Consider the following 115,343-nt stretch of genomic DNA (forward strand, 5'->3'; position numbering starts at 1 on the left):
GCCAGCATCCCCTCGTAGAAGGTGCGGGCGTTCTCGCGCGGATAGAGGTTCCCGACCTCCAGGCCCGGTCCGGCGTGGTAGCGCAGGTTCGCGGAGAAGCCGGGCTTCAGCTCCGGTTCGCAGGCGTCCAGCCAGAACGAGCGGATGCCGTACGGCTCGAGGTAGTTCTCCCGCACCCGCGACCAGAGGAAGTCACGCGCCGCCGGGTTCGTCGCGTCGTAGAAGGCGACCTGCACCGGCTCCGCGACCTCCTTGTCGGGCCAGTCGGCGTGTGCCGTCGGGCCGTACTCCGTCCCGATGAAGTGCCCCCGTTGCTCCATCGGCCCGTGGTTCTCGCTCAGCGGCGACACCGACGGCCACACCGAAACCACCAACCTGATGCCGAGTTCCTCCAGCTCGCGGGTCATGGCCGCCGGGTCGGGCCACTCTGCGGGGTCGAACTTCCACTCGCCCAGATGCGTCCAGTGGAAGAAGTCGCAGACGATCGCGTCGATCGGCAGCCCGCGCCGCTTGTACTCGCGAGCCACGGACAGCAGTTCCTCCTGGGTGCGATAGCGCAGCTTGCACTGCCAGAAACCGGCCGCCCACTCCGGCAGCATCGGAGTGCGCCCGGTCACGGCCGAGTACCGCCGCTGGGCCGGGGCAGGGGCGCCGGCGGTGATCCAGTAGTCGATCTGCCGGGCGCTGTCCGCGACCCAGCGGGTACCCGTCTGCGCGAGCTCGACGCGGCCGATGGCCGGGTTGTTCCACAGCAGGGTGTAGCCGCGGCTGGAGGTGAGCACCGGAATGCTGACCTCGGCGTTGCGCTGGACCAGGTCGACGACGGCGCCCTTCTGGTCGAACAGGCCGTGCTGGTGCTGTCCGAGGCCGTACAGCTTCTCGTCCTCGTAGGCGGCGAAGCGCTGCTCCAGGCGGTGGTAGCCGTTGCCGCCCGGGGTGTAGAGGCGGGGACCGGGCCACCAGAAGTGGGCACGCTCCTCCGCGAGCAGTTCGCGCCCGTCGCCGGTGGCCGTGAACCGCACCATGCCCTCGGTGTCGATCTCCGCGGTCAGCGCGCCGTTGACGACACGCCCGCGCCCGCCCTCGGTCTCGACGGTGGCCGGGGCGGGAGGCGGGGCGCCGAGCAGCGCGCCGGGCAGCCCGTCCAGCAGTGGACCGCCGATCCTGGCACGGACCCGGACGGCGTCGGGCCCCCACGGTTCGATGCGCACGGTCTCCTGGCGTCCGCTCCACTCGAGGGCGCCCGCGTCCTCGCGGAAGGTGCCGGCGGTGGGGGAGGACTGGGCAAGACTTGCTGACTGGTCCACGGAGGGGGCTCCTGGGAGTGAAGGCATACGGACGGTATGCGGGGCGGGGGCGAGGGACGCGGGGCCGGGGCGTTCGGCCGCGGGGCGCGTTTCAGCCGGAGACGGATGCTCGGTCGGAGAAGAGGCGTTCAGTCGGAGAGGGTGCGTTCAGTCGGAGAGGGGAGCGGGCCCGCTGCTGGCCCGGACCGTGAGTTCGGGCGCGAGGAGGACCACCTCGTCCCCCGCCCGGCCCTCGATCTTGGACATCACACGGTCGACGGCGTGCCGTGCCATCTCCCGGGCGGGAACGGCCACCGAGGTGAGTCGCACCGAGCCCTGGACGGCCACCTGCTCCGGGCAGACGGCGACCACCGAGATGTCCTCCGGTACGGCCCGCCGGTTCTGGCGCAGCAGCCCGAGCAGCGGCTCCACGGCTGTCTCGTTCTGGACGACGAAGCCCGTGACCTCGGGGCGTTCGGTGAAGATCTGGGCGAGCGTGCCGGCCATCGCCGCGTAACTGCCCTCGGAGGGACGGTGCAGCACACGCAGCCCCAGCAGGCGTGCACGGGCCCGGAGCCCGTCGATGGTCCGTTCCGCGAAGCCGGTCCGCCGCTCGTACACGGCCGGTGCCTCACCGATCACGGCGATCTCGCGGTGTCCGAGGCCCGCCAGGTGCTCCGCACACAGCGCACCGGCCTCGGCGAAGTCGAGATCCACGCAGGTCAGACCAGTGGTGACGGCCGGCAGACCGATCAGCACCGCGGGCCGTCCGCTCTGGCGCAGCAACGGCAGCCGGGCATCCTCGAGTTCGACGTCCATAAGGATCATGGCATCGGCGAGACCGCTGCCCGCCACCCGGTGGACCGCCTCCGGCCCCTCCTCGCCGGTGAGCATCAGGACGTCGTACCCGTACGTGCGCGCGTGCGTGGCGATCGCGATGGCGATCTCCGTCATCACGGGCACATACATGTCCATGCGCAGCGGCATCATCAGGGCGATGATGTTGGACCTGCTGCTCGCCAGCGCACGCGCCCCGGCGTTGGGGTGGTAGCCCAGTTCCGCGATACTCCGCTCGACCCGCTCGCGGGTGAGCGCGGAGATGGTCCGCTTGCCGCTGAGGACGTAGCTCACCGTGCTGGCCGAGACTCCGGCGTGCTGCGCCACGTCGGCAAGGGTGACCATGGACATCTCCAGTGCTGAAGCGCTTCGACTGAGCCGGGCGTGTCGGTGACGAGCAACTGGTGCAGAGCGTAATTCCCTGCCTTGCGCGATGTCCAGAGGACTGTCGAAGCGCTTCAATGGGTACGTGTGGGGCTCACGGGCAGCGGTAGAGGAACGACGTGGTCCCCGTGTGCCGGGACGGCGAGATCAGCCGCAGCTCCGCGTCGGCCCGGTACTCGCCCCGGCCGCGGAACGTCCACAGCAGACGCAGCCGCGTCTCCCGCTGGCCACGGGCCACCTCCCGGCGCAGCACACCCGACCGGGTGCCGTCGCTGCGCACCCACCGGTAGCTCAGGGTGCCGGGCCGCCCGTCGGTGCGCACCACGCCCACGACGTCGGCGGTCCCGTCGCAGCCCGGCCCCTCCTGCGGAGCCGTCACGGCCACGTCCCGCACGGCCATCCGCGGACCGAACCGCTGCCAGGCGAAAAATCCCAGCACCAGCGCCAGTACGAGGGCGGCCAGCGCGTACCGCCGCAGTCCGCGGCGCCGTCCGCGCGGCGGGGGCGCCGCGGCCTGCTGTCCGGCGAGCGTGCCGTGCCAGACGGCGGTGGCCGTGGTGCCGCCGCCGTGCTGCCGGACGAACGCGGTCACACCGGGGCCGAAGCGCAGCACATCGCCCTCGACCCGGTCGGGAACGGCCTGGGGGTCGGGCCGCTCGAACCAGTGACTCGCCAGCTCGGTCGCGCTGTAGTCGTCATCGTCGTAGCCGTGAGCGCCGCCGGAGGCCGCGGGTGGGTGGTTCACAGGACCGGACACCCCCTTCTGGTCAGCAGCTGCTGCGTCGAACCGCCGTTCGCGGCGGCCGGATCGGTGCTCGCCCGCACGGCCCAGTAGCAGCCCGTGCCCTGGAAGGCGTGGTCAACGGCCAGGGTGTAGCGGGTGGCGCCGCTCCGTTCGTACGACCCGGCGCTCTCGGTGGCCCCCGGTTCGCCCTTCGCGTTGCTGGTGGACCACGAGACGACGATCGTCACCGGGCCCGTTCCGTCCGTCACGACCTCGACGGTCGCGGCGGCCGTGGCCGGACCGGTCTGCCGGAAGCCGGTGACGTCGACGGACTCGACCCGCGCCGGAACGACTGCCGGCGGCGCGCTGCCCGGAGTCGCCGACGGCTCCGCCGGTGGCGCGGACGGCGGCGTGGACGGCGGCGTGGTGGTCGGGGGCGACGGGGGTGCGGAGGGGTGCTCCGGGGCCGTCCCGGTGCTCGGGGTCGGGGAAGGCGGGGGAGGGGTGGCGGCCGGTGAAGCGGACGGTTCCGTTGTGCCGGTGGCCCCGCCCCCCTCCGGCGACGGCGCGCCGTCACCGGTCGGGAGCGCGCTGGTGGTGGCGACGGCATGGGCGGTCGCCTCCGGTGTATCTGCCTCGCTCCCCTGGGCGCTGACGGCGACGGCGGCGGCGACGGCCAGCGCTGCCGCCCCCGCGAGGGCCTTGCGCAGGGCCGGCGGCAGCCATCCGGCGGGGTGGGCGCCCGTGCCGATGCCCGCGCCATCGCCCGCGCCGATCGTGGTCGTGGCGGTGTCGGGCGCCGCGGTGACCGGGCCGCCGCCAGAGGGGAACAGCAGCGGCAGCAGCGCGGCCAGCGCCGCCAGTTTCCGCTGCCCGCGCTCCTCCCAGTCGGGCCCGTACGCCGCTCCCGCGATCTCCTCCAGCTCGGCGACGAACGCCGCGGCGTTCGCGGGCCGCCGCTCGGGAGACTTGGCGAGTCCGCGCCGGATCAGTGGCCGTACCGGCTCGGGCGTGTCGTCCTCGGGGACGGGCGCGCCGATGTGCTGGAGCGCCAACTCGGCGACGTTCTCGCCGCGGAACGGCTTGCGCCCCGTCAGGCATTCGTAGAACGTCGCGGTGGCCGCGTACACGTCGGCCGCCGGCGTGGCGGGCTCGCCGTGCCACTGCTCGGGGGCCATGTAGGCGGGCGTGCCGGCGACGCCCGGCGTGGTGCCGCGGCCCGCGGCGATGCCGAAATCGACGAGCTTGGACGAGCCGTCCGCCGCCACCAGTACGTTCTCCGGCTTGTAGTCCCGGTGCACCACGCCTGCGCCGTGCGCGGCGGCCAGCCCCAGCAGGGAGCCTTTCAGCACCACCAGTGCCGCCTCCGGAGCGGTCGCGCCCTCCCGCAGCAGCAGGGCCCGCAACGCGACCCCGTCGACGAGCTCCATCACGATGGCGGCGCCCTGCGGAGCTTCGACGTACTCGTAGAGCCGCACCACGTACGGGGAGTCCAGCCCGCCCAGCAGCTGTGCCTCCGCCCGGAACTCCCGTACGAACCCGGTGTCCGCGCGCAGCCGCTCGCTCAGATACTTCACCGCCACCGGCACGCCGGTGGCGTCGTGGACGGCGAGTACGACCCGCCCGCATCCTCCGGAACCGAGTTCCCGGGATTCCGTGTACCCGGGTACCGACCAGGTGTTCATGGCTTTCCCCCCGCCTGGTGCTGTCAACGGCACAGACACATTTGCTGCACGGCCGGTTCCCGGAGGGATCAGGACAACTCCGGTGCGCCGCTGTACTTGGCATGGACCTGACCTGGCGGCTTCGGCTACGCTCCACCCGGGCGGATCTGAGAGCGCTCTCAGTCGCTGCCCTGTTCCATCCCCCACATCGCTGGAACAACCGAGAGGTCAATGCCTTGAGACGCACGACAGTCATCCGCACGGGCCTGTCCGCACTCCTCCTCCTGGGCTCCTGGGCCGCGGTCGGAGCCGGCCCCGCCGCCGCGTCAGCCGCCCCCACCCGGAACCCGCAGCTCTCCACCGGCCTCCTCGAAGCCATGCAGCGCGACCTCGGTCTCGACGCGTCCGCGGCGAAGGCCCGCCTGGCGGCGGAGAAGAAGGCCGCCGCGGTCGAAGGGAAGGCGCAGCGCGCCGCCGGAAAAGCCTTCGGCGGCTCCTGGTTCGACGCCGCTACCGGCAAACTGACCGTGGCCGTCACCGACTCAGGAGAGGCCGGAACCGTACGGGCCGCAGGCGCCGACGTCCGCCTGGTCTCCCACAGCGCGAAGCGGCTCGACTCGGTCAAGGCGGAGATCGACGCACTGAAGGCGCCCGCCGGCGTCAGCAGTTGGCACGTCGACCCGAAGGCGAACCGGGTCGTGGTCAACGTGGTCGCCTCCGAGCGCGACGACAACGATGTCCAGGCATTCCTGGACCGAGCGAGCGACGCCGGCCCGGTCACCGTGAAGGAGATCTCCCAGGCGCCGCAGCCCTTCGCCGCCGGAACGGTCGGCGGCGATCCCTACTACACCGGCAACGTCCGCTGCTCCATCGGCTTCTCCGTGCACGGCGGCTTCGTCACCGCCGGGCACTGCGGACGGGCGGGAGCCGCCGTCCGCGGCTGGGACGGCACGCACATCGGAGTCTTCCAGGGCTCGTCCTTCCCGGGCGACGACTACGCCTGGGTCGGCGTCGGCAGCGGCTGGTGGACCGTCCCCGTGGTCCTCGGCTGGGGAACCGTCCCCGACCAACTGGTCAGAGGCTCCGCCGAGGCCCCGACAGGAGCCTCCGTCTGCCGCTCGGGATCCACGACCCGCTGGCACTGCGGCAACGTCCTCGCCAAGAACGAGACCGTCAACTACAGCCAGGGCGCCGTCCATCAGATGACCAAGACGAGCGTCTGCGCGGAACCCGGCGACTCCGGCGGCTCGTTCATCAGCGGTGACCAGGCACAGGGCGTCACCTCCGGCGGCTGGGGCAACTGCAGCACCGGCGGTCAGACCTGGCACCAGCCGGTCAACGAGATCCTCGGCCGCTACGGGCTGCGCCTGCACACGGCCTGACGACGGAACGGCCCCCTACGGCCGGACCGGCCGCGCCCCGGTGCGACCGGCCCGGCCGCCGCTCCCGGGGCCGGGTCGCGCATCCGCGTGGCCCGGCCCGCCTGCGGCCGGCCGCAACCCGACGACCACGCCGAGGTGCGAGGCGCGTCCCGGGCAGGGGCAAAGCCCGGCGCAGGCCGGCATGACCGTTCAGGGCGCAGCCGGAACCCGGTCGGGCCCGTCACCCGGTGCAGGCGCCGCAATCCGCTCCGGCCGTCCCGCCGCACGGGCAGGCCCCGCGCCCTGCACCTCGAGTACCGCCTCCACTCGTAGCGTCGCGACAGCCGTCCGCACGGCACGCCGGACCGGGTACGGTGCTGGATGTGCTGATCACAGGGGAGAAACGGAAGAATCCGGAACCGGGGACCGCGCTGCTCCTCGCAGCCGCCCCGGCCGGCAAGGGTCGTCTCATCGACGCGGCGTCGGTGCTGCCCGCGCTCGCCGCCGTACCGGCGGACATCCTCGCCGGTACGGCCGGTGCCGCCTCCGCCACGGTGATCGAGCTCGCCGACCCGCTCGATCCCCAGACGGTTCTCACCCGTATCCGCGCCGCGGCGGCCGCACCCGGGCCGCTGCATCTCTATCTCGCCGGGCAGTTGCATGTGGATCGCAAGCAACGCCTGCTGCACATGGCCCTCGCGCGCACGGCGGCGGCGACACTGCGCTACACGGGGCTGCCCTGGCACTGGCTGGCCGGCGAGATCAAGAGCCGGCGGCCGGGCACCACCACGGTCGTCCTCGACCTCGTCGCCGACGCGGAGGCGTGGCAGCAGGTCATCGGCGGCCACACGGGTCTCGGCGACGGAACCCGGGTGTACGGTCGGATCGCCCCCTCGCCCGGCCGGCGCCAGGTCGCTGCTCCCGTCCATCTGAAGGCCGTGGCCGGGATCTGGCGCAGCGGGGCGCGACCGCCCCTCTCCGACCTGCATGAACAGGCAGCTGCCCAAGCCCACTTCGAGAACGGTCCGGACGGTGCGCTGCTGTTCGGCGTCACGGGGGCCGGCCCGTTCGGCGCAGCGGGCCGCGTCCCGTCGGCCGCGGGACCGTTGCCCGTACCGCCGCCGGTGGACGCTCACGCGGCCCCGGCCGTTCCGCAGCCGGGGGCCAGTTCGGATGCTTGGACTCCCGGGCCCGTCCAACCGGCGGACCCCGCCACCGAGTTGCGGAAGCCCGCGCCTGTTCTGCGGCCGGAGCCGGGGGCGGAACCGGGGGAGACCGGATCCGTCCCACCGCCGGGGCCAGGCGTCGAACCGCGGGGTCCCGGGCCTGTTCCGCCCGCGGAGTCCGGGGTCGTTCTGCGGCAGGAGTGCGAAGCCGAATCAGGGCAGGAGTGTGAAGCCGAACCGCCGGGGCCAGGCGTCGAACCGCGGGGTCCCCGTCCCGTCCCGTCACCGGAGCCGGGGGCCGAATCCTCGCGGTCCGGCGCCGAGCAGCCTCAGCCCAGGCCCGTTCCGCAGGAGGAGCCAGGCGGCGAACCGGGGCGGCCCGTCGCCGGACCGCCGGACGACGATCCGCATCCGGCGATCCTCGCCGCCGCCATGGCCGGCCGCCATGCGGAGGCCGCCGCGGCGGCCTCGGCGCGCGAGAACGAGGCTCTCCGCGCCCACGGCCCCGGCTCGGTCCAGGTCCTGCACTGGGTGGAGGTGCGGGCGGACCTGGCGCGCCTCGCCCGGGACCCGGCCCGCAGCTGCGAGTTGTGGATGGCCGCCGCGGAGGTGCGGCTGGGGCGGCAGCAGACCGTGGACGACCCGGACGTGGAGGCGGCCGTGGACCGCGCCCACCACCAGTGGGAGCAGATCGGTGACAGCGGGCGTGCCCGTCGACTCGCCCCGGCCCTCGTCGCGTTGCGCCGCCGGGTGCCCGGCCGCCAGCGCGGCGCCCTCCGGTTGCTCCAGCGACGCCTGGAGCAGCTCCACGAGCACCGGCCCGGCACGCGGCCCGCCGCGCCGACCCGCTGACGGCCCGGCGGGCCGACGCAGGTGGCGCGCGGAAACCGTAGAGCGCCCGGCCGGTTGCGATGCACCGGCCAGGCGCCTCCACTTCGGTCACCCGTATCCGCTCGACCGGTTCCGCCTCAGGCGGCGCCGCCCGGGTCCTGGCGGCCGTGCTTCTCCTGGGATGCCTGCTCGGCCGCCTTGTCCGGCATGTCGGCCTCGATCCGCTCCTTGCGGACCCGGCCCCTGACGGTCTCGTCCTCGGTGCGCTCGTCCGTGGTCAGCCGGACGCGCTCGACCGGCTCGACGCGGGTCTCCACCACCGGCCGCTCCTCGTAGAGGGTGACCTCGTGCTCGGCCTCGGAGATGTCCGGACCGGACAGGGCGGCGTCCTTGTTGGTCTGTGTGATCGGTTCACGCTCCACACGGACCTCGTCGTGGCGCAGCGGAATGGTCTGTTCCTGTTCCTCCGTCACCACGTACTTGCGCAGCCGTGCCCGGCCGACCTCCTGGCGTTCGGTGCCGACGTGCAGGGTCTCCTCGGACCGTGTCATCGCCGAGTCCGTGTCCTCCTGGCGGCCCCTTTCTGCCATGCCCGCCGCACCCGCCGTGCCCGTACCCGCCGTGCCTGCGGCACCCCCCGAGTCGGCCCAGCCGCTGTCGCCGGGCTGGTTCGCGCGCTTCCAGGCGGCGTCCCAGTCGATGCTGTAGTGCCGGTACAGGCGCTGTTCCTCCTCCGCCGAAAGATGGCCGCCGGCGTCCACGTCGACGTTCGGCGCCTCCTTGATCCTCTCCTTCGGGTAGGGCACTTCGAGGTGGTCCTCGACCATGTGCGCGTCGCGGATCGGGACGAACGACTCGCTGCCGCCGAACATGCCCGTCTGCACGCTCACCCAGTCCGGTTCACCGGTGGCGTCGTCGAGGAAGACATGTTTGGCGTTGCCGACCTTGTGGCCGTCGGTGTCGTAGACCGGGTGGTCGAGCACGTTTCGGATCTGTGCCTTTGTGATCACTTTGCTTCCTCCTTCTCCGCGTCTCTTGGTCCCGTGTAACCATCCAAAATAGGTACAAACAGCACGCGATATCGAGGGTGACGGTCTTGATGTGAGGCTCGGAAGGAAATACAATCCGAGTCGGATCGTATTTTAATCGAGGGGGACATCATGCGCGTCAAGGACTTCGACCACCTGGTGCTCAATGTGCAGGACGTCGAGCGCGCCCTGGAGTTCTACTGCGGACCGCTCGGGCTCGAGCCCGTCCGGGTGGAGGAGTGGCGGGCGGGCAAGGTGCCGTTCCCGTCGGTCCGGGTCACCGCGTCCACCATCATCGACCTCGTCGGCCGGCCCCGCGGCGAGTCCAACGTGGACCACATCTGCCTCGTCGTCGACCCGCTGGACTGGCAGGAGGTCATCGACTCCGGCATGTTCACCGTCCTGGAGGGCCCGGTAGGCCGGTACGGCGCCCGGGGGGACGCCCAGTCCATATACGTCCGCGACCCCGACGGCAACACCGTCGAGCTGCGCTGGTACCCGCAGGACGCCGAGCGGTGACCGCCGCGGCCGGCCGCCCGCGCGACCCGGCGATCGACGCCGCCGTCGTCGCCGCGACCCTCGGCGTACTGCGCGAGCACGGGTACGGCGGGTTCGCTCTGGAGGCGGTCGCGGCGAGGGCCGGTACGACGAAGCCGACCGTCCGGCGGCGCTGGCCGAACCGGCAGAGCCTGGTGATCGACGCCCTCGCTTCCGTCCTGGTCACTCCTCCCGTGCCGGACAACGGCTGCACCCGTTGCGATCTCACCCAGAGCGTCGGCCTGCTCGCGGAGGCGCTGCTCGAACGGCTTCCGCCGGGTGTCCTTGCCCCTCTGGTCGCGGACTGCGCCCACGACCCCGCCCTGCACCGGCGGTTGACCGACGTGCTGGTGCGGCCCAGCAGGCACGCCGCCACGGTCGCCGTGCGGCGCGCCGTCGACCGCGGCGACCTGCGGGCCGGTGTCGACCCGGACCTCCTGGTCGACCTGCTGGCCTCGGTGGTCTACCAGCGGGCGCTCTTCGGCGGCCCGCCCACGGGCCGGGACTCCGCCCGCCCGCTGGTCGACCTGCTGTTGCAGGGCGTGGCGGTCGACTTCGGCCACCTGGTGCGGGTGAGCGAGCTGCCCGCCGATGCGAGGCACCGGCATTGACGCGATGCGAGGCACCCGCACCGACGGCCGGTCAGGACCGGCCGTCAGTGCGCGGCACGAGCGGACGCACCTCTTCGGCCACGAAGCGTACGAAGTCCTCCGGAGCGGGTTCGTCGGCCGTCGGCTGGAGTACCACGGTGTCCGCGCCCGCGTCCACCAGACGCTGTACGGCCTTCGCCACCGCGTCCGCGTCGCCCGCCACGCCGAGTTCACCGCCGGTGGCGTGACCCGAGCGCTCGAGTTCGGCCCGGAGCCGGTCCTCGGCGCCGCGGCCCGTCGCCGTGTGGAGATAGACGACGATCTCGTGACGCCCCGTGAGCCCGGCCGATGCCCGCCCCTCGTCGACGAGTCGGCAGGCGTGGCGCACCCCGTCGGGTGCCACCGAGGCGTCCAGGACCGTGCCGTCGGCCGCCTCGCCCGTCAGCCGCAGCGAGCGCGGTCCGACGGCCCCCGCCAGCACGGGGGCAGCACTCGCGGGCGGCCAGTCGAGGGCGACGTCGTCGAGTTTTACGTAGCGGCCGTCCACCGTGACTCGTTCACCCCTCAACAGGGACCGCATCGCGGCCAGGTACTCGCGTAGCAGCGTCAGCGGCGACTCGACGCGCGCGCCCACCTGGCCCATCCAGTCCTGGACACCGTGCCCCACCGCCAGGGCGACCCGCTCCGGGAAGAGCCGGTGCAGCGTGGCGGCCTCCATCGACGTCAGCGCGACGTTCCGCAGTGGCACCGGGAGCAGGCCGACGCCCACCCGGAGCCGCTCCGACCAGGCGAGGGCGGCGGCCGCCGTCGCGATGCCGCTCTCCAGGAAGCAGTCCTCCCAGAGCCAGAGCTCTTCCAGTCCCGCGGCATCCGCCGTACGCACCACCTCCCGCAACCGCTCGGGGGGCAACTGCGGACGGAACACGGCGCCGAGAGAAGTCATGCGCCACGACTACCCGTCCCGGTACGACTTCGGCAACCCGTTATTGCGGGGTGTCCGCCCCGCCGGCCGGTGGATGTCCCCGTGCCGTCCGGCCGCAACGGGAAGCGGCGGCCCATGGACTGCTCCGGCAGGCGCACGGCCCGTACCGCCCCCGGCGAACGGACGGACGACACCGCCCTGTCCCTGCTGCGTCCCGCTTTGAAGCCGGCCCCTGCCCCCGGGGTTCCGGCCCCGTGCCCCCGGGTATCGGCCCCTGCCCTGAGGTTCCGCGCCCGCGCCTCGTGGGCGCGGACCGGCCGCCAGGGTCTACAGTGCGATCGCACATCCGTCCACCGGCGCACCCGGCCCCGTCCGTCCCGCGCCTTCGTCCCGTCCCGTGCCCCCGTCCGTCCCGCGCCTTCGTCCGACCGGAGCCCGCCGTGCGCCAGCCACTCACGATCGTCACCGGGGGCAGTCGCGGCATCGGCGCCGCGGTCTGCGCCCGTCTCGCAGCGGAGGGCCACGACGTGGTGGTCGGCTACCGCTCCGACACCGGCGCCGCACACGAGGTGGCGAAGGCCGTCCGCGCGGCCGGCCGGCGGTCTCTGGCGGTGCAGGTCGACACCGCCGACGAGGCGTCCGTCGACCGGCTCTTCGACGGAGCCGCCGAACTCGGCACCGTCACGGGGCTGGTGAACAACGCCGGCGTCAGCGGCCCCAACGGCCGCCTCGCCGACGCCGACGCCGACGGCATGCGCCGCGCCCTCGACGTGAACGTGTGGGGCTATCTGCTCTGCGCCCGCCGCGCGGTCCGCGACATGACGCGCTCGGGCGGCGGCGCGATCGTCAACATCTCCTCCGCGGCGGCCACCCTCGGCAGCCCCGGCCAGTACGTCCACTACGCGGCCACCAAGGCGGCCGTCGACGCCATGACCACCGGGCTGTCCAAGGAGGTCGCCGCCGACGGCATCCGCGTCAACTGCGTGGCGCCGGGCACTGTCTGGACCGAGTTCCACGAGGACCCCCAACGGCCCGCGAAGGTCGCGGCCGCCGTGCCCATGGGCCGGGCCGGACAGCCGCAGGAGATCGCCGGGGCGGTCGCCTGGCTGCTCTCCGACGACGCGTCGTACACGACCGGGGCCGTGCTGCGTGTCGCGGGCGGACTGTAGTCGTACGCCAGCCGTGGGCCGGCGATTCACGCCACGATCAGAAACACCCCGCTTGCTCCACCGGTATGGGGGTACTCAGGCTGCCCCGTGCCGCTCGCGGCAGAAGAATCGGCCGGGTGTGCCCGAGGCGGCGGTGATCCCCCGGCGTCCGGCACCCGACATCGTGGAGGACGTATGAACCGGAAGGACTCCCCGCCCGACACCGGTATCCCGGGAGGCCCCGCGCCAGAGCCGCCCCCCGTCGACGAACCGACGGAGCCCAGGCGGCCGCTGCCGCCCAAGCCGGACCAGAGCGGCCCCGCGACCGTCAGTCCGACGGGCCAGGAGACCGGCGCGGACCAGTCGGCCATGGCCCAGGGCGGCGCCTACCTCACCACCGCACAGGGCGCCCGGCTCCCGGACACCGACCACTCGCTGAAGGCCGGCAGCCGAGGTCCCGTCCTGCTGCAGGACCACCACCTGCGCGAGAAGATCACCCACTTCGACCACGAGCGCATCCCCGAGCGGGTCGTCCACGCCCGCGGCGCCGCCGCGCACGGCGTCTTCAAGGGGTACGGCACGGCCGCCGAGGTCACCAAGGCGGCGTTCCTGGCCAAGGGTGCCGAGACGCCGGTCTTCGTCCGCTTCTCGACCGTACTCGGCTCCCGGGGCTCCGCCGACACGGTGCGCGACACCCGCGGATTCGCGACCAAGTTCTACACCGGCGAGGGCACGTTCGACCTCGTCGGCAACAACATCCCGGTCTTCTTCATCCAGGACGCCATCAAGTTCCCGGACATCATCCACGCCGGCAAGCCGCACCCGGACCGGGAGATCCCGCAGGCCCAAAGCGCCCACGACACGTTCTGGGACTTCGTCACCCTGCACACGGAAGCCACCCACCACACGCTCTGGAACATGTCGGACCGCGGCATTCCCCGCTCCTTCCGCATGATGGAGGGTTTCGGCATCCACACCTTCCGGCTGGTCAACGCGGCCGGCGCCACGACGCTGGTGAAGTTCCACTGGAAGCCGAAACTGGGTGTGCACTCCATGGTCTGGGAAGAGGCCCAGATCACGGCCGGCATGGACCCCGACTTCCACCGCCGGGACCTCGCCGACGCGATCGAGGCCGGCGCCCACCCGCAGTGGGAGCTCGGCATCCAGACCTTCCCCGACAACCCGGAGCAGACCTTCGAGGGCATCGACCTCCTCGACCCGACGAACATCGTCCCCGAGGAACTGGCTCCCGTGCAGCCGATCGGCCTGCTCACCCTGAACGCCAACCCGTCGAACTACTTCGCGGAGACCGAGCAGGTGGCCTTCCACCCCGGTCACCTCGTCCCCGGCATCGACATCACGGACGACCCCCTGCTGTCCGGCCGGCTCTTCTCTTACCTCGACACCCAGATCACCCGGCTCGGCGGGCCGAACTTCGCGCAGATCCCCGTCAACCGCACACACGCACCCGTCAACGACATGCTGCGGGACGGCATGCACCAGACCGCCGTGCACCGGGGCGTGGCGCCCTACCGGCCCAACTCGCTCGACGCCGGCTGCCCCTTCCAGGCCGGGGCCGACACGGGCGCCTACATCGAGGTGCCCCATGAGATGCCTGCGGCGAAGAAGGTCCGTGAGGCGCCGGACTCGTTCGCCGACCACTTCAGCCAGCCCCGCCGGTTCTGGCTCAGCATGACCCCCGTCGAGCAGCAGCACATCATCGCCGCCTACTCGTTCGAACTGGGCAAGTGCTACGAGCAGGCCGTCAAGGAACGCGGACTGCGGGTCCTCGCAAACATCGACCCGGAGCTGTGCGCCGGCGTCGCGACCGCTCTCGGCCTGCCCGCTCCCGAGCCGTCGCAGCCCCTTGCCACGGTCGAACCGAGCCCCGCGCTGTCCCAGATCGGGCAGACCTGGCCCCTGGACGGCCGGGTCATCGGCATCGTCGCCGACGCCGGCTGCGACCTCGACGGCGTCCGGTCCGTGCGGCGGGCGGTGTTCGACGCGGGCATGGTGCCGCTCGTCGTCGCGCCGTCCGGCGGAGAGCTGGGCGGCGGTGCCGAGCCGGTCACCGTGCAGCGCACCTTCGCCACCGCCCGCTCGATCGAGTTCGACGCCGTCCTGCTCGCCGGCGCCCCCGGCCCGGCCGCCGACGCGGCGGGCGCGCTCGACGCGAAGGCCGGTGACGCCGCAGCGGCGGGCGACGGCGGGGTGGACCCACGGGTGCTGCTGATGCTGTCGGAGGCGTACCGCCACGGCAAGGCCCTCGGCGGGTGGGCGGGCGCCGAGAGCGTCCTCAGGGCGGCCGGCGTACCCACGGACGTGCCCGGCGTGGTGACCGGCCACAGCGGTGACGCGACGCTCACCGAGGTCACCCGGCTCCTGGGCGGCCACCGTGTCTGGGAGCGTTTCGCCTCATCCTGAGAAGGGCCGCCCGGAAGGCGTCGCGCAGGTGGAGACGGTGATCATCGCCTTGGTGGGCCGCTCGCCGGGACGGCCGGGCACCGCAGCCCGCTGCTCGGCGAGCGAGCGCTCCGAACGGAACGACGTCTGCCGGGTCTCGGTGATCACGTACTCGTAGACCTCACCGTCCGCGCTGACGAACACCGACTCGCCCTTCTCGAGCGACGGCAGGTCGCGCAGGGGGCCGCCCGCGGACAGCCGGTGCGCCGTGACCAGGTAGTTCCCGACCTCACCGGGGCCGACACCGCCGTGCTCCCCGTACGGACTGGCAGCCACGCCGCGATTCCGGACGCGGGTGCCCGGCCAGTCGTCGGTCGTGCCCTCGTACGGGACGACACGCAGGTCGTCGAGGCCGATGGCCGGTATGGACAGCGCCGCGGTCTCGGTGCGCGGCTCGGGCCGTGGCGAGGGGCTCGACGGCGGAGCGGCGGCGGGGCCGACTTCGCCGGAGACGGTCCGCGCAGAGGCGGACGCCGGGGTCGCGGCAGGGGGCGAGCCGGGCGGATCGCCGCCCGGCTCGGCGGCGGAGCGGCGGCGCAGCCGACGACGAGCGCGGCCACCACGCCTGCGAGGGCGGCGGGAGCGGTACGGGAAAGGATCATGGGCAGCCGGACTCCGTAGCCGGGGAAGGGCCGGGCCGAAGCGGACGGGCCACGACCTCTTTCAGGGCGAAAACAGCACAATGCGACCAGATGTTCCTTGTCGGCGATGTGAAGCACGGCGATGCTCAGCACGGGGACGCGCGCACCGCGGTTCTGGACAGAGCGATTCGGAAGACGGCAATTCCGGAGAAGCGGGCCGATCAGGCCACTGCCTACCGTGGCAGCACCGCTGAAACCCCGTCCGAGGAGCACCAAATGATCAAGGGCCTCGCCATTTCCACCGTCTGGGTACTGGACCAGGACCGCGCCAAGGAGTTCTACACCGAAAAGCTCGGCCTCGAGGTGCGCACGGACATGACGATGGGCGAGGGAGGCATGCGCTGGCTGACCGTCGGGGCCAAGAACCAGCCCGAGGTCGAGCTGACCCTGATGGTCCCGGGCAGCCCCGCCATGGACCCCGAGTCCGCCGAGGCGATGCGGACCCTCATTTCCAAGGGGGTCCTCGGCGCGGGAGTCCTCGCCACCGACGACGTCCACGGCGACTACGAGAAGCTCACCGCGCGCGGTGTGGAGTTCCTCCAGGAGCCGCAGGAGCGCCCCTGCGGGACGGAGGCCATCTTCCGCGACGACTCGGGCAACTGGTTCTCCTTCACCGAGCGGCGCGTGGAGGCCGACCTCGACCTCGACAAGGACTGGGCCTGCTGACACGGCCGTCACCGCCCTGCCCGCGCCCCTGCCCGGACCGGCTGCGCCCCGCTCAGCCGGTCCGGGCAGGGTCGGGCCCCGCCTCCAGGACGTACAGCAACTGCTGTGTCTGCGCCGCGAGCCCGCCCACCGCGGTCGCGGTCTCATGGTCGTGGTCCGGGAGGCGGTCCTTGAGACGCCGGTGTGCCTCCCATGCCCGCTGCATCGCCTCGCTCCGGGCTTCGCTCGCCGGCGGCGGGGAGTCGAGGGCGGTACGGTCCGCCTCGCACACGTCCGCCGCTCCACGCAGCAGGTCCGTGAGGAGGCCGAGCACGACGTCCGGCGGTGCGGCGAGCCTGCGCCACTCCCCGGCCGTGTCCACCAAGGTCCCCGTGAGCGACTCCAGACGGGTGACGATCGCGCTCCAGTAGCCGTCCCAGCTGTCCGGAGGAGGAAGCGCGCGGCGCCGTAGCCGGTGGCCCGGGTTGAAGCGGTAGCTCTCGCGTGTCCAGCCCCGTGCGCTGTCGAGGCCCCGCACCGCTCCGCACAGCCGCTGGGCTCCCTCGTGCCACTGTCCGGCGCTGGTCCGGTCGTAGCCGTTCTCCACGTCGTCGGCCACGGTCCTCAGCAACCGGGCAGCGTCACGGCCGATTCTGTCCAGGTTCTCCCGTACGTCGCGGAGGTGGACCGGAGGCAGCACGAGGGCGTTCACGGTGATGCCGATGAGCGCGCCGACGAGTGCCTCGAAGAGGCGGTGCGCGATCGCAGTGGTCGAGAAGGAGCTGTAGGCCAGCACGAAGATGGCCGTCGTGGGCGCGTAGAGGCCCTGGTCCCCGAAGCGGGAGTAGTTCCCCAGCAGAACGGCCGGCGGCAGCGCCAGCGCCATCGCCGCCATGGAGTTCCCCGTCAGTGACGCGGCGCCCGCGGCGAGCAGGGTCCCGATGGCGATGAGGGCCAGCTGCTGTGCCCCGGCACGCAGAGACCGGTAGACGGTGCTCTGCACCAGGACCACGGCCGTCCAGGGAGCCATCAGCGCCATCGGCGCCTTCCACCACCAGCCGACCAGCGCCCACGCGAGGACGGCGGCCCCGGCGGCCTTCAGAGACTGGACCGCCAGGTCACGTTCCGGCCCCGCCTCCGTCAGGGCGCGGCGCACAGAGGTCCAGATCCGTGCGCACTCCCATGCCACCCACCGCTGCGCCTCCACGGTCGCTCCGCTCCCTTGCCCGTCGCTGCGGGCGCGGGCAGCCCCGCGCCACCGGGACAAGCAACGTGTAACCGGCGAACGCCTCCTGAACCCTCCCTCCGGTCTTCGGCCGGCGATCGGAGGACCGCGGTCGGGTGGCCTCGGTCAGGCGGCGCTCGGTCAGGCAGCCCCGGTCCGGGCGGCGCGCGTTCGCCGGGGGTGGCCCTTGGGGGCGTGCGCCTCGGAGCGGGTCGGCAGGGGACCCGGCCGGCCACCGGGCAGCGCCGCCGACGCGGCGGCCGCTCAGCGGATCACGTTCAGCGCACCGGGCTGGACGCGCACCGTCACCGGCAGAGCCGCTTCGACCTCGCCGTCGGCGCCGTACGGGACGTCCCTGTCCGCTTCGACACGGACCTCCCGGCCCCGGAGGACCTCCACTTCCGGGCGTGCGAGGTGGGCGCCGGTCTTCAGCTCGTTCATCATCGTGAAGAACAGCCGCTTGGGTCCGTGCCGGATGACGACGACGTCCAGCAGGCCGTCGTCGACCCGCGCACCCGGGGCGATGTGCCGGCCGAAGCCGTAGAAGCCCGAGTTGGCCGCCACGACCGTGTAGCCGCGCCGTTCGTACGAGGTCCCGTCGACGGTGATGCGGTACGTGGCCGCCCGCCAGCCCAGAACGGCCCGCAGCCCGCCCGCGTAGTACGAGGCGGCGCCCCGCAGCAGCCGGGAGGTGTTGGCGTGCCGATTGGCCACCGCGTCCACGCCCGCGTACACGCTGCCCAGTACGGACGTTTCGTCATGGAAGGCCGAGGACACCCGGATGGTGTCGACCGGCTTCGGCGAGCCGTTCAGCAGCAGTTCGGCCAGCGCTGCGGGCTGCGTGGGCAGCCCCAGCGCCCTGGCGAAGTCGTTGCCGCGCCCGGCGGGGACGATGCCGAAGACTGCGCCGGTCCCGCTGAGGGCACCGCCGACGCAGCCGGCGATGCCGTCGCCCCCGACGGCGAGCACGACATGGTCCTGCCCGCCTGCCAGTCGCGCCACCTCCCGGGCGTGGTCGAGACTGCGGCTGTACTGGGTGTCGAGCCGCGCCCCGGCCTCCCGCAGGAGACGGGCTAGCGGCAGCAGGGCCGCCGTACCGCTCGACCCGCCCGCGGCAGGATTGACGACGGCGGTGAACTGTCGCATGGATGCGCCCTTCTGGAGCGGTCGCCGGTCAACGGACGGGGACGAGCACGCCGGGGCTGAGCACCCCGGCAGGATCGAGTTCGGCCTTGAGGGCCTGCAGGGCACGGACCCCGACCGGGCCGATCTCCCGCTCGTACCAGTCGCGGTGGTCGGTGCCCACGCCGTGGTGGTGGCTGATGGTGCCGCCTGCGGCCAGGATCGCTTCGTTCGCGGCCCGCTTCGCCGGCGCCCAGTGGGCGACCGGGTCCTCACCCTGCGCCGAAACCACGGTGAAGTACAGGGACGCGCCGTTCTCGTACACGTGCGAGACGTGGCACATCACCAGCGGCGGGGTCCCCGACTCGGTCAGCGTGGTGGTGAGCGCCCGGCGCACCCGCTCGTAGAGCGCCGGCAGAGCGGACCAGAACGCGGCCGTCTCCAGCGTCTCCGCGAATGCTCCGGCGTCGAGCAGGGCGTCGCGGAGATAGGGGGCGTTGTAGCGGCCGTGAGCCCAGCGGTCGCCCGGCTCTTCGCCGGCGTACTCGCCGCCGGACGCCAGCAGCACCCGGCGGGCCCGTGCCCGCCGGTCGGCGGTGTCCGCCGCGGTGCCCTCGTATCCAGCGATCGCCATGCACCCGGCGGACTGCCCGGTCGCGGAGCCGCCGATCCCGTCGGGCTGCGCCAGGCCGACGAACGTCTCCGTCTCGTCCGACAGACGCAGCACGGTCGGCCGTGGGCCGTCCTGGGCGAGCCTGCGCAGGGCCGCGGCGCCCGCCTCGAACGACTCGAAGCGCCAGCCCTCGTAGATCCTGGAGGTCGGCAGCGGCCGTATCCGTACGGTCACCGAGGTGATGACCCCGAGCGCGCCCTCGGAGCCGAGCACCAGCTGCCGCAGGTCGGGTCCGGCGGCCGAGCGCGGTGCACGGCCGAGTACGAGAACTCCCTCCGGGGTGGCGAGGGTCAGACCGAGCACCATCTCGTCGAAACGGCCGTATCCCGCCGACGCCTGGCCGCTGGAGCGGGCCGCGGCGAAGCCGCCGATCGAGGCCCACTCGAACGACTGCGGGAAATGTCCCAGCGTCCAGCCCCGCTCGTTCAGCAGCCGCTCGCACTCGGGCGCCCGCAGTCCCGGCTGCACGGTCGCCGTGCGGGAGACGTCGTCGAGGGCGAGCAGGGCGTCCAGCCGGCGCAGGTCCAGCGCGACGAAGGGCCGCTTGCCCTCCGGTGCCAGACCGCCGACGACGGAGGTGCCGCCGCCGAAGGGCACGACGGACACCGTGTGCTGCGCGCAGGCCCGCAGAACGGCCGCCACCTCGTCGTGGCTGCCCGGCAGGACGACCGCCCCGGGGACGTCGTCGACCTCGCCGGCGCGGATCCGCAGCAGATCGGGGGTGGACTTGCCCCGGGTGTGCCGGACACGGCTCTCCGCGTCGGTGAGCACCTGCGCTTCGCCCACGCACCCGGTGAGCGCCGCGCGAGCCGCGTCGGTGAGGGGGCAGGCCGGGACGGCGATCTCTTCGAGTACGGCGGGGCCGCCCACTCGCGGTGTGACGCCGAGCAGATCACGCAGCAGGCCGGTCACCGCATCCGGCAGGGGCGCTGCCTTGGCCGGGTCGCCCCAGCCGCTCCACAACATGTCCACGTGTGCTGTTTCCTCACATCGGTCTCCCGCCGGGCTCCGGCGGGGCGCACTGCCATGCGGCCTGCACTGGCATTACACTGTGACAGATGACGCCCATTCGTCACAACCACTCGGACGCGGACGCCGTCCTCGACGCCGCCCGGGACTGCGTCCTGGCCGTCGGTGTACGCCGGACCACGCTCACCGACATCGCCCGGCGCGCGGGGGTCTCGCGGATGACCCTCTACCGCCGCTGGCCCGATGTGCGCACCCTCGTCGGCGACCTGATGACCCGGGAATGGATCGGCCTCGCCGTCGGCGCCATGCCCGAGCACCGGCCGGACACCCCCGCGCGTCGCCGCGTCGTCGACGGGCTCGTCGCAGGCGTCGCCGCCTTCCGCGCCCACCCGCTCTTCCACAAGATCATCGATGTGGACCCCGAGCTCCTGCTCCCGTACATCCTCGACCGCAGGGGCGCCAGCCAGGACGCCCTGCTGGAACTTCTTTCGGGGGGCCTCGAGGAGGGCCACGCCGACGGGTCCGTCCGCCGGTTCCACCTCGACCGCCAGGCCCGCTCCCTGCTGCTCGTCGTGCAGTCCTTCGCCCTGTCCCTGCGCACGATGACCGAAGAGGGCGACCCCGAACTCGCCGACGCAGCCTTCCTCGACGAACTGCGGACCATCCTGGAGAGGATCCTCGCCCCATGAGCAGCCGCCCCGACCGGCACGACGGCCACCACCGGCGCAACACGTGTGACGGGCCCGGCACCCCCACCCCCGCGTCCTCTCTGAACGCGGCCCGGCGCAGCCGCGAACTCGCCGAACTCGCCCACGGCGCCCCGGTCGACGTCCTCGTCGTCGGCCTCGGCGCCACCGGTGCCGGAGCCGCCCTCGACGCCGCCTCCCGTGGCCTCACCGTCGCCGCGATCGACGCCCACGACCTCGCCTTCGGCACCTCCAGGTGGAGCTCCAAACTCATCCACGGCGGACTGCGCTACCTCGCCACCGGCCACCTCGACGTCGCCCATGAAAGCGCCGTCGAACGGGGCATCCTCATGGAGCGCACCGCCCCCCACCTGGTCCGCGCCCAGCCCTTCGTCATGCCGCTCACCCCCCTCGTCTCCCGCGGCCAGACCGCGCTGACCTGGGCGGGCCTGCGCGCCGGGGACCTGCTGCGCGCCGGCGCCCGCACCTCACGCACCACCCTGCCCGCGCCCCGCACCCTCTCCGCCGTAGAGACACGGCACATGGCGCCCGTCCTGCGCCAAACCGGTCTGCGCGGCGGGCTCCTCTCCTGGGACGGCCAACTCACCGATGACGCGCGCCTGGTGACCGCCGTCGCCAGGACCGCCGCCGCTCACGGCGCCCGCGTACTCACCCGGACCCGCGCACTCGAGGTGACCGGCACCGGCGCCCGCGTCCGCGACGAACTCACCGGCGAAGAGCTGCGGATCGGAGCCCGTACCGTCATCAACGCGGCCGGCGTGTGGGCGGGCGGCCTCGTCGACGACATCCGCCTGCGCCCCTCCCGCGGCACCCATCTCGTGCTGCGCTCCGACGACTTGGGCGGGCTGAGCACGGGCATGCACATTCCGGTCCCGGGCGAGTCCAACCGCTTCGTCCTGGTCCTGCCGCAGGGCGACGGGCGCGTGTACGTGGGCCTCACCGACGAACCGGTCGAAGGACCCGTCCCCGACGTGCCCGACGTGCCCGAGACCGACATCGGCTTCCTCCTCGACGTCCTCGGCTCCGCTCTCGACGTACCACTGCGCCGCGAGGACGTGGTCGGCGCCTTCGCCGGACTGCGGCCACTGCTGGACACCGGCCCGGTGGGCGGCTCCGGCGCCGGACGCACGGCCGACATCTCCCGCAGGCACGCGGTCCTCACCTCGCCCCGGGGCGTCGTCACCGTCGTCGGAGGGAAGCTCACCACCTACCGGCGCATGGCCCAGGACGCCGTGGACGCCGCTCTCTCCGCGGGCGGCCTCACCGCCGGCCCCAGCCGTACCGCCGCCACACCTCTCATCGGCGCGGCCCCGGCCGGCGTACTCGCCAGGCTCGACGCGCCCCGGCGTCTGGTCCGCCGCTACGGAGCGGAGGCCCCGGCCGTCCACGCGCTCGGCCTTGCCGACCCGGCCCTCGCCCGGCCCGTCGTCCCCGGCCATCCGGTCACCGGCGCCGAACTCCTCTGGGCCGTACGGCACGAAGGCGCCCTCGACGAGTCGGACGTCCTGGACCGCCGCACCCGGATCGGGCTGGTCGAAGAGGACCGACGGGTCGCGCTCGAGGCGGCCCGCGAGGCGCTGGAACGCTGCTTCTCCTGACGACTCCGTTGCCCTGACCTCGACCAGCCGGCGAGGTCGGACCGTGCGGGAAGCGGCAACGGTGGACGGCCCACCCGTTCGCCGGGATGCCCCGTATCCGCCGGTTTGGCGTGTCGCCTGGATCACGTTGGCGGATTGCGTGAAACCCGTGGGGCTGGTGGTGCGTCTGTCCTCACGGCGCCGGAAGGCAGTGGAAGTCCCACGGAGGCAGCGTCACGGCGCTGTCCGGCGGGGGCCCTCCATGGGGGTAGCCGTAGAGGAGCAGCGGATGCATGGTCACGGTATGTAATGAAACCATTACATCGTAGCCACGTACCTGTCACACGAGGAGCCCGGGCAGGCGCGCACGGGCAGGGGAGGAAGAGGAATGAAACCGTTCGCGTGGAACTTCGCACGCCCAGCCGAGCCGGCCGGGGGTATCGCCCCCTATGCGTACGACGACGCCCTGCAGTTGAACGTCCTCGCCGACGGACGACCCGCCGTCATGGACCGGGGTCTGCTCGCCCTGGCCGGCACGACGACCTCGAAGGCCGGCTCCGCGACCCACTTCGACGACTGACCGGCTGTGCGACGTGACGGTGCTGGTGCTCACGTGCGAGGCCGACGTCACCGCCGACATGGTGGTGGCCGAACTGCACGAAAAGGGCGTCCCGTTGGTGCGGTTCGACCCGGGCGACCTCCCCGGCGGGGCGGCGCTCTCCGTCGAGTACGTACGGGGCGAGTTCCGCGGCTACCTGTCCAGCGGCGGCCGGGTGGCGAGCATGCAGGGCCTGCGCTCGGTCTGGATCCGCAGGCCCAGTGAGCCGGCGGCACACGCGCCGGAACCGTCCGACTGGCTGAGCGTGGAGAGCGCCCACGCCCTCTACGGGATGCTCGACTGCACCCGGGCACGGTGGATGAACCACCCGAGCGCCGCCGCGAAGGCCCGGCGCAAACCGTGGCAGATGCGCATCGCGTACCTCAGCGGCTTCCCGGTGCCCGCCACACTCCTCACCACGCACCCCACGATGGCCCGTCAATTCGCGGACCAGTACCGGCAGGTGGTCGTGAAGTCGGTCTCCGGACAGCCCCCCGGCGATCCGCCGATGACGCTGCCGACCACACTCGTACCGCCGGACGCCGACTTCTCCGGTGTGGCCGCGGCCCCTACGCTGCTCCAGCGCTACATCGCCAAGCGCGCCGACATCCGGCTCACCAGTGTGGGCGACCGGCACTTCGCGGCCCGCAAGGCGGCGGAACCGGGACAGGTCGACGGGCGCTACGGCGACACGGGTCACCAGTGGCAGCCCGTGGACGTGCCGGCCCAGATCGCCCGGGCCGTCGAGACCTACAAGAAGCACACGGAACTCGCCTACGGAGCCTTCGACTTCGCGGAGGACTCCACGGGCACATGGTGGTTCCTCGAATGCAATCAGGGTGGGCAGTTCGGGTTCGTGGAACTGGAGACCGGGCAGCCCATCGCGCGAACGGTGGCGTCGTGGCTGGGCGCGGAACCGTCGTGACCCCTACGGCGGCCGGTTGACGGGGAGCCCCGCCGCCGGGCCTGGTGTGGTGGCCGGTTGACGGGGTTCGCGCTGCCGCGCCCCGTACGGTGGCCGGTTGACGGAAAGGGCGGCCGCGCGCCCGTAGTACGGCTGCTGCCGCATGACAGGGGCGCTCGCGGGCGCGTCCGGTACGCCGCCTCGTGACGCAAAAGCCGTCGCCGCGCTTCAGGCGCGGCCCCGCCGCCATTCCTCCACGACGGCCTCCGCGTCGTAGGGTGTCAGCCCCAGTGGCGGCCCGGGCGGCGGGCGCAGGACCGCTGCCGCGATCTTCTCGTTGATCTCCGCGACGATGCGCCGCACGACGGACTCCGAGGCGCCCGCGCGGCTTTCTCGAGGGCTTCCTCCGCTTCCTTGCGCAGTGCGAGGGCCGGCGGCAGGAAGCCGAGTCCTTCGCGGTGCATCTTCCCCTTGATCCACCACATCTCGTCGTACGTGGCGTCGGACGACGGAAGCGGACGCCCGAAGCCCGGCAGTTCCTTGAACTCACCACGCTCGGTGGCCTCACGGATCTGCTTGTCGACCCAGGATTCGAAGCTGACGCCTGGCGGCTTGCGCTCGGTCATGCGTTCCAGCCTACGTCGGCCCGGTTCGGCGCTCAGGCGTTCGCCGTCACCGGTGCGGCGTCCCTGTCGCGGGTCCGGGCGAGAAGGTCGACGACGACGGCGGCGGTCCAGCTGAAGCCCGTCGCGCCGCGGGCCTGTCCGGTGTGCGGGTCGACGTACTCGGCGAAGCCGGAAGTGGCGGCCGCCGCGAGGAGGGCCTGCTCCAGCGCGTCGGCGCGGACGATGTCGCCGTGCTGCCGCAGCCCGTGCTCCAGCAGCCAGTTCACATTGAACCAGGCCGGGCCGCGCCAGTAGCGGAAGGCGTCGAACGCAGGGCCCTCCAGGTCGTAACTGGGCACCAGATCCGTGGTCGTACCGAGTCCGAAATGCGGTCCGCTCATGGTGCGCACCAGGGTGCGGGCGATGGGGCCGGGGAGGCCGGGCAGCACCAGCGGGAGCAGGCCGGTGACGCCCATGTCCCGGACGGGGCGGCGGGTGTGCACGTCGCGGCAGAGGAACATCCCGGCGCCTTCGTCCCAGAGCCGCCGTACCAGCGCGGTGGTCAGCCGGCGCGCCCGTGACCGGTGCGGTGCGGGATCCTGCCCCAACTCGGCGGCGATTTCGGCCAGAGCGTGCTCGGACAGGGCGAGCAGTGCGTTGAAGCCGGGGTCCTCGACGGCGAACGGGTGCTCGCGGCCCGCGTCGCGGTAGCCGCCGTCCCGGTAGTGCGCGGCGAGGCGGACGTAGCGTCCGTAGTCGAGGTCGGTGGGCCGGTCGGCGCCGTCTCCGCACTCGAGGTCGGCCCGCCTGAACGAGCCGGCGGGAGCGGGCTCGACGCGGTCGAGAGGCTCGTCCCAGCACGGGCTGTTGTCCATGCCGGACTCCCAGGGATGGACCACGGCGGCCAGCCCCGCGCCGCCGAAGTCACGGCACCCCGTCAGGTAGTCGTGCCAGGCGGCGAGACGCGGCTGGACGCGCTCCAGGAACCCGCGGCGGCGTGAGAGCTCCGGGTCGCTGCGGTGGACCAGCCAGGCGGCCAGTGCGTGGACGGGCGGCTGCACGATGCCGGACGTCTCCACCTTGTCCGGCGCGCCCGCCGCCCGGCCGGCGGTGGAGGACCGCCAGAAGTCCGGGCTCGGGAAGTACGCCCCCAGTGGTACGGCGGGGCTGAACACGATGTGCGGGACGCGCCCGTCGGCCCACTGGGCGTCCAGCAGCGTCTCCACCTCACACTGCGCGCGCCGGGGCGAGAGATGACGCAGGCCGATGGCGATGAAGGCCGAGTCCCAACTCCACTGGTGCGGATACAGCGAGGGAGAGGGGACCGTCGACGCGCCCCGCCAGTTGCCTTCGAGTACCTCCGCGGCCTGCCGGCCGAGCTCTTCCCGGCGCTGTTCCCCGTCGCGTCCGGTGGAGCGACCGCCGGCGAGAGGCGCGGACAGGGGAGGCGCGGACGGGGGAGGGGCGGACGGGGGGCCGGCCTGCGCCGGGACCAGGGCCCGGCGAGGTCCGCTCGCCGAGGAGGACGCTTTGCCCGGCGCCGCCGAGGAGGATGTTTCGCCCGGCGCCCGGGGCACCTCGAAGGCGGCCTGCCCGGGGACGGGCGGGCCGCCACGGGCGACGCGTTCCACTGAAAAGCTCCAGATGTTGAGACCGCAACATATGCCGATGAACCGCAAGGCTAGGCGCTGGGCCGGGGAGGAATCACCACCCCTGCGCAGTGATATTCCCGACATTCATGCTGGTTGTGACCGTTCTGTGCCTCTCTGTCCCCGCGTGTCCCTCGAATGTGGCTCTGTCCCCACCGCGGGCCACCCGCGGCCTCCGGTCGGGCGAGCACCACGCACCGACATCTCCTCGCGCTGTGAGAGCCCCGCCGCCCTGTAGCCTGATGAAACGGCTCCGTTCGCAGTACTGCGCCTGACGTGACCCTGCGCCGTCCGGAGAGGAACATGCGCCACAATCCCCAGCGCCGCACCGCACTGCTCGATGCCGCGATCGAGGTCCTCGCCCGTGAAGGTTCGCGCGGGCTGACGCTGCGCGCCGTGGATGCCGAAGCCGGCGTCCCGACCGGCACCAGCTCCAACTACTTCACGCACCGCGCCCAGATGCTCGGCCAGATCATGAAGCGCACCCATGAACGCCTCACTCCGGATCCTGACCGCCTTGCCGAGACCCTTTCCGCGCCGCCCGACCACCAGCTCGTCGCCCGGCTGCTGCGCGAGGTCCACGAGCGGATGGAAGGAGACCGCAGCAGTTGTCTCGCCATGCTCGAGCTGCGCCTGGAGGGCACCCGCCGTCCTGAGCTCGGTGCCGAGCTGGGCCGGATCCTGGCCGCCGAGCTGGAGGACAACATCCGCTTCCATCTCGACAAGGGCCTGCCCGGTGACCGTACCGACGTGGTCCTCCTCTACGTGGCCGTGCACGGCATGATCGTCGACGACCTCACCGTGCCCACCGTCCTCGCCGGACAGACCCCCGCCCTCATCGACCAGCTCACCACCCGCCTCCTGGGGCCGGCTGCCCCCTGACCTCCCCTTGCCCTGCCTGCAGTGCCCGGGGAGTGCCCCGGACACGCCCAGCGCCGCCCGCCGCGTGCCACGGTGACGCCGCCCCACCCGGGAGCCGCAAGGAGGCAGTCGCCACGCGTCACCGCCGAAAGGACCGGTTTCGCGCGCCACTGTGGCCGTGAGAGCCGTCGTCGCCCTGGCAGCCGGCGCACACTCCGCCGGAACGGCCGGCGCGCCACCGGAACGCCCGCCGACCGGTGCAGCCAGGCCGCCCCCACGTGCGCCGACAACGCCTGCACCACCACCCGCACCGCCCTCTGTGGCGCGCCCCTGCGCATGGGCCCGGAGGGCGAGTGCCGCCGGCCGCAGACCCACCCCGCGTGAGTGCGGCCGCAGACCGACCCCGCGCGGTCGGCCGTCGAGGTCAGGTGCTTCATCGTCAACGAGCTCGGCAGCGCCTGGTCCTCCGTGCCCGGCGCGCCGGAGGGATCCGGGAGGAGCACCTGTCACGCAACGGGTTCCGTACCGCTGCCTCTTCAGACGTCTCCCGCTCCCGGCTCGCCCGCCCGGGCCCGGGCGGGCAGGCGGAAGGGCCTGGTCCCTTCGTTCATCGCATATGTGAAGAGATGCCATAGGGGACATCCGGGTGGCAATCCATCCGAACTGCAACTGCCCCCGGCCGGCCCGCAGTCCTCCCAGGCACACGCACCCCGACCGAGGAGTCTCAATGACAGGCTGGCAGACCCCCACCATGACCCCGGACGCCGCGGCCACGGCCGACCCGTACCGCTTCCCGGGCGCCACCGCCGTCGACGACCAGCCCCGGCCGTCCGCGCTCTCCGTCTCCGCCCCGGTCGACTACCTGCTGGCCGCGCCCGACCGGGTCGATGCCCTCCTCGCCGCGCCCGACCCCGGCCGGCGCGTATCCCTGCCGCTGGAGCCGGCCGACCGGCGCCGCCTGGACCTGCACGCCGCCCTCACCACCGCCGGCATCGCCCCACTCCCCGGTGACCTCGCCGCCATCGACGCCCTGTGTGCCCTCGACGACGCCACCCACACCGCGCTCCAGCGGTGGATCACCCGCACCCCGTGAACGACCGGTCCGGCCGCACCCCATCCGCGGAAGAGGCGGCCGGGCGACGCCCGCCCGGCCGCCCCCCGGTCAACGGTTTCCCCATGCCCCGACTCGAGCGCCTGACCGCCGCCCACGCCGCCGCCCTGAGGACGTCGGGCACGGTACCGAGGTGAAGCCGTACGGCGCCAAACCGCTTCGCGAGCAGATTGCCCGTCCGCAGACGGACGAGAAATGGCAGTGGCAAGGAGGTCACTCACTCCTTGCCACTCTTAACTTATAGCGCACCGGGGGGCTTGCGGCAAGGTCCGGGGCGTCCCGCACAATGGTCGGCCCAAGGCCAGGACCTGGGGAAACGTGGAAAACGCGATGCGCTGTGGGGACACGGCGCGCGCCTACGCGCCAACGTGCCGCCGGGCTGCGCGGAGCGGCTGGCCGCATTCCAATCTCGTGGGACGGGCGTATCGATGATTGACGTGATCGTGGTCGGCGGCGGACCGACCGGCTTGATGCTGGCCGGAGAGTTGCGACTGCACGGCGTGCACGTGGTCGTGCTGGAGAAGTTGACGGAGCCGACCGAGGAGGGGCGCGGGCAGGGTCTGCACGTCCGCAGCGTCGAAGTGATGGACCAGCGCGGTCTGCTGGACCGGTTCCTCGCACTCAGTGAGAAGTTCCAGGTCGGCGGTCTTTTCGGCGGCATCGCCAAGCCGTGGCCGGACCGGCTGGACACGGCGCACCCGTACGGCGTCGCCACCCCGCAGCCGGTCACCGAACGGCTGCTGGGCGAGCGTGCCCTCGAACTCGGCGCGGAGATCCGACGCGGCTGCGAAGTGGCCGGACTGAGCCAGGAAGAGGACGGGGTGACCGTCGAGCTCAAGGACGGCACGCATCTGCGCTCGCGCTATCTCGTAGGGTGCGACGGCGGCCGCAGCATGGTACGCAAGCGACTCGGCGTCGGCTTCCCCGGCGAGCCCGCCACGGTCGAGACGCTGCTGGGCGAGATGGTGCCGACCGAGGATCCGGCGACGATCGCCGCCGTCGTCGAGGAAGTCCGCAAGACACAACTGCGGTTCGGGGCCATGCCCCTCGGCGACGGGGTGTACCGCGTCGTGGTGCCCGCGGACGGCGTGGCCGAGGACCGTGCGGCCGGGCCGACCCTCGAAGATTTCAAGCAGCAGCTGCGGGCCGTCGCCGGCACGGACTTCGGTGTGCACTCGCCGCGCTGGCTCTCCCGGTTCGGCGATGCCACCCGGCAGGCCGAGCGCTACCGGGTCGGCCGGGCATTGCTGGCCGGCGACGCGGCGCACATCCACCCGCCGACCGGCGGGCAGGGGCTCAACCTCGGCGTGCAGGACGCGTTCAACCTCGGCTGGAAACTGGCCGCGGAGGTCAACGGCTGGGCGCCGGAGGGGCTGCTGGACAGCTACCACACAGAACGGCACCCGGTGGGCGCGCGGGTGCTGGACAGCACGCGCGCGCAGATCAAGCTGCTGGGCACCGACCCGGGTGCGACCGCCCTGCGGGCACTGTTCACAGAGCTGATGGACTTCGAGGAGGTGAACCGGTACGTGACCGAGATGATCACCGCTGTCGGGGTCCGCTACGACTTCGGCGAGGGTCACGAACTGCTCGGCCGGCGGATGCGGGACATCGCGCTGAAGCGGGGTCGCCTCTACGAGCTGATGCACCGCGGCCGCGGGCTGCTGCTCGACCAGACCGGCCGGCTCTCGGTGAAGGGCTGGGCGGATCGGGTCGACCACGTCGTCGACGTCAGCGAGGAACTGGACGTGCCCGCGTTGCTGTTGCGGCCGGACGGCCATGTGGCATGGGCCGGCGAGGATCAGCGGGATCTGCTCGGCCGGCTGCCCCAGTGGTTCGGCGCCGCCGGCGGCTGAGCACGCAACACGGCCGGCGTCGGCCTCCCGGCCGTACCCGACCGGACCGGACCGGGCACAGGATGTCGGGTCCGGGAGACCGGACGCTCCGTAGCGTGCTTGAACGTAAGGGAAGGAGACCGGAGTGCTGGAGCGCCTCAACCAGGCCGTGGAGTACGTCGAGGAGCGTCTCGACCAGCCCGTCGAGGTGCGCGAGCTCGCGCGGATCGCCGTCACGTCGGAGTACCACTTCCGGCGGCTGTTCTCCGCCTTGGCGGGCATGCCGCTGTCGGAGTACGTCCGGAGGCGGCGGCTCACCGTCGCCGGGGCGGAAGTGCTTGGCGGGCAGCGGACGTTGCTCGACATCGCGGTGCGGTACGGATACGGCTCGGGCGAGTCCTTCGCACGCGCCTTCCGCGCCATGCACGGCGTCGGCCCGCGTGAGGCCCGGCGCGACTCTGCACTCGCAGCCCCGGATGTCCTTCCGCCTCGTCGTCGAAGGGAGTACGAGCATGCGATACCGGGTCGTGGAGAAGGACGAGTTCCGGGTGGTGGGCAAGAAGGCGCGGGTAACACAAGCTGGAAAGCATGGACGGCCTCTACTGTCTCGCCTGGTCCCCCGACGGGACCCGGCTGGGCGCCGGGGACCAGGACCGGACGGCCCGCGTCTGGGACCTCGCTCGCAACGGCTCCGGTGACGCGCGGACGTGGCTGAACGGACACACCGACACCCTGTACGCCATCGCCTGGTCACCGGACGGTCGGCAGCTGGCGACGGCCTCCCGTGACCGGCTGCTGGCCGTCTGGGACGTCGGGGACCGGGCGAACGTGCTGCGCGGCCACGAGGACTCGGTGTGGCAGGCCGCCTGGTCGCCGGACGGCACACGGGTCGCCGGTGCCTCACAGGACGGCACCGTGCGGGTCTGGGAGGCCGCCACCGGGCGGCGGACCGCAGTGCTGCGCGGCGGCGGAGAGATCTCCGACGTCTCCTGGTCGCCCGACGGAGCACGTCTGGTGGCCGCGCTCCGCGACGGCTCGGCCGTGATCCGGGCGGCCGACGGCACCGGCGACGGCACGGCGCTCAGCGGCCACACCGACGAGGTGTCCACGGTCTCCTGGTCACCCGACGGGCGTCGCATCGCCACCGCGTCGCGCGACAGCACTGCCCGGATCTGGGACGTCGAGACCGCCCAGGTCGTCCACGTACTGGCCCGCGGTACGGCGGTGCGCGGCCACGACGACTGGATCAGCGGCGCCGCCTGGTCGCCGGACGGTCGCCGTCTCGCGACCTCCGCCACCGACCGGAGGGTCATCGTCTGGAACGCCGAGGACGGCACACCCCTCATCACGCTCCACGGCCACCGGGACCACCCCTGGAAGATCGACTGGTCGCCGGACGGCCGGCGTCTCGCGACAGGCTCGCGTGATCGCACGATACGGCTGTGGGCCCCGGACGACGGGACCCGGCTAGCGGTCATGACCGGCCACGAGGACCGGGTCCAGGACGTCGCCTGGTCGCCGGACGGCACCCGCATCGCGTCCGTGTCGCGCGACCGGACAGTCCGGTTGTGGGATCCGGACACCGCCACTCAGGTCGCCGTGGTCGGCGTCCACGCCGACTGGGCGAACGGTCTGAGCTGGCACCCGGACGGCTCGCGCCTCGCGACGGCGTCCCGTGACCAAACCGTACGGATCTGGGACCTGACCGACCCCGACCTCGACGTCCTCCTGCGCCGGGCCCGCTCCCGGGTCTTCCGGGCGCCGACCGCGGAGGAGCGGCGTGCCTTCCTCCTGCCGGCCGCGGACTGAGCTGCCGAGCCCGTCCCCCACGCCGGTCACCGTCACCGTCCACGCCCGTCACCGTCACCGTCCGGGCCTGAGCCCCGGCCTGACCGGGCCCAATCCTCCGTCCGCCAATCGGGTCAAGAGTTGGCAAAACGGGTATATCTCGAAAGCGGACCGAGTTCCTGGAGGAGGTGGCTGTCATGGTCGAGGACCTGCTGACGGCGTTGGCCCTGGCGGGCTCCGGTGTGGCGGTGTACGTGGCGGCTGCCGCCCGCGTGGTGAAGCAGTACGAGCGCGGAGTGGTCCTGCGCTTCGGCCGACTGCACGGCGGGATACGCATGCCGGGATTCACCATGATCATCCCGGGCGTGGACCGGATGCACAAAGTGAACATGCAGATCGTGACCATGCCGGTGCCCGCCCAGGACGGCATCACACGGGACAACGTCACGGTCCGGGTGGATGCCGTCATCTACTTCAAGGTGGTCGACCCGGCCGATGCGATCATCCGGGTCGAGGACTACCGGTTCGCGGTCTCCCAGATGGCGCAGACCTCGCTGCGTTCGATCCTGGGCAAGAGCGAGCTCGACGATCTGCTCTCGAACCGGGAGAAGCTCAACGAGGGGCTGGAGCTCATGATGGACAGCCCCGCCGTCGAGTGGGGCGTCACCATCGACCGAGTGGAGATCAAGGACGTCTCCCTGCCGGAGACCATGAAGCGGTCGATGGCCCGGCAGGCGGAGGCGGACCGCGAACGGCGGGCCCGCGTCATCAATGCCGACGCCGAGCTGCAGGCGTCGAAGAAGCTGGCAGAGGCGGCCGCTGCGATGGCCCACGAGCCGGCCGCGCTGCAGCTGCGGCTGCTGCAGACCGTCGTGGCGGTCGCTGCCGAGAAGAACTCCACCCTTGTCCTGCCCTTCCCCGTCGAGCTGCTGCGCTTCCTGGAACGGTCCACCCCGCGGGGAAGCGGGCAGCAGAGCGCCGAGACGGTGGCGGACGCACTCGACATGCTCACGGGCGGGGCGGAGAAGCGAGGGGTCGAGAAGCGCGGGACGGATACGGAGGCGACCGAGAAGCTCGGGACGGATGCGGAGGTGACCGAGAAGGAGGGGGAGGAGGAAGTGGAGTCCCGAGAGGCGCCCATGCTGGAGGGGCCCGCCCCCGACCGGCCCGAGCGTGCGGCACCCGCCGGCCGGCTGCCCCTCCAGACGGAAGGCGGCTGACCGGGGTGCTACCGAAGCCGGGCGGCCGGCCGGGGCGCGGCCCCGGCCCGGCTTCCGCGCGCCCCGGCCCGTCGGCCCCGTCCGCAGCTACTTGACTCCTGGGGACTCAAGTTTTATGTAGGAGAGGACGGCAGTTTCGCGGTGGCAACCGTGAGGAGGCGGCCATGGCCCGAGCAGTCGGAATCGATCTGGGGACCACGAACTCCGTGGTCTGCGTCCTGGAAGGCGGTGAACCGACGGTCATCGCGAACGCGGAGGGCGCCAGGACCACACCGTCGGTCGTGGCCTTCGCGAAGAACGGTGAGGTGCTCGTCGGTGAGCTCGCCAAGCGTCAGGCGGTGACCAACGTCGACCGCACCGCACGGTCCGTCAAACGGCACATCGGCGACGCGCAGTGGCGTTTCCCGGAGTCCGGGGAGATCGACGGCAAGCGGTACACCACGCAGGAGATCTCGGCCCGGGTCCTGCAGAAGCTGAAGCGCGACGCGGAGGCGTATCTGGGCGAGGACGTCACCGACGCGGTGATCACCGTCCCGGCGTACTTCAACGACAGTCAGCGCACCGCGACGAAGGAGGCCGGGGAGATCGCGGGCCTGGAGGTCCTGCGGATCATCAACGAGCCCACCGCGGCTGCCCTGGCGTACGGACTGGACAAGGAGAACGACCAGACGATCCTCGTCTTCGACCTCGGTGGCGGCACCTTCGACGTCTCGCTGCTGGAGATCGGCGAAGGGCTGGTCGAGGTGAAGGCCACCAACGGCGACACGCACCTCGGTGGTGACGACTGGGACCAGCGGATCGTCGACCACCTGGTGAAGCAGTTCGAGAACGGCCACGGCATCGACCTGTCCAAGGACAAGATGGCGCTCCAGCGTCTGCGCGAGGCGGCGGAGAAGGCCAAGATCGAGCTGTCCTCGTCCACCGAGACGTCGATCAACCTGCCGTACGTCACGGCCTCCGCCGAGGGCGCGCTGCACCTGGACGAGAAGCTGACGCGAGCCCAGTTCGAGCAGCTCACCCAGGACCTGCTGGACCGCTGCAAGGGGCCTTTCCACAGCGCGATCAACGACGCCGGGATCAAGGTGGCGGACATCGATCACGTGATCCTCGTCGGCGGCTCGACACGGATGCCGTCGGTGACCGGGCTGGTCAAGGAATTGACGGGCAAGGACGCCAACAAGGGTGTGAACCCGGACGAGGTCGTCGCGATCGGCGCCTCGCTCCAGGCCGGTGTCCTCAAGGGTGAGGTCAAGGACGTCCTGCTCCTCGACGTGACGCCGCTGTCCCTGGGCATCGAGACCAAGGGCGGCATCATGACCAAGCTCATCGAGCGCAACACCACGATCCCGACCAAGCGGTCCGAGATCTTCACGACGGCCGAGGACAACCAGCCGTCGGTGCAGATCCAGGTCTACCAGGGCGAGCGCGAGATCGCGGCGTACAACAAGAAGCTCGGGGTGTTCGAGCTGACCGGTCTGCCGCCGGCGCCCCGCGGCGTCCCGCAGATCGAGGTCTCCTTCGACATCGACGCCAACGGCATCATGCACGTGACCGCGAAGGACCTGGGCACGGGCAGGGAGCAGAAGATGACCGTCACCGGCGGGTCCTCGCTGCCGAAGCAGGACATCGACCGCATGGTCCGGGAGGCGGAGCAGCACGCGGAGGAGGACCGCCGCCGCAAGGATGCCGCCCAGACCCGCAACCAGGCGGAGAGCACCGTTTACCAGACGGAGAAGGTCCTCCAGGACAACCGCGACAAGATCCCCGACGACGTACGCTCCGACACCGAGGCGGCACTGGCGGACGTCAAGGAGAAGCTCAAGGGCGAGGACACCGTCGCGATCCGGTCGGCCACCGAGAAGGCCACGGCCGCCGCTCAGCGGATCGGCTCCGCCCTGTACGCACAGGCACAGGCGGAGGGCGCGGGCACCGGGACGGACGGCACCGGCACGGCCTCGGCCGCGGAAGACCGGGACGACCAGGTCGTCGACGCGGAGATCGTGGACGACGAGGAGAAGGGAGGCACCGGATGAGCCGGGACCCCGACGCCGGGAACGCTCAGGACCGACGGTCACCCGTCGTCATCCGCGACCGTCGCAGGATCGACCCGGTCACACTCCAGCCGCGCCGCCCGGCCGAGCCGAGCACCCCCACACCGCACCAGGCGCCCGCCGAGCCCGAATCCGCCGATCTGCGCCGTGCTCGGACCGAGGCGGCACGCCTGCGCGACGCGAACGCGGAACTGACGGCCGATCTGCAGCGTGTGAAGGCCGAGTACGACAACTACCGCAAGCGCGTGCGGCGGGACCGGCTGGCGATCAGGGAGATCGCCGTGACCAACGTCCTGGCCGCACTGCTTCCCGTACTCGACGCGCTGGAGGGGGCACGCAAGCAGGGTGCCGACGACGGAATCGCCGCGGTGGCCGAGGTGCTCGGCGAGCGACTTGCGGCGCTCGGCCTGCGGACCGTCGGCGCTCCGGGAGAGCCCTTCGACCCCCGGACCCACGAGGCGCTCACCTGCACATCGTCCGACGAGGCGGCGCAGGCCGTCTGTACGGAGGTGTTCCGGCACGGCTACCGCGTCGGAGACCGTCTCCTGCGCCCCGCCCAGGTCTCCGTCACCGGCCCCCCGCCCGCGGACACGGCGCGACCGGACGCGGGGCCGGGGACTTCTTGAGCCGGACGGCGGTCCAGCCGGCGACCCCCGTCCGGTGGCGCCCCGCGACCGCCGACCCCGCAGGACACAGCCGTTGGTGTGAACGGCCCGTCCGGTGAGCGGCGCTGCTCCGGTCCGGCCCATGCCGCGCCGTTACCGTCGGTTGGTCCCGAGGTGGAGCGCCGGCGGCCTGCGGGCGCCACCCGATTCCACGACACCGAAAGGCGGGTCCAAGATGGCCGGCAACACTGAAACCGGCGGGATCACAGGCACCAAGGACAAGGAATACAACCTGATCTGGTACGTCGAGAGCTGCCTGAACAACGCCCTGCGGCTGGAGACGTACATTCAGGACGCGGACCGCGACGGCGACAGCGATGTCGCCGAGCTCTTCCGCAAGGCTCAGGCCGACAGCCGCAAGGGTGCCGAGATGGGCAAGCAACTGCTCCGCACCCGCATCGGCGGCTGACCACCTGTCCTGACACCCCGACGGCAAGAGCCCGACGCCGCCCACGGCCGCGTCACTGACGAGCGGCGCGGCCCGTGGGCGCGCGGCGGCGGCGCGGACACCGTACGGAAGGGTGGGAGCGAGACCGACGGCCGGGGACGGACGGCGACTGGACGTCGTGGTGCCGGTCGGGCTGAAGGCCGCGGGCAACTCGACCTTCCACCGGCAGCGCCTTGTCACCGCCCGCGCCCTGGTCGGCAAGGACCTGTTCCCGCGCGGCCCGGAACAGGCAGCGGCGGCAGATGCGCCTCGTGACCAAGGCCCCGGCCGCGGGGAGACCGGTGGCGGTGGACAACACCGACCCGTCGCCAAAGGAGTGGGGACCGCAGATCGCGTCGGGGCACGAGCCGGGGGCCGCGGTGGAGGCGTACTGGTCCCCGCCCGGCGTCGAGGGCTCGCTGCGGCGCAACGCGCCGCCCGCCAGAGGCCCGAACGCGTACGGGACGTCGGCGTCCACGCCACCCTGCAAGCTGCGTCGTCCGTCCGTCGCCGAGGACTTCGACACCGTGTACGCACTGCGGTGCGACGGCGCCGGAGGCTTCCACGTAAGGGCCCTGCGGCACACGGCCGAGCCGCCCTCGCCGGACTGAGCCGCCGCCGGCCGACGGCGAGCCACGGCGTCCGGTTCCGGGGCCGCCCGGTCCTGGTGATCAGGTCGACGTCGTCGTCCGGTGCGACGGCGATGTGGCATCGGGGGCGGGCGCGGGGGCCGGGCTCCGTTCGCCTGTCCGGAGGCCGAAGCGGTGCCGGTAGGCGGATGGGGAGAGGCCCGTCCGCCGGCGCATCAGCCCGCGCAGATTGGCGGCGGTGCCGAGGCCGCTGAGCCTCGCCACCACGTCGAAGCGCGTCTCACCGCGCTCGATCAGCCGGCAGGCCAGGGAGAGGCGTTCTCCCGTGAGCCACGCCAGCGGTGTCGTCCCCAGTTGCGCCCGGAAGCGGCGATGCAACGTCGCCTGGCTGACCGAGGCGTGCTCGGCGAGGTCGGAGACCGTGAGCGGTGCGTCCAGTCGTTCCTGGGCCCAGGACAGAACCGACGCCAAGGACTCCTCCGGCAGGTCGGGCACCGGGCGTTCGATGAACTGCCGCTGTCCGCCGTCCCGGTGCGCCGCGAAGACCAAGCGCCTGCTGACCGAGTTGGCGACCTCCGCGCCGTGGTCGCGGCGGACGAGGTGCAGGCCGAGGTCGAGTGCGGCCGCGCTTCCCGCGGCGGTGAGGATGTCGCCGTCGTCCACGAACAGCACGTCATCCTCGAGCCGGACCGAGGGGAACCGGGCCCGGAAGGCAGCGGCCCACTGCCAGTGCGCGGTGGCCCGGCGGCCGTCGAGGACACCGGCCTCGGCGAGGGTGAACGCGCCGCTGCAGAAGCCGACCAGGCGGGCGCCGCGTTCGTGCGCGCGCCGCACCGCACCGAGGACGGCAGGCCGGCGTGGGACGTCGGTGTCGGGCCGGTTCGGGACGATCAAGGTGTCCGCCGAGTCGGCCGCCTCCAGACCGCCGACTCCGGTGAGCGTGAAGAACCCGTCTCGCATCAGTGTGAGCGGCTCCGGTGAGCAGAGGCGGAAGTCGTAGAGGTCGCGGCCCAGTTCGGGGCGGCGCAGGCCGAAGACTTCGGTCGCACAGCCGAGCTCGAAGGGGTTCGAGTTCTCGTCCACGATCACGACGACCCGGTGCGGGGCCGCCCCACCCACACGCTGCGAGGAATCTTGCGGCATATGCGATTTCTAGCACTCGCGCGAGTCCGGCTCAACCCGCGAGGATTCACGTATGAGCAACGAACCCATCGCCCTCGGCGAAGCCCTCGCCTCCTTCGACGCACTGTGGAGCCCCCGCATCGTCACCCGCGTCAACGACTACGACGTACGCATAGCCAAGGTCGAGGGCGAGCACCTCTGGCACGCCCACGACGACACCGACGAGTTCTTCCTGGTGCTCGAGGGGGAGCTGCACATCTCCCTGCGGGAAGCGGCAGGGGAGCGCACGGTCCGGCTCGCCAAGGGGTCGGTCTTCACCGTTCCCCGAGGCACGGAGCACAAGCCGTACGCGCCGGCCGGTGCGGCGCTCCTGCTCTTCGAGCCCGCCGGCACACCGACGGTCGGCGACCGCCACGACGAGATCCCCGACCACGTCGACGCCACCACGGGCCACGCACTCGGCACCTGACGGCACCCTGGCGGCGGCACACCGGAGAGTCGCTCTTGTGTGCCGAATGGCGCACTCCGCGATCCTCGGGCCGGAGCCCGGGCCGGTCTCGTGGTCCCATGTCCGGATGCACGTCCTGACAGGTCGTCCACGGGTGGAGAGGAAACGAGCCGGTGACTGAGGACGGAGAGCCGGGGGCGCCGTCGCCGGATGTGCCCTACACGTCGCTGCTGAACCTGCCGCTCAGCTCCGACCTCGACCGCATCGGCGAACAGATGCACGCCCTGGCCCGTGCGCAGCGGAGCCTGCAGGGCCTGCTCGAAGCCGTCATGGGCATCAGCAGCAATCTCGAACTGCCCGGAGTGCTGCGGCGGGTGGTGCGCACCGCCATGGACCTGGTCGGTGCGCGGTACGGCGCCCTGGGTGTGCTCGACGAGAGCGGCGAGTTCCTCTCGGAGTTCATCCCCCTCGGGCTCAACTCCCAGGAACTGAACAACCTGGCAGGAGTGGAGCTGCCGCGCGGCCGTGGTCTGCTCGGGCATCTGATCCGTCACCCGGAACCACTGCGGGTGACGGACATCGGCCAGCACTCCGAGTCGGCCGGCTTCCCGCAGGGCCATCCGCCGATGCGGACGCTGCTCGGGGTCGCCGTCTCGGTCCGGGGGCAGGTCTACGGCAACCTCTATCTGTCCGACCGCAGGGACGGCAAGCCGTTCGACGCGCACGACGAAGGTGTGATTCTGGCCCTGGCCGGGACCGCCGGTGTCGCGATCGAGAACGCGCGCCTGTACCAGCAGGTACGCGCAGGCGCCGAGCAGTTCCAGCGGCTTCTGCTGCCCCAGCTGGTGGATCTGAGTCCGTTCGAGGCATGCACGGTCTACCGGCCGGCGAGTGCGCCGGGGCACTTGGGCGGTGACTGGTACGACGCGGTGAAACTGGCCGACGACTCCTGTGTGGCGATCATCGGGGACGTTGTCGGCCATGACATGAAGGCCGCGGCCGCCATGTCGCAGATCCGCGGCATGCTGCGGGCCCTTTCCTTCGACGACCGGACCGCGCCGAGCGCCGCGCTGAGCCGGCTGGACCGGATCATGCTCGCGACGGGCGATCACACCGTCACCACGGCCTGTGTGGCCCGCATCGAGCCTGCGGACAGCGGATGGACGCTGCGATGGAGCAACGCCGGCCATCCGCCGCCTCTTGTGCTGCTGCCCACCGGGCAGGTGCGCTACCTGGACGCCGAGCCGGGTCTTCCGCTCGGGGTGGACGTGGAGGCGCCGCGACCCGACCACGCCATTGCCCTGCCGCCGGACAGCACCGTGATCATGTACACCGATGGCCTGGTGGAGCGCCGAGGCGAGCCGCTCGACCGGGGCCTGGACTCACTCGCGGTGACGGCCTACCGGCACGCGGACGAACCGGTCGCGGGTCTGTGCAGCGCCCTGGCCGACCATTACCCCAGCGACGGGCACGACGACATGGCCGTCCTGATCCTGCGCACCCCCGTTGCCGCCCCCGGCCACACCCGTACGCCTCCTGCACCGTGAACCCTGGACCGTGCATCCCGGACCTCTGCACCGTGAACCCGGACCTCTGGACCTGAACGTCCTGGGGCCCGAGGGAGCAGGCCCTTTGGTGCGTGTGTCAGCCGGCGTGGCGCGGCGCCTCCCGCTCCCACTCGCTCTTCGTCAGGGCGTACTCCACCTCGCCGTGCTCGGAGCCGGCGATCGTCTCCGGCCAGTCTCCGAAGTAGGTGCGGACGTACTTCAGTCCGGACTTCTCCATCACTCGCCGTGAACCGGCGTTGACCGCCATCGTGTTCGCGGTCACACGCTCGACGCCCAGCTCGGTGAAGCCCTTGTCGATCAGGGCCCGCGATCCCTCCGTGGCGTAGCCGTGCCCCCATGCCGCCCGGCGCAGGCGGTAGCCGAGTTCGACCACCGCAGAGCTGTCGTCGGTCAGCGGGCGGAACTCGAACCAGCCGAGGAACGTCCGCGTCTCCTTGATCTCGGCCGCCCAGAAACCGTGGGTTCCGGTGCCTGGATGGCGGTGGAGAAGACGCGGCAGCTGCACGGTGCGGACGGTGTCCCGGGGTGTGGGCCGGCCGCCGCTGATGTACCGCATCACCTCGGGATCGCCGTCGAGGTCGACCAGTTGGTCCGTGTCATCGGCGGTGAACGGTCGCAGCGCCATTCGCTCGGTTTCCAGAAAGGGGCCCATGGCGCGATCCTCCGCGCCGTCGCCGTTGCTCGCCACCGAATATCCGGGCACTGCGCAGGACACTCTCACGCACGGTGAGGTCGTCGACGTCCACGGCGCGTTGCATAACCGGGGAAGCTGCGGACGAGGAGCCCCAAGACGACCTGGAGTTCCATGCGGCGGGGCGGGGCGCCGATGCGGAGCAGCGGGCGCCGTGCGCCGAACGGCGGCGTGACCGTGCGCCGACAGGCGGACGCGGGTTCCGTAGGCGGCCGTGACGGTCCGGGTGTTGTCCAGGGTGACGTAGCGGACGTCGACGGCACGGTCGGTGAAGTGGTCGGCAGCGGAGAACACCTCGTAGGGCGCGGTGTGGTCGAGCTCCTCCACCCCCTGGAACATCACGACGTGTACGCGCAGGGGGCCCGTTCGGCGGGGCGCGTCAGACGCCGCCGCCGCGGTGCGGATGGCGGCGCCGGCTGCGAGGGCCGCTGTGCGGGCAGGACGGCCAGCCCCAGGACGGCAGCGGCGCCCGCGGTCAGGACGACCGAGACGAGCAGCCACGCGTCGGTGAGGACGCCCAGCTGCGCCCCGGTGGCGACACCGAACACCGGAAACGTGTCCCGAGCGCCTGTTGAGGTGGCGCGCGGATGTGAAGACGCGTTCGATCTTCCGGCGTACCCCGATCGCCGACACCGGCATCAGTGCCCATGGTGCGCAACATACGGCCAGACCCGTCGCCGTGGAGGATCACATGCGGAAGGCCGCCCGGTAGGCGGACGGTGTCGTGCCCACGTGGCGCGTGAAGTGGTGCCGGAACGTCTCGACGGACCTGAACCCGGTGGCCTCCGCGACCCGCGACACCGGCAGTTGGGTGTTCTCGAGGATCTCCCTCGCGCGCTGGAGGCGGTGGGCGAGCAGCCAGCGCAGCGGGGTCGTGCCCGTCTGGGCCCGGAAGTGCCGCGCCAGGCTGTGTCTGCTCGTCATCGCGTGGGCGGCGATGTCGGCGATCGTCAGCGGTTCGTTGAGCTTGTCCCGCACCACAGCGACGCCGCGTAACCGCCGTAGCGCAGCAAGGCAGCGGGGTGCCACCGGGACGCGATGTGCGCTCGCCGGGGCCGTTCGGCGCGGTGGACAGGAGACGCGGTGGACAGGAGACGCGGTGCGGCACAGGTGCGACTGAAGTGCGAATAGGGTGAACTTCATGTCTGCCACGTTGAGTTCCACGAGAACACGCGCCGCGCTCCGCGCGTCGGCACGTGTCTCCGTCGAGTTGCTGTTGGTCCTGGTGGCGGCCGGGGTGGTCCTGTGGCTTCTGGGCCGGATGTGGCCGGTCGTCTGGCCGCTCATCGTGGCACTGTTCCTGACGACGCTGACCTGGCCGCTTGCCCGCCTCCTGCGTCGGCGCGGGTGGCCTCCCGCACTGGCCGCCTCGGTGGTGACCGTGCTCTTCCTCTCGGCCACCGCCGGCATCATGGCACTGATCGCGGTGCCGGTGGCATCCCAGTCCGGCGAACTCGCCGACGGCGTGGTGGAAGGCATCCAGAGACTCCGTGAGTGGGCTGCCGGACCGCCGCTGAACATCGGCGACGACCAGATCACGGGGGCGCTCGACACCGCGACCGCCCGGGCCCAGGACAGCGTCGGCAGTATGGTCACCACTGTCGTCCTGGGAGTGAGCACCGTGTTCAGCGGTGTGGTCACCGCCGTCCTGGCGCTCTTCCTGATGTTCTTCTTCCTGAAGGACGGCCCACGGTTCCTGCCGTGGCTGACCCGTCAGCTGCCGGGCCGGCTCGCCGACGACGTCCCGGCGGTGGCCGCGCGCAGTTGGAACACCCTGGGCGCGTTTGTGCGTTCCCAGGCGTTCGTGGGCCTGCTCGACGCCGTCTTCATCGGCCTCGGGCTGTGGATTCTGGACGTCCCGCTGGTGCTCCCGCTGGCGGTGCTGACCTTCGTGTCCGCGTTCGTGCCGATCGTGGGTGCGCTGTTCGCCGGTCTGGTCGCGGTGCTCATCGCACTGGTCTCGAACGGGCTGACGGACGCGCTGCTCGTGCTGGCGATCATCGTGGTGGTGCAGCAGCTCGAGGGCAATGTGTTCCAGCCCATGATCCAGAGCCGCGGGCTCGGCCTGCACGCGGCGGTGATCCTGCTGGCGGTGACGCTGGGCGGCAGTCTGGCCGGCGTCGTGGGCAGCCTGCTCGCCGTACCGGTCGCCGCCCTCATCGCGGTGGTCTGGAACTATCTGCGCGAGCAGCTCAGCGACCCGCCGCAGGAGCCGGAGCCCGGTGTGCCCGCGAGTGACCGGCGGGACCTGGGGGCGCCGGAGCCCGATGCGTCCGAGCGCCCTGTGCCGGAGCCCGGTATGCCTGCGAGCGGCCGGTCCGCAAGCGATCGGCCGGAGGGCGACGAGCCCCGCACCGGCCCCGCCGCCGTACCGTCGTAGCACCTGCCTGCCCTGGCACCCGGCTGTTGCGGCGCCGAGCCGTTGAGGCGCCGCTGTGCGGAGGGGCGGGACGGGGCCGTGAGGAACAGCGGCCCCGTCCCGCCGACGACACCCGGGCCGGCCGGCCCGGGTGTCGTCATGATCAGGCGAGGTCGAACCGGTCGAGGTTCATGACCTTGTCCCACGCCGCGACGAAGTCGTTCACGAACTTTTCCTTCGCGTCGTCGCTCGCGTAGACCTCCGCGAGTGCCCGCAGCTCGGAGTTGGACCCGAAGACCAGGTCGACCCGGGTGCCGGTCCACTTGACCTCGCCCGTGGCATCGTCGCGGCCCTCGAAGGTGTTCGCGTCCTCGGACGTCGGCTTCCATGTCGTGCCCAGGTCGAGCAGGTTGACGAAGAAGTCGTTGGTCAGCGTCCCGGGGGACTCGGTGAAGACGCCGAGCGGCGACTGCTGGAGGTTCGCGCCCAGCACGCGCAGGCCACCGACGAGGACCGTCATCTCGGGGGCGCTGAGGGTCAGCAGGTTCGCCCGGTCGAGCAGAAGGTACTCCGCCGGCAGCCGGTTGCCCTTCCCGAGGTGGTTGCGGAACCCGTCGGCGGCCGGCTCCAGCGCGGCGAACGACTCCACATCCGTCTGCTCCTGCGTCGCGTCCACGCGGCCCGGCGTGAAGGGCACCTGGACGTCGAAGCCGGCGTCCTTGGCGGCCTGCTCGACGGCGGCGACGCCGGCGAGCACGATCAGGTCGGCGAGCGAGACCTGCTTGCCGCCGGACTGCGCGGTGTTGAAGGACTGCTGGATGCCCTCCAGGGTGCGCAGCACCGCCGCCAGCCGGTCGGGTTCGTTGACCTCCCAGCCGCTTTGCGGCTGGAGGCGGATGCGCGCGCCGTTGGCGCCGCCGCGCTTGTCGCTGCCGCGGAAGGACGAGGCCGAGGCCCAGGCCGTGGACACGAGCTGGGACACCGTCAGGTCGGTGGCGAGGATGCGGCTCTTGAGCTCCGCGACGTCCGCGGCGTCGACGAGCTCGTGCGTGACCTCGGGGAGGGGGTCCTGCCACAGCAGGGTCTCGTTCGGGACCTCCGGGCCGAGGTAGCGCACGACCGGGCCCATGTCACGGTGGGTCAGCTTGAACCACGCGCGTGCGAAGGCGTCCGCGAACTGGTCGGGGTTCTCGAGGAAGCGCCGCGAGATCTGCTCGTACGCCGGGTCGACGCGGAGCGAGAGGTCGGTCGTCAGCATCGTGGGGGCATGGCTCTTCGACGGGTCGTGGGCGTCGGGAACGGTGCCCGCGCCGCCGCCGTCCTTCGGCCGCCACTGGTTCGCGCCGGCGGGGCTCTTGAACAGCTCCCACTCGTGGCCGAAAAGGATCTCGAAGAAGCTGTTGTCCCAGGCGGTCGGGGTGTTCGTCCAGATGCCCTCGAGACCGCTGGTGATCGTGTCACCGCCCTTGCCGGTGCCGTGGCTGCTCCGCCAGCCGAAGCCCTGCTCCTCGATCGGCGCGGCCTCGGGGTCCGGCCCGACGGCGTCCGCCGGGCCCGCGCCGTGGGTCTTGCCGAAGGTGTGACCGCCCGCGATGAGGGCGACCGTCTCCTCGTCGTTCATCGCCATCCGGCGGAATGTCTCCCGGATGTCGCGGGCCGCCGCCAGGGGGTCCGGGTTGCCGTTCGGCCCCTCCGGGTTGACGTAGATGAGGCCCATCTGCACCGCGCCGAGCGGGCTCTCCAGTTCCCGGTCGCCGGTGTAGCGCTCGTCGCCGAGCCAGGTGGACTCGGGGCCCCAGTAGACGTCCTCCTCCGGCTCCCACACGTCCTCGCGGCCGCCGGCGAAGCCGAAGGTCTCGAAGCCCATCGACTCCAGGGCCACGTTGCCGGCGAGGATCATCAGGTCTGCCCAGGACAGCGCCTGGCCGTACTTCTTCTTCACCGGCCACAGCAGGCGGCGGGCCTTGTCGAGGTTTCCGTTGTCCGGCCAGCTGTTGAGGGGGGCGAAGCGCTGCTGGCCCGCTCCGGCGCCGCCGCGGCCGTCGCTCATCCGGTAGGTGCCGGCGCTGTGCCAGGCCATCCGGATCATGAAGGGCCCGTAGTGTCCGAAGTCGGCGGGCCACCAGTCCTGGGAGGTCGTCAGCACCTCCGCGATGTCCTGCTTCACGGCCGGAAGGTCCAGGGACCGGAACGCCTCGGCGTAGTCGAACTCCTCCCCGAGCGGATTGGCCACCGCGGGGTTCTTGGCGAGGATCTTCAGGTTGAGCCGCTCCGACCACCACTGGCGGTTTCCACCGCCCTGGGTCGGGTGCGGGGCGCGCCCGTGCGCGACCGGGCAGCCGCCCCCTCCGCCCTCCGTCTTCGGGTCTGTGACGATTGCATCCGGGTTCTCGGACATGGGAATCCTTTCGGGCGGGCGGGATCGTGGTGCTCGGGAATCACCGGCAGTGGGACGGAACGCGGGGGCACGGACGGTCTTGGCCGCGGCCTTCGTCGGCATGAGGTGAGAGGGCGTCAGACCCGGCCCCGCTGCGCCGTGCGGCTGCTCGGCGGTGGTCCTGTCATGTCTCAGCCTCCTGCCGTACTTGCCCGTACTTGCCCGCACTTGCCGTACTGGAGGCTCCGGCTCCCTTGGCTATTGCCGGAACCGATCCTACGATGGACACGGTCCAGGTCAAGAAGTTTCCGCGTTTCATATCCCATCGGGATTCGGACACCGGCCGGTAAACTTCGGGTACTCCGCCAAGCCTGAATAGGTGAACCGATATGAGTGACCTGCTGCAGCGACTGCGAGGGCGCGGCTGGCGGGTGACCTCTCAGCGGCGTGTCGTCGCGGAGGTCCTCGACGGCGACCACGTACATCTGACCGCCGACGAGGTCCACACCCGCGCGGCACGGCGACTTCCCGAGATCTCCCGGGCGACCGTCTACAACACCCTGGGTGAGCTGGTCTCGCTCGGCGAGGTCCTGGAGGTCTCCACCGACGGCCGCGCCAAGCGCTACGACCCCAACGCGCACCGGCCGCACCAGCATCTGGTCTGCTCCCGCTGCGGCACCATCCGCGACGTGCACCCGGTCCGCGATCCGCTGACCGACCTCCCGCCGGAGGAGCGGTTCGGCTTCACGGTGTCCGAGGCCGAGGTCACTTACCGCGGGCTGTGCCCCGCCTGCGTCTGACGCTGGGCTCCCACGAGGGGGACCACTCGGCCGCGTCCGGGCGGGCGTCCTGGTGCGGGCAGCCCGCGCACGCCACCGTGTGGGACGGTGGCGTGCGCGGGCGACCGGTGCGGTCTCGCACGGGCGGCGCGGTGGGTCACCTGCCGAGGAGCCTTCGCCGCCGTAGCCGGAGGTGCCCGCTCGCGCCGCCCGCGAGCACGACCTCATCGGCTACCTCGAGGCCGACCGGCAGTTCCCTCTCTCACTGCTCGCGCTCGCCGCCAACGACCGGCTCGTCGAGACCGTCGGGGACCTGTGCAAGCGCTCACGGCTGTACGGGCTGACCGCCCTGGACGAGCGCGACCGGCTGGTCCCGTCCGCCGAGGAGCACATCGAGCTGCTCGACCTGATGGTGGCCGGCGACGCGAAGGGCGCCGAGAAGCGCATGACCCGCCACCTGGGGCATGTGCGCTCGCTCTGGGCGGAGGGCGCCCTGGAGAAGGAGGGCCGGCCCGCCGCGCCCGGCCCCGGAAGGAAGCCGGCCACGGCCCGCTGACCCTGCCGTCCGCGGGCAGCCGCGCCGACGGGGCTGCTGCTCACCGTCGGTTCGGCGAGGGGGCCGCTGCTCACCGTCGGTTCGGCAATGGGGCCCGCTGCTCCACCATGACCTCCAGGGGCGCCCGGAAGGACAACAGGCCGAGCATCGGCGGCCGTGCCCCGTCCGGCGTGAGCCGTACCTCCGGCAGACGGCGCGCCACCGCCCGCAGGGCGATCGCCGCCTCCGTGCGTGCCAATGACGCGCCAGGACAGCGGTGGCGTCCGGCGCCGAACGCCAGGTGGTGACGGACGTTCGCCCGGTGCGGGCACATCCGCTCGGGGTCGGCGAACACGGCCGGGTCGGAACCGCTGCCCATCAGCATGAGGAGGAGCTGCGCGCCCGCCGGGAGTCGCGTACCCGCCAGTTCCACCGGCCGTGCGGTGACCCGGCGCCAGGTGGTCACCGGCGGCTCGCGCCGCAGCACCTCCTCCACCCACGTCTCGGCCAGGCCGGCTTCCCGCGCCGCCCGCGGCCACAGACCCGGCTCCAGGAGGGCGCGGCGCAGCACGGTGGCGATCAGCTGGCCGGTGGTGGACTGCCCGGCGATGAAGATGAAGAGGCAGGCGCTGACCGCGGTCGCCGTGTCCAGCGGTTCTCCACCGGGCAGCCGATGACGGGACAGCGCTCCGACGAAGGATCCGGGCGACGACGCGGCGCCGGCACCGCGTACCGTTTCGGTCAGCCACTGGTGGAACTCGCCGACGAGGCAGGCGAGTTCCTGCTGTCGCTCCGCCGAGGGCCTGCCCCAGAACAGCTCCAGTGACGCGTCGCTCCAGCGGATCAGAGTGTCCGGCGTGACACCCCGGATGCCGAGCAGTTCCATCAGCACCCGGCACGGCAGGACCTGGGCGTAGGAGGCGAACAGGTCATGGTGCCCCTCGGCGTCGATCCGGCTCTGCGCCGCGTCCAGCAACTCCTCGGCGCAGCGCTCGATCAGCGGCACTGCGGCCGCGACCTGCCGGGCGTTGAAGAACCGGTTGACCACCCGGCGCAGTCCGGTATGGCTCGCGGTGCCGTTGTTGGCCAGGGCGGGCGGGAGCGTGAAGCCGGCTCTCGCGAGCGTCCGCAGGACGGCGACGGGCAGCGGGGCGACGGCGTGCTGGGCGTTGTCGGGCAGGAAGACGGCGGGGTCGGACAGCACTCGGCGTACGTCGTGATGGCGGCTGACCAGCCACAGTCCCGTCGCCTCGTCGTGGTGCACGGGCGCCTCGGCGCGCAGGGCGTCCAGCCACGGATAGGGGTCGCGTACGAAGTCCTCGCCGAACAGGTCCAAGAACTCGAACCGGTCACCTCCCCCCGGAGCGTCCCCTTCCCATGCCGTGTGTGCCGCACCTTGCTCATCAGGCACACCGGTCACCTCGGGCTCCGCCGTCGCGGGGTCCGAGGTCCGCGCGTACGGGGCCGGAGAAGTCACGCGCGGACGCTAACACGCACCGGGTACCGACCTCCCAGGCAGGTGCCCGGTATCACTCGCCGGCCCGACGGATCGTATGTCCGCCCCGCCCTGCTCCGGCCACCCGCCTCGCCCCAGCCGCCCGCCCCGGCCCCGTCGACCGCCCGCGGGGAGAGGCCGCCGGTGGGCGTGAGTCGCGTCTCACCGGGCCGGCCGCGGGTTGCCTATGCAACAAGTTGCATAGCAGGATCGCCGTATGGCGCTGGAACACGCGATCCTTGTCTCCCTGCTGGAGAAGCCGGGCTCCGGGTACGAGCTGGCCCGACGGTTCGAGCGGTCCATCGGCTACTTCTGGACGGCCACCCACCAGCAGATCTATCGCGTCCTCAAGCGCATGGAGGCCGACGGATGGGTCGATGTGCGGGAAGTGCCGCAGCAGGGCCGGCCGGACAAGAAGGAGTGCTCGGTCTCCGCACGCGGCCTGTCCGCCTTGGGGGAGTGGCTCCACGAACCGATCCAGCCCGAGAGCGTCCGGCACGAGCTCGCCGTGAAGATCCGCGGCGCGGCTTTCGACGACCCCCGGGCTCTGATCGGCGAGGTTGAACGGCATCAGCGCATGCACCTGGGCCGGCTCGAGCACTACCTCGCCGGCGAACGGCGGGACTTCGGGCGGAGCGATCCGGGAATGCCCGAGGGCCGAACACCCGACGCCGGGCGGGAGTTGCAGCATGCCGTCCTCCGCGGCGGCATCGCGTACGAGCGGATGATGATCTCCTGGTTGGACGACGTACTGGCCACCCTTCGGCGCCTCGACCGCGACCGGTGACCCGGGCCCGTCACCCGCTGCCGGTGACCCGCTGTCGCGCGGCCGGCCGTCCGCAGCTCCCGCGCCCCCGCCACGGCCTCCCGTCGCGCCGGGTTCCGTCCGCACCACACCGCGCCCGACCTCACATCACCTCTTCCTGCACCTCCACCACTTCTTCCTGCCCCTCCAACACTTCGAGCCGGAAAGGCACCTCTCATGGCTGACCCGCTGCTGTTCAATCCCCGCACCTACGACCCGGCGCATTTCGACCCGGAGACCCGCAGGCTGCTGCGTGCCACCGTCGACTGGTTCGAGGCCCGCGGGAAGCGCAGACTGATCGAGGACTACCGCACCCGCGCCTGGCTCGCGGACTTCCTCGCGTTCGCCGCGGAGGAAGGGCTGTTCGCGACCTTCCTCACCCCCGCCGCCGAGGCCGACACCCGGCGGGACAAGCGCTGGGACACGGCACGGATCGCGGCCCTCAACGAGATCTTCGGCTTCTACGGGCTCGACTACTGGTACGCCTGGCAGGTCACGGTCCTCGGCCTCGGTCCGGTCTGGCAGAGTGACAACGCGGCAGCCCGGACCCGTGCCGCCGAACTGCTGGACCAGGGAGAGGTGTTCGCCTTCGGTCTGTCTGAGAAGACCCACGGCGCCGACATCTACTCCACCGACATGCTGTTGGAGCCGGACGGCGAGGGCGGCCTGCGGGCCCGCGGATCCAAGTACTACATCGGCAACGGCAACGCCGCCGGACTCGTCTCCGTCTTCGGTCGCCGCACCGATGTCGAAGGCCCCGACGGCTACGTCTTCTTCGCCGCCGACAGCCGCCACTCCGCCTACCACGTCGTGCGGAACGTGGTCGACTCCTCCAAGTACGTCAGCGAGTTCCGGCTGGAGGACTACCCCGTCGCCCCCGAGGACGTGCTGCACACCGGCCGTGCCGCTTTCGACGCCGCGCTCAACACGGTCAACGTCGGCAAGTTCAACCTGTGCACCGCCTCCATCGGCATCTGCGAGCACGCGATGTACGAGGCGGTCACCCACGCCCACAACCGGGTCCTGTACGGCCGCCCCGTCACCGCCTTCCCGCACGTGCGCCGCGAGCTGGCCGACGCGTACGTCCGGCTGGTCGGGATGAAGCTGTTCAGCGACCGTGCCGTCGACTACTTCCGCTCCGCGGGCCCCGACGACCGCCGCTACCTGCTCTTCAACCCGATGACCAAGATGAAGGTGACCACGGAGGGCGAGAAGGTCATCGACCTGCTCTGGGACGTCATCGCCGCCAAGGGCTTCGAGAAGGACACCTACTTCGCCCAGGCCGCCGTCGAGATCCGGGGCCTGCCCAAGCTCGAGGGAACGGTCCACGTCAATCTCGCGCTGATCCTCAAGTTCATGCGCAACCACCTGCTGAACCCGGCCGAGTACGCGCCCGTGCCCACCCGGCTCGACGCCGCCGACGACGACTTCCTCTTCCGGCAGGGACCGGCCCGCGGCCTCGGTTCCGTGCGCTTCCACGACTGGCGTCCCGCCTTCGACGCGTACGCCCACCTGCCCAACGTCGCCCGCTTCCGGGAGCAGGCAGAGGCCCTGTGCGAGTTCGTCGCCACCGCGGCCCCGGACGAGGAGCAGAGCCGGGACCTCGACCTGCTGCTCGCCGTGGGGCAGCTGTTCTCGCTCGTCGTGCACGGTCAGCTGATCCTGGAGCAGGCGGGGCTGACGGGCCCGGAGGAGGACGTGCTTGACGAGCTGTTCGCCGTCCTGGTCCGTGACTTCTCCGCGCACGCCGTCGAACTGCACGGCAAGGACTCCGCCACGGCACGGCAGCAGAGCTGGGCCCTGGCCGCAGTACGGCGCTCCGTCGTCGACGAGGGCAGGTCGGCGCGGGTGTGGGCGCGCGTCGAAGCCCTGTCGGGTGCTTACGAGATGAAGCCGTGACCCGGTAGTCGACAGCTGCCGGACCGGAATCGGCCGGACCGTGAGCGGCCGGTGCGGGCCCTGCCCGCGCCGGCCGCGGCGCGCGCCCCGGCGCCGCAGCGCAGCGTGCGGTGACGGGGGCTTCTGCGGGGCCTGGCGGCTTCCGGGGCATGGGGTCCCACGGGACAGGTGGGCTTCCGCGGGGCACGGGGTCCCGAGTGCCGAGGAGCGCGAGCCGGTCGACTGCTCGATCCTGCGGAAGAGCTCATCCCGCGAGAACCCGCCCAGCCGCTCCAGGACCCCCGGCCCCGCGTCGCCGACCAGACGGCTCTCGGCGTCGACGCCGGTTGCTCGCCTCCCTCGTGCGTCGCTTCGGGGATGTGGCGATGCGCGACGGCCCGGAAGCGGGGCTGGTGCTCCTCGACGGCCTGGCAGGCGAGGATCGGTTGCGCGGCCACCACCCGTACCCGGCCGCCCGGGGAGACCTGCTGCAGCGCCTCGGGCGGCTGCCCGAGGCAGCGGCGGCCTATCGGGAAGCGCTCGGTCTGGTGGGCACCGACCCCGAACGGGCGCATCTGCTGCGCAGGCTGAGCACGGCCCCAAGCCCAGCCCCGTCCCCAAGCCTGAGCCCGGCCCCAAGCCCGTCCGGGCCGTCCCGGCCGTCCGGCCCGGACGCCACCGCGGGCACCTGACCGGCGACGTCGCCGGCCCAGTGCCCGCGCCGCTACGCCGCCGGCCCTGCGGTGAACGCGACGGTCGCCGGAGTTCAGGCGCCGACGTAGGCCGAGAGGTGCTCACCCGTGAGGGTACGGTGGTCGGCGACGAGGTCGGCGGGTGTGCCTTCGAAGACGATCCGGCCGCCGTCGTGCCCGGCGCCGGGGCCGAGGTCGATGATCCAGTCGGCGTGTGCCATGACCGCCTGGTGGTGCTCGATGACGATGACCGACTTGCCGGAGTCGACCAGCCGGTCGAGGAGGCCGAGGAGTTGCTCGACGTCGGCGAGGTGAAGGCCGGTGGTCGGCTCGTCGAGGACGTAGACGCCGCCCTTCTCGGCCATGTGCGTGGCCAGCTTGAGCCGCTGCCGCTCGCCGCCGGACAGTGTGGTGAGCGGCTGGCCGAGGGTGAGGTAGCCGAGCCCGACGTCGTCGAGCCGTTCGAGGATCCTGTGCGCGGCCGGCGTGTGCGCCTCGCCGGCGCCGAAGAACTTCTCGGCCTCGCCGACCGACATCGCGAGCACCTCGCTGATGTCCTTGCCTCCGAAGGTGTACTTCAGCACCTCGGCCTGAAAACGTTTGCCCTCGCACTCCTCGCATGGAATGGCGACACCGGCCATCATCGCCAGGTCGGTGTAGACGACGCCGGCTCCGTTGCAGTTCGGGCAGGCACCTTCGGAGTTGGCACTGAACAGTGCCGGCTTCACACCATTGGCCTTCGCGAACACCTTGCGGATCGGGTCGAGCAGTCCGGTGTACGTCGCCGGGTTGCTCCGCCGCGAGCCCTTGATCGCGCCCTGATCGACGTAGACGACATCCGCCCCGTCCGGGACCGAGCCGTGGATCAGAGAGCTCTTGCCGGAGCCGGCGACCCCGGTGACGACGCACAGCAGCCCGAGCGGGACGTCGACGTCGACGTTCTGCAGGTTGTGCGTCGTGGCGCCGCGGATCTCCAGAGTGCCGGTGGGCCTGCGTACCGTCTTCTTGAGGGCGGCGCGGTCGTCGAGGTGGCGGCCGGTGACGGTGTCGCCGGCCCGCAGCCCCTCGACGGTGCCCTCGAAGCAGACGGTGCCGCCCGCCGTGCCGGCGCCGGGGCCGAGGTCGACGACATGGTCGGCGATCGCGATCGCCTCCGGTTTGTGCTCCACGACGAGGACCGTGTTGCCCTTGTCCCGCAGCCGCAGCAGCAGCTTGTTCATCCGCTGGATGTCGTGCGGGTGCAGGCCGATGGTGGGTTCGTCGAAGACGTAGGTGACGTCGGTGAGCGAGGAGCCCAGGTGGCGGATCATCTTGACGCGCTGCGCCTCGCCGCCCGACAGTGTGCCGGCCGGCCGGTCGAGGGAGAGATAGCCGAGGCCGATCTCCACGAACGAGTCCAGGGTCCGCTGCAGCGCGGTGAGCAGGGGCGCCACCGACGGCTCCTTGAGGGCGCGGACCCATTCGGCCAGGTCGCGGATCTCCATCGCGCAGGCGTCGGCGATGCTGATCTTCTTGATCTTCGACGAACGGGCGCCTTCGCTGAGGCGGGTGCCGTCGCACTCCGGGCAGGTGGTGAAGGTGACCGCCCGCTCCACGAACGCTCGGATGTGCGGCTGCATCGCCTCCTTGTCCTTCGACAGGAACGACTTCTGGATCTTGGGGATCAGCCCCTCGTAGGTGAGGTTGATGCCGTTGACCTTCACCTTGGTCGGCTCGCCGTGGAGGAAGTCGCGCATCTCCTTCTTGGTGAACTCGCGGATCGGCTTGTTCGGGTCGAGGAGGCCCGACTGGGCGTAGAGCCCCACCGTCCACTGGCTGTCCGACTTCCAGCCGGGGATGGTGAACGCGCCCTCGGCGAGCGACTTGGAGTCGTCGTAGAGCTGGGTGAGGTCGATGTCGGACACCGAGCCCCGGCCCTCGCAGCGCGTGCACATGCCGCCGGTGCGGTGGAACGTCGCCTTGACCGTCTTGGTCTTGGCGGCACCGCGTTCGACGGTGATGCCACCGCTCGCCCGGACCGATGCGGTGTTGAAGGAGTACGCGCCGGGCGGGCCGATGTGCGGCTGTCCGAGCCGGCTGAAGAGGATGCGCAGCATCGCGTTGGCGTCGGTGGCGGTGCCCACGGTCGAGCGGGGGTCGGCGCCGATCCGCTGCTGGTCGACGATGATCGCGGTCGTCAGCCCTTCGAGCACGTCGACCTCTGGCCTCGCCGGCGTCGGCATGAAGCCCTGCACGAAGGCGCTGTAGGTCTCGTTGATCATCCGCTGCGACTCCGCGGCGATCGTGCTGAACACGAGCGAACTCTTGCCCGAGCCGGAGACGCCGGTGAACACCGTCAGCCGGCGCTTCGGGATCTCGATGCTGACGTCCTTGAGGTTGTTCACGCGCGCGCCGTGCACGCGGATCAGGTCGTGGCTGTCGGCAGGGTGCGGCGTGGACGACCGCGGGTCCGTCATCGTGGCCTTGCTCATCGGCTCTCCATCCGTGGGGCGGGCCCGCCTTCGCGGTCTCCGCCGTCGTCGCCCGGTCCGGTAGTCCGAGCTTCGAGCAGTACGTCCGGCCGTCCTTCGTCGGCGGCCGGGTGCGTGGCCGTCGGCAGCGCCTCGCCCTCCCTGGCGAAGGACAGCGGCACCCTATACGGCGCACCGTCCGCCGACGCGCCGATCACCGGGACACCCGGTGGCGGGTGGGCCGTTCCCCGCTGTCGCCGCGACGCTGCCGCCGGTGCAGGTCACGGCGGTGAGCGCCGGAGGGCTCAGCGGAGCCGGCCGGTCACTGGCGGAGCAGTCGCGGTCCGTGCGGCTGCTCGGCATGCTCCCGGAAGGGGCCGGCGTCGACGGCATGTGAAAGGTGACGGCACGGGAAGGTCGAGGTCCATGGCAGTCACGCTAGGCGCCGCGCGGGTCCGGGCGCTTCTCGATTTCTGACCGGACCTGTCCACGTCGTGTGTTTCGGTAGCGGCGACCGGTAGCGGCGACCGGCGAGCGGCAGACTGGCGCCGGCCCGGGCACGGTGACCCGGCCAGAGGAGTCCGGCGCTGCGCGCCGGGTCCGGTTCCTGCCGCGCCCGCTTGTCGATGCGGTGGCGCTCGACGGAGGAGCGGCGGCAGACCGCTTCGCGCGCCCGCCGGGATCTCGAGGATCGGTGAATGACCGCGGGCCGGCAGGGCGCCGCCCCTGCCGACGACGCGCGAGTACGGCGCGAAGCACGACTCTCGGTGAGGGACATGGGGGCCGGGCGTCGTGGTGCCACGCCCCCGTCGCTGCCTCGCCGCCCGCATCCTGCCGCCGGCGGCGAGTGGCTCGGATCGGCCCCGCACGGGTCGCCCCGCGTCGGTCGGACGCGGGGCGACGGGGCCGGGGTGTCAGGAGGGCGTGACGTTCTCGGCCTGGGGGCCCTTCGGTCCCTGGGCGACGTCGAACTGCACCTTCTGCCCCTCGGTGAGTTCGCGGTATCCGGTGGTGGCGATGGCCGAGTAGTGGACGAACACGTCCGGGCCTCCGCTGTCCTGGGCGATGAAGCCGAAGCCCTTCTCAGGGTTGAACCACTTCACTGTGCCGGTAGCCATCGTGCTTGTTCTCCTTCGTGCGGACGCGGGGACGAGCCCGCGTCGGGGTGCGAGGCGATCGTCACGGCTGCACGGCCTCCCGTGCAGCCGACACGCCCACACGCACGAGTGATCGTTTCGGCGGGGGACGAAACCGGGAATCGACGAGCGGCCGACGAGCCTCCCGCGGTCGGTGTGCCCGCGGCGCCTCGTGGCCACCCTTCTCCTCGGCCGGCACGACAGGCCCGCGAGGTAAGGGTTTCGCCCCGCCCCCGCAGGGTCACATGCTCACGCCGGGCCGGTGAACGATCAGCCGAGCGGTTCGGCGCGCTGCGCGGGCGCGGAGGTGTGCAAGCCTGCCCCGCAGGTGCGGTAGGCGGGACGGGGTGGCTCAGGCGACGGTGACGACGACCTTGCCGCGGGTGTGGCCCTGCTGGTTGAGCCGCTGGGCGTCGGCGGCCTGCTCGAGCGGGAACGCGGCGGCCACGTCCACGCGCAGCTGCCCCCGCTCCGCGAGGGCGGTCAGCGCCTCGAGGTCCCCTGCGTCGGGCCGGACGAAGACGTACCTGCCCCCGAGGCCGAGGACCGCGCCGTCCGCGACGGAGGCCAGGCGGCCTCCCTCGGCGAGCAGCCCGGGGGAGATCTTCAGGGCATCGCCGCCGATCAGATCGAGCACGGCGTCCACACCCTGCGGCGCCAGCGCGCGGACACGCGCGGCGAGGCCCTCGCCGTAGGCGACCGGCTCGGCACCGAGTCCGCGCAGGTAGTCGTGGTTGCGCTCGCTCGCCGTGCCGATGACGCGGGCGCCGAGCGCTCGGGCGATCTGCACCGCCAGGGAGCCGACGCCGCCGGCCGCGGCGTGCACCAGTACGGTGTCGCCGCTGCCCGTGTTCAGGGCGCGGGTCAGCGCCTGGTAGGCGGTGAGACCTGCCAGCGGAAGGCCGGCGGCCTCCTCGAAGGAGAGGTTGGCGGGCTTGCGGGCGAGCGTACGGATCGGGGCGGCGACGTACTCGGCGAATGTGCCGCGGGAGACGAAGTCCTCACGGACGTAGCCGATCACTTCGTCACCCGGAGCGAACTCGGTGACGCCGACGCCGGCCTCCTCGACGATGCCCGCCACGTCCCAGCCCGGGACGACGGGGAAGACGGTGTCCATGACGCCATCCAGGTAGCCGGCCTGGATCTTCCAGTCGACCGGGTTGACGGAGGCGGCCTTCACGCGGACGAGTGCCGTGTCCGGGCCGAGCTTCGGGTTCGGGACGTCGCCGTATTCCAGGACGTCCGGGCCGCCGTAGGTGCGGTAGGAGATGGCCTTCATGGTGGTGCTCCTCGGTTTCGTGCTGGGGTGCGGGTCAGGTGGGTGCTGTGGCGGGGCGCGGCGGGCGCGGGCCGACCGGAGCCCGGAGACGGGCCCGGCGCGGCGGCCAGGCAGGTGCTTGATGAACTCAAGCAATAGAAGGACCGTAAACGTCAAAGGTTGAGGAAGTCAAACATTGAGTTTCGCCCTAGACTGGATCCATGTCCCGCACACCTGCGCCGCACGCCTCCCCCGAGACCACCGACCCGAAGGGCGGCGACCCCGCCCACGCCGACCTTCTCGAGCGGCTGTCGCGTGCTGCCGCCGGCTATTACCGGGACCTCACCGCGTCCGCCGCCGAGCAGGGGCTCACCATGACGCAGGCCAAGGTCCTCATCCTGCTGCGTCAGCCTCTGCCCATGCGCGCACTCGCGGGGCTGCTCGCCTGCGACGCCTCCAACATCACCGGGCTCGTGGACCGGCTGGAGGCCCAGGGGCTGGTCTCCAGGCACCCGAACCCGACCGACCGGCGGGTCAAGAACGTGGTCGCGACCGACAAGGGCATCGAGGCCGTCCGCCTGGTCCGCGCCGGTATGCGGTCCACCTCTGCGGCCTTCGACCGCCTCGACGACGAGGGCCGCCGCGACCTCTACGAGCTGCTGGGGCGTCTGCACCCCGACGACACGGCCTGATCGCGGCCGCAGGCCGCCGTGCCGATCCGCCGCGGGCACGGACGCCGGCCCGGCCGCCCGCCTGCCGGACGCCCTTGAGCTTCCGGACCTTGCCGGCTCCGTGGCGGGGAGCGGAAATCAGTTCCGAGGGTCCTGTTTCGATGCGTCCTTGAAGCGTCCCAGAGCCTTGGTCAAGAGAGTGCGTGGGGAGCCCGTGGATGCGGCGGCGGTGCCTGACGATGGCGGCCGCGGCAGGCTGTCCGATCCGGTGACCTCGGCCAGTGCGGCCTGGGCGAGTTCGGCCGCCTCCCGGTACAGGTCACGGGACCTGGTCATGGCCTCGAGCGCCTCGGCGTACCTGGCGACGAGCTCCCTGGCGTGGGTCAACTCCTCTTCCACGGTGAGCAGATGCCAGTGGTGGCACAGGTCGTCCAGGACCCGTTCCGCTTCGGCGGTCAGGGCCCGGGGCAGGTCGGCGAAGGCCGTGACCTTCTCGACGAGTTCCGTCGGCTCCGAGCCGTCCAGGAAGACGCTGCGGACGGCGAATTGTTCCGCGTCGTACCCGGGGCCCGCCGGTACCGTGGGCAGCACCACGGCGCCGCCCCGGGGCACCCGCACGTGCAGGTCCTTCATCGCCCAGTTGACGATCTGGAACTGTTCCGGCGCTGCCCGGTGCTCCACCACTCGATGACGCAGGCTCGGCGGAAGAAAGTGTGCCAGGGGCCGGCGGCCGCGCGCGTCGGGGGTCATCGCCTCGTGGACGACGACGTGAACGTTCCAGCTGACGCGGGTGCAGTCCTTGAGGAGGCGGCGCATCTCCTTGTCGTCGCTCGGCAGCCGGTTGGTGGTCCGCAGGCGGAGACCCGCGACGGGGTCGTGGTCCCAGGCGGTGCGGTCGTCGTCCGGCCAGAACATGGTGGCGGGGGAGGGCCACCGCTGGTCCCACATCCGTTCCGCCTTCGCGGCCAGTGTCCATGCGGCCGCCTCGCCGTCACCCGGTCGGCCCTGGAGGTCGTAACACCTCAGCTGGGCACGTACGGTGACGTCGCCGTGGACGCGCCAGCGGGCCTCGAAGAGCCGGCGTGCGGAGAAATCGGGTACGGGTGCGTGCTCCCGGGCGGTAGGTGCGGCGGCGGGGCCGCCGTCGGCCGCGAAGGTGTCGGAAGGGTCGAGGTCGAGGAAGTCGTCGATGACCCCGGCGGCCTTGAGGGCGATGAGGTTGCGCCGGACGTCCTGCTCGGGGGAGGGCCCGAGGTGGCGCCCGTGCCCCAGCCACGTCGTGCCGGGGGCGGTGGTCAAGGAGGTACTGGTCTTTGGCATGGAGTCGTTCTCTGGGGCGGTCGCGGGCCGCTCCAGTATGGCCGGACGTGCGGCAGAGGATGCGCCGAGGGGGACGCCGCCCGAGCCCCGAGAGCCCTGGAGCCCCGAGAGGCTCGAGAGCCCCGAGACGTCCGAGGTCGGCTCGGCCGGACTCGCGGAGACGGCTACGGCCCGGGTGCCCCGTCCGCTTCCTGTCGTAACCGGTGCGCCGGTGGGCGATACCGGACGGCGGTTCGCAGGTGAAGGCGCGGACGCGGTACCGGGCAGGCTTCGCGTCCGGCCGTTCCCGCTCCGGACACGGGCGGCAGGGGGCCGGGGCGGCCTGTCGCCGGAGGGTCAGGGTCGCATCCGGCGGTCGTCGCGGAAGCCCTCGATCGGGGCACGCGGCGGTTTTCCATGGTGAAGAGGTGGCGGGCGGTGTAGCGTCAGTGTCAGCTGTCATGGTTCCGAAGTACCGGTCGCCCGTGAGCGCGAGTTCACGGGCGTTTCGCTGTTCAAAGCCTCTGAGGACCAGGGCGATCACCTCCGGGTCCCGCACCGTGCGGGAACCGATATTCCAGTCCCCTTGGAGGACAAAATGGCCAGTGGAACAGTCAAGTGGTTCAACTCGGAAAAGGGCTTCGGCTTCATCGAGCAGGACGGCGGCGGCCCGGACGTCTTCGCCCACTACTCGAACATCGCCAGCTCCGGCTTCCGTGAGCTTCAGGAAGGCCAGAAGGTGAACTTCGAGGTCGTCCAGGGCCAGAAGGGCCCGCAGGCGGAGAACATCACCCCCGCCTGAGCCGTCCTGGTCCGACGCCCGCCCCGGTCTGCCGGGGCGGGCGTCGCCGTGTCTGAGTGCGCAGCGGGGTGAAGCGTGCGCCGACACGCTTCCCGGCGGTGGAGCGGATCGGCGGCGTCATGCCTAATGGCACGAATGCCTCACCCTGTTCACTTCCGGCCCGCGACCGACGCTGCGCTGATGGTCGGTCGTGCTCTGCCCGGCGTTCTGCTCGTCCTGGCGGCGGTTCTGGACGTGGCGACGCCGGACACCGAGCACTACGAGCACTTCCTGTTCGCCGTGCCCGCCCTCGCGGCGGTCACCTGGGGCGTGTTCAGCACTCTGGGGTTCGGCCTGCTCGCCGTGGCGCTGTTCGTGGTGCTGGCCACCCGCCGCGAGGCGCTGGCCTCCGGCGACACCGGGCTCAGCTTCCTGGCGCTGGCGGTCGTGGTGGCCGCGGCGGTGTGGGCGAGCCGGGCCCGCATCCGGCGGGAGCAGGAACTGAGGGACGTCGCCGAGCTGGCCGATGTCACCCAGCGGGCGGTCCAGCGGCCGCTGCCCTCCCGGCTCGGACCTGTGGACCTGCACCTGCTGTACGAGGCGTCGGCGCACGGCGCCCACGTGGGCGGCGACTTCTGCAAGGCCCTGCCGGTCGGTGGCGGGGTGCGCCTCATCCTGGGCGACGTACAGGGCAAGGGGCTCGGTGCGGTGGAGGCGGCCTCGATGCTGCTGGGTTCCTTCCGCGAGTCCGCGTACGCGGAGCCCGGTCTGCCCGAGATCGCGCGCCGCCTGGAACTCAGCATGCGCCGGTACGCGCAGCGGGCCCCCGAGGCGGAAGGGGCCGACCGCTTCGCGACGGTGATCCTGGCGGAGATCCCCGACGACGCCCCGGTGATCCGGCTGCTCAGCCTCGGCCACCCGCCACCACTGATCCAGCACGACAGCACGGTCCGGACCGTCGACTTCCCCACACCCTCGATCCCCGTCAACCTGCCGGTGCTCCTGGAGCAGGAGTACGACGTACGGGAACTCCCCTTCGAGTCCGGAGACCGGATGCTGCTGTTCACCGACGGGGTGAGCGAGACACGTGACCGGAAGGGGGACTTCTACCCGCTGGAGGAACGCTTCCGCCAGTGGGCGGGTCGCCCCGCCGACGAGATCGTCTCCCTTCTGAAGCAAGACCTCCTGCACTTCGGCTTCCACGGCATCGAGGACGACACCGCGGCCCTCCTCGTCGTCCGCCACTGACCGACGACGGCCGGTCCCCGCCCGGCTCCTCGCCATCCGGCAGCGGCGGCACCGGCGGCGCGAGCACCGATTACCGGTGCCCTCCTCGTCTCCGGCAGGATGGGGCCCATGACCGAGATCCGCACTCCTCGCCTCCTGCTCCGCCGCTGGCACGACGACGACCTCGCGCCCATGGCGGACATCAACGCGGACCCCCAGGTCATGCGCTGGGTCGACGACGCCTCTGTGCACGACCTGGAGCGCACGGCCGAGGAGATCGAGCGGTGGGAGGAGGAGTGGGACGAGGAGGGCTTCGGTCTCTTCGCCGTCGAACTGCTGGCCTCCGGCGAACTGGCCGGTTTCACCGGGCTGTCCGTTCCCGAATTCCTGCCGGAGGTGATGCCGGCCGTGGCGATCAGCTGGCGGTTCGGATCGCACTTCTGGGGCCAGGGGTACGCGTCCGAAGCCGCCCACGCGACACTGGAGTTCGCGCTCCAGGACCGTGGGCTCGACCGGATCGTCAGCATCAGCCGCGCGGGGGACGATGCGTCCGAGAACGTCATCCGCAAGCTCGGCCTGGTGCCGGAGCGGGAGACGGCACACCCGGTGTACGGCTTCCCACTGCGCGTCCACAGCATCGACCTCACCGAATTCCAGGCGTAAGGACTGAGGAGAGCCACCGGAAACCGACGCCGCCCCGCGTCACCAGTGCCCCTCCCGGCAAGTTCCGCCCTGTCGCGTCGGCGAACACTGCCGGTCGCGCTGCCAGCGGGCCGCTCGCGCCCGTCAGGCGACCGGGGCGGGCACGGCCGTCTCGCGTCGTCATCGCGTTCGCCCTGCTCATCGCGCTCGGCCGGTCACCGCCGGCGCCGCGGGGCACCTGTTCGACACCCAGCGCGCCCGCTTCGGTAAAGTTCCGGTAAAGTACCGGCACAGCGCGCGATGATGTCGCCGGACAGTTGTCGGAGTGAGTACGGAGACACCGGATGACGCTGCAGCAGCTGTACCTGGTGCTGCTGATCGGCGGCACGGTGCTGCTCGCCAGCATTGCCGCTGCCCGGACCGCCCATCGGCTCGGGCTGCCCAGCCTGCTGCTGTTCCTCGCGGTCGGTGTGATCGTCGGTGAGGACGTGCTCGGCCTGGAGTTCGACGATGCCCAGCTCGCCCAGTCCCTCGGCACCGCCGGCCTGGCCGTCATCCTGGTCGAAGGCGGTCTGACCACCCAGTGGTCGGACGTGCGGCGCCTGCTGGCGCCGGCCGGGGTGCTCGCCACCGCAGGCGTGGCCATCTCGGTCGCCGTCACCGCCGCCGGAGCGCACCTGCTGCTGGGCATGGACTGGCATCTGGCCCTGCTGCTCGGAGCGATCGTTTCCTCCACCGACGCCGCGGCGGTCTTCGCCGTCCTGCGGGCACTGCCGCTCCCGCAAAAGGTCACCGGCCTGCTGGAAGCCGAATCGGGCTTCAACGATGCCCCCACCATCATCCTGGTCCTGGTCTTCTCCACGGCCGCGGCCGAACTGCCCGATCCCGTGCACATCATGGGAAACGTCGTCTACCAGCTGGCCGTCGGCGCGACTCTCGGACTGCTCATCGGCCGTGTGGGTGTTGCCGCGCTGCGGCACATCGCGCTGCCCGCCACGGGGCTGTACCCGCTGGCCACCGTGGGTTTCGGCATCATCGCCTTCGCCGCCGGCGGCGCCGCGAACGCCAGCGGCATCATCGCCGCCTACCTGTCCGGACTCGTTCTCGGGAACTCGAAGCTGCCGCACCGCGCCGCCACTCGGTCCTTCGCCGAAGGAGCAGGCTGGCTGGCCCAGATCGGTCTGTTCGTCATGCTCGGCCTGCTCGTCACACCCAGCGAACTGCCCTCCGCGATCCTCCCCGCCATCGGCGTGGGCCTCGTCCTGCTGCTGATCGCCCGCCCCGTATCCGTCGTCGCATGCCTGCTCCCGTTCCGCACCCCCTGGCGGGAGAAGGCGTTCATCTCATGGGCCGGGCTGCGCGGTGCCGTGCCGATCGTGCTCGCCACGTTCCCCATCGTCGCCGGAGTGGACGGAGCCCCGGATCTTCTCAACATCGTGTTCGTCCTGGTCGTCATCTTCACCATGGTCCAAGGGCCGAGTCTGCCCGCTGCCGCCCGCCTGCTCGGCCTGAGCAGGCTGGGCGCGCTGCGCGATGTGCAGGTGGAGAGCGCACCGCTGGACGTCATGGACGCCGACCTGCTCACGGCCACCATCCCGCAGGGTTCACGGCTCCACGGCGTCGCCATCTTCGAACTGCGGTTGCCGCCACCGGCCGTCGTGACCCTGATCGTCCGAGACGGCACCAATATCGTTCCCCGCCACGACACCGTTCTCCACGCAGGTGACGAACTCCTGCTGATCACCACGCCGGACACCCGGAACGCCGCTGAACGGCGACTGCGTGCGATCGGCCGGCGTGGCAAACTCGCCCGCTGGCTCGGCGAACAGGGAGACATCGAACCCGCCGACCGCAGTGGCAGCCCCTGAATGGAGAGCGGCAGGCCGGTGTGCAGGGCCCGGGCCAAGCCGGCCTCGGTGCAGCGATTCTCCGCCGGCTTGGGAGTTGACCTCCTCTCGCCCACTTCGCGGACGCGGGGGGTGTGATGCGCCACGGTCGCCGTCGTCCCGACCGGCGGCCGTGGGCGTAGGCGGCACCGGCCGCCGTATGCGGCGCCGAGGTGTCCGGAGCGGGCCGGCCGCGGCAGGCCGCAGCCGTCAAGCCTGTTCCGCCGACAGCCTCACACGGGCCCGTATCCCCGCACCCGGGCGGGGGCACGGGCCCGCCCCGCCGCCCGGTCGCATACGAGGACAGGCGATTCTGCGACGGAGGCCGCGCCCGGCATCTGGATCAGTGCGGGATTGACCGCCCGTCAGACGGGGTACCGGTCGGCCCTGCCTCACTGCGCAGACCGGGAAGGAGAATCAATGGCTGACCGGCACGGTGATCCGGCCGGCCCTGCGGAGAGGGATGCCCGGCCTTGGCCGCAAAGAGGGTGCCGCCTGCTGGGTTTCGCCGGAACGCCACCCCACCCGAGCGGACCCTGACGTGAACGGGTTCACTGCCGCGCTCGCCCTGCTCGGGTTCGTGCTGCTCGCCCTGGGCGCCGTCCACGGCACGGCCTTGCTCGTACGGGTGACGTCCGACCCCTTGACCGCTGAGCCGTTCTGTTCGGGCCTCGAACCGACCGAGCACGCGGTGAGCCGGTTCCATGTGCGCTGGTATCCGGTGACGATGCTCTTTCTCGCGTTCGACATGGAGATGGTCTTCATGTACCCGTGGACGCGGGTCGTCTCCGCCATGGGACCGAGCGCCGTGGTCGAGATGTTCGTCTTCCTCGCAGTGCTGGTGGCCGGGGTCGTCTACGCCTGGCGGGAAGGCGCGCTGCGATGGACCTGACGGCCCTGCTGCTGCGTGCGGCGTCCGCACGCCCACGCGTGCTGCTCGCGACGATGCCCGCCGACGGCACGCGGGTACGGCTGGCCGCCGAGCGGGAGCTGTCCGTACGGGACCTTCCCGTCGCGCTCACCCCTGCCGACGCCGACCTGCTCCTCATCGCGGGGGCCCGCTGCCCCGCGCTGGAGCAGGCCGTCGACCGGCTGTGGCAGGACATGCCCGCGCCACGCGCCCGGGTGCGAGCGGAGCGGGCCGGGGAAGTGGCCCGGGCCCTCGCGGCCGGTTGCGAGCAGCTCGCCGACGCAGCGGGCCAACGTGCCGGCCTGCACGACGCTTCCGGGAACGGCCATGACGATCACGCGGCCCGCTCCCACGGCGCGGCGGACGGCAGCGACGACGAGCACCGGATGCCGGACGGGCTGCCGATGGCCGAGCAGGGGCCGGACCGTGACGGCCTGGCCCTCGACCGGCTGCATGTTCCACTCGGCCCGCTCCTGGGCGACTGGCCTTCGGGCCTGACACTCCGTCTGACCCTGCAGGGAGATGTCGTACAAGAGGCAACGGTGGAGGCGGCGAGGCCGCTGCGCACCGCACCCGCCACGTCGTTCTGGTCGGAGCCGTGGGGCCGTGCGATGGCGGGTGAACAGGTCGAAGCGGGCGAGGCCGCTCGACGCCGGGCCGCTTCCCACCTGGACAGCCTGGGCCGGTTCCTCGCCGTCGCCGGATGGCCCGCGGCGGCCACCGCCGCTCGACGGGTGCGGGACGACCTCCTCGCCGGTGCGGCCGCGGACGCGGTGCGGCCGAGGGCGCACCGGTTGGCCGGGCGGGTCGGACGGTCGCGTGCGCTGTACTGGCTGACCAGGGGAATCGGCCACCTGACGGCTGCCGACGCGGCGGCCGCCGGGGTGGGCGGGCCTGCGGCGCGGGCGGACGGGGACGTGCCCGCCCGCTACCGGCTGTGGCTCGCCGAAGTACTGGACGACCTGGACCGGCTGGAGGACACCTCGCCGCTCGACCCCGGCCGCGACGAGGGCCCGCGGGGCCCGCTGGACGGGCCCCGCATCCCGTCGGCCGCTCTGGCGGAAATGTTGCCACGGCTGCTGGAAGGGGCGGAACTGGCGGCGGCCCGGCTGATCGTGGCGAGTCTCGACCCGGACCCGGAGGAACTGGTGGGCCGTTCGGCGGAGGTGGTCCGTGATTGAGGTCGTGCCGTGGTGGTCCCTGGTCGTCGCCCCCGCGCTGCTGCTGGTCCTCGCCCTGTGCGCCGTCGCCGGCGACGCCCTGCTCGCCGCCGGTGAGGCGGGACGTCCGGCGACGGTGTCCGCGGCCCTGCGCCCGCTGCTCGATGTGCCCCGGCTGCTGGTCGCCCAGCCCCGCCGGACGCGGGCCGCCGACGTCCTGCTGTGGCGGCTGGGCGTCCTCGTCGTCCCGGTGGCGGCCGTCCTTTCCGTACTGGTCGTTCCCTTCGGGCACCACGTGGTCGCCGACCTGGAGGTCGGCGTCGTGTGGTTCAACGCCATGGAGGTACTGACCTGGGGCGGTCTCTGGCTGGCGGGCTGGGGGCCGAACGCCGCGTTCGCCCTGGTCGGCGGCTACCGCTTCGTCGCGCAGGGACTGGCCTACGAGCTGCCGCTGATGTTCGCCCTCATCTCGGCCGCCACCGGGGCCCAGTCGTTGCGCCTCGGGGACATCGTCGCCGCCCAGCAGAGCATGTGGTTCGCCGTGTGGATGCCGATCGCGTTCGTCGTCTACCTGGCGAGCGTGCTGGCCTTCAGCTTTCTGGGGCCGTTCGACCACCCGGCCGGCCGGGACATCGCGGGCGGCGTCCTCGGTGAGACCTCCGGCGTCGGCCGGCTGCTGCTGCGGGCGGGCCGTTGGCTGCTGCTGGCCGCGGGGTCCGCCATGGCGGTGCCGCTGTTCCTGGGCGGCGGCGCCGGGCCGCTGCTGCCCGCATGGGCCTGGTCCCTGGTCAAGACGCTTGCCGTGCTCGGGCTGCTGGTGTGGGCGCGGCGGCGGGTGCCGACCGTGCGGGCCGACCGGTACGTGGAGTTCGCCTGGGTCGTCCTCATCCCGCTGACCATCCTGCAGGCGCTGGTTCCGGCGCTCGTCGTGCTGGACCGATAGGAGGTGACGGTGCCGACCGTCCTGTTCGCCGTACTGGCCGTACTCGCCCTGGTCAGTGCCCTTCTGGTGTTCCGCCTCGACTCGATGGCCCGGGTGACCTTCGCGCTGCTGGCCTCGCTGTGCTTCGCCGGGGGCGAGGTGATTCTGCTCGGACTGCCGTATCTCGGCGTGGTCGTCGTGCTGATGATGGTCATGGAGATGGTCGTCATGGCCGTGTTCATGATCGCGTACATGATGAACCCGGCGGGGCTGATGCCCATGTCGATGGTCCACAACAAACGCGGCTCCCTGGCCATCAGCATCGCGACCTTCCTGGCCCTGACCGCCGGGATCCTCCTCGTACCGTGGCCGCGCCGGGTGGGGAGGGCACCGTCGGACACCACCTTCCAGGTGGGTGCGTCACTGATGGGCCCTCAGATGCTGACGATGGTCGTCCTCGGCTTCGTCCTGCTCGCCACGATCGTGGCGGCAACCGTCCTGGCGACCGACCGGGGGCGCTACGACCGCTTCGGCGACGACCTCGACCAACGCCCGGCCAGGGACCCGGCGGGCGGAGGGGTGGGCCGGTGATCCTGGAACTGTTCCTCCTCCTGGCCGCCGGGCTGTTCTCGATCGGCCTCTACGGTGCGCTGTCCCAGCAGTCCATCGTCATGATCATGATGGGTATCGAGCTGATGATCGGCGCCGTCATCGTCGCCGCTGCCGCGCTCTGGCACTTCCTGGCACCTGCCGCGGCGAGCGGGCAGGTGATCGTCGTGGCCGCGGTGGTCGCGATGGCCGTGGAGATGGCCATGGGCTTCGCGGTCACGACGGCCATCTTCCGTGCCCGCCGGGTCGACATGACCGACATGGCCGAGGACCTCAAGGGATGACCGTGCTGCTGTGGCTGCTGGTGGCCCTCCCGCTGCTCACCGGGGGCGCGCTGGCCGTGGCCGGCCGAGCGGCCGACCGGTTGGCTCCCGCGGTCGGCGTGGCAGCCTCGCTGGCGACGCTCGGCCTGGCGATCGCGACGGGAGTCGGCCGGCCTGCCGTCCACGCGCCGCTGTTCGCGGGGATGGAGGCCGGGCTGCGGGTGGACGCCCTGTCCGCCGTGATGGTGATCACCGTCGCCGCGGTCACCACCGCCGTGCTCGTCTTCGCCGCCGGACAGCCGGACCGCTCCGCCGGCCAAGCCCGGTTCTTCGGGCTGATGCTGCTGTTCGCCGGGGCCATGCTGGTCACCGTCACCGCGACCACGCTGCCCCTGCTGCTCATGGCCTGGGAGATCATGGGCGCCACCAGCTGGGCGCTCATCGGCTTCCGGTGGCACGAGCCGCCCGGCGTACACGCGGCTGCCACCGCCTTCCTCACCACCCGCGCCGCCGACCTGGGCCTGTATCTGGCCGCGGGCGCGGCCGTGGCGGGCGGCGCCGGCTCACTGGAGCTGGACGCGCTGCGCACCGTCGACTCGCCGTGGCTCCACGTGGTGACCGCCGGTATGGTCCTGGCTGCGCTGGGCAAGTCCGCTCAACTGCCGTTCTCCTTCTGGCTCTCCCGGGCCATGGAAGGCCCCAGCCCGGTCTCGGCGCTGCTGCACTCGGCCGCCATGGTGGCGGCCGGCGCCTACCTGCTGCTGCGACTGCACCCGCTGCTGACCGCCACGGCCTGGGCAGGACCGCTCGTCGCCTGGACGGGAGCCGCCACCGCGGTGCTGCTCGGTGTCGTGGCGGTCGCGCAAACGGATCTCAAGCAGCTGCTCGCGGCCTCGACCTGCGCGCAGGTCGGGTTCATGGTGCTGGCCGCAGGAACGGCCGGGGTGGCGGCCGGCACCGCTCACCTGGTGGCGCACGCCGCGGTCAAGGCCGGGCTGTTCCTCGCTGCCGGCGCCTGGCTCACCGCCCTGGGAACCAAGCACCTTCCCGCACTGCGCGGCGCCGCCCACACCTACCCGCTCGTGGGCGCCTGCTTCACCGTCAGCGCCCTGGCACTGGCCGGGCTGCCGCCGCTGTCGCTGTGGGCGACCAAGGACGAGGTGCTGGCCGCGGCCTACGCACACAGCACAGCCCTGTACGCGGTGGGCCTGGCGGCTGCCGCCGTCTCGGCCCTCTACAGCGTCAAGGCGCTCTGGTACGTGCTGCGTCCGCTGCCGGGCGACGCCGCACCGCGCTACGGCCCGGAGCCCCCCGGCGACGCCGCGCCGGCCCATGATGCGGAGCCCCCCGGCGACGCCGCGCCCGCCCACGGCCCGGCCCGGCCCGGCACCCACAGGACCGGACGGGCGACGAACGCACCGCTGCTGGTGCTCGCCTTCGGCGCCGCGACGCTCGGCGTCCTGGCGCTGCCGGGCGTCGCCCGCGCGCTGCGCTCGACGCTGGGCACCCCCGGCGAACCCACTCCACGCCTCTGGGAACTCGTACTCTCCGCGGCCGTCGCCCTCGCCGCCGCGGGTCTTGTCTGGTGGCGCGGGCCACGCCCCGGCCCGGTCCCGGGCGCCGTACGGCGATGGGCGGCCGGCTGGCTGGGGCTGGAGGGGGCCGCACACCTCCTCGTCGTCCGCCCGGTCATGGCGCTGGCCCGGACGCTGGCCGCTTTCGACGACCGGATCGTCGACGGATCCGTCCGCAGGGCAGCTCGGGGCGGCACGGCACTCGCCCGGACGCTGGCCGCTTTCGACGACCGGATCGTCGACGGGGCGGTGCGGCAGGTCACGCGCGGCGGCCTCGCGACCTCCCGGCTGGCGCGCCGCGCGGATGACGAGGGAATCGACGCGCTGGTGAGCGCCGTCGCCGCCGGCGCGCGCCGGCTCGGCGGCCTTGCGCGCCGCCCGCAGACCGGGCTGCTGCACCAGTACTACGCCCAGGCCGCGTTGGGCTTCGCCGTGCTGGTCCTGATCCTGCTGTTGGTGAGGTAACCCATGCTGACCCTCGTCGTCTTCCTGCCGCTGCTGGTCTGCGTCGTGCTGTGGCTGTGGCCGCGTCCTCTGCCCGACCGGGTGTGCACGGCGGTGTGGACGGCGACCGCCGCGACCGACCTGGCTCTGGTCGTCGCCCTGTGGGCCGGCTTCGACACCGGCGGCGGCCTGCAGTACGAGCAGCGGACCTCGTGGATTCCCGGGGCCGGGGTGAGCTACCACGTCGGCGTGGACGGACTGTCCCTTCCCCTGCTGGCGCTGACGTGCCTGCTGTTCCTCGCGGTCGCCGTGTACTCGCTGCGGGAAACCCGCCGGGTGCGCAACTACGCGTGCCTCTTCCTGTTCCTGCAGTCGATGTCCCTGGGCCTGTTCGCCGCCCTCGACCTGATTCTGTTCTTCGTCTTCTTCGACCTGTCCATCGTCGGCATGTTCTTCGTCATCGCCGGGTGGGGCCGCGGCGAGCAGGGGCGCGCGGCGGCGCTCAAGTTCTTCCTCTATACCTTCATCGGATCACTCGCGCTGCTGCTCGGGTTCATCGGCCTGTTCCTGGCGGCCGACCCCCACACGTTCGACATGGTGGAACTGGCCGCGGGCGACCCGCTGGTCGGCCGCGGAACCTACGCCGGGCTGGTGCTGCTGGCGATCGGCATCGGACTGGCCGTCAAAACACCCACGGTGCCCTTTCACACCTGGCTGCCGCCCGCACACACCGAGGCCCCCGCCGCCGGGTCGGCGATCCTGGCGGGTGTGCTGCTGAAGATGGGGACGTACGGCTTCGTCCGCATCGCGATGCCCATTCTGCCGGGCAGTTGGCGCGACCACGCGTTGGTGTTCATCGTCGTCGGCGCTGTCTCCGCCGTCTACGGGGCCCTCGTCGCCCTGGGGCAGACCGACTTCAAACGCATGATCGCCTACACATCCGTCAACCACATGGGCTACGTCATCCTCGCGGTCGGTGCCGCCGGTGTGCTCGCCGACACCGACACGCAGGCCCGTGCCCTGGCAGTCACCGGCGCCGTCGTCCAGATGGTCAGCCACGGGCTGCTCACCGGTGCGCTGTTCCTGCTGTGCGGCGTGCTGCACGACCGCGGCGGCACCTACGTCATGGACGCCTACTCGGGGCTCGCCGGACCGTTCCCGCGATTCGCCGGCGTCACTGCCGTCGCCGCGTTCGCGAGCCTGGGCATCCCCGGTTTCTCCGGGTTCATCGCCGAATTCCAGATCTTCACCGGCAGCCTCGGCTCCCAGGCCACCGCCACCGCCGTCGCCGTGACCGGCATCCTGCTCACCGCGGCACTGTTCCTGCGGGCCCTGCGCAGCATGCTCCTCGGCCCCACGCGGCTGCCCGGCTCCATCCGCGCCGGCGGATTCGGCGACCTGACCACCACCGAAGCCGTCTCCATCGTTCCCCTGCTGGGTGTGGCCCTCGTCATCGGCGTCCTGCCACGCCTTCTGCTGGACGTGGTCGAGCCGGCCGGCCGCACCCTGGCCGAACTGGTCGCACGATGAACGACGACGTCGCCGCCCTGGTGCCCGAGACGGCCCTGCTCGCCGCCGCCGTCGTCGGCCTCCTCGCCGGTTCCTGGCTGCCCCGGCGCCGCCAGTGGACCGTCGCGGTCCTGGCCGCAGCGGCCTGCCTGACCGGCCTGGCCGCCACCGCCGTCACGATGGCCACCGACCGCGAACAGACGGTCTTCTCCGCCTCCTTCGCCGTCGACGCGGCCACCGGCGCCGGGCGCCTGATCGTGCTCGGCGCCCTGCTGCTGATCCTGACCACCTCTGTGGAGACGGTGCGCGGCCACAAGCGGGAGAGCGAGTACTACGTGCTCCTGCTGCTCTCCGCCGCGGGCACCCTCGCCATGATCGGTGCCAGTGACCTGCTGACGCTCTTCGCCGGCTACCTGCTCGCCAGTGTCCCCGCGTACGCGCTCGCGGGCTTCGCCAAGGACGCGCCCGCCACCGAAGCGGCGATGAAGTACTACCTGATGGGCGCCGTCCTCGGCACGACCATGCTCGCCGGCATCACGCTGCTGTACGGCGCGGGCCGCGCGACCGTCTACGGCGAGCTGCACCGGACGCTGGCCACGGCGCCGCACGCGGTGGTGGCCCTCGGCCTCGTCGCCGTCCTCGGCGGCCTGCTGTACAAGATCGGCACGGTGCCGGCGCACTTCTGGGTGCCCGATGTCACCGACGGCACCAGCGCCCCGGTAGCCGCCTACGTCACCACCCTGCCCAAGATCGGCGGACTCGTCGCCGTGTTCCGGCTCGTCCACCAGGCGCTGCCCGCACAGACCGTCGACTGGCCCCTGCTCGTCGCCGTGCTCGCCGCGGCCGGCATGACGCTGGGCAACCTCGCCGCGTTCTTCCAGACCTCCGTCAAACGGCTCCTGGCCTACTCCGCCATCAGCCAGGTCGGCTATCTGCTCATGGCCGTCGCCGTCGCCACCCGCAGCGACTTCGCCCAACAGGCGCTGCTGTTCTACCTGGCCGCCTACGCCCTGACCAACGTCGCCGTCTTCTCCGTGGTCACCGAACTGCCCCATGCCCGGACCCTGGACGACTACCGCGGCCTCGCCCGGCGCCGACCGGGTCTCGCCGCCGTCCTGGTCGTCTGCCTGCTCGGCTTCGTCGGAACCCCGCCCACCGGCGTCTTCCTCGGCAAACTCGAAGTCTTCACCGCCACCGTCGACGGCGGCTACACGTGGCTGGCCGCACTCGCCGTCGCCAACACCGTCGCCTCCCTCTTCTACTACCTGCGCTGGCTGGCCCCGCTCTTCCGCCCCGTCCCCGAAGACCTGCCCGCCCACACGCACGTCGTCCTCGGCCGCTGGTCCGCCACCGCCGCATACACCGCCGGTACCGCCTCCCTCGCCCTCGGCATCGCGGGCGGGGCGACCATCCCGCTCACCCTCGGCCCCCTCCTGCGCTGACGCCGCCGGGGACGATCCCGCGGCCCCGTCCCGGCCGAACGAGCCCCGCGCCGCTCACCGCGTGACGATGGTTGGTACGGGACGTGCCTGTCGCTCGGAGAGGCGGGACTGTGATGCGGTATGTGACGGTGACGGCCCTGAGCCACCCGGGGCTGGTACGCGATCACAACGAGGACAGTGTCGTGGTCGGACCCTGGACGCTGTGCGGCACCGTGACCGAGAACCCGCAGACGCTGATCTTCCCTCTCGGCACGCCGCTCGTCGTCGCGGTCGCCGACGGCATCGGCGGACAGCCGGGCGGCGAGGTGGCCAGTGCACTGGTCGTGCGGCATCTGGCGTCGTACGGCCCCTCGCTGGACAGTGAGGAAGCGGTCCGTGACGCGTTGAACGTCTGCAACCAGGCGGTGTACGCGGCGGCCGAACGCGATCCCGAGCTGATCACCATGGGAACCACGGTGGCGGGCGTCGTCGTCCTGGAGGAGTCGCTGCTGGTGTTCAACGTGGGCGACAGCAGAGTGCTCGACGCGGCCGGGGAGGGTCTGCGCCGGCTGAGCGTGGACGACAGCCCGCCGCTTTCGCCGGGGCAGCGCACCACGTCACTGGTCACACAGGCGCTCGGTGGCGGCCCCCGGTTCACCGGCATCGCCCCGCACATCACGAGGTCGCCGCTCTCCGAGGTCGATCGCTGTCTGGTGTGCACGGACGGCCTGACGGACCCCGTCCCGGAGAGCACCCTCCGCGAGCTGCTGCGGGCCCACGACGGCGGCAGAGCGGCCTACGAAATGTGGAAGTCCGCCATCGAGGCAGGCGCCCCCGACAACATCACCCTTGCGCTGATCGGCATCGGCGGCGGCACGTAGCCGGTCGGTGCCGGGCCGCCGCCTGGGCACGACAGCGCCGGTATCGGCGCGCCGTACTCGTGCAGACGGCCCCCGTCCGCGCGGGCGGACACCGTGAAACATCCGGCGCATCGCTTTAACCTGGGAAAATGGGCGGTGGCCCGGTCACGCTGTTTCTCTGCGGCGACGTCATGCTCGGCCGTGGTGTCGACCAGATACTGCCGCATCCCGGCGACCCGGCTCTGCGCGAGGACTGCATACGCGACGCCCGGGCCTACGTCGAGCTGGCGGAGGCGGCCAACGGCCCCATTCCACCCGCCGTCGACTTCTCCTGGCCATGGGGCGACGCGCTCGAGGTCCTGGACGCCGCCGCGCCCGCAGCGCGCGTCGTCAATCTGGAGACCAGCGTCACCCGGCATGAGACGTTCGCACCCGGCCGTCACGTCCACTACCGGATGAACCCCGCCAACCTCCCCTGCCTGGCCGCCTCCCGCCCCGACGTCTGCGTCCTGGCCAACAACCACGTCCTGGACTTCGGCCACCGCGGACTGGCCGAGACACTCGACGCCCTCGATGGCGCGGGTCTGCGGACGGCAGGGGCGGGGCGGAACGCCGACGCGGCGGCGCGTCCGGCGATCGTCCCTCTCGAGAGCGACCGCAGGATCCTGGTTCTCTCCTTCGGAATGACCTCCAGCGGTATCCCCGAGCGCTGGGCGGCGACGCGTCACCGGGGCGGCGTCCGGCTCGTGAGCGGCGCAACACAGGCGGCCGCGTACGAGACCGTCGGCCTGGTACGGCAGATGAAGCGGCCCGGTGACGTCGTGGTGGCCTCGATCCACTGGGGTTCCAACTGGGGTTACACCGTCCACCAGGACCAGATCCGCTTCGCTCATGCGCTGATCGACGGTGGCGTGGACGTCGTGCACGGTCACTCCTCGCACCACCCCCGGCCCCTGGAGACGTACCGGGGGAAGCTCATCATCTACGGATGCGGCGACTTCATCGACGACTACGAGGGCATCACCGGCTACGAGCAGTACCGGGACGATCTGCGGCCGCTGTACCTCGTCTCGCTGGAACCGGACACCGGCAGGCTCGCCGACATGCGCATCACCCCCTTGCAGGCCCGGCGGATGCGGCTGCGGCACGCCTCGCACGAGGACGCCCGGTGGCTGCGCACACTCCTCGACGGGATGGGTCACGGCTTGCGCCCGAGTGCCGACTCCCATCCGGAGGGCACGTTCGTCCTCCGGCCGTCGTGACTGCTCCGGCCCGACCGGAAAGGTGACACCACCACGAAGAGACCCCGGATCGTCCCGCCCGAGGAGTGGGAAGCGGCGCGCGATCGGACGCTCGTGAAGAAGGGTGCCCGGGCGGCGGGCCGGTAGTCGGGCACCGAGCATCACCACGGCACCGAGCATCACCACGAGCCTGCGCAGGTCGTCGAACTCGACGGGATGCGTCTCCTGCCGCGCGGTGAGCGCTCCAGGTGGTCGCCGTGCAACGTCCCGGCGAGGACACCCCCGACGCGCCGCGTACCGGCTTCCGGCCCCGTGGGCGCGTGTGCGCCTCCAGGGCTGCCGCCACTGCCTCACCCGCGCGGGCGCTCACGGCCGCGTCTACGCAGGATGACCACGAGATCGACGGCCGCGACGACCGTCAGAAGACCGCATCCACCGGCGAGCAGGCCCAGTTCCCAGCGGCTCGGCGAGTCGTCCGGACCGGCCCCGGCCGCCCACACCGCGAACAGCGCGGTCAGCGCGGCGAACAGCACCACACCTGCACAGGACAGAATCAGACGCAGCCCGAGAGCGCTACGAGCCGTGACGGGTTCCGTGCCGGTCCTTTCGTATCGCCGCCCGATCATCCCCGAACGGGAACGGGGGACGGGATCCCGGCGGCGGCGGGAAGACATCATGGCGCTGTTCCCTTCCTTTGGGCCGGCTCAATGCCGTGGCTCGGCCTCGTAGCGGGGACCGAGGCCGGAGATGCCGAATCAACCGAGTGCGGTGGCGAGGCGGTGGGTGGCGCCGAGGTCGTGCAGGAGCGGCGGCCCGGTCGTGGTCCATGACGTTCTCCTTGGTCGCTGCTCCTGAAGGCCAGGTCCCCGGAGTCCCGGGGTCCCCGGGACTCCGGGGTGGGCCCCGGAGCCGGCCTGGGCCCACCCCGGCGGGCACCGATCCGGTCGGCCGGCTCCAGGTCGAGGGACCGGCTTCGCCGGTCAGCCACGTGTGGCTGATCATCACGCCTCCACGGCGGAATGCGGCAGTGCCCTGTACCGGTACCCGCCGTTCCACAGGTGACACAGCGGGCGGACGGTGCGGTGCCGGCGCGCAGCTGCACTTCCGCACCGGAAGGGCCCGGCCAGTCGGTTCGGTCCGCGGCGCCGACCCGCGGCTCGAATCCGCGGCTCGGATCCGCAGTGCGGGCCCCGGGGGTACGGCATGAACGCGTCGAACGCGTCGAACGGGGCGGATGGGGTGGATAGGGTGGATGGGGCGGATGGGTTGAAGGCATCCCGGCTCAGGGCGCGGACCGCCGCCCGTGGCCCTGCGCCGACGGGGTGCCGGGGCGGCGGCCCAGTGTGGCGATCACCTCGTCGTCGGAGACCTGGGCGAAGTCCTCGTACCACTCTCCGACAGCCTGGAAGCTGCCCGGTTGGTGCAGGCACACGATGTCGTCGGCGTCCCGCCGCAGTGCTTCCACCGCATGCGGAGATCCGACCGGAACGGCGAGGATCAGCCGGAGCGGGTTTCCGGACCGCAGATGCCGCAGCGCGGCACGGGCGGTGACCCCGGTGGCGAGCCCGTCGTCGACCACGATCACGGTCCGGCCCTCGACCTCGGGTGGCGGACGTCCACCCCGGTACAGCTCCTCACGGCGGTGCAACTCCGCCCGTTCCCGGGTCACGTCACCCGTGAGATCGGACTCGGTCAGGCCGAGCATCCTGAGGGACCGCGGGTCGTACACCGGCGGATCGTCGCCGGCGATCGCTCCGATACCGGTCTCCGGACGGCCGGGGGCGCCGATCTTGCGGGCCACCAGCACGTCCAGCGGCACTTTGAGGGCATCGGCGACCTCAGCGGCGACGGGTACGCCGCCGCGCGGCAGCGCCAGGACGACCGTGTTCGTGAGGTCCCCGGCGGCTGCCCATCCGAGCAGTCTCGCGGCGAGTTCCTGGCCGGCGTGCCGGTGGTCGTGGAAGTACATGGCATTCCTCCGCACTGGTACTGCTGCGTCCCGGCCGGTGCTCGCACACCGGTCGGCCGGGTCTCCTCCCGTGTGCCTGCCGGGGCGGTGTGGAGCGGGGTGAGGGCACCGGTGCGGTCGAGGAACGTCGTAGGTCCGCACCGACCGGCTGTCGGTGGCCGAGACGCTCATGGCCGTCCTTCCTGTCCCGGCCGCAGCAACCACGGGCGACGGTGGCCTCCTTCGAGGCGCAGGTGTCGAAACGGTTTCTCGGCCACGGCCGTCGTTCACCTTCTCCCTCTGTCTCCGCAGGCCGGGTAGCCCTCGACACGTGCGCTATGCGTCCCGGACCGGAGCGCGGGACCGGGCGCCGGGCCCGGGCGCCGGATCGCCGGTCCCCGAGCGCCGAATCGCGGCGGGACCGCCGTTGCCCCGCCGCGCGGGGCCACCGTTGCGCCGCCGGGCGGGACCGCCGTTGCAGAGCTGTGCGGCGACGGCCCATGGGTGCGACGCTGGAATTCAGGGTGCTGACCATCAGGTCTGGGAGCGGTGCACGGTGAATGCCACACGGTCCGGGTCCCGGCTCGTTCTCGCCGGTGTCGACGAAGGCGCCGGCCAGGACGACGTGGTGCGATTCGCGGCCCGGCACGCCTCCCTGCGAGGTGCGCCGCTCCATCTTCTGCACGTCCTGCGGGGCCCGGCCCCCGTCGGGCCGCTGGAGATCCAGGCGGCTCAGCGGGCCTCGCTCGCGCGGCAGACGGCAACGATGGAGATGCTGGCGGCGCTGGTGCGATCGGAGTTCCCCGATCTGCCGGTCACTTCGGAAGCCGTGGAGGGCCACGCATCGGCCGTGCTGCTGGAACGCTCGGCGGAGGCCGGGTGGCTGGTGGTCGGACACCGGGGGAGCGGGGGCTTTCCTCGCCTGCCGCTGGGTTCGGTGAGCTGGCAGGTGGCCACGCATGCCCGATGCCCGGTCGTCGTGGTGCGCCCGGGGGAGACGGCTCACGCGTCGGAGAATCGTGTCGTGGTGGCGGTGGACGTGGGGGACATGCCGTCGGAGGTGCTGGGTCTCGCCGCCGCCGAGGCGGAAGTGCGCGGTGCCCGGCTGCACATGGTCCACGGCTCGTTCCACGTCGGTGAGGTGGCGGGCGGTCCGGCGGCGGTGGCTGCGCAGTTCGAGGGCCTTGATGACGCCGCACGCGCGGCGATGGAGGAAGAGGCGGCACGCCTTCGCAGCCGCTGCCCGCGGCTGGACGTCGACGTGCAGGTGGAACGGGCCCGCCCTGCCTCGGTCCTGACGGACGTGTCCCAGCGCGCGGCCCTGCTGGTGATGGGCTCCCACGGGCGGACGGGCCTTCGCCGCCTGATTCTCGGATCGGTCAGCGCCGAGGTTCTCCATACGGCCGCCTGCCCGGTCGCCGTCGTTCCGCGGAGCGCCTACTGAGCTTCCCGGGGCCGCCGGTCCACCTGCGCGAAGGGGGTGATCTGCCCGCCTGGGACGACTCCCGGTCCATGGCGGTCGAGGGCACCGTGCGTCGGCGTGTCTGCGCCGTCCCGGCGTCGGATGCCCTGACGATCTCCTGACGAGCGGCTGCAACCGGACAGGTCCTCCGCAGGGGCCGCAGCCGGGGCCGACGACGAATACCCTCCGGCCCGTATGCCCCGGCGCCGCCTTGAACCGAAGGAAGATCCGGCTGATCCAGGACAACGCGAGTCCGGCCCAGGGAGGAGGCAGCTGTGTCACCGCAGGGAAGCCGATCCGGAAGGCCGCTGTCCGTGGCGGTGCTCATGGAACTGGTCCGGACCCCTGCTTCCGGAGGGCAGGTCAAGTGCTGGGAGCGTTTCGCCGAGGCCGCGGCCGCGGCCGACCCCGCCGAACTGGGGATCGATCTGACGGTGTACGTCCTCGGTCGCCGGCACCACGTCGAAGCACTGTCCCCCAGAGGGCGCTTCGTCGCGCTGCATCCCGTGGCCAGCACGGCCCTGATGAGCCGGAAGGGCGGTGTCGACGTGTCCGACGTCGCACCCCACCATCCGGGGCTGGCCCGGCTGCTGCCGCACCACGACGTGTGGCACATGACCCATGTGCTCGCCTTCGGTGCCACCGCCGCCCGCCTCCGACGCCGCACGCGGCGACACGCCGGAGCAACGCACCCCGGAGTGACGCACCCCGGACTCGTCGCCTCCGTCCACACCGACGTTCCGGCACTGACCTATGCCCTCGTCCGGGAATCGGTGAACCGGCGTCTTGGGCGCCTCCCCGCACTGCGCTCCCTGGATCCCGCGGCGCTGTGCGAGAGTCTCGTGAACCGCCGCCGCGACCGCATCCTGACCGCCTGCGACAGGATCTTGGTCGCCACGCCCTCGCAGGTACCCGAAATGTCCGCCCTGGTCGGGGCCGACCGGGTCAGCCGACTGGGCAGAGGGGTGGACCTGGACCGTTTCCGTCCCGACCCGGCGGCCCGGGCAGCGCTGGCCTCCTATGGTGTCCCCGTGGACCGCACGCTCGTGCTCTTCGCCGGCCGGGTCGACGCCTCCAAGCGCGTGCTGCTCCTTGCCGAGGCGCTGCGGCGGCTCCGCGCCGAGGGCCGCCCGGTGCACCTCGTCATCGCCGGAACGGGGCCTGAAACCGTGCGCGTCTCCCGGCTCCTGGGTCCCGACGTGACGCTCGTGGGTGTCGTGCCCCAACAGGAGCTGGCGCGCCTGTTCGCCGGGTGCGACATCTTCGCCTTCCCGTCCCGATCGGAGACGATCGGCAACGTCGTCGGCGAAGCCATGGCCTGCGGGACCCCGGTGGTCCTGCCTCGCGGCACCAACACCAACCACTGGCTCGCACGGCCGTCGCAGGACGGGGTCCTCGTCGACGGCGACACACCGGTGGAGTGGGCCACGGCCCTCGAGACCCTGATCGACGACCCGGCCGCGCGCGCCGCGATGGGCCGGAACGCGACAGCCACCGTCCTGACCCGGCACCGCGGATGGGGCCGGGTGCTCATGGAGGACCTCCTGCCGGTGTGGCGCGGCGTCGCGGCCTCCGCCTCCGGCGGGTGACCCGTGCTCGTCGCCGTCCTTGCCGCACTCGCCGCCGGTGCCTGCTTCGCGGTCGCCGGTGTGCTCCAGCAACGTGCCGCCGTGCGCCTGCCCGACCACGACGCCCTGTCCTTCCGGCTCCTGCGGGCGCTGGCGCGTCGGCGCATGTGGCGGGCGGGAATCGCCCTGGCCGTCGCCGCCTATGGCTTCCAGGCCCTCGCCCTCGCCTTCGGCCCTCTCAGCCTCGTCCAGCCGCTGATCATCAGTGAGCTTCTGTTCGCCATCCCTCTATCCGCGCGGCTGCGCCGCAGAGCGCTGGGAGCGCGGGAATGGACCGGCACGCTCGCGGTGACGGCCGGCCTGTCCACCGCCCTCGCCTCCGCGCGCCCTCACGGTGGCGACCCGGTGGTCCCTCTCTCCTCCTGGCTGATCACTCTGGCATCGGTCGGCGCACTCGTGGCCCTGACGCTGGCCGTCTGCACCCGCGTCACCGGACCGGCGAGGGCCTCACTGCTCGGCCTTGCGGGGGGACTCGTCATGGGTGCCCAGTCCGTACTGCTCGACGCGACCGTCGACACCCTGGCGCACGACGTTCTCTCCGTCTTCTCCGCATGGCAGACGTACCTGCTCGTCGGCGCGAGCGTCGCGGGGCTGCTCCTGATCCAGAGCGCCTTCCAGGCCGGCCCCCTGGCCGCGAGCATGCCGGTCATCGACGCGACGGAACCCCTGGTCGCGGTCACCGTCGGTGTCGCCGTCTTCGGCGAGACGCTGCGCACCGGATGGCTGCCCACATCTCTGTCCGCTCTCGGTGTGGCCCTCCTGGTCTGCGGCATCGTCCTGCTGGACACGTCCCCGCTGCTCAAACGACTGGAGTTTCCGGAGCCCGCCCCTCCACCCCGCAGCTGACGGCACCGCCGAACCCGCCGACCGGCGCGCGTCCTTGCCCGGATGAGGCTTCCCCGGCAGTCCGCACAGTCTTCCGGGGCATCCCGCCCGCCGATCATCGCGCTCGGCCGGTCGTTTAGTGCTCCTGCGGCCGGTTACCCGGCGCTTGGACACGCGACCGGATCGTACGAACCGTAGGAGGAGAGAGAAGGTCATGGAACTGCCGGTACGACGTGAAGGCGATGCTGCGGAGCGGCGCCGCGGGTGGGACCCGTGCGGCGAGTTCGAGGACATGTGGAGCCGGATGGGACGGTTTCCGGAGCAGGCGGCGGCGCCGTCCGCGGTCGGCGGGGTACGGATGCTCCCGACCCTCCGCGTTCCGAAGACGGAGCAGGAGAAGCGCCGGAAGACCGAGGTCGGTGGCCGGCGGCGTATCACCGGTGAGACGACCCCACCGGGCCAGGGCGCCGACGCGTAAACCGCACAGCGGGGTCATGAGACGGGCCTGAGCCCGATGGCTTCGTGGAACCGGGACACGGCTGCAGCAAAGGGCCGGATTCGCGGTTTGCGGAGCAGGGCAGGGCCCGGTGCCCCTCGTCTCGAAGGAGAGTCGAATGTCCGAAATCGAACCGGAAACGCCCGACGCGGCCACCATCGCCTGGAACAAGGTGGCAAGTTACGCCTCGTACGAGGAAGCCCAGGCGGCAGTGGACCGGCTGTCCGACGAAAAGTTTCCGGTGGAGCATCTCGACATCATCGGGTCGGACCTGCGACTGGTCGAGCATGTGACCGGCAGACTGACCACCAGCCGCGCAGCCGCGGCCGGCGCCGCCGGCGGAGCCTGGTTCGGGCTGTTGATCGGCCTGCTGGTGGGGCTCTTCGCGGAGGGCGCGGTCTGGCTCGGCCTCATTCTCGGAGGGGTGCTCTTCGGTGCCCTCTGGGGCGCCGTTCTGGGCTGGGCCGGACATGCGGCCACCGGCGGACGCAGGGACTTCTCCTCCACCCGCGCGCTGGCCGCGTCACGCTACGACCTCGTCGCGCGGGGCGGTCACACCGAACAAGCGCGGGTCATCCTCCAGCGTGAGGGAACGGGCGGGACCCCGTAACGGCGGAGCCGCCGTCGGCCCTGCCAAGGACGCTCCGTACGGCTTCCCGTCCCGGCGGTGCGCGCCGCCGGGACGGGCAGCCGTACGCGGCTGTGGCCCGGGACGATGCGGCCACCGCCCACTGGGGGGCGAGGGGCCACGTGGACGGGCCGCCGGGCGGTCCGCCGGGCCGGAAGGACAAGTGCCGTGCGCCGCACGGGCACAGCGGACGGGCTCGCCTCGTCGTACGCCGCCCGCCGTGGCGGATCACGCGGCGCGGCGTACGCAGGCCACCACCTCGGCCAGTCGCTCCGAGGGGATGCGCACGCGGCCCCGGCGTGATCGGATCACCGGCATGGACGAAAGGCCCGCACCGGGGACGGAGCGCCGCGCCGCCCGGACCGTCGCGAGACACGCCAACGGCGACGCCGACCTGGCTCGCCTCCTCGACATGCTCGACCTTCCCCTCTCCACAAGGCGTCGCCATGACACGGACAGAACCGGCGGACCGCCCCTGCCCGGCTGCCGAGGAACGGCGACCCCATAGGGCACCGGCCGCGCGGGCGCGCCGCGCTCTTCCAGGGATGGCTCAGGCCGCCCAGGGGGAAGCAGCCGAACGTCGACGCAGGACCGTGGAGACGACGCCCTTCCCCCTATGGGGCGAGCGCCGATCCACAGGTCGTCCCGGCAATCGCCCCGCGAACGCGCCGTCGCATGCAGCGATGACGGGCGAGGCGGATCCTGTGGCGCAGGAGGGTTCCGATGGCGCAGAGGCACGGGGCGACCTACCGGATGATCACCGGCCTGCCGGACGGCAGCCGCGTCATGACGCTGCAACAGCCCACGTGTGTGTCGACGTACGTGGCGGCGGGCGGCCTGCAGGACGTGCTGATCCACCTCTGCGGCGTACAGCAGCACGTACTCCGGCCACTCACCGGTGTCGGACCGGCGGCCGGGCGTGCGTGAGGATTTGTCTCGGGCGCGTGACTGGCGGTCGTCGCGGGCTCAGCCCAGTCGTCGACGCGGTCACCGCTTCGACGACGAGAACTCACGGTCACCACCGCATCGTCCATCTGGCGCCTTCACCGCCCGCAGGCGTTCGCCTGTACAGCCAAAATGTCGGCGCCGTATCCATCGAAGAACCTCGAAGAACCTCGAAGAGCTACGAAGGGTCTACTGGAAGCGCCATCGCTCGAAAAGGTGGAGGCTTTGACCGGTGTCCTATCGCATTGAGCTTGTCTGTGGATCTTGTGTCGAGCTGCGGGGCTGCCACGTCGAGTGAAAACGCGCGGCTCGGGATTCTCAGTGAATCTGGCTTCTGCGGAATCCAGGCGATGCGAGCCGAGTCCTCACAGGACCGCCAGGAGGAACCTCTGGCCTGGTCGTGGCGCAACGTAGGCTCATGGGCTGTGAGCCAACTGGATGAGGTCGAGAAGACGCGCTATCTGGTCCTTCATGACTATGGCATGGGAGGTCTGTGGTGGTGGGTGTGGGCGGGCTCTGCCGAGGAGATCGTCAGTGCCTGCGCCGAAGTTGAGGTGATCACGAACCCGGACGCCGTGGGACGTGCCGAGACGTGGGACTTGGAGGAGGTCCACCTTGACGCTCCGGATCCGAATCCACTGTCCAGCTTCCGCGCGCAGAGGGATGCCCAGCGCGGTCAGCCCGGATTCGCCGTCCTGGTGGGACGGGACCGTGTCTACTTGCGCTGGCCGGAGTTCGAGGAGGGCGAGGTCTTCTTGATGGAGCTCGGGCCGGACGGACGGCGGTTGCGCCAGGTCGAGATCGGCCCCGACGGTGGTGCGGTCAAGACGAACGTCGACGACTGGCCGTTCAACCCGCCGTTCGATCTTCATGATCCGCAGTATTTGGCCATGGAGATCGACCGTGATGACTTCGAGGCGGCATGGCAGCGAGTTCATCGAGAGCCCGCTGGTTGATCAGTCGGGTGCCCCGGCTGCGTGAGGTCGGCAGAATCGTTGGTAGAGCGGGTCCTGGGCACCAAGGGTGGTGTAGATCCGGGCGAATCGCTGGCTCAGTTCGGTCGTCGTCGCCAGGTAGAGCTCTTTGGGATCGAGGGTGGTCGTCGGCGGGTCCAGGATCAGGTGAGTCAGCACGACGATCTCGGGGAATGCCGCGAGGTGGATGCGCTCCTCGGCCGAGATCTTCTTGCTGGCGGACTGTGCTTCGACTCGGTCAAGGCGATCGGTCCACTCTTTCCCGAGATCGATCGGCATTCCGGAGTGGGACCAGTCCTCGACGATTCGCCGTGCCAAGTCGAGGGCTGCTCTCATCTGCCGGTGCCGGCGGGCGAGCCGGTCGAGCCGACGCTGGGCCTGAACGACTTCCGGCAAGCGAGTGAGCGGGACGTCGTGGGTGGAACGGGTCCACAGCTGATGCCGAGGGCAGAGATGGACATGGGCGGGCGTGAGGGTGATGGCCAGGGAAGCGGTGGGGCTGCGGCGGGCTGTGCAGCAGTGGCAGGGGCGGCCGGGCAGCTGTTCCGTTCGCGGCCCGGGGCCGTGCGGGCTGAGGAAGTCGGCGAGCGCGGGCAGGGCCCTGGCGAGTTGAGGCGTCGGGCGCCCGGAGAGTGTGGCCAGACGGTCGGGTGAGTGGGGATTCCAGCCTGTGGTGGTGTTGCTGAGCGGGGAGAACTCCGGCGGCAGCGGGCCCAGGAGGCGGGCAAGGAAGCCCGCGGGACGGTTGTTGGCGACGGCCAGGCGGTGGAGATAGGACCCGGGGGTCTCGTTATGGAAGGGACCGAGGGGGATGGGCAGCTGGCGGAGTTGGTCAGGCTGCGTCGGCATCCGGCCTCCGGCGGCGTGGCCGCCGCTTGCGGCGGTGTTCCTGGTGAGCGTCCTCGGCGGTCTGGTCGACCTCGATGGTCTCCAGCGTCTTGCGGGTGATGGCCTCGCTGCCGTTGATGATGGCCTCAAGGGCGGCACCGCGGACGAGCTGGGAGAGGCTACCGATCGCGCCGTCGGTGCGTTCGTGGAGGTAGCCATCGAGTTTGACCAGGCTGCCGGGCTTGTGCCGGTGGAGTCGTAGGGCTTCTTCGAGCGAGGCGATCAGGTTCCGCCAGTTCTGCCGCTGCGCAGTGGTGCCGTAGGCGAACGGTTCGGTGTCGGTGACGGTGTATCGGCCGGCGATCTGCTGTCCCCGGACCCCGCTGAACAGGCCGCTCGCGGCGACGTCGATGCCGGCGAGTACGAAGGTGGCGGGGATCCGCTCGGACAGGTACTTGAGCTGGTCCGAGGCTTCGGCTCCGGCCTGGGTGGCGAGGTTGAGGTTGTGGATCTCGTCGACGAGCGCGAGCTCGACGCGCATTTTGATCAACAGGTCGCAGACGGCGTTGGTGATGGAGGTCTGGGTCTCTTGCCGGACGACCGGGAGGCCCAGGAACCGGGCGAACTCGATGGCGAGCATCTTCGGGGTGGCCCGGGGCGGGACGGTGACGTAGACGACCGGCAGCCGTCCCGCGGCGGCCGGGCCGAGCCGCCTGCGGACCAGGAGTTCATGGTTGCGTCCGAGCTGGGCGATGGCAGTCGTCTTGCCGGTCCCCGCCTGGCCGGTGACGATCAGCCCGCGGCGGCCCGAGATCTGGTGCCGGTTGAGCAAAACCAGACGCCGTCCGGTGGTGAACACGTTGCGGACGGTGGGGGTGGCCACGATCACGAGCCGGGAGTGGTAGTCCAGCCGGGGCTCGTTGTAGGCGAGTCTCTTCTCCTCGGTCAGCGCCTTGAAGGCCCGGGGCGAGAGCATCGGCGGGCAGTCCGGGGCGTCGTCGACGAACTGCCTCCAGCCGTCCTTAGTGGTCAGCGGGTTGTGCTCGTCATCATGGGCGTCGGGCGGAGTCACCACAGAGGACGTCCTTCCTCTTCCAGCGGATTGAAGACGCCGAACGGGGTGACCGGAACCTCCTCCAGCCCTCCGCTCTCGCTGCCGTCCGCATCGGCGGATTCGGCGGGCGGCAGTGCGGGCCGTGCGGGGGCCTCAAGGGCGGCCCGGGTGCGGGCCATGACCTGCTCCGATCCGGCCGGCGGCTTCGCCGACCTGCGCAGCAGCTTGGCCAGGACCTGGGCGATGGCGTTTTCGCTGGTGTCGTCGCGGCCCTGGTCGGCGAGAAGCTGGCGTGTGTGGCGCCAGGTGAAGTCGGCGAACGGGGTCCGGACCATGGGCAGATGGGTCCACGGGACTTCGATCCAGCGTCGGCTGTCGCTTCGCCGTACCCAGACGCGGGAGACGTCGTAGGGGTCGTAGTGGACCTCCCACAAATTCTGCTTGCCCGTCACCCCGGACGGCTGCCTCCGTAGCCGGTTGAGCTCGGGGCTGTCGTAGGTGCGGTAGTTGACCTTGATGCCGTAGTCGTTGACGGCCCTCCAGACTGCGGGCAGCAGTTCGATGTAGTCCTCCGCCGACAGAGCGACGGGCAAGTATCCGGCGCGGGCGACGGCGATGGCGTACGACTCGTTCGGTGACAGCGTTCGCCCCGCCATATAGGGGTTGCGCAGGCCCTCGTGCGGACGCTGCTGCCAGCAGATGATCCACTCGTCCAGAAGGTCCTGGAGCTGGGCGAGGGTCCAGACCGCCTCGGAGGCCGGATCGCTGCCGCGACGGGTGACATCGGAGTCGGTGTAGCCCGCGACGTACTGACAGAACAGCGAGTTGATCGACGCGAACGTCCTCTCCACGATCGCCTTGTCCGTCGGGGTCCTGGGCCGGGCAGGCTGCAGGGAGATCCCCAGCAGCGAGCAGGCGGAGGAGAACGTGTCGGAGACGAACACCTTGCCGTGGTCGATCACGATGGTGTCCGGGACGATGATCGGCCTGGCTGCGGCGTTCTCCAACCGCGCGTCCACCGCCATGAGCCGCTGGTGCGGCAGGATCGAGCCCGCCATCGCCAGGGCCTGGTCCCAGCCCGGCCGCATCGGCTCGGGAACCAGCATCCTCGCCAGCAGCACCGCGGCATCGACGCCCTTCGTGCCCGCGGGCCTGAGCAGGGCCGCGCAGATCGTGCGCGTCGTGACATCGACCGCGATCGTCAGTTCCGGGCGAGCCACGACCCCGTCGTCCAACACCACCATCACGTCCAGCCGCGTGGAATCGATCTGCACGATCTCCCCGGGGCGGGCGGCCATGGACGGGGTGAACGGCCCCACGGGCCGAAGAGCCCGCTGGCGGCGGACCGTCGCCGACCCGAAGAACTCGTTGTTCTTGGCGAGGCTGTTCACCAACCGGTAGAAGGTCGCCCTCGTCGGCAGGAGCTTCACCGCTTCCTCGCCGTACTTCGCGGCGAGAATCTGCTCGGCCTGAAACATGAGCCGCTTGCGGTCGCCCGTAGAAAGGTCCGTCTGCCCGGCCAGTGCCTCGGTGACCGCCTCGACGACACGCTCGTCCGTCCTTCCGGTTCCGGGAATCGGGGCCGGCGGTTTCCGGGACCGGCCGTCGACCAGTCCCCACAACCCCTCGGCCTCGTAGCGCTGCCGCATCCGCAGAAAGGTCCGCCTGCTGATCTGCTGCCCGCCAGCCGCCAGCTCGGCAACCTTCGCAGCCTCTCGCTCCATCAGGTTCCGCCAGGCCGGGTCGTACTCAGGCCGAGGGGCCGTGCCCTCCGGAGCGTCCGGGGGCAGCCCGGTGAGCACTTCCACCACGTGCTGTTCCCAGAACCGGACCTGCTCGGCGGCCGCTGGCGGCAACGCGTCGACCAGCGCGAACGGCGGCAGGACGCTTTCCGGGACCGCCTCCGGCCCCCGGTTCAGCACCTCAAAGTCAGCGGCCGCCATCACGTAGCCGGCGGCCATGACACTAGGGTCGCCCTCGTCGCTGAGCAGTCGCAAGGCCGTTCCCTCCAGCCCGATGACCTGCTGGTTCCGGCCCTCGAACCGGATCCGGTCCCCGACCCGCAGAACCCCACGCGGTGCCAGCTCAGCCATGACCCACCGCCTCGCAACCGACCCAAGACCCGTCTCCCAGCAGCACCGCCTGGTCAAGGCGCAGGTCACCGCACCACAGCAGGTGGTAAAGCGTCGGCAGGACGGACAGGGGATCGCCCACTGCCGCGGCGCCGTCCATGAGCAGCCGCGGCTCGTCGAAGGCGTCCAAAAGCCGTTTCGCAACGTCGCCGATCCGGTTGCGCGGATGGCGATAGCCAGACAGCCAGCGGACGTTCGCCATCTCCACCGGATCGGGTTCGTGCACCAGCGTGTAGGACCAGCAGCCCATCTCTCGGCACATCGCTTCAGTCGCCGAGAACTTCACCGCGTCCTCTGGGCCGACCCGGTCCGCCGGCCGGACATCGACGACCAGGCCGGAGCCGTCCTCCAGGCGTGCGAAGTAGTCCGGCGTATGCGAGATCCGGCGCGTCGCCCCGGGCCATGTCACCCGGAAAGGCTGCGAGGACAGCCCCACCACCCTCCGGTCGTGATCGAGGAGTATGGCCCGGTCCCGCTCCAGCCACGACTCGAACCCCACCAGCGACTCCGTCGTCGCCGCCCAGTACCAGCCCGTGAAGTGCCGCTGCCCGCGGTACGACGTGAACCGCCGCACCGGGAGCACCGACTCGAACGGAACCCGGGACACCGCCTCCAGCACGGACTTCCGCAGCCCGCCGCCCTCACCCTCAGCCCACTCGACATCGACCAGACCCAGATCCATCGCCACCCCCGCCTCCGCGTACCTGCCGCAGCGACCGTGACAGGTACAGCGGGAACCGGACCAGAGAAATGAGATCAAACCCCACGTACGGGGCAAACATCGTCGCTCACCACACGGCGCGGTGAGAATCCGACAGCGCAAACGAGAAGCACTGAGAATCCGACAGCCTCAGTGCGACAGGACAACCGGGCGGCCTCACAATGGCGGCATAGGTGCCACCGATGTGCCATCACGGATGAGACCGTGCCACGAGATGCGGGACCCTGAAAACCACACTCTGGGCAGTCACGGAGGTTCCACATGCCCCGTCCCATCTGGAGCGGCGCCATTTCCTTCGGCCTGGTCACGATCCCGGTCAAGGTCGTGCCTGCAACGGAGAACCACAACATCTCCTTCCGGCAGGTCCATCTTGAGGACATGGGCCGGGTGCGTTACCGCAAGGTCTGCGAGCTGGACGGGAAGCAACTCTCCGACGACGAGATCACCCGCGGGTACGAGGTCTCCAGCGACACACTGGTGCCGGTCACGGACGAGGACCTGGAGGGATTGCCGCTGCCCACGGCGAAGGTGATCGAGATCGTGGCGTTCGTGCCGGCGGAGTCGATCGACCCGGTGCGGATCGGGGACTCGTACTACCTGGAGGGCGGCGGCGAGGTCGCCGCCAAGCCCTACAAGCTGCTGCGGCAGGCGCTGCAGCGGTCGTCGAAGGTCGCCGTGGCGAAGTTCGCGCTCCGAGGCCGCGAGCGCCTCGGACTGCTGCGGGTCAAGGGAAACGCCCTGGTTCTGCATTCGATGCACTGGCCGGACGAGGTCCGCTCGCCCGCCTCGCTGGCGCCGCCGGCCGTGGAGATCGACGATTCGGAGGTCGACGGGGCACTGGCGCTCATGGACGCGATGGGAGAGGCGGACATCTCCCACTACACGGACCACTACCGCGAGGCGCTCCAGGAAGTGATCGCCGCAAAGGCCGAAGGCAAGCAGCCGCCGGTTGCCGCGGAGGAGGCGGAGCCGGGCGGCCGGGTCGTCGACCTCATGGCCGCGCTCAACGCCTCCGTCGCGCAGGCCCGTGAGGCCCGCGGCGAGGACGAGCGCGCCACGGTGCACGGGATGCCGAAGCCGAAGAAGTCCGCCAAGAAGGCACCCGCGAAGAAGACCACGGCCAAGACCACGGCCAAGACGACTGCCGCCAAGAAGGCCGCTGACAAGAAGGCGACCGCTCGCCGGGATCCGCGCGCCTCCTAGCAGGGGGCGGGCCCGGCACCCGCGACCGGAGGCTGTTGCCGGCCGGGGCCGGCGCGGCCGGCGAACGGACGGTTCCGCCTGACCCGGGCGACCTGTCGCCCGGGTCGCTGTCAGCGACGGTCAAGCCCGCCGGCGGATGCGGATCGTCGGACGAATTCGGCGCGGGCGGCGTCGCGGCGCCGCAGGGGAGATGCGAGTGCCCGGCCCACCCCGCAAAGGAGGTCCGGGCACCTGGGTGGCGCTCGGGGATCGCAAGATGGGCGGCAGGGCGTTTCCCGGGGCGGCGGCGTCGAGGAAGCCGGCGCCGAGGTGCATGCAGAGGACCCGGCTGTTCACCCACTGCGGACGGCGGCCATCGCCGGAACCGTCGTCACCGCGCCGCCGAGGAGGAAGGTGGCACCGGCTGCCGCTGAACGCTCAGCTGATCGATCGGCAAACCGGCTCCATGCGGCATGGTTCACGGCACATGTCGATCCGAGTGTGCAGACGGACGCCGGACGGGTCGGGTCTCGCGGCGGCCGGGACGGGAGAGAGCGGACGTGCCGGTCCGGCTGCCCAGGTAGTGACCTGAGGCGAGTAGTGACCCGAGCTGCCTGACCGGCAGCTCCGAGGGGCGGCCCTTCCGGGCCTCACGGCAAAGCGATCGTTCAGGTAGCAGAACAACGAGCTTGAAGCACTGTTAGAAAGCGCTTGTGCGAATCATTGACAGGTCCACGCCTCGGCGCCACTCTGGGTCCCACGATCAGCAGGTCTGTCCGAAGGTACGGTTGAACCGGTTAGTGGATTGACTGACCGTCAGGGGCGGCGTGGCTTCTTCTATGTTCGCGTACAGGAACAGTGGTCCGTATGTAGAACCATCTCCGAATCGGTCCTTCTCGCACCGCCCGGCCCCGGAACGACCACGGCACGCGGCAGACAACCCGGCATCCAAGACGAAAGGCGAGGCGAGAATGAAACATCCAGTCGCACTACGACTCTCCGCGGCACTGGCCACGGGGGCCCTCGCGGTCGCGGCCTGCGTGGCTCTGGCGATGCCCGAGGCATCGGCAGCGACCGGCGGCGCCACCGGCTACGCCACCCAGAACGGCGGGACCACCGGCGGTGCGGGCGGCCAGACGGTACGTGCCACCACGGGAACCGCGATCCACGCGGCCCTGTGCAACCGGGCCGACAGCGGCACCCCGATCACCATCCAGGTCGAGGGTGTCATCAACCACGGCAACACCGGCAAGGTGTCGGGTGACAGTTGCAACACCGCCGACGGCGTGATCGAGCTCAAGCAGATCAGCAACGTCACGATCGTCGGCGTCGGCGGCGGAGCCGTCTTCGACCAGGTGGGTATCCACATCCGCGAGGCCCGCAACATCATCATCCAGAACGTGACCGTCCGGAACGTAAAGAAGTCGGGCTCGCCCACGTCCAACGGCGGCGATGCCATCGGCATGGAGAGTGGCGTCCGCAACGTCTGGGTCGACCACACCACGCTGGAGGCGTCGGGCGGCGAGTCGGAAGGCTACGACGGCCTCTTCGACATGAAGAACGACACTCGGTACGTGACCCTGTCCTACAGCGTTCTGCGCAACTCCGGCCGCGGTGGCCTCGTCGGATCCAGCGAGAGTGACCTCTCGAACGGCTTCGTCACGTACCACCACAACCTGTACGAGAACATCGACTCCCGAGCGCCCCTGCTGCGCGGCGGCGTCGCCCACATGTACAACAACCACTACAAGAGCCTCAACGAATCCGGCATCAACTCCCGCGCCGGCGCCCGCGCCAAGGTGGACAACAACTACTTCGAGGATTCCAAGGACGTCCTCGGCACCTTCTACACCGACGCGGCCGGCTACTGGCAGGTCGGCGGCAACATCTACGACAACGTGACCTGGTCCAGCCCCGGCAGCGACAACAACCCCGCCGGCCCCGACCCGAAGTCCAACACCACCGTCGGTATCCCGTACTCCTACAGCCTCGACGCGGCCGGCTGCGTGCCGGGCGTTGTCGGCCAGACGGCGGGCGCCGACAAGGGGCTGCGGGTGTCGGACGGCAACTGCTCGCCGCAGACGCCTGCACCGACCACGCCCGCCCCCACCCCGACGACCCCCGCGCCGGACCCCACGACCCCAGGCCCCGCTCCGACACAGCCCGACGGGACCAACCTGAGCATCGGGGCCGGCTCCGACGGCAGCAGCAAGGCCGACGGGACGAGCTACGGCAACGTCCGCGACGCAGACATGAGCACCTACTGGTCGCCCGCCGGCTCCACCGGCTCCGTCTCGATCAAGTGGGGCTCCGCCACCGCCGTTTCCACGGTCAACGTCCGGGAGGCGTCGGGCTCCGTGGGCAGCATCAGGTCCTGGAAGGTCATCGACCACGACACCGGTGCCGTACTGACCTCCGGCAGCGGTGCGGGCCTCATCACTTTCCCCCGGACCTCACTGCGGAAGATCACCTTCGAGATCACCGGCTCGACGGGTACGCCGCGGATCGCGGAGTTCGAGACCTACGCCGATTGACCACCTCACCCCCATGAAAGAGGGCGATGCTCGCCCCGTGCTCGTGGTGAACGTTCGGGCTCGAAACGGATTGCTGCCCACGGGCCGGCGGCCCCGGGGGAGGAGGGCGACGTCCGGCCCGCCGTGGTGACGCGGGGGACCGGACATCGCCCCTTCTTGGGGGCCGCCGGCCCGGAGTGACGGGCGCGTGCAGTATCAACCAGGAGCACCGCCCTCGGCCGCCCCGCTCCATTGGTGCCGACGCACGGGCCGCACGGGCCCGGCCGGTTTCGTCGAGCGCCTGACCCCCGCCATCCCGTGCGCCTGACCTCGCCGTTCGTCCCCTCGCCGTCCCGGTCGCCCTGCGAGTGGCCGACCGGGACATCGGACGTCGGGCGTCGCGCATCTGCTCAGCCGAGGTCGAAACGATCGAGGTTCATCACCTTGTCCCACGCCGCCACGAAGTCACGCACGAACTTCCCACCCGCGTCCTGGCACGCGTACACCTCCGAGACGGCGCGTAGCTGGGAGTTCGAACCGAAGACGAGGTCGACGGCGGTGGCGGTCCACTTGAGGTCGCCCGTGGCGCGATCCCGGCCTTCGAACACGTTCTCGGTCGAGGATGACGCCTTCCACTCGATGCCCATGTCGAGCAGGTTGGTGAAGAAGTCGTTGGTCAACGTCTCCGGCCGGGAGGTGAGGACGCCGTGCGGGGACCCCTGGAAGCCGGTGCCCAGGGCCCGCATGCCGCCGATCAGCACCGTCATCTCGGGAGCGGTCAGGGTCAGCAGATTGGCGCGGTCCAGCAGAAGAGTCTCCGGCGACAACTTCTCTCCTGCCCGCAGGTAGTTGCGGAACCCGTCCGCCTTGGGTTCGAGCACGCCGAACGACTCCACGTCGGTCTGCTCCTGCGAAGCGTCCGTGCGCCCCGGCGCGAACGGGACCGCGACGTCGTGCCCGGCGTTTCCCGCGGCCCGTTCGACGGCTGCGCATCCGCCCAGGACGATCAGGTCGGCGAGCGAAACCCTCTTTCCGCCGGCCTGCGAGCGGTTGAAGTCCTCGCGGATCTGCTCGAGCGTCTGCAGTACCTCGGTCACCTCGGGCAGGTTGTTCACCTCCCAGCCCCGCTGCGGCGCGAGTCGAATGCGTGCGCCGTTGGCCCCGCCGCGCTTGTCGGTGCCGCGGAACGTTGCCGCCGACGCCCAGGCCGTGGTGACCAACTGGGAGACGGACAGGCCGGAGGCGAGGATCCTGTCCTTGAGGGCCGTGATCTCCTCGTCGGCGACCAACTCGTGGTCGACTCCGGGAACCGGGTCCTGCCACAGTTGCGGCTCGGGAATCCAGGGGCCGAGGTAACGCGAGAGGGGTCCCATGTCGCGGTGCAACAGCTTGTACCACGCCTTGGCGAACGCTTCCGCGAGACTGTCCGGGTTCTCGTGGAAGCGCTTCGTGATCGGTCCGTAGACCGGATCGAGCTTCAGCGCGAGATCCGTCGTCAGCATCATGGGAGCGTGCCTCTTCGACGGATCGTGGGCATCCGGGACCGTCTCCCGGGCCGACGGATCCGTGGGGGTCCACTGCTGCGCACCGGCGGGGCTCGTCGTCAGCTCCCAGTCGTACCTGTACAGGTTGTCCAGGTACCCGTTGTCCCACCTCGTCGGCTCGGACGTCCACGCGCCCTCGAGCCCACTGGTGAGCGCGTCGGCCCCCTTGCCGCTGCCGTACGTGTTCCTCCAGCCGAGCCCCTGCTGCTCGAGGGGGGCGGCCTCGGGTTCCGGACCGATGTACGCGGCGTCGACGGCACCATGGCACTTGCCGAACGTGTGGCCGCCGACGATGAGCGCAACCGTCTCCTCGTCGTTCATCGCCATCCGTGCGAACGTCTCACGGATGTCCGCGGCGGCAGCCATCGGATCCGGATTGCCGTTGGGTCCCTCCGGATTGACGTAGATCAGCCCCATCTGCACCGCACCGAAAGGAGCGGCGAGTTCCCTGCCGCCGCTGTAGCGCTCATCGCCGAGCCATGCGTCTTCCGGTCCCCAGAAGATTTCCTCCGGCTCCCAGATGTCCTCCCGCCCGAAGCCGAATCCGAACGTCTTGAATCCCATCGATTCCATGGCGCAGTTCCCGGCGAAGACCAGAAGGTCGGCCCAGGAGATCTTCCGGCCGTACTTCTGCTTGACCGGCCACAGCAGACGGCGCGCCTTGTCGAGACTCGCGTTGTCCGGCCAGCTGTTGAGGGGAGCAAAGCGCTGAGCGCCGGATCCGCCACCGCCCCGGCCGTCGGCAATTCGGTATGTTCCCGCGGCGTGCCAGCTCATCCGGATGAAGAGCGGACCGTAATGACCGTAGTCGGCGGGCCACCATTCGTGAGACGTCGTCATCACCTCGAAGACGTCCCGCTTCAGCGCCTCGACATCCAGGGACGCGAACTCTTCCGCGTAGGTGAAACCCTCGTCCATCGGATTGGACCGGGGCGAGTGCTGGTGGAGAACCTGCAGGTCCAACTGATTCGGCCACCAGTCCCTGTTCGTCCTCGGCCGAGTCGGCGTGGGAGTCGGGGAGGGGATTACCGGGTTCTCGCTTTCGCTGCCGGACACGTCCGTCCTTCTTCCTGTCTCGGTTGCTTGCTTCTGCTGACTGCATGCTCTTGACGTCGGTTGATGTGCGGGCGAGCACGGCTACCGCGCCCTTGGCGCGCCATGGAGCCCGCCGGCTCGGCAACGCCTGCCCTCCTGTGCGGTCGGCGCGGGCCGACGACCGGCGAGAACCTTTCCTCACACACGACGCCGATGGCGCCCATGACTGAGCCTGAGCCGGCATTCGTATGGTCGCGCACCGCAGACCGCATCGCTGAGAGAACACGCAAGTCCGTAGCTGTTTGGGGCCCGGTTCATTGCTTGAAGAAGCTTCCGCCCGCGGGGCGTACCAAAAGGGCCGCTGCATTCTGATCATCTGGAGCAATACGCTGAGATGAAAAGCGGAAAATGCGCCCTGCCCCGCTGTGGTCCGAGGTGGACCATGCCGCGAGGGGCACGGGTGTCACCGGCGCGTACATGTCGCCGCCGGCACCGCCCTCTGCCAGGCCGCCAGTTGCCTGATCACCACCGATCGGCGGCGTCCGATCGGACAGGGCGTCCGCGGGCTCGTCGTGGCTGCCGACGGTGAGGTGCAACCCATGAACTGCTGATGCCGGCGATCCGGGGCTGAATCCGCCTCGGGCACGCCAGAAGGCGCCCCCGCGCCGGACTGCCGAGGGACTGTACGGGCTGACGGAACGCGGCTCGTGAGCATGATGCGGCGAGGTGGCGAGCCGGGCGCCGTTCGGCAGTCCGGCCGTGCGGGAGTCAGGTCATGGCTCGGCCCGCCGCGGCGACCAGTGCGTCAGTCGCTGCGATGGCGGCCTCCCGACGGGAGGCGAGCACGTCGCGGCTGGTGGCGTTGCGCAGATTGAACGCCGCCAGGGCAGCCTGCCGAGCCGGCTCGGCAAGGGAGCTTTCCAGAACAGAGACCGCGACGAGTGGGCCGGTCACAGCCGACCGCGTGGCGTGGGAAGCCTTACGGGCAGCCTCGACGGCTTCGTCGCCGGCACCATCCAGGCGCAGGGCTTCGCGATGCCACATGGCCCGGCGATGGTCCCCGAGGGCGGCCACCAATTCGCCCAGCGCCCTGCGCAGCGCTTCTGCCTTCTGGTCGGCGCGGGCAGCAGACTGAGCGATTCGCGTGCTCTTGATCTGCAGCAGCCCTGTGAGCGCGCCCCCGAGCAGTGTGCCGACCACGGCGATGATGCTGGGCCACATCGACAAGTCCTCCTGGGAAAGCGGTGATGAGTCGGATGGGAGCCGACCGGCAGTCCCTCCTTCTTGCCGGGCGAGCAGCTCGGCGTGCATGCCTCCTGTCAGGCGCGACCACGGCCGACTCCTGGTGTCGCGATGGGGGACGCCTTGGAGAGACGTTCGGTTGCCCGCCCGCACCCACCGCCGGGCTCGCGAGCGGCGGGGCGGCGGGGCGGCGGGGAGCCCGGGCGCTGACCTGGTCAGGGGGCCTCCAGAGGTGCGTGCATGCGTGCTCCCTGGATGTCAACCGGATCTCCACAGAGATCACCGACTCCCGGCGCCGGCACCCGGATCGCGCTGAGCCGTGTGATCGAGGCTCCGTGAGTGGCTGCCGTGCCCCGGAGACGGCAGGCTTGCTGTGTGGGTGGTGCGCCGATCGTCGTGCACCGGCCGTCCCCCTCGGGCGGCCGGCGGGTGACGGTGCACCTGCGCGACCGGGACGAGATCCTGGGGACCGCCTTCTCCGATCACGACCTGGTCGTCTTCCTCGAAGCGGCCGGGCTCGACGACGCGGAGACGGTGATCGACGACCCGGCGTGGGTGGAGTGGCGCGGCGGCCGTGCCCACCGGTGGACCGCCGCCTGACTCACCCTGTGCCGAGCTGCACCGCGAGGGTCCGACACCGCTTCCCCTCGCGGGACGACGCGAAGGAGGACGGTTGTGCGTGCGCGGGACCTTGCCGAGGCGTATCCGTACGTGGTCACCGACGACAGCGCGATGGACGCGGCCAGGATGCTGGCCGAGCGCTCGCTGCCGGCCCTGCTCGTCCTTGACGCCGATGGGCACCCCTACGCCATCGTGCCCGGCTCTCAGCTCCTGCGGCAGCTCATGCCCCACTACGTCATCGACGCCCCGAGGCTCGCGGCCGTCGTCGACGAGCGAAACGACTCGGATGTGGCCGAACGGCTGGCAGGGCTCACCGCGGCGGAATGGGCGCCTCGGAGTGCGTTCCCGCCGCCGGTCGTCGGGCCCGACGCCCGTCCGATGGAGGTTGCCGCCCTCATGGCCCGGACCCGCAGTCCTCTGGTCGCGGTCATCGAGCGCGACGCCGACGGTGTGCGTCTGCTCGGCACGGTCACCGCTGCCCGGCTCATGGCGCATTTCATCGGAGGGACGTGAACGGGGCCGGCGGTCACGTCGCGCGAGAGACGGGGAGGATGTTCACGACGGGGTCGGTACGGTCGGGGCGCGGGGCGCCACGGTGGCCTCGGGCGGAAATCGGTGGCCTGGTCGAGCGCGTGATCCCCCGGCGGGCGACCGGGCCCTTCCCCCGGGTGGCGCGTTCCGGGGGGTCGGGCATCGCAGGTCCGTTCCGAGACGTACGTGCCGGTCAGGAGAACCATGCGTGGGTCGACAGCTCGGGTCGGACCCCGCGGTTGACCCGGCCGAGGACGACGGCACTGGATATGAGTCCGACGTGGCTGAGAGCCTGTGGGAAGTTGCCGAGGAAAGCTCCGGTGCCGGGATCTATCTCCTCGGAGAGCAGACCGAGGGGGCTGGCGTAGGAGCAGAGGCGCTCGAAAAGCTCTGAAGCCTCGTCGGTGCGGCCCTGCCCTGCCAGATTGTCCACGAGCCAGAAACTGCACAGGACGAAGGCGCCCTCGGGTTGGTCCAGGCCGTCCGGTGACAGCTCCGGAAGGTAGCGGTGGAGCAGACCGCCGCCTGCGTCGAGCCGGCTCGCCATGGCCCGGGTGGTGGCCACCATGCGCGGGTGGTCCGCCGGCACGACCCGCCGCAGGGGGAGGGCGAGCAGTGAGGCGTCGAGACCGCCACCGGGGCCCAGATGCTCGGTGAGCGTGCCGGTGTCGTCGTCCCAGGCTTCACGCAGGATGTGGTCGGTCAGGCGGCTGGCTTCCTTGGCCCAGGTTTCTGCGTCACCGGGCAGGTTCAGGCGGTTGACCAGCCGGGCGGCCCGGTCGAGAGCCACTTGGCACATCGCGGCGGAGTAGGTGAAGGGACGGCCGGCGGTGCGCACCTCCCAGATGCCTCGGTCCGGGGTCCGCCAAGCGTGGCGGGCCTGTTCTGTCAGGACCGACAGGCGCTGCCACAAGCTGCTGCCGAGCCGCCCGCCTGTCGCCGTCCACTGGAACGCGCAGTCGAGGATCTCCCCGTACACGTCGTGCTGGATCTGTTCGGCAGCGGCGTTTCCCCAGCGCACCGGGGCCGATGAGCGGTAGCCCGCCAACTGCTCGTCGACGGTCTCGGGCTGGGGCAGACGACCGTCGACGTCGTAGAGGACCCGCGGTCGGTCGCTCCACTGTGCCGTGGTGAGGGCCCAGTGGAGGAAGCCGCCGGCCTCCATGGGCAGTCCGATGCGTCGTAGCGCGAAGACCGCGTACGCGGCGTCTCGAATCCAGGTGTAGCGGTAGTCCCAGTTTCGGCTGCCTCCGATGCGTTCCGGCAGGGACGAGGTGGGGGCAGCGATCATGGCGCCGTTCTCGAGGTGGTCCAAGAGCTTGAGAGTGATCGCTGAGCGCCGTACCAGCTCGGCCCGGGGCACGTCGCGGACCACATGCGCCGACCAGTGCCGCCATGCCCGGGCGGTGTCCTCGAGTGCCGTGTCGACCTCTTCGACGGACGTTGGCACAGGTCCGTCCCAGCTGAGCGTCAGTGCCAGCTTCTCTCCGGAGTGCATCGGCAGTGTGCAGTCGCATCCGGGCAAGGGGCGCGACGACCCCAGACGGAGGGAGATGCCTTGATGTGGGCAGTCGAGGTGCCAACCGTCGGACTGCCGCTCGGTGCGGACGTCGCCCCGTGGCCGGAGGAGCACGCGCAGGTCGACGCTGCCGGCGATTACGTGCACGCGTCTGGCCAGGGCCCCGACCCCTGCCGGGTCATCCTCTGTGAGGACGGCACCCGGCCGAAGCAGGAACGCGTCCGTCACCTCCACCACGCCGGTGGGCGTCTGGATCCGGGTGACAAGCACAGCGGTGTCGTCCATGTACCACTGGCGGCTGCTGTGCAGGTCCTTCGGAGCGATCAGGAACTGCCCGCCGCGGCGGTGGTCCAGCAGGCCGCAGAACACAGGCGCGGAGTCGAAACGGGGCACGCACATGAAGTCGACGGCGCCGTCCCGCCCCACAAGGGCGGAGCCTCGGCCGTCCCCGAGCAGTCCGTGATCCTCGATCGGCAGGTAACCGTCACGTTGCTCCAAGCGCTTGAGACCGTTGCTGTCCATTACGTTCTCCTGCCGGTACGTTCTCCTGCCGGCCCGTGCCTGTGGCCGACGAGTCATGGAGCGGCTCCGTCAGCCGCTGCCGGGACGACCGGCCCGTTGCCCGATGATCCATGCGCCTACGAACAGCCAGATTCCCACCAGCAGAACCAGTGTGCTGACGAGCGAAGCCGTGGGCCGCCCGTGAGCCGCCTCGGCTGATCCGCGGCCGGATCGTGGGTGGTGGAACGCCTGTAGGGAGTCATGCTCACCTCCTTGCAGTGGGAGGGCGGGGCGGCAGCGCCGGCGGCCCGCGGAGACATGCGGTCGCACCCGGCTCGGAACCGCACGTCACGCCCCTTCTCCCTCTTCGCAGCCCCCGGCTCGCAGTGTGGGCGTGACGTCGTCGTGTGCCTATGGAGTTACCCCTTCCGCCCATGTGAAACGGCGGACACCCGGGCGCACACAGACCCACCAGGGCGTCAGCCTCCCCAGCGACTCGACCGGCCGAGGCGTCGCCGGTCCGCCGGAGACCATGCAGAGCCGTCACGATCACCGGCGCCCGGGAGCGGTAGGCGTCGAGACCGCAGAAGGTCTCGGCTGCCGCGTGGAGCACCCGTGCCGAAGCCCGTGCACGCCGCCCGACGGTGACGCCGCCCCGTGCCGTCCGGCGCAGGGCGGCGTCACCGCAGCACCGCGGTGGCAGCGTCCCCGGAGCCGCCGTGCTCCGTCGAACCGCTGTCCCACGTCACGGTGCCCGGTGGCAGCGCGCGTGTCGACGAGTCCGGCGACGCCCGCGTAGCACCGCAAAGGGAAACGGGAGGCAGCCGTCCGGTTCGGTCGTGCGAGGCCGTACCGGCCCGCTGCGAGGACGGCGGCACAGTCGGGGACCGCGGGGAGTGCCGGATTCGTCTAGGAGGATTCGTATCGAATGTCGCGTATCGGGTGCTTCGTTCGCGAAAGGATGGCACACCACGATGTGAGAGGAAGTGACGCTTATGTCGTATTCGCAGCACTCCAGCGACATCGGCGGCCACCCGGAACTGGCGGAGATGTGGGACAGGCTGGAACGGACCGCGTCGAGCGGGAAGGCCGTCGTCGTCGAAGGGCTCATCCTGCTGGCGGGCCTCTACGCCGCGATATCGCCCTGGGTGGTGCACTTCTCCGGCACCGAGGCCGGCCTCACCATCAACAACCTGGTCGTGGGCCTCGCCGTCGCGGCCATCGGCCTCGGCCTGGCGCTCGCCCCGGACCGGATGTTCCGGCTGACATGGGCGTCGGTGCCTCTGGGTATCTGGCTCATCATCTCCCCGTGGGTGGCGACCGCAGCTCACAGTGCGGGAGCCGGGATCATCTGGAACAACGTCGTGACGGGAGCGGTCATCTGCGTGCTGGGACTCGCGGCCGCGGGGATGACGATCGGAGTCACCCGTCAGTCGTCCCGCTGACCCGGCCGCCTCCGCACCGGGCCGTGCCCCGCCGCCGGAAGCAGGTGGCGGGGTGGGGCCCGACCGGACCCGTCCGCCGCAGGCCGACGCAAGGCCGTCGTCAACCGCACCCCCGGGTGCCGGCGGGGGACGTCAGGGATCAGACGTCGCGCCGGTGGACGCGGGCTTCCCAGGGGCGCAGGATGTGCGTGCCCTTGAGAGAGGTGGTGGCGGGGACGTTGGCGATGAGCATCTCGCCGTGCTCCCAGCCGTCGGGCAGGCCGACGGGGAGGTCGGCCGCGCTGAAGTTGGCGAGGACGAGCAGCTCGGTGCCGGAGGCCGGGTCGCGGCGGGTGAAGGCGTAGAGCCGCTGGTGCCCGGGGTGGAGCAGGTGGAAGTCGCCGTGGGTGAGGGCGGGTTCGGTGTGCCGCAGGGCGATGAGGCGACGGTAGTAGTGGAAGACCGAGTCGGGGTCGGCGAGCTGGGCCTTGGCGTTGACGTGGCGGTGGTCGGGGTTCACCGCGATCCAGGGCGTACCTGCGGTGAACCCGGCGTGCCGCGTGGCGTCCCACTGCATGGGGGTGCGTGCGTTGTCGCGGCTGCGGCGACGCAGGGCGGCCAGGATCTGCTCCTCGTCGACGCCGAGAGCCGTCTGGTCGCGGTGGTGGTTGAGCGACTCGATGTCCCGGAAGTCGTCGATGGAGGTGAACGGGGCGTTGGCCATGCCGAGTTCCTCGCCCTGGTAGACGTAGGGCGTGCCCCGGTGCAGGTGGAGCACGGTGGCCAGTAGTTTGGCGGAGCGGTCGCGGTAGGCGGGGCTGTCGTCGCCGAAGCGGGAGACCACGCGCGGCTGGTCGTGGTTGTTCCAGTACAGGCTGTTCCAGCCCGTGTCGCCGAGGCCGGCCTGCCACCGTCCGAGGCTGGCCTTGAGATCGGTCAGCTTCAGCGGCCGGACGTCGAACTTCCCTCCGGGTCCCTGGTCGAGGCCGACGTGCTCGAACTGGAAGACCATGTCGATCTCGCGGCGGGCGGGGTCGGTGAAGAGCCTGGCGTCCTCGACGGTGACTCCGGGCATCTCGCCGACGGTCAGCAGCTTGCGCGGGCGGTTCTCGAAGACTTCCCGGTGCATCTCGGCGAGGTACTCGTGGACGCGGGGGCCGCAGATGTAGTGAGGGCTGCCGTCCCCGTAGCGGCTGCCCTCGTGCACCGCTCCGTCGGGCAGCCCGGGGGTCTTGGACAGGAGGTTGATGACGTCCATGCGGAAACCGTCGACCCCGCGGTCCAGCCACCAGCGCATCATGGTGTGGACGGCCTGCCGGACAGCCGGGTTCTCCCAGTTGAGGTCCGGCTGCTTGGGGGAGAACAGGTGCAGGTAGTACTCGCCGCTCGCCTCGTCGTACGCCCACGCGGGGCCGGAGAAGAAGGAGCCCCAGTTGTTGGGTTCCGCACCGGGTGTCCCCGGTTCCATACCGTCGCGGGCGGAGCGCCAGATGTACCAGTCACGCAGCGGCCCGCCCGGGCCGCCGTCGCGGGAGGCGATGAACCAGGGGTGCTCGTCGGAGGTGTGATTGACGACGAGGTCCATGACGAGTTTCATGCCACGGTCATGAACCGCAGCCAGCAGGCGGTCGAAGTCGGCCAGAGTGCCGAACAGCGGGTCGATGTCCTGGTAGTCGCTGATGTCGTAGCCGTTGTCGTCGTGCGGGGACGGGTAGACGGGCGAGAGCCACAGGACGTCGACACCCAGTTCGCAGAGGTAGTCGAGGTGCTCGACGATGCCTTGCAGATCGCCGATGCCGTCCGCGTTCGAGTCGGCGAAGCTGCGCGGATAGATCTGGTAGACCACCGCCTGGCTCCACCAGGAGTCGGCAGGACCGGCTTCGTTCACGGGCACGCCACCACCTCATCCCGTTCGTCCGAGCACTTCGGCGGCAAGGGCGGGGTACTCGGGCCGAAGACCCGGCACGGGGCCGGTCGACCGTTGTGTGGGCCGACGTCTCACCGTCCGGCCCAGCGTATTTCCCTCGGCCCCCCGGGTCGAGCTCAAGCCGCGCCGCCTCGCCTTCGCCAAGGAGCTCGTCGACGGCAGGACGATTTGCACCACGGCGCCCAGCGGCGAGAAGGGGCGGACCGGCCCGTGCTTCAGTCCCGGCCGCGGGCGTGCTTGAACCGGGCGAGGCCGTCCGCGAGGCTGATCAACGGCTCCGGGTAGTCCAGCCGTGCCCGTTCACCATCGGGCAGCCGCCACGGTTCGTGGATCCTCGCAGCAGTGACGGCCCTGAGTTCCGGCACCCATCGGCGCACGTACGCGCCCTGCGGATCGAAGCGCTTGCCCTGGACCACCGGGTTGAGCACGCGATGAGGGCGCGTGTCCGTCCCGGTCCCGGCCACCCACTGCCAGTTCAGCTGATTGTTGACGATGTCCCCGTCCACCAACAGGTCAAGGAAGTGACGCGCACCGACGCGCCAGTCCACGTACAGCGTCTTGGTGAGGAAGCTCGCCGTGAGCAGCCGGGCCCGGTTGTGCATCCACCCCTCATACAGGAGCTGGCGCATCGCCGCGTCCACCACCGGGTAGCCGGTACGCCCCTCCTTCCAGGCGACGATCTCCTCTGCGGCCTCCTCCTCGGAACGCCAGTCGTCGTCGCGTGCGCGGTAGTCGCGCACCGAGGACTCCGGCCGGGCGGCCATCACCTGGTGGTGAAAGTCCCGCCAGCACAGCTGCCGGACGAACGCCTCCGCCCCCGGGCCACCGCGTGCCCGGGCCTTTTGCACGACTTCGACGGGGGAGAGGGTGCCGAAGTGCAGGTAGGGGGAAAGCCGCGACGTCGCGTCGCCGGCCAGGTCGTCGTGCCGGTCCTCGTAGGCGGCTTGTCCGCCTCGCCCCCAGCCGGCCAGGCGCCGGCGCCCTTCACTCTCGCCGCCTGCCGGAATGCCGGGGGAGACACCCGGCCCGGCGTCCGGGGCCGGGAGCGGATCGCCGCGCAGGTCGTCCGGCACCGGTACCCTGCGCGGGGCGGCTTCTGGCGCACGCAGCCGTACCGCGGACCAACGGCGGAAGTACGGCGTGAAGACCGCGAAGTGGTCGGAGCCGGCAGGCACCACCGCACCCGGCGCGAGAGCCGTCACCACGGTGTCGTGCACGACCAGCCGCACGCCACGACTGACCAGTTCCCTGCGCAGCGCCTCCTCACGCCGGTGCGCGAACCGGGTCACGCCCGCGGCCATGTGCACCTCCTGCGCCCCGCACGAGGCGGCGACCGCGCCGACCTCGCGTGCCACCGGCCCCGTACGCAGCACCAGTCGGCCGCCGCGCCGGCGCAGGGAGGCGTCGAGGTCGGCAAGGCAGCCGGCCAGGAACGCACGCCGGTTCGGCGCGTCGAAGCCGGCGGCGTGAACGGCCGGGTCGAGCACGAACAGCGGCACCACTTCGTCGGCAGCGCGCAGCGCTCCCCGCAGCGGGGGATGGTCATGCAGACGCAGGTCCGCGGTGAACAGGACGACCGCGACGGTCATGCGTCACTCCTTGTTCCGGGCTGTTCCGGGCCGGTGGTGCAGGGGCATGGACTATCCGGCCTTGTTTCCGGGGGAGGCCGACTCTCGGATGCGCTCGTCGTGCGGGTTCTTTCCGCGGGCGCTCATCCCCTTGGCGGCGGCCTGGGTGATGTTGCGGGCCATGCCGCCGAACACCACGGCGTGGAACGGCGAGACGCTCCACCAGTAGAAGTGACCGAAAAGGCCGCGGGGGTGGAAAAGGGCACGCTGGCGGTAGCTGGTGCGGCCCTCGTCGTCGTGCTCGGCGTACATCTCGAGCCAGGCAAGGCCGGGCAGCCGCATTTCCGCACGCAACCGCAGCAGCCGCCCGGCCTCGATCTCCTCCACCCGCCAGAAGTCGAGCGAGTCGCCGACCCTCAGGCGCTCGGCGTCGCGACGGCCACGGCGCAGCCCCACACCCCCGACGAAGCGGTCCAGCCAGCCGCGCACCGCCCACGCGAGCGGAAAGGAGTACCAACCGTTGTCCCCGCCGATGCCTTCGATGACCTTCCACAGCGCCTCGCGCGACGCCTGGACCGTCAGCTGCCGTTCGTCCTGGTAGAGGCTCCCGCCGGCCCAGTCGGGGTCGGTGGGCAGCGGATCGCTGGGCGCACCGGGCAGCCCGGCCGAGGACCAGCGGGTGGCGACCTGCGCCTGGCGCACCCGCCGCAGCGCCAGGGCGAGCGCTTCGTCGAACGGCAGGGGGTGGCCGGGGGGGTCGGGTACGTAGCGCGCGATCTCATGCTCCTGGCAGACCACCTCGTGGCGCAGCGATTCGGTCAGCGGTCGGGCGATGGACGCGGGCACCGGTGTGACGAGGCCGACCCAGTGACTGGACAGACGTGGAGTGAGTACCGGGACGGGCACGATCAGCCGTTGCCGCAGTCCGGCGACGGCGGCGTACCGGCGCATCATCTCCCGATAGGTGAGGACGTCCGGCCCGCCGATGTCGAACGCCCGGTCGACATGGCCCGGCATGGCGGCCGAGCCGACGAGATACCGCAGCACGTCGCGCACCGCGATGGGTTGGACCCGGGTGTGCACCCAGCTGGGGGTGATCATGACCGGCAGCCGTTCGGTCAGATAACGCAGCATCTCGAAGGACGCGGATCCGGAGCCGATGACGACCGCGGCCCGCAGCACGGTGGCGGGCACCGGCGCGTCGATGAAGATCCGGCCGACCTCGGCGCGCGAGCGCAGATGCGGCGACAGTGACCCCTGCGGAACACCCCGGGGTGTGAGCCCACCCAGGTAGACGATCCGCCGTACGCCCGCGGCGTGCGCCGCCTCGGCGAAGTCGCGGGCCGCCCGGCGGTCGGTCTCCTCGAACCCCGAGCCGCTGCCGAGCGCGTGCACCAGGTAGTACGCCACGTCGATGCCGCGCATGGCGTCGGTCATCGATGCGGCGTCGGTGACATCGCCCTTGACCACCTCGACGTCGCCCGACCAGGGGTGGTCGCGCAGTTTGCCCGGGGTGCGGGCCAGGCACCGTACCCGGTGGCCCGCCTCCAGCAGTTCCGGGACCAGTCGCCCGCCGATGTATCCGGACGCACCGGTCACCAGACAGCGCAGTCCCCCCGTGTCCGACGTTCGGCCAGTGTCCACGTCCAGTTCCTCCATGCCTCGTGACAGCCTGCTGCTTCGATCATGGCCGCAGCAGGACCACCGTGCCCACCACGGCGACCCGGCCACCGTCGGCGGTGAGGGCAAGCCGCGGGGCCATGCCTCGGCGCCCACGTATTCGCACTGTGGCCTGCCCGTGGACGCGGGGTGTCGGTGCTCTTGCCTGGCGAGCGGCCGGCCCGGTCCGTCTGCGACCGGGGCGGGAAGGAAACCGGGCGGTGACGGCACTGTCGACCCGGTTCCGGCCGTTCCCGGCCGGAACCGGGTCCCGGGGGCCGATGGACCTCCGGCGCCGTGGAGTCGCAGGTGGCTGTCGGAGGTGCTTCGCTTGAGTAGTCGCCCCATGCGCCGACGGCGCTGCGGGTCAACGGAAAGGAGTGGTCATGGCGGTCTGCGAAGTCTGCGGCAACGATTACGCCTTGTCGTTCGAGGTCCGCACGGCAGGCGACGCGGTGCATGTCTTCGACAGCCTCGAGTGTGCGGCGCACTGCCTCGCCCCCGTCTGCGACCACTGCGGTTGCAAGATCCTCGGCCACGGGCTGCAGGCCGACGGGCAGTTCTTCTGCTGCGCGCACTGCGCCCGCCTGCAGGGCCATTCGGAACTCACGGACAGCGCCTGAACCAGGGACACGGCAGCATGCGGGACCGGTCTCGCACGGCGCCCGTTGTCCGTGGTTTCGCAAGCACCAGGAGTGCGGGCGCTGCACGGCGGACGAGGCGAGCGCGTGGCAAGGCCGTCACCCGGAGCGGCCCCTGAACACCCGGGCCCTGCCCGCCCGGGATCCGTGTCCCGCGATAGGCCACGGTCCGGTGGGCGATGACTCCGACGGCCCGTCGAGGTCTGCGCCCGGACACACCGCGCACCCATCCCACGCACACCACGCTGTTGATTCGCCGTGCTGCCGTATCGGGGCACCTGTCGAGCCCGTGCGTCGGGCGGCTTACCTGACCTGATCAAGCGGCACGAAGGTCACCCGGCGATGGCCGCCGCCGTGGCCGGATGGCTCGCCGGCGCGGACAGGCCCGCAGCGGCTTCGCCCGAGGGGCCCGCCGGACGACGGCGTGCACCCGCCCGGCCCCGGCGCCGCCGCACTGGCGGCCGCGACCGCGACACCCGTACGAGTCCGGTCGCCCGCCGGGGGGCCGGCGGGCGAGGGCGACGACCCCCCGGGGGGAGCGCGTACGAGCCGACGTCAGCAGATCCTGGGGAGCTGCTCGCCCAGAGGCAGATCGACGACGCGGGTCCCGCCCAGCGCCGTGCGGGCCACGACCATGCCCGGATGCTCGGCCACGCATTCACCGATCACCGCGGCGGCGGCCCCATGAGGGTGCGCCCGCATCGCGGCGAGGACGGCGTCCGCCGCCGCGCGTGGGACGAACGCGACCAACCGGCCCTCATTGGCGACGTAGAGCGGATCGAGGCCGAGGAACCCGCACGCGTTGGCGACCGCCTCCGGCACCGGAATGCTTCGCTCCGTAAGAGTGACGCCGACCCCCGACGCCGCGGCGATCTCGTTGAGCGCCGTGCCGAGGCCGCCCCGCGTGGGATCGCGAAGTACGTGCACCTCCGTGGTGGCTGTGAGCATGGCCTCCACCAGGCCGTTCAACGGGGCGGTGTCGCTCACGACCTCCGCACCGAACTCCAGCCCCTCCCGCACGCTCATGATGGCGATTCCGTGCATGCCGATCGGGCCGCTGACGATCACCACGTCACCGGGAGCCGCCCGCTGAGGCCGGATGTCGACCCCCTCCGGAATCAGCCCGATGCCCGAGGTGTTGACGTACACGCCGTCGCCGTGGCCCGCCTCCACGACCTTGGTGTCCCCGGTGGCGACGGTGACCCCCGCCGCCTCGGCTGCCACTCCGATCGCGTCGGCGACCTGCCCGACGACCGGCAGGGCGACGCCCTCCTCCAGGATGAAGCCGCACGACAGGAAGGCCGGGCGGGCACCGCTCATCGCCAGGTCGTTCACCGTCCCGTTGACCGCGAGGTCGCCGATGCTGCCGCCCGGGAAGAACAGCGGCCGTACGACGTAGGAGTCGGTGGAGAACGCCAGCCGCGTCCCGGCCAGTTGTACGACGGCCGCATCGGCCAGCTGGGCCAGGGTCTCGTTCCCGTACGCCGGGGCGAAGAGATGACGCGTGAGTTCGGCGGACAGGGCGCCCCCGCCACCGTGCCCCATGACGATGACCGGATGGTCGCGCAGCGGAGCGGGGCAGGACCACGAGGCCGGGTCGACCGCGGTCGGTGGCTGTGTCGTGGTCGGTGGCCGTGTCGTGGTCTCAGCCGACATGCGTCGCCTCCTCGAGGGCCGGGGTGGTCTGCGCCAGGGTGTCCAGGCGCCGGTAGAGGTAGTAGGCGGCACAGGCCCCCTCGCTCGACACCATGGTGGCGCCCAGCGGAGTACGCGGTGTGCACGCCGAGCCGAACGCCTCGCACTCGCGTGGTTTGATCAGCCCTTGGAGCACCTCCCCGCTGCGGCATACCTCCGGCTCCCGGGTGCGCAGCGCTCCGACGTCGAAGCGCCGCTCCGCGTCGAAGTCCGCGAACGCCTCCGCGAGCCGCCACCCGCTACCGGGGATCACGCCGATGCCGCGCCACGCCCGGTCGGTGACTTCGAAGACCTCTTCGATCATCCGCAGCGCCACCGGGTTGCCCTCGTTGCGGACCGCTCTCGCGTAGGCGTTCTCCACCCGGTGCTCGCCCAGTTCGAGCTGGCGCACGGTCCGGCGGATCCCTTCGAGGATGTCCAGTGGCTCGAACCCCGTGACCACGATGGGAACCCTGAACCGCTCCGCCAGAGCCGGGTATTCACCGATGCCCATCACACTGCACACGTGTCCCGCCGCCAGGAACGCCTGCACCCGGCAGTCCGGCGCGGTCATGATGGCCTCGACCGCCGGGGGAACGCGTACATGGGACACCAACAGGCTGAAGTTGCGGATTCCCAGGCGGCGCGCCTCGTGCACGGTCATCGCGTTGGCGGGAGCCGTGGTCTCGAATCCGATACCGAAGAAGACCACCTGGCGGTCCGGGTGGCGGCGGGCGACGTCGAGGGCGTCCATCGGCGAGTACACCACGCGGACGTCACCGCCTTCGCTCCGGACCCGGAACAGGTCGCGGCCACTGCCCGGTACGCGCAGCATGTCGCCGAACGAGCAGAAGATCACCTCGGGGCGGGAAGCGATCTCCAGGGCCTTGTCGATCATCTCGAGCGGAGTGACGCACACCGGGCAGCCGGGTCCGTGGATCAGTTCCACCGTGTCCGGCAGCAGTTGGTCGATCCCGTGCCGGATGATCGAGTGGGTCTGGCCGCCGCAGACCTCCATCAGGGCCCACGGCCCCGTGACGGCCGTGGCGTGGATGTCGTCGAGCAGCTTCCGGGCGAGTTCCGGGTCGTTGAACTCGTCGATGTACTTCACCGCAGCTCCTCCTTCTCCTGTACCGCCTGTACTGCCGGGGCGGACTCGTCGCCCGGGACCCCGGCCTCTGCCGCAGCGCGGCGCCACGGGTCGCCGAACTCCTCCTCCAGCAGCCCCAGTTCCTCGAACAGGCGCAAGGAGGCCAGGGCGGACTCCTCGTCCAGACGTTGCAGCGCGAACCCCACATGGACGATCACGTACTCGCCCACGGCCGCTTCCGGGACATAGGCGAGGCAGACCTCCTTCTCCACGCCACCGAAGTCGACGCGCGCCATGCGCGTGCCGTCCCGGTCACCGATTCCGACCACTCTGCCGGGCACTGCCAGGCACATGTGCGCTCCGTTCGTTGTTGTTCGCGGGCCGCGGGTGTTCACCTGCCGACCGGGCGTCCTGCGCGGTGGCCACCAAGAGTTGCCCCAGAGCGAGGCCGCCGTCCCCCGGCGGCACCCGGTGATGGCGCAGCACGGTGAACCCGGCGGCCGTGAGGCGGGCGGCGCATTCCTCGTCGAGGAGTGCGTTGGCGAACACGCCTCCGGTCAGACCGACCGTGTCCGTGCCCGTCTCGCGGCGGGCAATGCGGCAGATGTCCGTCACCGCCGCTGCGACCGCCCGGTGGAACCGCGCGGCGACGACCGGTACGGGGACGTCGCGGCGGAGGTCGGCGATGATGCCGCGCAGGACCGGAGCGGGTTCGATGCGGGTGATGCCGTCCGGAGCGGGGCCGGCCAGTCCGAACGTGTAGGCGCCGTCGTCGGGCTCCTCCCACGCGAGAGTGGCGGCCGACTCCAGTTCCACGGCAGCCTGTGCCTCATAGCACATCCGGTGACAGACACCGGCCAGTGACGACACGGCGTCGAACAGCCGGCCCATGCTGGACGTGGGAACACAGGCCACGTTCCGCTCCAGCTGCCGGGCGAGCAGCCGCCGCTCCTCGGCGGAGCAGGCCGCCACGCAGGGCAGGTCGGCGTCCCAGGCGAGCCCCGCCGTGTGCAGCCGGGCCAGAGCCATCCGGCAGGGATTCGCCACGCCCGCGTCCCCACCGGGCAGCGGCGCATACGCGAGGTGGGCGAGGCGCCGGAAGCCGAGGTGGTCGGCGAGCAGGACCTCACCGCCCCAGACGGCGCCGTCCGTGCCGTAGCCGGTGCCGTCGAACGCGACGCCGAGCAGCGGTGAGCCGCCGTCCAGGGAGTGCTCGGCCATGAGCGAGACGACGTGGGCGTGGTGATGCTGGACCAGGTGCACGGGGAGACCGGAGTCGCGACCGCGCCGCACGGCTCGGCGCGCCGACGCGTATCCGGGGTGCAGGTCCGCGGCGATGAGCCGGGGGGTGATTCCCGTCAGCGCCGTCAGCCGCTCTTCCGCGTGGTCGGACGCCTGTTGGGTGGCGAAGTCGTCCATGTCGCCGATGTGCGGCGAGAACCAGGCTTCGCGGCCGGAAGACAGGCACAGCGTGTTCTTGAGGTCACCGCCGACGGCCAGCACGGGTGGCACCGCGGCGGGCAGGGACATCGGGACGGGGACGTAGCCGCGGGAGCGCCTGAGGACGAGCTCGGAGCCGTCCGGTCGGACGCGGACCACGGAGTCGTCGCACGGCGCGGCGATGACCCGGTCGTGCCACAGCCACGCGTCGGCGATCTCGGCGAGAGAGGAGAGGGCCGCGTCGTCGTCGGTCACGATCGGTGAGCCGGAGCGGTTGCCGCTCGTCATGACGAGGACGGGAGGGCACGGCGAGCCGGCGTCCGGTGTGAACAGCAGGTGATGCAGCGGCGTGTAAGGCAGCATCACCCCCACGTGCGGGCTCCCCGGGCAGACGGCGTCGGCGAGACGGCCCGACGCGGGCCCGTCCGTACGGCGCCGCAGCAGCACGATCGGGCGCCGGGGCCCGGTGAGGACCCTTTCCTCGGCCGGGCCGACGTGGGCGATCAGTTCGGCGGTCGCCGGATCGGCGCACATCACCGCGAAGGGCTTGCCGCCGCGTTCCTTCCGGGACCGCAGCGCGGCCACGGCGTCGGGGCTGCGCGCGTCGCAGGCCAGGTGATAGCCGCCGAGGCCCTTGACCGCCAGGACGGCCCCGCGGGCCAGCAACTCCCGGGCCCCCGCCACGGCCTGGTCTCCCTCCCGGTACGTGCCCTTCTCCGGCGTGCGTGTACCGCCGGCGGCCCCTGCCGCCGTGGTCAGGCGCACCTGGGGTCCGCAGGAGCGGCAGGCGACGGGCTGCGCGTGGAATCTGCGGTTCGCCGGGTCCTCGTACTCGGCGGCGCACAGGGGGCACAGCGGAAAATCGCTCATCGTGGTGGTGGCACGGTCGTAGGGGAGACCGGTGGCGATGGTGAAGCGGGGGCCGCAGTGCGTACAGGTGATGAAGGGGTGGCGGTACCGTCGGTCGCGCGGATCGGCGAGTTCCCCCAGGCAGTCCCGACACGGTGCCGTGTCGGGGGGGATGGCCGTGGTTCCGGCCTCCTGCCGTCCCGAGGCCCGGATCGTGAACGCGCCGTCCCCGCGTACTTCGACGGGCTCCCATCGCACCTCGCGCACGTCGGCCAGCGGTGGCGGCTCTTCGCGAAGCCGCCGGTGGAACTCGCCGATCGACTCCGGCCCGCCTTCCACTTCCACGACGACACCGCCGGGGGTGTTGTGGACGAATCCGGACAAGCCCAGTTCGGAGGCAAGCCGGTGTACGAAGGGGCGGAACCCGACTCCCTGCACGGTGCCGTGCACCGAGATCCGGCTGCGCAGGATCCCCCGGCCCTGGCTGCCGGCGAGCGTGCTCGTCATACGGGTCGCTCGGCGACGGCGCTGTCCGGCACAGGCGTACGGATGCGGCTGCCGTCGCCGTGGTGGGTGTGCGGTGAGGGCGCTGCTTCGTGGGTGTGTCCGTGGGCGCGGAGGTGTTCCGCCGCCAGGAGCGGGCGGTGCGGGACCGCCCCGTCGCACACGGCGAGCACCCGGTCCAGCAGTGTGTCGAGGCCCAGGCCGCTCCGCGCGCTGGTGTCGATCACCTCGACGCCGGGGTTGATCCGTTCGACCTGCGAGCGGAACTCGTGTCGGGCGAACCCGGCGGCCTCCGCCAGGTCGGTCTTGCTGAGCACCACCAGCTGGGCGAGCCCGAACGCCGTGGGGTACTTCACCGGTTTGTCCTCGCCCTCGGTCACCGACATCAACGTCACGCGCAGGTTCTCGCCGAGGTCGTAGGAGGCGGGGCAGACGAGGTTGCCCACGTTCTCCACGAAGAGCAGACGGACGCCGTCGGGAAGCCACCCGTCGAGGTGGCCGCGCAGCTGCGCCGCCTCGAGATGGCACAGGCCCCCGGTGAGAACCTGCTTCACGGGCGCGCCGGAGCGGGCCAGCCGACGGGCGTCGTTCTCGGTCGCCAGGTCGGCGGTGAGCGCGGCCACCGGTACGCCGCGTTCGACCGCCCGGCTCAGCACGCCCTCCAGCAGTGCCGTCTTGCCGCTTCCCGGGCTGGACAGCATGCTGACGACGGTCACGCCTCTCGCCGCCATGTCGGCCCGCAGCTCTTCCGCCAGGCTGTCGTTCTTGGCCAGTACCGCCTGGCGTACGTCGACGCTTCGGCACATCACAGGTCCTCTCCTCGCCCCGCGCCCGCAGGGCCGGTCGGCGACGCTCGGGCCGCCGGGCACGAAGCGGCGTCCGGCAGCCGGACTTCGGTCACTTCCAGCTCGCGGCCGGCGAGCAGACGGTCGGCGGGCCGGTCGCAGACCGGGCACCACAGGTGGGGCGGGCAGCCGACGGCGAACTCCGTGCCGCAGCCGTCGCAGGCCGCCAGCGCGGGCACGTCGTCGATGATCAGTTCGGCGCCGGCCAGCGCCGTGCCGTCCGCCGCGAGTTCGAACGAGAACCGCAGCGCGTCGGGCACCACACCGGCGAGTTCACCGATGCGCAGCCGCACGGCTTCCACGGTGGTGGCCCCGTGCGTGCGTGCGGTACGTGCGGCGGTGTCCACGACGGCAGCCGCGATCGACAGTTCGTGCATGGGGCACCACGCTAGGCAGACGGTGCGGTGAGTCCGGGTGCTGCGGGCCGGACGCGCGTCGTTTCCCCCCGGGTGGCGCAAGAACGGCGCGTCATGTCTGTTCAGGACGGTGGGCGGGCGAGAGCATCGGCGCACGTGTTGCCGCCGGACACCGTCTCGCCGTCGGCCGCCCGGGTCCGAGGCGGCAACGCGACCGGCTCACGGTTCCCCGAAGGAGGTCTGCCGTGCACGTGCTCCTGGTAGCCAGCGCGTTCAACAGTCTGTCGCAGCGGGTCATGTGCGAGTTGAGGGACCGTGGGCACACCGTCGCGGTCGAGCTCGCCGGTCGCGAAGGCATCCGGCCGCAGGCAGTGTTCCGCCACACACCTGACCTGGTCGTCGCTCCGATGCTGACGACCGCCATCCCCAAGGAGGTGTGGTCGGCTCACACCTGTCTGGTGGTACACCCCGGGCCGCCCGGTGACCGTGGCCCGTCCTCGCTCGACCGGGCTGTCCAGGACGGCGCCACCCGCTGGGGAGTGACGGTGCTTCAGGCCGTCGCGGAGATGGACGCCGGTCCGGCGTGGGCGTCGGCAGGCTTCGACGTACCGGAGGTCGGCAAGAGCGACCTCTACAGGAACGAGGTGGCCGACGCCGCGGTCGAGGCGGTTCTGCTGGCCGTGGAGCGGTACGCGTCGGGCGGGTACCGTCCGGAGCCACCGGACACGCCGGGTGAGCTCCGCCCGTATCTGCGCCAGGAGGAGCGGCGGATCGACTGGTACACCGAACCGACCGCCGCCGTGGTGCGCAAGCTGCGGGCCGCCGATTCGCAGCCCGGCGTGCTGGACACGCTCCTCGGCCGGGAGTGGTACCTGTGCGGCGGGTACGAGGAGGACACCCTCACGGGCCTGCCGGGCGAAGTCGTCGCCACGCGGCACGGCGCGGTCTGCCGGGCCACCGTCGACGGCGCCGTGTGGATCCCACAGTTGCGGCCACGGCGGCGACCGGGGGAACCGGCGGCGTACAAGCTCCCCGCGGTGCCCGCGCTGGGCGACCGTCTGTACGGGGTGCCGGAGGTGCCGGCACCCCTCCGTCCCAGATCCGGCCGGCGCACCTGGACGGACATCCACTACGAGGAGTCCGGGGCCGTCGGCTTCCTGCGCTTCTCGTTCCCCGGCGGTGCGATGAGCACCGACCAGTGCCGGCGACTGCTCGACGCGTACCGCTACGCCGTCTCGCGGCCGGTCGAGGTGCTGGTGCTCGGCGGAGCACGGGACTTCTTCTCGAACGGCATCCACCTCGCGGTGATCGAGGCCGCCGATGATCCGGCAGCCGAGTCCTGGGCGTGCATCCAGGCCATGGACGACCTGGTCCAGGAGGTGCTGACGACCACGGACCGGGTGGTCGTGTCCGCCCTCGCGGGCAACGCGGCGGCGGGCGGGGTCATGCTCGCCCTGGCAGCGGACGAAGTCTGGTGCCGCTACGGCACGGTGCTCAACCCGCACTATCGGCTGATGGGCCTGTACGGGTCGGAATACTGGACGTACACCCTTCCGCGCAGGGTGGGCGACCGCGAGGCACGGCGGCTGATGGAGGAGGCGGAACCGGTGAGCGCCGCGTCGGCGCTCCGGCTCGGACTCGTCGACAGGGTGTTCGACTGCGGGGCCCGGGAGTTCGCCGCGGAGGTCGCCCGTTCGGCCCAGCGGCTGGCCTCGTCCTCCCGGGTGGGCTCACTGGTGAGGAGCAAGAAGGCGGCCAGGGAGCGCGACGAGGCGGCACGGCCGCTCGCCGAGTACCGGGCGGCCGAACTCGAACGGATGAGGCGCATCTTCTTCGACCCGGAAGCGCCTTACCACGCACTCAGGTCGGCCTTCGTGCGCAAGCGGCCCTGCCCTGTGCCGATCCCCGAAACCGTGCCCGAATTGTGAATAATGTCGGTTGATGGAACGCTGCGGAGGATGCCTTCCGAAGAAAGGAACGCGCCATGAGTACCGTGAGTGAGGCTCCCAGCGCAGCCCAAGAGGTCCACATTCTCTGGACCTCGGAGGGGATGAGCTGTGACGGCGACACGGTGTCGGTGACGGCCGCCTCCCTGCCCAGCCTGGAGGACGTCGTCCTCGGCGCCATCCCCGGTCTCCCCAAGGTCGTGCTGCACAACAAAGTGCTGGCGTACGAGACGGGCGACGACTTCATGGAGGCGTTCCACAAGGGCGCCCGCGACGAACTCGGCCCGTTCGTCCTGGTGGTCGAGGGCTCCGTGCCCAATGAACGGATCAACGGGGAGGGGTACTGGGCCGCGATGGGCAACGACCCGCAGACCGGTGAGCCCATCACCTTCAACGAGTGGATCGACCGGCTGGCGCCCAAGGCGTACGCCGTCGTGGCCGCCGGTACCTGCGCCACCTTCGGTGGCATCCACGCCATGGCCGGCAACCCCACCGGCTCCATGGGTCTGGCCGACTACCTCGGGTGGGACTTCCGTTCGGCCGGCGGCATGCCGATCGTCAACGTGCCCGGCTGCCCCGTCCAACCGGACAACTTCATGGAGACCCTGACCTGGCTGCTCTACCAGGTCGCCGGGCTGGCGCCGCCCATTCCGCTCGACGAACAGCTGCGGCCCACCTGGCTGTTCGGCAAGACGGTGCACGAGGGCTGCGACCGGGCGGCCTACTACGAGCAGGGCGACTTCGCCAAGGACTACAACTCGCCGAAGTGCCAGGTCAAGATCGGATGCTGGGGCCCGGTCGTGAACTGCAACGTGACCAAGCGGGGCTGGATGGACGGCGTCGGCGGCTGCCCCAACGTAGGCGGTGTCTGCATCGGCTGCACCATGCCGGGGTTCCCCGACAAGTTCATGCCCTTCATGGACGAACCCCCTGGGGGCAGCGTCTCCTCCGCGGTCCTCAGCTTCTCATACGGGCCGCTCATCAGGTCACTGCGCTCCATCACCAACCGGTCGGTGAACCGCGAGCCCAAGTGGCGCCACAACCGCGAGGAACTGACGTCCGGCTACGCCCCGCGCTGGCCCCACAGCTGACCCGCCGCGCCCCGCGCCCCCGTCCTCCTGGCCCCCGAAAGGACTCTCCCTTGTCCAGCGAGACCGTACCGCCCGAGCAGCGTGATCTGACCGAAGTCGCCTTCGACCCCATCACCCGCATCGTCGGGAACCTGGGGATCTACACGAAGATCGACTTTCCTCGCCGTGAGGTCGTCGAATGCCG

Annotated in this window: 97 protein-coding genes and 4 pseudogenes (2 of these 101 only partly in view); 61 read left to right on the top strand and 40 right to left on the bottom strand. The window is 71.4% G+C overall.

Going from position 1 to position 115,343, the window contains the following annotated elements; translation table 11 throughout:
- The 4 genes from AB0903_RS03705 to AB0903_RS03720 all read right to left on the bottom strand — a co-directional run.
- Positions 1-1,334, bottom strand: the 5' portion of a protein-coding gene (locus AB0903_RS03705) for a glycoside hydrolase family 31 protein (protein WP_366698608.1). The gene continues 718 nt to the left of window position 1, outside the view; only the first 1,334 of its 2,052 coding nucleotides appear in the window; it begins with the start codon at positions 1,332-1,334; its stop codon lies off the left edge, out of view.
- A 120-nt stretch (positions 1,335-1,454) separates the two neighbouring features.
- Positions 1,455-2,468 carry a LacI family DNA-binding transcriptional regulator gene (locus tag AB0903_RS03710; RefSeq protein WP_366698610.1) on the bottom strand — a complete coding sequence of 338 codons (1,014 nt, stop codon included), beginning with the start codon at positions 2,466-2,468 and terminating at the stop codon, positions 1,455-1,457.
- Positions 2,469-2,601: 133 nt separating this feature from the next.
- Complete coding sequence (locus tag AB0903_RS03715) at positions 2,602-3,252, bottom strand: hypothetical protein (protein WP_366698612.1); 651 nt, start codon at positions 3,250-3,252, stop codon at positions 2,602-2,604.
- Positions 3,249-4,916 carry a serine/threonine-protein kinase gene (locus AB0903_RS03720; RefSeq protein WP_366698614.1) on the bottom strand — a complete coding sequence of 556 codons (1,668 nt, stop codon included), beginning with the start codon at positions 4,914-4,916 and terminating at the stop codon, positions 3,249-3,251. Before AB0903_RS03720 ends, AB0903_RS03715 begins: the two co-directional genes overlap by 4 nt.
- 215 nt (positions 4,917-5,131) lie before the next feature.
- Here AB0903_RS03720 and AB0903_RS03725 point away from each other — a divergent pair, with 215 nt between their 5' ends.
- Together AB0903_RS03725 and AB0903_RS03730 are read left to right on the top strand one after the other, a co-directional pair.
- Entirely contained in the window at positions 5,132-6,277 is a 1,146-nt protein-coding gene (locus AB0903_RS03725) for a S1 family peptidase (RefSeq protein WP_366698616.1), read from the top strand.
- Positions 6,278-6,639: 362 nt separating this feature from the next.
- A complete protein-coding gene (locus AB0903_RS03730; protein WP_366698618.1) occupies positions 6,640-8,274 on the top strand; it encodes a hypothetical protein in 1,635 nt (544 codons plus the stop codon).
- Positions 8,275-8,390: 116 nt separating this feature from the next.
- Here the strand turns inward: AB0903_RS03730 and AB0903_RS03735 are convergent, their stop codons facing one another.
- Positions 8,391-9,263 (bottom strand): PRC and DUF2382 domain-containing protein, encoded by an 873-nt coding sequence (locus AB0903_RS03735; RefSeq protein ID WP_366698620.1) that lies wholly within the window; start codon positions 9,261-9,263, stop codon positions 8,391-8,393.
- Positions 9,264-9,413: 150 nt separating this feature from the next.
- On the opposite strand from AB0903_RS03735, the gene AB0903_RS03740 reads away from it, so the two are divergent.
- Positions 9,414-9,800 (top strand): VOC family protein, encoded by a 387-nt coding sequence (locus tag AB0903_RS03740; RefSeq protein WP_366698622.1) that lies wholly within the window; start codon positions 9,414-9,416, stop codon positions 9,798-9,800.
- The gene (locus AB0903_RS03745; RefSeq protein ID WP_366698624.1) at positions 9,797-10,429 is read left to right on the top strand and encodes a TetR/AcrR family transcriptional regulator; all 633 of its coding nucleotides are present in this window, start codon (positions 9,797-9,799) and stop codon (positions 10,427-10,429) included. The genes AB0903_RS03740 and AB0903_RS03745 overlap by 4 nt, the downstream gene beginning before the upstream one ends.
- A 31-nt stretch (positions 10,430-10,460) precedes the next feature.
- Here the strand turns inward: AB0903_RS03745 and AB0903_RS03750 are convergent, their stop codons facing one another.
- Positions 10,461-11,351 carry an LLM class flavin-dependent oxidoreductase gene (locus AB0903_RS03750; RefSeq protein ID WP_366698626.1) on the bottom strand — a complete coding sequence of 297 codons (891 nt, stop codon included), beginning with the start codon at positions 11,349-11,351 and terminating at the stop codon, positions 10,461-10,463.
- A gap of 419 nt (positions 11,352-11,770) precedes the next feature.
- Between AB0903_RS03750 and AB0903_RS03755 the strand changes: the two genes are divergently transcribed.
- Together AB0903_RS03755 and AB0903_RS03760 are read left to right on the top strand one after the other, a co-directional pair.
- Positions 11,771-12,499, top strand: coding sequence for an SDR family oxidoreductase (locus AB0903_RS03755; RefSeq protein ID WP_366698628.1), 729 nt, complete (start codon positions 11,771-11,773; stop codon positions 12,497-12,499).
- Positions 12,500-12,673: 174 nt separating this feature from the next.
- Positions 12,674-14,902: a catalase gene (locus AB0903_RS03760; protein WP_366698630.1), complete on the top strand. Its 2,229-nt coding sequence runs from the start codon at positions 12,674-12,676 to the stop codon at positions 14,900-14,902.
- Here AB0903_RS03760 and AB0903_RS03765 read toward each other — a convergent pair.
- A complete protein-coding gene (locus tag AB0903_RS03765) occupies positions 14,894-15,481 on the bottom strand; it encodes a class E sortase (protein WP_366698839.1) in 588 nt (195 codons plus the stop codon). The genes AB0903_RS03760 and AB0903_RS03765 overlap by 9 nt on opposite strands.
- 317 nt (positions 15,482-15,798) lie before the next feature.
- Between AB0903_RS03765 and AB0903_RS03770 the strand changes: the two genes are divergently transcribed.
- Entirely contained in the window at positions 15,799-16,248 is a 450-nt protein-coding gene (locus AB0903_RS03770) for a VOC family protein (RefSeq protein ID WP_366698632.1), read from the top strand.
- A gap of 52 nt (positions 16,249-16,300) precedes the next feature.
- Here the strand turns inward: AB0903_RS03770 and AB0903_RS03775 are convergent, their stop codons facing one another.
- From AB0903_RS03775 to AB0903_RS03785, 3 genes are all read right to left on the bottom strand, one after another.
- A complete protein-coding gene (locus AB0903_RS03775; RefSeq protein WP_366698634.1) occupies positions 16,301-17,434 on the bottom strand; it encodes an aromatic acid exporter family protein in 1,134 nt (377 codons plus the stop codon).
- A gap of 282 nt (positions 17,435-17,716) precedes the next feature.
- Positions 17,717-18,598, bottom strand: coding sequence for a diacylglycerol kinase family protein (locus tag AB0903_RS03780; protein WP_366698636.1), 882 nt, complete (start codon positions 18,596-18,598; stop codon positions 17,717-17,719).
- A 28-nt stretch (positions 18,599-18,626) separates the two neighbouring features.
- Positions 18,627-20,219, bottom strand: a complete 1,593-nt coding sequence (locus AB0903_RS03785; RefSeq protein ID WP_366698638.1) for an FAD-binding oxidoreductase — start codon at positions 20,217-20,219, stop codon at positions 18,627-18,629.
- Between the two features lie 86 nt (positions 20,220-20,305).
- Here AB0903_RS03785 and AB0903_RS03790 point away from each other — a divergent pair, with 86 nt between their 5' ends.
- From AB0903_RS03790 to tgmB, 4 genes are all read left to right on the top strand, one after another.
- On the top strand, positions 20,306-20,905 hold the full coding sequence (locus AB0903_RS03790; protein ID WP_366698640.1) for a helix-turn-helix domain-containing protein: 600 nt from the start codon (positions 20,306-20,308) through the stop codon (positions 20,903-20,905).
- Positions 20,902-22,521 (top strand): glycerol-3-phosphate dehydrogenase/oxidase, encoded by a 1,620-nt coding sequence (locus AB0903_RS03795; protein ID WP_366698642.1) that lies wholly within the window; start codon positions 20,902-20,904, stop codon positions 22,519-22,521. The genes AB0903_RS03790 and AB0903_RS03795 overlap by 4 nt, the downstream gene beginning before the upstream one ends.
- A 367-nt stretch (positions 22,522-22,888) precedes the next feature.
- The gene (gene tgmA, locus AB0903_RS03800; protein WP_366698644.1) at positions 22,889-23,080 is read left to right on the top strand and encodes a putative ATP-grasp-modified RiPP; all 192 of its coding nucleotides are present in this window, start codon (positions 22,889-22,891) and stop codon (positions 23,078-23,080) included.
- 13 nt (positions 23,081-23,093) lie between these two features.
- A complete protein-coding gene (tgmB, locus tag AB0903_RS03805) occupies positions 23,094-24,023 on the top strand; it encodes an ATP-grasp ribosomal peptide maturase (RefSeq protein WP_366698646.1) in 930 nt (309 codons plus the stop codon).
- A 207-nt stretch (positions 24,024-24,230) separates the two neighbouring features.
- Here the strand turns inward: tgmB and AB0903_RS03810 are convergent.
- Positions 24,231-24,628, bottom strand: a pseudogene (locus AB0903_RS03810) (DUF1992 domain-containing protein).
- A 32-nt stretch (positions 24,629-24,660) separates the two neighbouring features.
- Positions 24,661-26,238, bottom strand: coding sequence for a hypothetical protein (locus AB0903_RS03815; protein ID WP_366698648.1), 1,578 nt, complete (start codon positions 26,236-26,238; stop codon positions 24,661-24,663).
- A gap of 321 nt (positions 26,239-26,559) precedes the next feature.
- On the opposite strand from AB0903_RS03815, the gene AB0903_RS03820 reads away from it, so the two are divergent.
- The 10 genes and pseudogenes from AB0903_RS03820 (at position 26,560) to AB0903_RS03865 (ending at position 36,825) form a co-directional block, all read left to right on the top strand.
- Positions 26,560-27,138, top strand: a complete 579-nt coding sequence (locus AB0903_RS03820) for a TetR family transcriptional regulator (RefSeq protein WP_366698650.1) — start codon at positions 26,560-26,562, stop codon at positions 27,136-27,138.
- 706 nt (positions 27,139-27,844) lie between these two features.
- Positions 27,845-28,210: a hypothetical protein gene (locus AB0903_RS03825; protein WP_366698652.1), complete on the top strand. Its 366-nt coding sequence runs from the start codon at positions 27,845-27,847 to the stop codon at positions 28,208-28,210.
- Positions 28,211-28,656: 446 nt separating this feature from the next.
- On the top strand, positions 28,657-30,084 hold the full coding sequence (rox, locus tag AB0903_RS03830; protein ID WP_366698654.1) for a rifampin monooxygenase: 1,428 nt from the start codon (positions 28,657-28,659) through the stop codon (positions 30,082-30,084).
- Between the two features lie 124 nt (positions 30,085-30,208).
- Positions 30,209-30,635: pseudogene (locus AB0903_RS03835) on the top strand (AraC family transcriptional regulator); the annotation flags it as partial.
- 16 nt (positions 30,636-30,651) lie between these two features.
- On the top strand, positions 30,652-31,872 hold the full coding sequence (locus AB0903_RS03840; protein WP_366698656.1) for a WD40 repeat domain-containing protein: 1,221 nt from the start codon (positions 30,652-30,654) through the stop codon (positions 31,870-31,872).
- Between the two features lie 176 nt (positions 31,873-32,048).
- Positions 32,049-33,071 (top strand): slipin family protein, encoded by a 1,023-nt coding sequence (locus tag AB0903_RS03845; RefSeq protein WP_366698658.1) that lies wholly within the window; start codon positions 32,049-32,051, stop codon positions 33,069-33,071.
- A gap of 164 nt (positions 33,072-33,235) precedes the next feature.
- The gene (gene dnaK, locus AB0903_RS03850; protein WP_366698660.1) at positions 33,236-35,104 is read left to right on the top strand and encodes a molecular chaperone DnaK; all 1,869 of its coding nucleotides are present in this window, start codon (positions 33,236-33,238) and stop codon (positions 35,102-35,104) included.
- Positions 35,101-35,748, top strand: a complete 648-nt coding sequence (gene grpE, locus AB0903_RS03855; RefSeq protein WP_366698662.1) for a nucleotide exchange factor GrpE — start codon at positions 35,101-35,103, stop codon at positions 35,746-35,748. Before dnaK ends, grpE begins: the two co-directional genes overlap by 4 nt.
- A gap of 214 nt (positions 35,749-35,962) precedes the next feature.
- Complete coding sequence (locus AB0903_RS03860; protein ID WP_366698664.1) at positions 35,963-36,196, top strand: hypothetical protein; 234 nt, start codon at positions 35,963-35,965, stop codon at positions 36,194-36,196.
- Between the two features lie 290 nt (positions 36,197-36,486).
- On the top strand, positions 36,487-36,825 hold the full coding sequence (locus AB0903_RS03865) for a hypothetical protein (protein WP_366698666.1): 339 nt from the start codon (positions 36,487-36,489) through the stop codon (positions 36,823-36,825).
- A 60-nt stretch (positions 36,826-36,885) separates the two neighbouring features.
- On the opposite strand, the gene AB0903_RS03870 is transcribed toward AB0903_RS03865, so the two are convergent.
- Complete coding sequence (locus AB0903_RS03870; protein ID WP_366698668.1) at positions 36,886-37,947, bottom strand: helix-turn-helix domain-containing protein; 1,062 nt, start codon at positions 37,945-37,947, stop codon at positions 36,886-36,888.
- A 52-nt stretch (positions 37,948-37,999) separates the two neighbouring features.
- Between AB0903_RS03870 and AB0903_RS03875 the strand changes: the two genes are divergently transcribed.
- A complete protein-coding gene (locus AB0903_RS03875) occupies positions 38,000-38,395 on the top strand; it encodes a cupin domain-containing protein (RefSeq protein ID WP_366698670.1) in 396 nt (131 codons plus the stop codon).
- Positions 38,396-38,547: 152 nt separating this feature from the next.
- The gene (locus tag AB0903_RS03880) at positions 38,548-39,921 is read left to right on the top strand and encodes a GAF domain-containing SpoIIE family protein phosphatase (protein ID WP_366698672.1); all 1,374 of its coding nucleotides are present in this window, start codon (positions 38,548-38,550) and stop codon (positions 39,919-39,921) included.
- Positions 39,922-40,018: 97 nt separating this feature from the next.
- On the opposite strand, the gene AB0903_RS03885 is transcribed toward AB0903_RS03880, so the two are convergent.
- The 3 genes from AB0903_RS03885 to AB0903_RS03895 all read right to left on the bottom strand — a co-directional run bounded on the left by AB0903_RS03885 (position 40,019) and on the right by AB0903_RS03895 (position 41,614).
- Complete coding sequence (locus AB0903_RS03885) at positions 40,019-40,594, bottom strand: GNAT family N-acetyltransferase (RefSeq protein WP_366698674.1); 576 nt, start codon at positions 40,592-40,594, stop codon at positions 40,019-40,021.
- A gap of 377 nt (positions 40,595-40,971) precedes the next feature.
- A complete protein-coding gene (locus AB0903_RS03890) occupies positions 40,972-41,181 on the bottom strand; it encodes a hypothetical protein (RefSeq protein WP_366698676.1) in 210 nt (69 codons plus the stop codon).
- 139 nt (positions 41,182-41,320) lie between these two features.
- Positions 41,321-41,614, bottom strand: a complete 294-nt coding sequence (locus AB0903_RS03895) for a helix-turn-helix domain-containing protein (protein WP_366698678.1) — start codon at positions 41,612-41,614, stop codon at positions 41,321-41,323.
- A gap of 160 nt (positions 41,615-41,774) precedes the next feature.
- Between AB0903_RS03895 and AB0903_RS03900 the strand changes: the two genes are divergently transcribed.
- Entirely contained in the window at positions 41,775-43,013 is a 1,239-nt protein-coding gene (locus AB0903_RS03900) for an AI-2E family transporter (RefSeq protein WP_366698680.1), read from the top strand.
- A 142-nt stretch (positions 43,014-43,155) separates the two neighbouring features.
- On the opposite strand, the gene katG (AB0903_RS03905) is transcribed toward AB0903_RS03900, so the two are convergent.
- Positions 43,156-45,390 (bottom strand): catalase/peroxidase HPI, encoded by a 2,235-nt coding sequence (gene katG, locus AB0903_RS03905; RefSeq protein WP_366698682.1) that lies wholly within the window; start codon positions 45,388-45,390, stop codon positions 43,156-43,158.
- A gap of 368 nt (positions 45,391-45,758) precedes the next feature.
- On the opposite strand from katG (AB0903_RS03905), the gene AB0903_RS03910 reads away from it, so the two are divergent.
- Both AB0903_RS03910 and AB0903_RS03915 read left to right on the top strand, forming a co-directional pair.
- The gene (locus tag AB0903_RS03910) at positions 45,759-46,169 is read left to right on the top strand and encodes a transcriptional repressor (protein ID WP_366698684.1); all 411 of its coding nucleotides are present in this window, start codon (positions 45,759-45,761) and stop codon (positions 46,167-46,169) included.
- A gap of 181 nt (positions 46,170-46,350) precedes the next feature.
- A pseudogene (locus AB0903_RS03915) lies at positions 46,351-46,704 on the top strand (FCD domain-containing protein); the annotation flags it as partial.
- A gap of 70 nt (positions 46,705-46,774) precedes the next feature.
- Here the strand turns inward: AB0903_RS03915 and AB0903_RS03920 are convergent.
- Positions 46,775-48,160 (bottom strand): cytochrome P450, encoded by a 1,386-nt coding sequence (locus tag AB0903_RS03920; protein WP_366698686.1) that lies wholly within the window; start codon positions 48,158-48,160, stop codon positions 46,775-46,777.
- A 235-nt stretch (positions 48,161-48,395) separates the two neighbouring features.
- On the opposite strand from AB0903_RS03920, the gene AB0903_RS03925 reads away from it, so the two are divergent.
- The 3 genes and pseudogenes from AB0903_RS03925 to AB0903_RS03935 all read left to right on the top strand — a co-directional run.
- Positions 48,396-48,965, top strand: a complete 570-nt coding sequence (locus AB0903_RS03925; RefSeq protein ID WP_366698688.1) for a PadR family transcriptional regulator — start codon at positions 48,396-48,398, stop codon at positions 48,963-48,965.
- 195 nt (positions 48,966-49,160) lie between these two features.
- Positions 49,161-50,882, top strand: coding sequence for an acyl-CoA dehydrogenase family protein (locus tag AB0903_RS03930; protein WP_366698690.1), 1,722 nt, complete (start codon positions 49,161-49,163; stop codon positions 50,880-50,882).
- Positions 50,883-51,241: 359 nt separating this feature from the next.
- Positions 51,242-51,451 (top strand): annotated as a pseudogene (locus tag AB0903_RS03935) (RNA polymerase sigma factor); the annotation flags it as partial.
- Between the two features lie 176 nt (positions 51,452-51,627).
- Here AB0903_RS03935 and AB0903_RS03940 read toward each other — a convergent pair.
- Positions 51,628-54,024: an excinuclease ABC subunit UvrA gene (locus AB0903_RS03940; RefSeq protein ID WP_366698692.1), complete on the bottom strand. Its 2,397-nt coding sequence runs from the start codon at positions 54,022-54,024 to the stop codon at positions 51,628-51,630.
- Between the two features lie 208 nt (positions 54,025-54,232).
- On the opposite strand from AB0903_RS03940, the gene AB0903_RS03945 reads away from it, so the two are divergent.
- The gene (locus tag AB0903_RS03945; RefSeq protein WP_366698694.1) at positions 54,233-54,400 is read left to right on the top strand and encodes a hypothetical protein; all 168 of its coding nucleotides are present in this window, start codon (positions 54,233-54,235) and stop codon (positions 54,398-54,400) included.
- Positions 54,401-54,917: 517 nt separating this feature from the next.
- Here the strand turns inward: AB0903_RS03945 and AB0903_RS03950 are convergent.
- Together AB0903_RS03950 and AB0903_RS03955 are read right to left on the bottom strand one after the other, a co-directional pair.
- Complete coding sequence (locus AB0903_RS03950; protein ID WP_366698696.1) at positions 54,918-55,121, bottom strand: cold-shock protein; 204 nt, start codon at positions 55,119-55,121, stop codon at positions 54,918-54,920.
- 370 nt (positions 55,122-55,491) lie between these two features.
- Positions 55,492-56,418 carry an NADP-dependent oxidoreductase gene (locus tag AB0903_RS03955; RefSeq protein WP_366698698.1) on the bottom strand — a complete coding sequence of 309 codons (927 nt, stop codon included), beginning with the start codon at positions 56,416-56,418 and terminating at the stop codon, positions 55,492-55,494.
- A gap of 200 nt (positions 56,419-56,618) precedes the next feature.
- Here AB0903_RS03955 and AB0903_RS03960 point away from each other — a divergent pair, with 200 nt between their 5' ends.
- On the top strand, positions 56,619-57,089 hold the full coding sequence (locus AB0903_RS03960; protein WP_366698700.1) for a MarR family transcriptional regulator: 471 nt from the start codon (positions 56,619-56,621) through the stop codon (positions 57,087-57,089).
- Positions 57,090-57,206: 117 nt separating this feature from the next.
- Here the strand turns inward: AB0903_RS03960 and AB0903_RS03965 are convergent, their stop codons facing one another.
- Complete coding sequence (locus AB0903_RS03965) at positions 57,207-58,388, bottom strand: hypothetical protein (RefSeq protein ID WP_366698702.1); 1,182 nt, start codon at positions 58,386-58,388, stop codon at positions 57,207-57,209.
- A 577-nt stretch (positions 58,389-58,965) separates the two neighbouring features.
- Here AB0903_RS03965 and AB0903_RS03970 point away from each other — a divergent pair.
- The 14 genes from AB0903_RS03970 to AB0903_RS04035 all read left to right on the top strand — a co-directional run bounded on the left by AB0903_RS03970 (position 58,966) and on the right by AB0903_RS04035 (position 73,837).
- The gene (locus AB0903_RS03970; RefSeq protein ID WP_366698704.1) at positions 58,966-59,169 is read left to right on the top strand and encodes a cold-shock protein; all 204 of its coding nucleotides are present in this window, start codon (positions 58,966-58,968) and stop codon (positions 59,167-59,169) included.
- A gap of 180 nt (positions 59,170-59,349) precedes the next feature.
- A complete protein-coding gene (locus AB0903_RS03975; RefSeq protein WP_366698706.1) occupies positions 59,350-60,396 on the top strand; it encodes a PP2C family protein-serine/threonine phosphatase in 1,047 nt (348 codons plus the stop codon).
- A 108-nt stretch (positions 60,397-60,504) separates the two neighbouring features.
- Complete coding sequence (locus tag AB0903_RS03980) at positions 60,505-61,038, top strand: GNAT family N-acetyltransferase (RefSeq protein WP_366698708.1); 534 nt, start codon at positions 60,505-60,507, stop codon at positions 61,036-61,038.
- Between the two features lie 323 nt (positions 61,039-61,361).
- The gene (locus AB0903_RS03985; RefSeq protein WP_366698710.1) at positions 61,362-62,885 is read left to right on the top strand and encodes a potassium/proton antiporter; all 1,524 of its coding nucleotides are present in this window, start codon (positions 61,362-61,364) and stop codon (positions 62,883-62,885) included.
- A gap of 559 nt (positions 62,886-63,444) precedes the next feature.
- Positions 63,445-63,795 (top strand): NADH-quinone oxidoreductase subunit A, encoded by a 351-nt coding sequence (locus AB0903_RS03990; protein WP_366698712.1) that lies wholly within the window; start codon positions 63,445-63,447, stop codon positions 63,793-63,795.
- Positions 63,786-64,994 (top strand): hypothetical protein, encoded by a 1,209-nt coding sequence (locus tag AB0903_RS03995; protein WP_366698713.1) that lies wholly within the window; start codon positions 63,786-63,788, stop codon positions 64,992-64,994. The genes AB0903_RS03990 and AB0903_RS03995 overlap by 10 nt, the downstream gene beginning before the upstream one ends.
- Complete coding sequence (locus tag AB0903_RS04000; RefSeq protein WP_366698715.1) at positions 64,987-65,916, top strand: complex I subunit 1 family protein; 930 nt, start codon at positions 64,987-64,989, stop codon at positions 65,914-65,916. The genes AB0903_RS03995 and AB0903_RS04000 overlap by 8 nt, the downstream gene beginning before the upstream one ends.
- A gap of 9 nt (positions 65,917-65,925) precedes the next feature.
- A complete protein-coding gene (locus AB0903_RS04005; protein ID WP_366698717.1) occupies positions 65,926-66,486 on the top strand; it encodes an NADH-quinone oxidoreductase subunit J in 561 nt (186 codons plus the stop codon).
- Positions 66,483-66,788: an NADH-quinone oxidoreductase subunit K gene (locus AB0903_RS04010; RefSeq protein WP_366698719.1), complete on the top strand. Its 306-nt coding sequence runs from the start codon at positions 66,483-66,485 to the stop codon at positions 66,786-66,788. Before AB0903_RS04005 ends, AB0903_RS04010 begins: the two co-directional genes overlap by 4 nt.
- Positions 66,785-68,806: a proton-conducting transporter membrane subunit gene (locus AB0903_RS04015; RefSeq protein ID WP_366698721.1), complete on the top strand. Its 2,022-nt coding sequence runs from the start codon at positions 66,785-66,787 to the stop codon at positions 68,804-68,806. The genes AB0903_RS04010 and AB0903_RS04015 overlap by 4 nt, the downstream gene beginning before the upstream one ends.
- Before the next feature lie 3 nt (positions 68,807-68,809).
- Positions 68,810-70,315: an NADH-quinone oxidoreductase subunit M gene (locus AB0903_RS04020; RefSeq protein ID WP_366698723.1), complete on the top strand. Its 1,506-nt coding sequence runs from the start codon at positions 68,810-68,812 to the stop codon at positions 70,313-70,315.
- The gene (locus tag AB0903_RS04025) at positions 70,312-71,736 is read left to right on the top strand and encodes an NADH-quinone oxidoreductase subunit N (protein ID WP_366698725.1); all 1,425 of its coding nucleotides are present in this window, start codon (positions 70,312-70,314) and stop codon (positions 71,734-71,736) included. Before AB0903_RS04020 ends, AB0903_RS04025 begins: the two co-directional genes overlap by 4 nt.
- Before the next feature lie 113 nt (positions 71,737-71,849).
- Positions 71,850-72,596, top strand: a complete 747-nt coding sequence (locus tag AB0903_RS04030; protein ID WP_366698727.1) for a PP2C family serine/threonine-protein phosphatase — start codon at positions 71,850-71,852, stop codon at positions 72,594-72,596.
- Positions 72,597-72,724: 128 nt separating this feature from the next.
- Positions 72,725-73,837 (top strand): CapA family protein, encoded by a 1,113-nt coding sequence (locus AB0903_RS04035; protein WP_366698729.1) that lies wholly within the window; start codon positions 72,725-72,727, stop codon positions 73,835-73,837.
- Positions 73,838-74,166: 329 nt separating this feature from the next.
- Here AB0903_RS04035 and AB0903_RS04040 read toward each other — a convergent pair whose 3' ends face one another.
- The gene (locus AB0903_RS04040; protein ID WP_366698731.1) at positions 74,167-74,493 is read right to left on the bottom strand and encodes a DUF6343 family protein; all 327 of its coding nucleotides are present in this window, start codon (positions 74,491-74,493) and stop codon (positions 74,167-74,169) included.
- A gap of 605 nt (positions 74,494-75,098) precedes the next feature.
- Positions 75,099-75,785 (bottom strand): phosphoribosyltransferase, encoded by a 687-nt coding sequence (locus AB0903_RS04045; RefSeq protein WP_366698733.1) that lies wholly within the window; start codon positions 75,783-75,785, stop codon positions 75,099-75,101.
- Between the two features lie 535 nt (positions 75,786-76,320).
- On the opposite strand from AB0903_RS04045, the gene AB0903_RS04050 reads away from it, so the two are divergent.
- From AB0903_RS04050 to AB0903_RS04080, 7 genes are all read left to right on the top strand, one after another.
- Positions 76,321-77,208 (top strand): universal stress protein, encoded by an 888-nt coding sequence (locus tag AB0903_RS04050; RefSeq protein ID WP_366698735.1) that lies wholly within the window; start codon positions 76,321-76,323, stop codon positions 77,206-77,208.
- Between the two features lie 293 nt (positions 77,209-77,501).
- Entirely contained in the window at positions 77,502-78,815 is a 1,314-nt protein-coding gene (locus AB0903_RS04055) for a glycosyltransferase (protein ID WP_366698737.1), read from the top strand.
- Between the two features lie 3 nt (positions 78,816-78,818).
- Positions 78,819-79,700 (top strand): DMT family transporter, encoded by an 882-nt coding sequence (locus tag AB0903_RS04060; RefSeq protein WP_366698739.1) that lies wholly within the window; start codon positions 78,819-78,821, stop codon positions 79,698-79,700.
- Positions 79,701-79,893: 193 nt separating this feature from the next.
- The gene (locus tag AB0903_RS04065; protein WP_366698741.1) at positions 79,894-80,157 is read left to right on the top strand and encodes a hypothetical protein; all 264 of its coding nucleotides are present in this window, start codon (positions 79,894-79,896) and stop codon (positions 80,155-80,157) included.
- Between the two features lie 136 nt (positions 80,158-80,293).
- On the top strand, positions 80,294-80,785 hold the full coding sequence (locus AB0903_RS04070) for a general stress protein (protein WP_366698743.1): 492 nt from the start codon (positions 80,294-80,296) through the stop codon (positions 80,783-80,785).
- A gap of 741 nt (positions 80,786-81,526) precedes the next feature.
- The gene (locus tag AB0903_RS04075; protein ID WP_366698745.1) at positions 81,527-81,730 is read left to right on the top strand and encodes a hypothetical protein; all 204 of its coding nucleotides are present in this window, start codon (positions 81,527-81,529) and stop codon (positions 81,728-81,730) included.
- A 443-nt stretch (positions 81,731-82,173) separates the two neighbouring features.
- Positions 82,174-82,704, top strand: coding sequence for a hypothetical protein (locus tag AB0903_RS04080; RefSeq protein WP_366698747.1), 531 nt, complete (start codon positions 82,174-82,176; stop codon positions 82,702-82,704).
- On the opposite strand, the gene AB0903_RS04085 is transcribed toward AB0903_RS04080, so the two are convergent.
- From AB0903_RS04085 to AB0903_RS04100, 4 genes are read right to left on the bottom strand one after another with little or no spacing between them, the layout of a single operon-like run.
- A complete protein-coding gene (locus AB0903_RS04085; RefSeq protein WP_366698749.1) occupies positions 82,705-83,571 on the bottom strand; it encodes a hypothetical protein in 867 nt (288 codons plus the stop codon).
- Positions 83,555-84,625, bottom strand: a complete 1,071-nt coding sequence (locus AB0903_RS04090; protein WP_366698751.1) for an ATP-binding protein — start codon at positions 84,623-84,625, stop codon at positions 83,555-83,557. Before AB0903_RS04090 ends, AB0903_RS04085 begins: the two co-directional genes overlap by 17 nt.
- Positions 84,619-86,697 (bottom strand): Mu transposase C-terminal domain-containing protein, encoded by a 2,079-nt coding sequence (locus AB0903_RS04095; RefSeq protein ID WP_366698753.1) that lies wholly within the window; start codon positions 86,695-86,697, stop codon positions 84,619-84,621. The genes AB0903_RS04090 and AB0903_RS04095 overlap by 7 nt, the downstream gene beginning before the upstream one ends.
- Positions 86,690-87,418 carry a TnsA-like heteromeric transposase endonuclease subunit gene (locus AB0903_RS04100; protein ID WP_366698840.1) on the bottom strand — a complete coding sequence of 243 codons (729 nt, stop codon included), beginning with the start codon at positions 87,416-87,418 and terminating at the stop codon, positions 86,690-86,692. Before AB0903_RS04100 ends, AB0903_RS04095 begins: the two co-directional genes overlap by 8 nt.
- Before the next feature lie 300 nt (positions 87,419-87,718).
- Here AB0903_RS04100 and AB0903_RS04105 point away from each other — a divergent pair, with 300 nt between their 5' ends.
- The gene (locus AB0903_RS04105) at positions 87,719-88,660 is read left to right on the top strand and encodes a Ku protein (protein ID WP_366698755.1); all 942 of its coding nucleotides are present in this window, start codon (positions 87,719-87,721) and stop codon (positions 88,658-88,660) included.
- Between the two features lie 950 nt (positions 88,661-89,610).
- Entirely contained in the window at positions 89,611-91,173 is a 1,563-nt protein-coding gene (locus AB0903_RS04110; RefSeq protein WP_366698757.1) for a pectate lyase, read from the top strand.
- 389 nt (positions 91,174-91,562) lie between these two features.
- Here AB0903_RS04110 and katG (AB0903_RS04115) read toward each other — a convergent pair whose 3' ends face one another.
- Together katG (AB0903_RS04115) and AB0903_RS04120 are read right to left on the bottom strand one after the other, a co-directional pair.
- Positions 91,563-93,752, bottom strand: a complete 2,190-nt coding sequence (gene katG / locus AB0903_RS04115) for a catalase/peroxidase HPI (RefSeq protein ID WP_366698759.1) — start codon at positions 93,750-93,752, stop codon at positions 91,563-91,565.
- A 747-nt stretch (positions 93,753-94,499) separates the two neighbouring features.
- Complete coding sequence (locus AB0903_RS04120) at positions 94,500-94,952, bottom strand: protein kilB (protein WP_366698761.1); 453 nt, start codon at positions 94,950-94,952, stop codon at positions 94,500-94,502.
- 396 nt (positions 94,953-95,348) lie between these two features.
- Between AB0903_RS04120 and AB0903_RS04125 the strand changes: the two genes are divergently transcribed.
- On the top strand, positions 95,349-95,573 hold the full coding sequence (locus tag AB0903_RS04125; protein WP_366698763.1) for a hypothetical protein: 225 nt from the start codon (positions 95,349-95,351) through the stop codon (positions 95,571-95,573).
- Between the two features lie 75 nt (positions 95,574-95,648).
- Entirely contained in the window at positions 95,649-96,107 is a 459-nt protein-coding gene (locus AB0903_RS04130; protein ID WP_366698765.1) for a CBS domain-containing protein, read from the top strand.
- 211 nt (positions 96,108-96,318) lie between these two features.
- On the opposite strand, the gene AB0903_RS04135 is transcribed toward AB0903_RS04130, so the two are convergent.
- Positions 96,319-98,166, bottom strand: coding sequence for a glycoside hydrolase family 15 protein (locus tag AB0903_RS04135; protein WP_366698767.1), 1,848 nt, complete (start codon positions 98,164-98,166; stop codon positions 96,319-96,321).
- A 974-nt stretch (positions 98,167-99,140) separates the two neighbouring features.
- On the opposite strand from AB0903_RS04135, the gene AB0903_RS04140 reads away from it, so the two are divergent.
- Complete coding sequence (locus tag AB0903_RS04140; RefSeq protein ID WP_366698769.1) at positions 99,141-99,590, top strand: SPW repeat protein; 450 nt, start codon at positions 99,141-99,143, stop codon at positions 99,588-99,590.
- A 139-nt stretch (positions 99,591-99,729) separates the two neighbouring features.
- On the opposite strand, the gene AB0903_RS04145 is transcribed toward AB0903_RS04140, so the two are convergent.
- The 3 genes from AB0903_RS04145 to AB0903_RS04155 all read right to left on the bottom strand — a co-directional run bounded on the left by AB0903_RS04145 (position 99,730) and on the right by AB0903_RS04155 (position 104,723).
- A complete protein-coding gene (locus AB0903_RS04145; protein ID WP_366698771.1) occupies positions 99,730-101,463 on the bottom strand; it encodes an alpha-glucosidase in 1,734 nt (577 codons plus the stop codon).
- Positions 101,464-101,711: 248 nt separating this feature from the next.
- A complete protein-coding gene (locus AB0903_RS04150; protein WP_366698773.1) occupies positions 101,712-103,085 on the bottom strand; it encodes a deoxyribodipyrimidine photo-lyase in 1,374 nt (457 codons plus the stop codon).
- A 51-nt stretch (positions 103,086-103,136) separates the two neighbouring features.
- Positions 103,137-104,723 carry an SDR family oxidoreductase gene (locus AB0903_RS04155; protein WP_366698775.1) on the bottom strand — a complete coding sequence of 529 codons (1,587 nt, stop codon included), beginning with the start codon at positions 104,721-104,723 and terminating at the stop codon, positions 103,137-103,139.
- 386 nt (positions 104,724-105,109) lie between these two features.
- Here AB0903_RS04155 and AB0903_RS04160 point away from each other — a divergent pair, with 386 nt between their 5' ends.
- Complete coding sequence (locus AB0903_RS04160; RefSeq protein ID WP_366698777.1) at positions 105,110-105,346, top strand: hypothetical protein; 237 nt, start codon at positions 105,110-105,112, stop codon at positions 105,344-105,346.
- A 573-nt stretch (positions 105,347-105,919) separates the two neighbouring features.
- Here the strand turns inward: AB0903_RS04160 and hypE are convergent.
- Genes hypE through hypA form a run of 6 tightly spaced genes read right to left on the bottom strand, consistent with a single transcriptional unit; the run spans position 105,920 to position 112,143 of the window.
- Positions 105,920-107,020, bottom strand: a complete 1,101-nt coding sequence (gene hypE / locus AB0903_RS04165) for a hydrogenase expression/formation protein HypE (protein WP_366698779.1) — start codon at positions 107,018-107,020, stop codon at positions 105,920-105,922.
- A complete protein-coding gene (hypD, locus tag AB0903_RS04170; RefSeq protein WP_366698781.1) occupies positions 107,010-108,149 on the bottom strand; it encodes a hydrogenase formation protein HypD in 1,140 nt (379 codons plus the stop codon). The genes hypE and hypD overlap by 11 nt, the downstream gene beginning before the upstream one ends.
- Positions 108,146-108,481, bottom strand: a complete 336-nt coding sequence (locus AB0903_RS04175) for a HypC/HybG/HupF family hydrogenase formation chaperone (protein WP_366698783.1) — start codon at positions 108,479-108,481, stop codon at positions 108,146-108,148. The genes hypD and AB0903_RS04175 overlap by 4 nt, the downstream gene beginning before the upstream one ends.
- Complete coding sequence (gene hypF, locus AB0903_RS04180) at positions 108,441-110,924, bottom strand: carbamoyltransferase HypF (RefSeq protein WP_366698785.1); 2,484 nt, start codon at positions 110,922-110,924, stop codon at positions 108,441-108,443. Before hypF ends, AB0903_RS04175 begins: the two co-directional genes overlap by 41 nt.
- Positions 110,921-111,727 carry a hydrogenase nickel incorporation protein HypB gene (gene hypB / locus AB0903_RS04185; RefSeq protein WP_366698787.1) on the bottom strand — a complete coding sequence of 269 codons (807 nt, stop codon included), beginning with the start codon at positions 111,725-111,727 and terminating at the stop codon, positions 110,921-110,923. Before hypB ends, hypF begins: the two co-directional genes overlap by 4 nt.
- On the bottom strand, positions 111,727-112,143 hold the full coding sequence (gene hypA, locus AB0903_RS04190) for a hydrogenase maturation nickel metallochaperone HypA (RefSeq protein WP_366698789.1): 417 nt from the start codon (positions 112,141-112,143) through the stop codon (positions 111,727-111,729). Before hypA ends, hypB begins: the two co-directional genes overlap by 1 nt.
- A gap of 224 nt (positions 112,144-112,367) precedes the next feature.
- Between hypA and AB0903_RS04195 the strand changes: the two genes are divergently transcribed.
- The 3 genes in view from AB0903_RS04195 to AB0903_RS04205 are tightly spaced (at most 56 nt apart) and all read left to right on the top strand, a layout consistent with a single transcriptional unit that may run on beyond the window.
- Positions 112,368-114,050, top strand: a complete 1,683-nt coding sequence (locus AB0903_RS04195) for an enoyl-CoA hydratase-related protein (RefSeq protein WP_366698791.1) — start codon at positions 112,368-112,370, stop codon at positions 114,048-114,050.
- A 56-nt stretch (positions 114,051-114,106) separates the two neighbouring features.
- The gene (locus tag AB0903_RS04200) at positions 114,107-115,159 is read left to right on the top strand and encodes a hydrogenase expression protein HypE (RefSeq protein ID WP_366698793.1); all 1,053 of its coding nucleotides are present in this window, start codon (positions 114,107-114,109) and stop codon (positions 115,157-115,159) included.
- Positions 115,160-115,209: 50 nt separating this feature from the next.
- Positions 115,210-115,343: the start of a nickel-dependent hydrogenase large subunit gene (locus tag AB0903_RS04205; RefSeq protein WP_366698795.1), read on the top strand. Its footprint extends 1,651 nt past the window's final position; 134 of the gene's 1,785 nt are visible here — the first part of the coding sequence; the start codon lies at positions 115,210-115,212; its stop codon lies beyond the right edge, outside the window.

The sequence above is a fragment of the Streptomyces sp. NPDC048389 genome (assembly GCF_040706335.1).
In the GTDB taxonomy this organism is placed as follows: Bacteria; Actinomycetota; Actinomycetes; order Streptomycetales; family Streptomycetaceae; genus Streptomyces.

What these genes read in the sequence shown, in the direction of transcription:
- AB0903_RS03710 (WP_366698610.1), bottom strand. Translation starts at nt 2,468, where the DNA reads ATGGTCACCCTTGCCGACGTGGCGCAGCACGCCGGAGTCTCGGCCAGC.
- AB0903_RS03720 (WP_366698614.1), bottom strand. Translation starts at nt 4,916, where the DNA reads ATGAACACCTGGTCGGTACCCGGGTACACGGAATCCCGGGAACTCGGT.
- AB0903_RS03740 (WP_366698622.1), top strand. Translation starts at nt 9,414, where the DNA reads ATGCGCGTCAAGGACTTCGACCACCTGGTGCTCAATGTGCAGGACGTC.
- AB0903_RS03750 (WP_366698626.1), bottom strand. Translation starts at nt 11,351, where the DNA reads ATGACTTCTCTCGGCGCCGTGTTCCGTCCGCAGTTGCCCCCCGAGCGG.
- AB0903_RS03760 (WP_366698630.1), top strand. Translation starts at nt 12,674, where the DNA reads ATGAACCGGAAGGACTCCCCGCCCGACACCGGTATCCCGGGAGGCCCC.
- AB0903_RS03770 (WP_366698632.1), top strand. Translation starts at nt 15,799, where the DNA reads ATGATCAAGGGCCTCGCCATTTCCACCGTCTGGGTACTGGACCAGGAC.
- AB0903_RS03780 (WP_366698636.1), bottom strand. Translation starts at nt 18,598, where the DNA reads ATGCGACAGTTCACCGCCGTCGTCAATCCTGCCGCGGGCGGGTCGAGC.
- AB0903_RS03790 (WP_366698640.1), top strand. Translation starts at nt 20,306, where the DNA reads ATGACGCCCATTCGTCACAACCACTCGGACGCGGACGCCGTCCTCGAC.
- AB0903_RS03795 (WP_366698642.1), top strand. Translation starts at nt 20,902, where the DNA reads ATGAGCAGCCGCCCCGACCGGCACGACGGCCACCACCGGCGCAACACG.
- tgmA (WP_366698644.1), top strand. Translation starts at nt 22,889, where the DNA reads ATGAAACCGTTCGCGTGGAACTTCGCACGCCCAGCCGAGCCGGCCGGG.
- AB0903_RS03820 (WP_366698650.1), top strand. Translation starts at nt 26,560, where the DNA reads ATGCGCCACAATCCCCAGCGCCGCACCGCACTGCTCGATGCCGCGATC.
- AB0903_RS03825 (WP_366698652.1), top strand. Translation starts at nt 27,845, where the DNA reads ATGACAGGCTGGCAGACCCCCACCATGACCCCGGACGCCGCGGCCACG.
- rox (WP_366698654.1), top strand. Translation starts at nt 28,657, where the DNA reads ATGATTGACGTGATCGTGGTCGGCGGCGGACCGACCGGCTTGATGCTG.
- AB0903_RS03840 (WP_366698656.1), top strand. Translation starts at nt 30,652, where the DNA reads ATGGACGGCCTCTACTGTCTCGCCTGGTCCCCCGACGGGACCCGGCTG.
- AB0903_RS03845 (WP_366698658.1), top strand. Translation starts at nt 32,049, where the DNA reads ATGGTCGAGGACCTGCTGACGGCGTTGGCCCTGGCGGGCTCCGGTGTG.
- dnaK (WP_366698660.1), top strand. Translation starts at nt 33,236, where the DNA reads ATGGCCCGAGCAGTCGGAATCGATCTGGGGACCACGAACTCCGTGGTC.
- grpE (WP_366698662.1), top strand. Translation starts at nt 35,101, where the DNA reads ATGAGCCGGGACCCCGACGCCGGGAACGCTCAGGACCGACGGTCACCC.
- AB0903_RS03860 (WP_366698664.1), top strand. Translation starts at nt 35,963, where the DNA reads ATGGCCGGCAACACTGAAACCGGCGGGATCACAGGCACCAAGGACAAG.
- AB0903_RS03870 (WP_366698668.1), bottom strand. Translation starts at nt 37,947, where the DNA reads ATGCCGCAAGATTCCTCGCAGCGTGTGGGTGGGGCGGCCCCGCACCGG.
- AB0903_RS03875 (WP_366698670.1), top strand. Translation starts at nt 38,000, where the DNA reads ATGAGCAACGAACCCATCGCCCTCGGCGAAGCCCTCGCCTCCTTCGAC.
- AB0903_RS03885 (WP_366698674.1), bottom strand. Translation starts at nt 40,594, where the DNA reads ATGGGCCCCTTTCTGGAAACCGAGCGAATGGCGCTGCGACCGTTCACC.
- AB0903_RS03900 (WP_366698680.1), top strand. Translation starts at nt 41,775, where the DNA reads ATGTCTGCCACGTTGAGTTCCACGAGAACACGCGCCGCGCTCCGCGCG.
- katG (WP_366698682.1), bottom strand. Translation starts at nt 45,390, where the DNA reads ATGTCCGAGAACCCGGATGCAATCGTCACAGACCCGAAGACGGAGGGC.
- AB0903_RS03910 (WP_366698684.1), top strand. Translation starts at nt 45,759, where the DNA reads ATGAGTGACCTGCTGCAGCGACTGCGAGGGCGCGGCTGGCGGGTGACC.
- AB0903_RS03925 (WP_366698688.1), top strand. Translation starts at nt 48,396, where the DNA reads ATGGCGCTGGAACACGCGATCCTTGTCTCCCTGCTGGAGAAGCCGGGC.
- AB0903_RS03930 (WP_366698690.1), top strand. Translation starts at nt 49,161, where the DNA reads ATGGCTGACCCGCTGCTGTTCAATCCCCGCACCTACGACCCGGCGCAT.
- AB0903_RS03940 (WP_366698692.1), bottom strand. Translation starts at nt 54,024, where the DNA reads ATGAGCAAGGCCACGATGACGGACCCGCGGTCGTCCACGCCGCACCCT.
- AB0903_RS03950 (WP_366698696.1), bottom strand. Translation starts at nt 55,121, where the DNA reads ATGGCTACCGGCACAGTGAAGTGGTTCAACCCTGAGAAGGGCTTCGGC.
- AB0903_RS03955 (WP_366698698.1), bottom strand. Translation starts at nt 56,418, where the DNA reads ATGAAGGCCATCTCCTACCGCACCTACGGCGGCCCGGACGTCCTGGAA.
- AB0903_RS03960 (WP_366698700.1), top strand. Translation starts at nt 56,619, where the DNA reads ATGTCCCGCACACCTGCGCCGCACGCCTCCCCCGAGACCACCGACCCG.
- AB0903_RS03965 (WP_366698702.1), bottom strand. Translation starts at nt 58,388, where the DNA reads ATGCCAAAGACCAGTACCTCCTTGACCACCGCCCCCGGCACGACGTGG.
- AB0903_RS03970 (WP_366698704.1), top strand. Translation starts at nt 58,966, where the DNA reads ATGGCCAGTGGAACAGTCAAGTGGTTCAACTCGGAAAAGGGCTTCGGC.
- AB0903_RS03975 (WP_366698706.1), top strand. Translation starts at nt 59,350, where the DNA reads ATGGTCGGTCGTGCTCTGCCCGGCGTTCTGCTCGTCCTGGCGGCGGTT.
- AB0903_RS03980 (WP_366698708.1), top strand. Translation starts at nt 60,505, where the DNA reads ATGACCGAGATCCGCACTCCTCGCCTCCTGCTCCGCCGCTGGCACGAC.
- AB0903_RS03985 (WP_366698710.1), top strand. Translation starts at nt 61,362, where the DNA reads ATGACGCTGCAGCAGCTGTACCTGGTGCTGCTGATCGGCGGCACGGTG.
- AB0903_RS03995 (WP_366698713.1), top strand. Translation starts at nt 63,786, where the DNA reads ATGGACCTGACGGCCCTGCTGCTGCGTGCGGCGTCCGCACGCCCACGC.
- AB0903_RS04015 (WP_366698721.1), top strand. Translation starts at nt 66,785, where the DNA reads ATGACCGTGCTGCTGTGGCTGCTGGTGGCCCTCCCGCTGCTCACCGGG.
- AB0903_RS04020 (WP_366698723.1), top strand. Translation starts at nt 68,810, where the DNA reads ATGCTGACCCTCGTCGTCTTCCTGCCGCTGCTGGTCTGCGTCGTGCTG.
- AB0903_RS04025 (WP_366698725.1), top strand. Translation starts at nt 70,312, where the DNA reads ATGAACGACGACGTCGCCGCCCTGGTGCCCGAGACGGCCCTGCTCGCC.
- AB0903_RS04030 (WP_366698727.1), top strand. Translation starts at nt 71,850, where the DNA reads ATGCGGTATGTGACGGTGACGGCCCTGAGCCACCCGGGGCTGGTACGC.
- AB0903_RS04035 (WP_366698729.1), top strand. Translation starts at nt 72,725, where the DNA reads ATGGGCGGTGGCCCGGTCACGCTGTTTCTCTGCGGCGACGTCATGCTC.
- AB0903_RS04040 (WP_366698731.1), bottom strand. Translation starts at nt 74,493, where the DNA reads ATGATGTCTTCCCGCCGCCGCCGGGATCCCGTCCCCCGTTCCCGTTCG.
- AB0903_RS04045 (WP_366698733.1), bottom strand. Translation starts at nt 75,785, where the DNA reads ATGTACTTCCACGACCACCGGCACGCCGGCCAGGAACTCGCCGCGAGA.
- AB0903_RS04065 (WP_366698741.1), top strand. Translation starts at nt 79,894, where the DNA reads ATGGAACTGCCGGTACGACGTGAAGGCGATGCTGCGGAGCGGCGCCGC.
- AB0903_RS04070 (WP_366698743.1), top strand. Translation starts at nt 80,294, where the DNA reads ATGTCCGAAATCGAACCGGAAACGCCCGACGCGGCCACCATCGCCTGG.
- AB0903_RS04075 (WP_366698745.1), top strand. Translation starts at nt 81,527, where the DNA reads ATGGCGCAGAGGCACGGGGCGACCTACCGGATGATCACCGGCCTGCCG.
- AB0903_RS04085 (WP_366698749.1), bottom strand. Translation starts at nt 83,571, where the DNA reads ATGCCGACGCAGCCTGACCAACTCCGCCAGCTGCCCATCCCCCTCGGT.
- AB0903_RS04095 (WP_366698753.1), bottom strand. Translation starts at nt 86,697, where the DNA reads ATGGCTGAGCTGGCACCGCGTGGGGTTCTGCGGGTCGGGGACCGGATC.
- AB0903_RS04100 (WP_366698840.1), bottom strand. Translation starts at nt 87,418, where the DNA reads ATGGATCTGGGTCTGGTCGATGTCGAGTGGGCTGAGGGTGAGGGCGGC.
- AB0903_RS04105 (WP_366698755.1), top strand. Translation starts at nt 87,719, where the DNA reads ATGCCCCGTCCCATCTGGAGCGGCGCCATTTCCTTCGGCCTGGTCACG.
- AB0903_RS04110 (WP_366698757.1), top strand. Translation starts at nt 89,611, where the DNA reads ATGAAACATCCAGTCGCACTACGACTCTCCGCGGCACTGGCCACGGGG.
- AB0903_RS04120 (WP_366698761.1), bottom strand. Translation starts at nt 94,952, where the DNA reads ATGTGGCCCAGCATCATCGCCGTGGTCGGCACACTGCTCGGGGGCGCG.
- AB0903_RS04135 (WP_366698767.1), bottom strand. Translation starts at nt 98,166, where the DNA reads ATGGACAGCAACGGTCTCAAGCGCTTGGAGCAACGTGACGGTTACCTG.
- AB0903_RS04140 (WP_366698769.1), top strand. Translation starts at nt 99,141, where the DNA reads ATGTCGTATTCGCAGCACTCCAGCGACATCGGCGGCCACCCGGAACTG.
- AB0903_RS04150 (WP_366698773.1), bottom strand. Translation starts at nt 103,085, where the DNA reads ATGACCGTCGCGGTCGTCCTGTTCACCGCGGACCTGCGTCTGCATGAC.
- AB0903_RS04155 (WP_366698775.1), bottom strand. Translation starts at nt 104,723, where the DNA reads ATGGAGGAACTGGACGTGGACACTGGCCGAACGTCGGACACGGGGGGA.
- AB0903_RS04160 (WP_366698777.1), top strand. Translation starts at nt 105,110, where the DNA reads ATGGCGGTCTGCGAAGTCTGCGGCAACGATTACGCCTTGTCGTTCGAG.
- hypE (WP_366698779.1), bottom strand. Translation starts at nt 107,020, where the DNA reads ATGTCGGCTGAGACCACGACACGGCCACCGACCACGACACAGCCACCG.
- AB0903_RS04175 (WP_366698783.1), bottom strand. Translation starts at nt 108,481, where the DNA reads ATGTGCCTGGCAGTGCCCGGCAGAGTGGTCGGAATCGGTGACCGGGAC.
- hypF (WP_366698785.1), bottom strand. Translation starts at nt 110,924, where the DNA reads ATGACGAGCACGCTCGCCGGCAGCCAGGGCCGGGGGATCCTGCGCAGC.
- hypB (WP_366698787.1), bottom strand. Translation starts at nt 111,727, where the DNA reads ATGTGCCGAAGCGTCGACGTACGCCAGGCGGTACTGGCCAAGAACGAC.
- hypA (WP_366698789.1), bottom strand. Translation starts at nt 112,143, where the DNA reads ATGCACGAACTGTCGATCGCGGCTGCCGTCGTGGACACCGCCGCACGT.
- AB0903_RS04200 (WP_366698793.1), top strand. Translation starts at nt 114,107, where the DNA reads ATGAGTACCGTGAGTGAGGCTCCCAGCGCAGCCCAAGAGGTCCACATT.